81 protein-coding genes and 1 tRNA gene are annotated in these 85,991 nt (G+C 67.0%); 35 read left to right on the top strand and 47 right to left on the bottom strand.

Annotated features, from left to right (window positions below):
- Positions 1–450: 450 nt before the first annotated feature.
- The 14 genes from ACE5C1_RS16180 to ACE5C1_RS16245 form a co-directional block, all read right to left on the bottom strand.
- The gene (locus ACE5C1_RS16180) at positions 451–1,197 is read right to left on the bottom strand and encodes a PP2C family protein-serine/threonine phosphatase (RefSeq protein ID WP_374945105.1); all 747 of its coding nucleotides are present in this window, start codon (positions 1,195–1,197) and stop codon (positions 451–453) included.
- A complete protein-coding gene (gene tagF, locus ACE5C1_RS16185) occupies positions 1,197–1,766 on the bottom strand; it encodes a type VI secretion system-associated protein TagF (protein ID WP_374945106.1) in 570 nt (189 codons plus the stop codon). Before tagF ends, ACE5C1_RS16180 begins: the two co-directional genes overlap by 1 nt.
- Positions 1,766–5,167 carry a type VI secretion system membrane subunit TssM gene (gene tssM, locus ACE5C1_RS16190; protein WP_374945107.1) on the bottom strand — a complete coding sequence of 1,134 codons (3,402 nt, stop codon included), beginning with the start codon at positions 5,165–5,167 and terminating at the stop codon, positions 1,766–1,768. Before tssM ends, tagF begins: the two co-directional genes overlap by 1 nt.
- Complete coding sequence (icmH, locus tag ACE5C1_RS16195; protein WP_374945108.1) at positions 5,167–6,471, bottom strand: type IVB secretion system protein IcmH/DotU; 1,305 nt, start codon at positions 6,469–6,471, stop codon at positions 5,167–5,169. Before icmH ends, tssM begins: the two co-directional genes overlap by 1 nt.
- The gene (gene tssK, locus ACE5C1_RS16200; RefSeq protein WP_374945109.1) at positions 6,468–7,805 is read right to left on the bottom strand and encodes a type VI secretion system baseplate subunit TssK; all 1,338 of its coding nucleotides are present in this window, start codon (positions 7,803–7,805) and stop codon (positions 6,468–6,470) included. The genes icmH and tssK overlap by 4 nt, the downstream gene beginning before the upstream one ends.
- Positions 7,806–7,879: 74 nt before the next feature.
- On the bottom strand, positions 7,880–10,609 hold the full coding sequence (gene tssH / locus ACE5C1_RS16205; protein ID WP_374945110.1) for a type VI secretion system ATPase TssH: 2,730 nt from the start codon (positions 10,607–10,609) through the stop codon (positions 7,880–7,882).
- Entirely contained in the window at positions 10,606–11,679 is a 1,074-nt protein-coding gene (tssG, locus tag ACE5C1_RS16210) for a type VI secretion system baseplate subunit TssG (RefSeq protein ID WP_374945111.1), read from the bottom strand. The genes tssH and tssG overlap by 4 nt, the downstream gene beginning before the upstream one ends.
- On the bottom strand, positions 11,652–13,514 hold the full coding sequence (gene tssF / locus ACE5C1_RS16215; RefSeq protein ID WP_374945112.1) for a type VI secretion system baseplate subunit TssF: 1,863 nt from the start codon (positions 13,512–13,514) through the stop codon (positions 11,652–11,654). Before tssF ends, tssG begins: the two co-directional genes overlap by 28 nt.
- Positions 13,511–14,011: a type VI secretion system baseplate subunit TssE gene (locus ACE5C1_RS16220; RefSeq protein WP_374945113.1), complete on the bottom strand. Its 501-nt coding sequence runs from the start codon at positions 14,009–14,011 to the stop codon at positions 13,511–13,513. The genes tssF and ACE5C1_RS16220 overlap by 4 nt, the downstream gene beginning before the upstream one ends.
- A 21-nt stretch (positions 14,012–14,032) precedes the next feature.
- Positions 14,033–14,812, bottom strand: coding sequence for a type VI secretion system accessory protein TagJ (locus ACE5C1_RS16225; protein WP_374945114.1), 780 nt, complete (start codon positions 14,810–14,812; stop codon positions 14,033–14,035).
- 19 nt (positions 14,813–14,831) lie between these two features.
- Entirely contained in the window at positions 14,832–15,329 is a 498-nt protein-coding gene (locus ACE5C1_RS16230; RefSeq protein ID WP_374945115.1) for an Hcp family type VI secretion system effector, read from the bottom strand.
- A 73-nt stretch (positions 15,330–15,402) separates the two neighbouring features.
- Entirely contained in the window at positions 15,403–16,902 is a 1,500-nt protein-coding gene (gene tssC, locus ACE5C1_RS16235) for a type VI secretion system contractile sheath large subunit (RefSeq protein WP_374945116.1), read from the bottom strand.
- Positions 16,903–16,924: 22 nt separating this feature from the next.
- Positions 16,925–17,434 carry a type VI secretion system contractile sheath small subunit gene (tssB, locus tag ACE5C1_RS16240; protein WP_374945117.1) on the bottom strand — a complete coding sequence of 170 codons (510 nt, stop codon included), beginning with the start codon at positions 17,432–17,434 and terminating at the stop codon, positions 16,925–16,927.
- Positions 17,435–17,516: 82 nt separating this feature from the next.
- Positions 17,517–18,737 carry an ImpA family type VI secretion system protein gene (locus ACE5C1_RS16245; protein ID WP_374945118.1) on the bottom strand — a complete coding sequence of 407 codons (1,221 nt, stop codon included), beginning with the start codon at positions 18,735–18,737 and terminating at the stop codon, positions 17,517–17,519.
- Between the two features lie 473 nt (positions 18,738–19,210).
- On the opposite strand from ACE5C1_RS16245, the gene ACE5C1_RS16250 reads away from it, so the two are divergent.
- Positions 19,211–20,371, top strand: coding sequence for a hypothetical protein (locus ACE5C1_RS16250; RefSeq protein WP_374945119.1), 1,161 nt, complete (start codon positions 19,211–19,213; stop codon positions 20,369–20,371).
- A 52-nt stretch (positions 20,372–20,423) separates the two neighbouring features.
- On the opposite strand, the gene ACE5C1_RS16255 is transcribed toward ACE5C1_RS16250, so the two are convergent.
- The 4 genes from ACE5C1_RS16255 to ACE5C1_RS16270 form a co-directional block, all read right to left on the bottom strand.
- Positions 20,424–23,141, bottom strand: coding sequence for a VCBS domain-containing protein (locus ACE5C1_RS16255; RefSeq protein ID WP_374945120.1), 2,718 nt, complete (start codon positions 23,139–23,141; stop codon positions 20,424–20,426).
- Between the two features lie 360 nt (positions 23,142–23,501).
- Positions 23,502–23,586: transfer RNA gene (locus ACE5C1_RS16260), tRNA-Leu, on the bottom strand.
- A 47-nt stretch (positions 23,587–23,633) separates the two neighbouring features.
- On the bottom strand, positions 23,634–24,167 hold the full coding sequence (locus ACE5C1_RS16265) for a DUF805 domain-containing protein (protein WP_374945121.1): 534 nt from the start codon (positions 24,165–24,167) through the stop codon (positions 23,634–23,636).
- Positions 24,168–24,186: 19 nt separating this feature from the next.
- Positions 24,187–25,695 carry a YifB family Mg chelatase-like AAA ATPase gene (locus ACE5C1_RS16270; RefSeq protein WP_374945122.1) on the bottom strand — a complete coding sequence of 503 codons (1,509 nt, stop codon included), beginning with the start codon at positions 25,693–25,695 and terminating at the stop codon, positions 24,187–24,189.
- 129 nt (positions 25,696–25,824) lie between these two features.
- Between ACE5C1_RS16270 and ACE5C1_RS16275 the strand changes: the two genes are divergently transcribed.
- The 7 genes from ACE5C1_RS16275 to ACE5C1_RS16305 all read left to right on the top strand — a co-directional run bounded on the left by ACE5C1_RS16275 (position 25,825) and on the right by ACE5C1_RS16305 (position 29,964).
- Entirely contained in the window at positions 25,825–26,076 is a 252-nt protein-coding gene (locus ACE5C1_RS16275) for a hypothetical protein (protein ID WP_374945123.1), read from the top strand.
- 98 nt (positions 26,077–26,174) lie between these two features.
- Positions 26,175–26,309: a 50S ribosomal protein L34 gene (gene rpmH / locus ACE5C1_RS16280; RefSeq protein ID WP_374945181.1), complete on the top strand. Its 135-nt coding sequence runs from the start codon at positions 26,175–26,177 to the stop codon at positions 26,307–26,309.
- Positions 26,310–26,314: 5 nt separating this feature from the next.
- A complete protein-coding gene (gene rnpA / locus ACE5C1_RS16285) occupies positions 26,315–26,638 on the top strand; it encodes a ribonuclease P protein component (protein WP_374945182.1) in 324 nt (107 codons plus the stop codon).
- Positions 26,639–26,640: 2 nt separating this feature from the next.
- Positions 26,641–26,874: a membrane protein insertion efficiency factor YidD gene (gene yidD, locus ACE5C1_RS16290; RefSeq protein ID WP_374945183.1), complete on the top strand. Its 234-nt coding sequence runs from the start codon at positions 26,641–26,643 to the stop codon at positions 26,872–26,874.
- Positions 26,871–28,619: a membrane protein insertase YidC gene (gene yidC, locus ACE5C1_RS16295; protein ID WP_374945124.1), complete on the top strand. Its 1,749-nt coding sequence runs from the start codon at positions 26,871–26,873 to the stop codon at positions 28,617–28,619. Before yidD ends, yidC begins: the two co-directional genes overlap by 4 nt.
- Positions 28,616–29,257 carry a ribosome biogenesis GTP-binding protein YihA/YsxC gene (gene yihA / locus ACE5C1_RS16300; RefSeq protein ID WP_374945125.1) on the top strand — a complete coding sequence of 214 codons (642 nt, stop codon included), beginning with the start codon at positions 28,616–28,618 and terminating at the stop codon, positions 29,255–29,257. Before yidC ends, yihA begins: the two co-directional genes overlap by 4 nt.
- 41 nt (positions 29,258–29,298) lie before the next feature.
- Positions 29,299–29,964 (top strand): glutathione S-transferase family protein, encoded by a 666-nt coding sequence (locus ACE5C1_RS16305; protein WP_374945126.1) that lies wholly within the window; start codon positions 29,299–29,301, stop codon positions 29,962–29,964.
- On the opposite strand, the gene ACE5C1_RS16310 is transcribed toward ACE5C1_RS16305, so the two are convergent.
- Positions 29,961–30,422, bottom strand: coding sequence for a cupin domain-containing protein (locus tag ACE5C1_RS16310; protein ID WP_374945127.1), 462 nt, complete (start codon positions 30,420–30,422; stop codon positions 29,961–29,963). The genes ACE5C1_RS16305 and ACE5C1_RS16310 overlap by 4 nt on opposite strands.
- A gap of 11 nt (positions 30,423–30,433) precedes the next feature.
- On the opposite strand from ACE5C1_RS16310, the gene dapE reads away from it, so the two are divergent.
- Positions 30,434–31,561, top strand: a complete 1,128-nt coding sequence (gene dapE, locus ACE5C1_RS16315) for a succinyl-diaminopimelate desuccinylase (protein ID WP_374945128.1) — start codon at positions 30,434–30,436, stop codon at positions 31,559–31,561.
- Here dapE and ACE5C1_RS16320 read toward each other — a convergent pair.
- From ACE5C1_RS16320 to ACE5C1_RS16335, 4 genes are all read right to left on the bottom strand, one after another.
- Complete coding sequence (locus ACE5C1_RS16320; RefSeq protein ID WP_374945129.1) at positions 31,528–33,219, bottom strand: putative bifunctional diguanylate cyclase/phosphodiesterase; 1,692 nt, start codon at positions 33,217–33,219, stop codon at positions 31,528–31,530. The two genes, dapE and ACE5C1_RS16320, sit on opposite strands and share 34 nt — an antisense overlap.
- Positions 33,220–33,414: 195 nt before the next feature.
- Entirely contained in the window at positions 33,415–33,951 is a 537-nt protein-coding gene (locus ACE5C1_RS16325) for a Smr/MutS family protein (RefSeq protein ID WP_374945130.1), read from the bottom strand.
- Entirely contained in the window at positions 33,923–35,101 is a 1,179-nt protein-coding gene (locus tag ACE5C1_RS16330; RefSeq protein WP_374945184.1) for a murein transglycosylase A, read from the bottom strand. The genes ACE5C1_RS16325 and ACE5C1_RS16330 overlap by 29 nt, the downstream gene beginning before the upstream one ends.
- Before the next feature lie 92 nt (positions 35,102–35,193).
- Complete coding sequence (locus ACE5C1_RS16335) at positions 35,194–35,841, bottom strand: Tim44/TimA family putative adaptor protein (protein WP_374945131.1); 648 nt, start codon at positions 35,839–35,841, stop codon at positions 35,194–35,196.
- A gap of 181 nt (positions 35,842–36,022) precedes the next feature.
- Between ACE5C1_RS16335 and secB the strand changes: the two genes are divergently transcribed.
- Genes secB through ACE5C1_RS16355 form a run of 4 tightly spaced genes read left to right on the top strand, consistent with a single transcriptional unit; the run spans position 36,023 to position 39,374 of the window.
- Positions 36,023–36,526, top strand: a complete 504-nt coding sequence (gene secB, locus ACE5C1_RS16340) for a protein-export chaperone SecB (RefSeq protein ID WP_374945132.1) — start codon at positions 36,023–36,025, stop codon at positions 36,524–36,526.
- Entirely contained in the window at positions 36,523–38,088 is a 1,566-nt protein-coding gene (murJ, locus tag ACE5C1_RS16345; protein WP_374945133.1) for a murein biosynthesis integral membrane protein MurJ, read from the top strand. The genes secB and murJ overlap by 4 nt, the downstream gene beginning before the upstream one ends.
- A 10-nt stretch (positions 38,089–38,098) precedes the next feature.
- Positions 38,099–39,118, top strand: a complete 1,020-nt coding sequence (gene trpS, locus ACE5C1_RS16350) for a tryptophan--tRNA ligase (protein ID WP_374945134.1) — start codon at positions 38,099–38,101, stop codon at positions 39,116–39,118.
- A gap of 43 nt (positions 39,119–39,161) precedes the next feature.
- Positions 39,162–39,374 (top strand): hypothetical protein, encoded by a 213-nt coding sequence (locus ACE5C1_RS16355; protein ID WP_374945135.1) that lies wholly within the window; start codon positions 39,162–39,164, stop codon positions 39,372–39,374.
- Positions 39,375–39,380: 6 nt separating this feature from the next.
- Here the strand turns inward: ACE5C1_RS16355 and dnaA are convergent, their stop codons facing one another.
- The 3 genes from dnaA to mutM all read right to left on the bottom strand — a co-directional run bounded on the left by dnaA (position 39,381) and on the right by mutM (position 42,387).
- A complete protein-coding gene (dnaA, locus tag ACE5C1_RS16360) occupies positions 39,381–40,760 on the bottom strand; it encodes a chromosomal replication initiator protein DnaA (RefSeq protein ID WP_374945136.1) in 1,380 nt (459 codons plus the stop codon).
- Positions 40,761–41,216: 456 nt separating this feature from the next.
- Positions 41,217–41,480 (bottom strand): 30S ribosomal protein S20, encoded by a 264-nt coding sequence (rpsT, locus tag ACE5C1_RS16365; protein WP_374945137.1) that lies wholly within the window; start codon positions 41,478–41,480, stop codon positions 41,217–41,219.
- A 91-nt stretch (positions 41,481–41,571) separates the two neighbouring features.
- Positions 41,572–42,387 (bottom strand): bifunctional DNA-formamidopyrimidine glycosylase/DNA-(apurinic or apyrimidinic site) lyase, encoded by an 816-nt coding sequence (gene mutM, locus ACE5C1_RS16370; protein ID WP_374945138.1) that lies wholly within the window; start codon positions 42,385–42,387, stop codon positions 41,572–41,574.
- 156 nt (positions 42,388–42,543) lie between these two features.
- On the opposite strand from mutM, the gene ACE5C1_RS16375 reads away from it, so the two are divergent.
- The 7 genes from ACE5C1_RS16375 (at position 42,544) to ACE5C1_RS16405 (ending at position 48,920) form a co-directional block, all read left to right on the top strand.
- Entirely contained in the window at positions 42,544–43,275 is a 732-nt protein-coding gene (locus ACE5C1_RS16375) for a class I SAM-dependent methyltransferase (RefSeq protein WP_374945139.1), read from the top strand.
- A gap of 148 nt (positions 43,276–43,423) precedes the next feature.
- Positions 43,424–44,959, top strand: coding sequence for a 2-polyprenylphenol 6-hydroxylase (gene ubiB / locus ACE5C1_RS16380; protein WP_374945140.1), 1,536 nt, complete (start codon positions 43,424–43,426; stop codon positions 44,957–44,959).
- Positions 44,960–44,964: 5 nt separating this feature from the next.
- On the top strand, positions 44,965–46,083 hold the full coding sequence (locus ACE5C1_RS16385) for a hypothetical protein (RefSeq protein WP_374945141.1): 1,119 nt from the start codon (positions 44,965–44,967) through the stop codon (positions 46,081–46,083).
- Positions 46,080–47,255 (top strand): bifunctional phosphopantothenoylcysteine decarboxylase/phosphopantothenate--cysteine ligase CoaBC, encoded by a 1,176-nt coding sequence (coaBC, locus tag ACE5C1_RS16390; RefSeq protein ID WP_374945142.1) that lies wholly within the window; start codon positions 46,080–46,082, stop codon positions 47,253–47,255. Before ACE5C1_RS16385 ends, coaBC begins: the two co-directional genes overlap by 4 nt.
- A gap of 50 nt (positions 47,256–47,305) precedes the next feature.
- Positions 47,306–47,743, top strand: coding sequence for a dUTP diphosphatase (gene dut / locus ACE5C1_RS16395; protein WP_374945143.1), 438 nt, complete (start codon positions 47,306–47,308; stop codon positions 47,741–47,743).
- The gene (locus ACE5C1_RS16400) at positions 47,740–48,162 is read left to right on the top strand and encodes a hypothetical protein (RefSeq protein ID WP_374945144.1); all 423 of its coding nucleotides are present in this window, start codon (positions 47,740–47,742) and stop codon (positions 48,160–48,162) included. The genes dut and ACE5C1_RS16400 overlap by 4 nt, the downstream gene beginning before the upstream one ends.
- Positions 48,159–48,920, top strand: a complete 762-nt coding sequence (locus tag ACE5C1_RS16405) for a ThiF family adenylyltransferase (RefSeq protein WP_374945185.1) — start codon at positions 48,159–48,161, stop codon at positions 48,918–48,920. Before ACE5C1_RS16400 ends, ACE5C1_RS16405 begins: the two co-directional genes overlap by 4 nt.
- A gap of 228 nt (positions 48,921–49,148) precedes the next feature.
- On the opposite strand, the gene galU is transcribed toward ACE5C1_RS16405, so the two are convergent.
- On the bottom strand, positions 49,149–50,015 hold the full coding sequence (gene galU, locus ACE5C1_RS16410; protein WP_374945145.1) for a UTP--glucose-1-phosphate uridylyltransferase GalU: 867 nt from the start codon (positions 50,013–50,015) through the stop codon (positions 49,149–49,151).
- A 117-nt stretch (positions 50,016–50,132) separates the two neighbouring features.
- Here galU and wecB (ACE5C1_RS16415) point away from each other — a divergent pair, with 117 nt between their 5' ends.
- From wecB (ACE5C1_RS16415) to ACE5C1_RS16430, 4 genes are all read left to right on the top strand, one after another.
- A complete protein-coding gene (wecB, locus tag ACE5C1_RS16415) occupies positions 50,133–51,275 on the top strand; it encodes a non-hydrolyzing UDP-N-acetylglucosamine 2-epimerase (protein ID WP_374945146.1) in 1,143 nt (380 codons plus the stop codon).
- Positions 51,259–52,554: a UDP-N-acetyl-D-mannosamine dehydrogenase gene (gene wecC, locus ACE5C1_RS16420; protein ID WP_374945147.1), complete on the top strand. Its 1,296-nt coding sequence runs from the start codon at positions 51,259–51,261 to the stop codon at positions 52,552–52,554. The genes wecB (ACE5C1_RS16415) and wecC overlap by 17 nt, the downstream gene beginning before the upstream one ends.
- Before the next feature lie 61 nt (positions 52,555–52,615).
- Positions 52,616–53,377: a metallophosphoesterase family protein gene (locus ACE5C1_RS16425; protein ID WP_374945148.1), complete on the top strand. Its 762-nt coding sequence runs from the start codon at positions 52,616–52,618 to the stop codon at positions 53,375–53,377.
- Positions 53,378–53,589: 212 nt separating this feature from the next.
- Complete coding sequence (locus tag ACE5C1_RS16430; RefSeq protein ID WP_374945149.1) at positions 53,590–53,814, top strand: hypothetical protein; 225 nt, start codon at positions 53,590–53,592, stop codon at positions 53,812–53,814.
- 238 nt (positions 53,815–54,052) lie between these two features.
- Here ACE5C1_RS16430 and ACE5C1_RS16435 read toward each other — a convergent pair whose 3' ends face one another.
- Positions 54,053–56,002 carry a polysaccharide biosynthesis protein gene (locus ACE5C1_RS16435; protein ID WP_374945150.1) on the bottom strand — a complete coding sequence of 650 codons (1,950 nt, stop codon included), beginning with the start codon at positions 56,000–56,002 and terminating at the stop codon, positions 54,053–54,055.
- 256 nt (positions 56,003–56,258) lie between these two features.
- On the opposite strand from ACE5C1_RS16435, the gene ACE5C1_RS16440 reads away from it, so the two are divergent.
- From ACE5C1_RS16440 to ACE5C1_RS16455, 4 genes are read left to right on the top strand one after another with little or no spacing between them, the layout of a single operon-like run.
- Entirely contained in the window at positions 56,259–57,299 is a 1,041-nt protein-coding gene (locus ACE5C1_RS16440; RefSeq protein WP_374945151.1) for a polysaccharide biosynthesis protein, read from the top strand.
- A complete protein-coding gene (locus tag ACE5C1_RS16445; RefSeq protein WP_374945152.1) occupies positions 57,299–58,405 on the top strand; it encodes an NAD-dependent epimerase/dehydratase family protein in 1,107 nt (368 codons plus the stop codon). The genes ACE5C1_RS16440 and ACE5C1_RS16445 overlap by 1 nt, the downstream gene beginning before the upstream one ends.
- Positions 58,406–58,428: 23 nt before the next feature.
- On the top strand, positions 58,429–59,541 hold the full coding sequence (wecB, locus tag ACE5C1_RS16450; RefSeq protein ID WP_374945153.1) for a non-hydrolyzing UDP-N-acetylglucosamine 2-epimerase: 1,113 nt from the start codon (positions 58,429–58,431) through the stop codon (positions 59,539–59,541).
- The gene (locus tag ACE5C1_RS16455) at positions 59,538–60,767 is read left to right on the top strand and encodes a glycosyltransferase family 4 protein (RefSeq protein ID WP_374945154.1); all 1,230 of its coding nucleotides are present in this window, start codon (positions 59,538–59,540) and stop codon (positions 60,765–60,767) included. The genes wecB (ACE5C1_RS16450) and ACE5C1_RS16455 overlap by 4 nt, the downstream gene beginning before the upstream one ends.
- A gap of 41 nt (positions 60,768–60,808) precedes the next feature.
- On the opposite strand, the gene rfbH is transcribed toward ACE5C1_RS16455, so the two are convergent.
- From rfbH to rfbF, 6 genes are all read right to left on the bottom strand, one after another.
- Positions 60,809–62,158, bottom strand: a complete 1,350-nt coding sequence (gene rfbH, locus ACE5C1_RS16460; RefSeq protein ID WP_374945155.1) for a lipopolysaccharide biosynthesis protein RfbH — start codon at positions 62,156–62,158, stop codon at positions 60,809–60,811.
- Positions 62,159–62,272: 114 nt separating this feature from the next.
- Entirely contained in the window at positions 62,273–63,358 is a 1,086-nt protein-coding gene (locus ACE5C1_RS16465) for a glycosyltransferase (RefSeq protein ID WP_374945156.1), read from the bottom strand.
- Between the two features lie 74 nt (positions 63,359–63,432).
- Positions 63,433–64,338 (bottom strand): NAD-dependent epimerase/dehydratase family protein, encoded by a 906-nt coding sequence (locus tag ACE5C1_RS16470; RefSeq protein WP_374945157.1) that lies wholly within the window; start codon positions 64,336–64,338, stop codon positions 63,433–63,435.
- Positions 64,335–64,898, bottom strand: coding sequence for a dTDP-4-dehydrorhamnose 3,5-epimerase (rfbC, locus tag ACE5C1_RS16475; RefSeq protein WP_374945158.1), 564 nt, complete (start codon positions 64,896–64,898; stop codon positions 64,335–64,337). Before rfbC ends, ACE5C1_RS16470 begins: the two co-directional genes overlap by 4 nt.
- Positions 64,895–65,968: a CDP-glucose 4,6-dehydratase gene (rfbG, locus tag ACE5C1_RS16480; protein WP_374945159.1), complete on the bottom strand. Its 1,074-nt coding sequence runs from the start codon at positions 65,966–65,968 to the stop codon at positions 64,895–64,897. Before rfbG ends, rfbC begins: the two co-directional genes overlap by 4 nt.
- Positions 65,968–66,741: a glucose-1-phosphate cytidylyltransferase gene (rfbF, locus tag ACE5C1_RS16485; RefSeq protein WP_374945160.1), complete on the bottom strand. Its 774-nt coding sequence runs from the start codon at positions 66,739–66,741 to the stop codon at positions 65,968–65,970. The genes rfbG and rfbF overlap by 1 nt, the downstream gene beginning before the upstream one ends.
- Before the next feature lie 240 nt (positions 66,742–66,981).
- Here rfbF and ACE5C1_RS16490 point away from each other — a divergent pair, with 240 nt between their 5' ends.
- Positions 66,982–67,845 (top strand): alpha/beta fold hydrolase, encoded by an 864-nt coding sequence (locus ACE5C1_RS16490; protein ID WP_374945161.1) that lies wholly within the window; start codon positions 66,982–66,984, stop codon positions 67,843–67,845.
- Here ACE5C1_RS16490 and ACE5C1_RS16495 read toward each other — a convergent pair.
- From ACE5C1_RS16495 to ACE5C1_RS16525, 7 genes are all read right to left on the bottom strand, one after another.
- Positions 67,827–68,699, bottom strand: a complete 873-nt coding sequence (locus tag ACE5C1_RS16495) for a lipopolysaccharide biosynthesis protein (RefSeq protein WP_374945162.1) — start codon at positions 68,697–68,699, stop codon at positions 67,827–67,829. The two genes, ACE5C1_RS16490 and ACE5C1_RS16495, sit on opposite strands and share 19 nt — an antisense overlap.
- 89 nt (positions 68,700–68,788) lie before the next feature.
- The gene (locus ACE5C1_RS16500) at positions 68,789–69,910 is read right to left on the bottom strand and encodes a glycosyltransferase (protein WP_374945163.1); all 1,122 of its coding nucleotides are present in this window, start codon (positions 69,908–69,910) and stop codon (positions 68,789–68,791) included.
- Complete coding sequence (locus ACE5C1_RS16505) at positions 69,907–71,247, bottom strand: hypothetical protein (RefSeq protein ID WP_374945164.1); 1,341 nt, start codon at positions 71,245–71,247, stop codon at positions 69,907–69,909. The genes ACE5C1_RS16500 and ACE5C1_RS16505 overlap by 4 nt, the downstream gene beginning before the upstream one ends.
- Entirely contained in the window at positions 71,222–72,472 is a 1,251-nt protein-coding gene (locus ACE5C1_RS16510) for a hypothetical protein (RefSeq protein ID WP_374945165.1), read from the bottom strand. The genes ACE5C1_RS16505 and ACE5C1_RS16510 overlap by 26 nt, the downstream gene beginning before the upstream one ends.
- A gap of 128 nt (positions 72,473–72,600) precedes the next feature.
- On the bottom strand, positions 72,601–72,732 hold the full coding sequence (locus tag ACE5C1_RS16515; RefSeq protein ID WP_374945166.1) for a hypothetical protein: 132 nt from the start codon (positions 72,730–72,732) through the stop codon (positions 72,601–72,603).
- Positions 72,732–74,306, bottom strand: a complete 1,575-nt coding sequence (locus ACE5C1_RS16520) for a hypothetical protein (protein WP_374945167.1) — start codon at positions 74,304–74,306, stop codon at positions 72,732–72,734. Before ACE5C1_RS16520 ends, ACE5C1_RS16515 begins: the two co-directional genes overlap by 1 nt.
- A 16-nt stretch (positions 74,307–74,322) precedes the next feature.
- Positions 74,323–75,366: a glycosyltransferase family 2 protein gene (locus ACE5C1_RS16525; RefSeq protein ID WP_374945168.1), complete on the bottom strand. Its 1,044-nt coding sequence runs from the start codon at positions 75,364–75,366 to the stop codon at positions 74,323–74,325.
- Positions 75,367–75,500: 134 nt separating this feature from the next.
- On the opposite strand from ACE5C1_RS16525, the gene ACE5C1_RS16530 reads away from it, so the two are divergent.
- The 6 genes from ACE5C1_RS16530 to ACE5C1_RS16555 are packed head-to-tail and all read left to right on the top strand — an operon-like array spanning position 75,501 to position 80,046.
- Entirely contained in the window at positions 75,501–76,568 is a 1,068-nt protein-coding gene (locus ACE5C1_RS16530) for a 3-oxoacyl-ACP synthase III family protein (protein ID WP_374945169.1), read from the top strand.
- Positions 76,569–76,595: 27 nt separating this feature from the next.
- Positions 76,596–76,823, top strand: a complete 228-nt coding sequence (locus tag ACE5C1_RS16535; protein WP_374945170.1) for an acyl carrier protein — start codon at positions 76,596–76,598, stop codon at positions 76,821–76,823.
- 15 nt (positions 76,824–76,838) lie between these two features.
- Positions 76,839–77,870, top strand: coding sequence for a ketoacyl-ACP synthase III (locus ACE5C1_RS16540; protein WP_374945171.1), 1,032 nt, complete (start codon positions 76,839–76,841; stop codon positions 77,868–77,870).
- On the top strand, positions 77,867–78,628 hold the full coding sequence (locus ACE5C1_RS16545; RefSeq protein ID WP_374945172.1) for an SDR family NAD(P)-dependent oxidoreductase: 762 nt from the start codon (positions 77,867–77,869) through the stop codon (positions 78,626–78,628). Before ACE5C1_RS16540 ends, ACE5C1_RS16545 begins: the two co-directional genes overlap by 4 nt.
- Positions 78,629–78,637: 9 nt before the next feature.
- A complete protein-coding gene (locus ACE5C1_RS16550) occupies positions 78,638–79,402 on the top strand; it encodes an SDR family NAD(P)-dependent oxidoreductase (protein ID WP_374945173.1) in 765 nt (254 codons plus the stop codon).
- On the top strand, positions 79,399–80,046 hold the full coding sequence (locus tag ACE5C1_RS16555) for a NeuD/PglB/VioB family sugar acetyltransferase (RefSeq protein ID WP_374945174.1): 648 nt from the start codon (positions 79,399–79,401) through the stop codon (positions 80,044–80,046). The genes ACE5C1_RS16550 and ACE5C1_RS16555 overlap by 4 nt, the downstream gene beginning before the upstream one ends.
- Here the strand turns inward: ACE5C1_RS16555 and ACE5C1_RS16560 are convergent.
- The 6 genes from ACE5C1_RS16560 to ACE5C1_RS16585 all read right to left on the bottom strand — a co-directional run bounded on the left by ACE5C1_RS16560 (position 80,043) and on the right by ACE5C1_RS16585 (position 85,744).
- The gene (locus ACE5C1_RS16560; RefSeq protein WP_374945175.1) at positions 80,043–81,068 is read right to left on the bottom strand and encodes a glycosyltransferase family 2 protein; all 1,026 of its coding nucleotides are present in this window, start codon (positions 81,066–81,068) and stop codon (positions 80,043–80,045) included. The genes ACE5C1_RS16555 and ACE5C1_RS16560 overlap by 4 nt on opposite strands.
- 85 nt (positions 81,069–81,153) lie before the next feature.
- On the bottom strand, positions 81,154–81,768 hold the full coding sequence (locus ACE5C1_RS16565) for a sugar transferase (RefSeq protein WP_374945176.1): 615 nt from the start codon (positions 81,766–81,768) through the stop codon (positions 81,154–81,156).
- An 8-nt stretch (positions 81,769–81,776) separates the two neighbouring features.
- Positions 81,777–82,553: an aldo/keto reductase gene (locus ACE5C1_RS16570; RefSeq protein ID WP_374945177.1), complete on the bottom strand. Its 777-nt coding sequence runs from the start codon at positions 82,551–82,553 to the stop codon at positions 81,777–81,779.
- On the bottom strand, positions 82,550–83,353 hold the full coding sequence (locus tag ACE5C1_RS16575; protein WP_374945178.1) for a TauD/TfdA family dioxygenase: 804 nt from the start codon (positions 83,351–83,353) through the stop codon (positions 82,550–82,552). Before ACE5C1_RS16575 ends, ACE5C1_RS16570 begins: the two co-directional genes overlap by 4 nt.
- 78 nt (positions 83,354–83,431) lie before the next feature.
- Positions 83,432–84,532, bottom strand: coding sequence for an aromatic ring-hydroxylating dioxygenase subunit alpha (locus ACE5C1_RS16580; RefSeq protein ID WP_374945179.1), 1,101 nt, complete (start codon positions 84,530–84,532; stop codon positions 83,432–83,434).
- 87 nt (positions 84,533–84,619) lie between these two features.
- The gene (locus ACE5C1_RS16585; protein ID WP_374945180.1) at positions 84,620–85,744 is read right to left on the bottom strand and encodes a DegT/DnrJ/EryC1/StrS family aminotransferase; all 1,125 of its coding nucleotides are present in this window, start codon (positions 85,742–85,744) and stop codon (positions 84,620–84,622) included.
- Positions 85,745–85,991: the final 247 nt, after the last annotated feature.

The following is an 85,991-nucleotide window of genomic DNA, read 5'->3' on the forward strand; positions in this document are numbered from 1 at the left end:
GCCCGCGCCCACGCATCGACGGCTCGATCGGCAGCAGGTCCCGCAAAACCTGCCACTCCGCCTCGCTCAGATCACCGCGGCTCAATCACGCCTCCAAAAGGAAGCCTTGAATCAACCGCTCGATCCAGCGTCAACCAATTCGTCCACGCCGCCTAGCGAAGCTGATTGAGGGGGGTTTGCCACAGGCGAGCCGCTCGGAACCGCGTTGTCCGGCCCGGACCCGCTATCTCGCATTGCCAAGAAATAATGCTGTCCTACACGTGCCTGCTGTGCTTCTCGTTCGGGAAGGGCCGCCGCGACCCTCTCCGCTCATTCTCCCCGTCGGAATATCCGCACGCACGCAACGGCAATCGTGCGCGATCGATCCGACACGGCCCGAGCCAATCCCGAACGCACCGCCGCGACGCGCATCGGCCTCACCTTAGCCTCACCTTCCGGCTCCGCACCCCGTCACAACGCCGGGCGCATCCCCAACGCGGTCGCTTCCTCCGCCGACAGCACCACCAGCGTCGTATTGTCCGGCGCGCCGCGCTCCAAAGCCTCGGCGATCAGGCGGTCCGCGGCGGCTTCGATGCTGCCGGCCGACAGAATCGCGGCCATCAATGGGTCGGAAACGACCTTGGTCAGCCCATCGCTGCACAGCAGGTAGCGGTCGCCGGCCTGCGCCTTGTCGACCACGCTATCGTAGCGCAACTCGGGCTCGGTGCCGACCGCGCGGCTGAGCACATGGCTCATCGGATGCGTCTCCGCTTCGTGCGGATCGAGCGCCCCGCGATCGACCAGGTCCTGCACCATCGTGTGGTCGCGGGTCATCTGCGCCAGTTCGGTGCCGCGCAGCCGGTAGATGCGGCTGTCCCCGACCCAGAGCAGCAGCACGTCGTCGCCGTCGCAGTGGACGACGACCGCAGTCGTGCCCATCTGCTTGTTCGCCGCCATCGCCGCATCGTTGATCGCGCGATTGCCGTCCCGGATCGCACCGACGATGGCGGCACCGCGGGCGCTGCGGCTCATCTGCAGGTCCAATTGCGCGAATTGCGCGACCAGAGTCTGCGATGCCCATTGGCCATTGTCGTGCCCGCCCATCCCGTCCGCGACGATCCACAGCAACGCATCGTCGCGCGCCAGCACCGCATCCTCGTTCACCTTGCGCACGAGCCCGACATGGGTGCGCGGCGCCGAGCGGTAGCGTAGCTGCATCAGGATTGTCCTTCGCACAGCAGGCGTTCGAGCAGCGCGGAGTCGATCGCCTCGGTCTCCAGCACCGGCGCGTCCTCTGCGGGCGACCCGAGCCACCAGGCCGAACGGGCGGGTGCGTCGCCGGCGTGATCCACGGGAGCCCGAGTCGCGATCGCGTCGACAAGCCCGTCGGCATCGACCCGCCCCGCAAGCGCATCGTAGATGGCGGTGTCGAGCACCGCGCCGAACCCGGTCGACACCCGCTTCCAGGTGGCGTCCGCATCACCCGCAACCCCCGCGGCGATCGGGAACAATCGCCCCGCACGGTCGATCGACGGCGCCAGGCCGATGTGAAGCGCCAGCGGCCCGAGCATGCCCGGCGGCACATAGCCCAACCATAGCGGCGCGCCGTGCATCCACGCCGCGAAGTCCGTATCGTCGCGAGTCTCGCGCGCCACCGCGATGCCGTCCGTCAGCCAGCGATCTACCGCATCCACGGTCTCGTCGGGCCAGCCGCGACGGACGAAGTCGCCGTGCGCCGGCAGCTTGCCGAACAGCCCAGGAACCGGCCCAGCGACTGGCGCGCCCATTACAATTGCGCCGGGCAGCGCAAGGAAAACGGGCCATCCGCGGCGAACGGATCGGGGCCCCCCGCGACGCCCACGTCGATCGCGGTCGCGGGCGAAAAGGTGAAGCGGTACTGCCCCGGGCCCGTCGCCGCTTTGCCGCCCTTGCCCAGCAGCCGGAACAGCGCCCACGGGCCCTCCTCGCGCAACGGCGGCGTCGCGGCGTCGCCGGTCGCGATCAGCTCGGCGACCTGGCTCCCGCCGGTCGACCAGCTCATCCGCTCGGGGGGCGCGGCCGGGGCCAAGTCCATCGGCACCCCGGCCACGCGCAGCCGGATTGCGGTCTTGTTGGTCGGCGCGGCGGATATCCGCAGCACCAGATTGCCCCCCATCATCGCCTGCACCTCCGACGCGCGCTGGAACGCACGGGCGGAAGCAGGCGCGAACGACGCGACGGTCGGCTCCTTGATCCACGCCCACGCCGCTGCGCTGCGATCGACGTAGGTACCAAGCTGGTCACGCCCGAAGCCGTCGACGATCCCCGCCACGCGTGAAACGTCGGCGGGCTGCAGGTCGGCGCCGGTGCCGAACGGATAGCCCGCGCCCATCACCTGAGTGCACGTCGCCGCGACCGTTTTGGCATAGGCGTCGCGCAGCTCGCTCGTCTTCTGCGTCTCGCTCTGCTTGCTCGATCCGCCCGCGACCTGGCTGACGAAGGTACCGAGTTGCGGCACGGTCGCTCCGGCATTCTGCGCCGCGACACTCAATTCCGCCGCTGCCGCCGCGATCTGGCCCGATGCGCCGCCGCCTGGCGCTCCGGGGGCACCGCCGCCACCGCCGACCGACGCCGCCGCAAGCGCCAGCTGGTACTTGCCGAGCGCTTCGAGCAACTGGTTCATCGGCGCCGTCGGTCCTGCAGCGTAACCCCGCAGCCCCGCGAACGCGCCCTCGATCTCCCCCGCCGCCAGGATCGACGCCGACGCCCCCGAGCGTTCCGCCACCGCGCCGCGGATCGCACCGCCTGCTGCCTTGCCAAGCGCACCGCCCGGCAGCTTCGGACCCTTGGGCGCCTTCAACCCCTTGGGGCTCAGCCCCGCGGTGTTGGCGAGCACCTGGTCGGTGATCTTCTTCAGCGGCGATGCCGAGGTGTTGGCAAGCCGCGCCAGCGCGGTCGGGTTGCGCGCGTAATCGCTCGGCTGCGGCAGCGCGAGCATCGCATTCCACGCCTTGACGTAATCCGCCGCATACAGCCGCCCGAGTTCGGCCATGTCGAGCGGTGCCTGCGCCTCGATCGACCCGCCGAGCATCCAGCGATCCTTGTCGAGCTCGGCCCCGATCGTCGCGACCTGCGGCACGAAGCCCTTCTGGAAGCCCGTCTTGGTGAACAGATACGGCACCTTGGCCGCCGCCACTTCCTGCGGGTTACCGAATGCGTCGGCCTCGCCCGGCAGCAGCGCGCCGCCGACCATCGTCCAGTCCTCGCCCTGCACCTGCTGGCGCATCAGCGCGAGCGCACGCTGCGCCGGGCTCATCGCCGCGACGGTCGCCTGCGCCGACTGGACCAGTGCGCCGTCGAGCACCGGCCCCGTCAGCTGCCGTCCGAACCGCCCGGTGTCGCCAAGCAGCGCCTCGGCATGGCGCAGCACCCGCTTGCGCTGCGCTGCATTCTCCTCGCCGGGCAGGTCGCGCGCCTCGAGTTCGCGCTCCAGCCAGCCGAGAATATAGCGGGGATCGCGCGCCGCGCCCGCGCGGTTACCGAGCATCAGATAGATTTTCAGCGGATCGTACGCTGCGATCGGATCGCTTCCCGCCGCCGCCAGCGCCCGCTCGGTGGTCACGATCACGCGCGGCAGCAGATAGCGCTGCAGCGCGTCGTTATACGCGCGCGCGCTCTCGTCGGCGAGGTTGCCGCGGTACAGCCCGAACCGCTCGCCGAGCGGCGGGCTGGCCGCGTTGGTGACGCCGTACGGCAGCTTGTCGCGCAGCGAATCGAGCAGGTCGAGCACTTCGGCGGTGCCGGCGCTGGTCGACACCCGGTCGCCCGCATCGAGCGCCCGCGTGCTCTCGGCGATCTGCGTCGCGGCGAGCGCGGTCGCGCGCTGTCCCCCCATGTTCGCGAACAGGCTCCAGATCCACGCGCCGAGCAGCAGCACCGCGATCACCCCGATCGCCGCAAAGGCTGCCGTCTGTGCCCGCCTCTCGCGCCCCTGCCGCCCGGCATCGCCGCCTGCCAGCCCGGCTTCCGCGATCATCACGTCCTTGAGCAGCCGATTGACGAAGAACGCGCGCGGGGTCGACGGCTTGGCGCGCACGCTCCGGCCAAGCGTCGCCGCCATGCCGCCGAGCAGCCGGTCGAACGGCGTCCCCTGCTGCACGCCGCTGGTCAGGTAGAAGCCGCGCAGCTTGCCCGGCGCGGTGCCGCCCCCGAAGATGCCGTCGAGCAGCCGTACGGCGCGCGCGCGCAATTCGATGATCCGCGCCGGGAAGTTGAGTGCGGCTCCGCGCCGGACGGTGTCGGTCTCGGTCTGCAAACGCCGCGGCACACGGTCCGCCAAAGCCTGCGCGACCGCATCGAACCCCGCCGTCAGCTCCGCCTCGTCCGCATGCTCGCCGAGCGGCAACGTATGCCCGAGCACCGAACGCCGCCCCTCGACGGTCAGATCGTCGAAGAACTCAACGAAGCCCGCGACCAGATCGGCCTTGGTGAACAGCACGTACACCGGCAGCTCGAGCCCGAGCTGGCGCGAAAGCTCGGACAATCGCGCCCGGATCGCGACAACGTGGCGGTCGAGCGCGTCGGCAGACGCAGTGCCGATCTCGTCGAGCCCGATCGCGACGATCACGCCGTTCAAGGGCTGCAACGGCCGCGCCTTCTTGAGCGTGGCAAGGAAATTCTCCCACCCCTTGGCATCGCGCGCGCCCTGCGAGTCCTGGCTTGTGTAGCGTCCGGCGGTGTCGATCAGCACCGCCTCGTCGGTGAACCACCAATCGCAATTGCGCGTGCCGCCGACCCCGGCCGCCGCCTCGTCGGAGATCAGCCGCAACCCCGATTTCTGGATGATCGTCGTCTTGCCCGCGCCGGGCGGGCCGATGATGACGTACCACGGCAGCGTGTAGAGCGCATCCTTGCCGCTCGCTTTCACCTTGGCGAGCGCGGCCTTCATCTTGTCGCCGACGACCTCGGCCTCGGTGTCCGCGGGCTCCATCGCTTTGGCGATCGCCGCGGAGGCGCGGCGTGCCTTGACGACGTGCCATGCCGCAAGTCCGGCGAAGATCAGCCAGACGACCAGGATCAGCCACCAGCGCAGGAACAGCGCGCTGCCGATCAGCACCCCGCACACCAGAAACACGACAAGCGTCACGAGCAGCGCCGCGCCGACCGCCAGCACCCACCAGTTCGCCAGGACTCGCTTGATCGCCGCCATCATTCGCTCCGGGGGATGATGAGTTCGACGCGCCGGTTGCGCGCCTTCGCCTCCGCCGACGTGCCGCGATCGACCGGTTCGCGGTCGCCGCGTCCCGCCGCGACCAGCCGGTCCGCGCCGGCGACGGACTGGAGCACCGACACCGCATCCTGCGCGCGCGCCGCCGACAGCGCCGCATTGTCGGGGTAGGACGCCGCCAGCGCGCCACGTATTGCGTCGCTGTCGGTATGCGCCGCGACGGTGATCTGGCCGCGTTCGGGCTTCAATGCATTACCCGCCTGGATGATGAGCTCGCGGTACGGATCGGCCAGCGTCGCCGCCCCCGCCTCGAACATGCCCGCAGGCAGGCCCGGACACGCCGACACGATCAGCCGCACCGTGGCGCCATCGTCCTGCGCCTTGATGCACGGGCTGCGCAGACGGCTTCGAATACGCACCAATTGCCCCGATTCAGTCGGCCCCACACCTCCGACACGGTCGATCTGCGCGGGTGCGAGCGGCGGCACGGAGCGCAGCGCGGTCCATGCCGACTCGTCGCGGCTGTCGAGCCACAGCTTCATCCCGAAGAACAGCACCAGCAGCACCGCCGCCACCGCCGCCAGCACCGCGACCAGCCGCGGCGCCCAACCGACCTTGCGCACCGGCGTCGGCACCCCCTGCCACTGCGGCACCAAGTCGTTTTCGGGCCGCGCATGAACATCGCCAAGCGCGGAGAAGATCGCGTTCATCTTTGCGGTCAGCTGCGCCTGCGCATCGGGAAGCACGCGGTAGCGCCCCTGAAATCCGACCGCGAGGCACGCCTGGTAGAGTTCCAGCAGGTGCCGGTACGCCGCCGGTCGTGCCAGCATGGCGTCGAGGATCGTCCAGAACTGGTCGCCGCCGAACGCCTGGCCGAAACTCTGCACGACCAGGCTCTGCCGCGCCCAGTCGGACGTCGATCCGCCGGGCAGGTTCTGGACGATGTCGTCGAGCGTCGCGAGCACCGCATAGCGCGCACGCGCATTGTCCTCGGCGTTCAGCCCGAGCTCGTTGAGCGATTTCTCGAACGCCTTGGCCTCCGCGGTCGCGGTGCGCAGCAGCCCTTGCGGGTCGGCCACCTGCCGCTCGGCCTGCACCGCCGCCGACAGCGTCAGCAACCGCGCGGCGATCGGCATGATCGGATTACGCGCTCGCATCGGCATGCTCAGCGGCGGGACGTCGTCGGTCAGCGCCGAAACCGGCGGTGCGGCGGACGGCGGCGGTGGCGCCGCAGCGGCCGCGGCCAGCGGCGAGGGGCGGAACACGGTCCGGTCGTTATCGCTCATCGCGACTGCTTCCTCACGCACCAGAGTTCGAGATCGAGTTCGGGCCATTCGCCCGCGATATGCAGTCCGAGCGCGGGCGCCGTGGCGAAATCGCGCCAGTCGGGCGAAGACCGGTCGAGTTCGAAATAGACGTAGTTCGGCATGACCCGGATCTGCGACGGCGGCGCCCCGACCGGGGTCAATGGTACGCCGGGCAGCGCCGACTGGACGAGCTGCTGCATCTTGGCGACCGATCCGATCTTCACCACCGATGGCATGGACCGCCGCACGTCGTCCGCCGGCCGCCGGGTCGACACCGCAAGGTAGAAGCGCCCCTGATCGTACAGCGTCCGGTCGGTGATCGTCGAGGCATAGGCACCCGGCTGTAGCTGCTTCAGTTCGAGCTGGATCGCGGATCGGCTGAACTCGGTCGACAGCCCTGCGCGCAACGCCTCGACGACCGGTTTGAAGCACAGTTCCAGTGCCTCGTGATCGTAATCGGGAAACGCGGTCGGTCGCCGGTCGGCGCGAGTAAAGGTCGCGAGCTCGCCCGCGAAACCGACGAAGGCGGTGAAAAGCCGTTCGGGATGCACCCGATCGAGCCGCGACAGGTGACGCAGCTCGGGTTGCCAACGGTTGAGCAATTGCAGCAGCAGATACGCCGCGAACGTCTCGGTGCCTCCTTCGGCGCCCTCGACCGCGCGCAGCGACAATTCGTCCTGGCGGCTATCGAGTCGGCCGATAACATCGGTTAGGAATCCGGCTAGCGCGGGACTCGCGCGAATGTCGAGCACCGGCGGGATGTAGGCGTCATCCCACACCACCCGGCGGCCCTGCAATTCCTTGATCCGCGCCACACCGATCCGCGTCCGCCCGGTGACGTCGGCTTCCTCGATCCCGAACCGCAGATTGGCGCGGCCGACCTCGATCGTGTCGCTGGCGCGCGCCGGATCGGTCGCGTCGATCGAATCGCGCTCGACCACGTGATAGCGCGCGATCCCCGCGTCCGCCGCATCCGCATAGGCGAAGGCGACCGCACCCAACTGGTCCGCCGGAAGCGTGAGGTAGACGATCTCGCCGCGGACCTGCGAATCGACGTCGAAGGGCGCAGGCGGCGGCGCGTCGCCGGGGATGCGGACGATCTCGCCATCTGGCAGCACCGCAACCAGCCGCTCGACGCCGACCTGCCCGCCCTGCGCCAGATCTTCGGAGAGCGCGAGTTCGACGATGCCCCAGGGGTAAGCCTGTGCGCCGTCGAAGCGCGCGTGCAGCGCGGACGCGGCGCCGCGCTCCGCCAGCTGGAAATGCTGGGGACGAAGGAATAGCCCTTCCGACCAGACCGGCCGTTCACTCATGCCCTCGATCGTCCCCCTACCCCGTCCACTACCTTATGCCGCGCTCGTCCGGCACGCAACGTATCCGCCTCGACTCACTCGGCCGCGATTTGGGTTGCCATCAGCTCGGGCTCCGCCTCCTCCAGCCGACGCTCGGTGCTCACCGGCTCGCCGTCCGCCTCGACGAAATCGTAGGCGAGTTCGCCACTCTCGTCGCGGATGTGGATCTGGCTCACCGTCCGCCCTTCCGCCATTCGCCCCAGCAATTCGGTGGACAGCGTCGGCAGCATGGCATTGGTCAGGATGTTGTCGATCATGCGCCCGCCGCTCGCCAGTTCCGTGCAGCGGCTGACCACATGCTCGATCACCGACTGGTCATAGGTCAACGCGATCTTGTGGTTCTCCGCGACGCGCTTGACGATGCGGTTGAGCTGGAGCTTGACGATGCCGCCGAGCATTTCGGGTGACAGCGGGAAGTACGGCAGCACGATCAGGCGGCCGAGGAGTGCCGGCGGAAACACCTTGAGCAGGTCCGGCCGCAGCATTGCTGCCAACCCCTCTGGCTCGGGCGCGGTCTCCGGATCGGCGGCGACTTCGGTGATCAGGTCGGTGCCCGCGTTCGACGTCAGCAGGATCAGCGTGTTCTTGAAGTCGATGTGCCGCCCTTCGCTGTCGTCCATGTAGCCCTTGTCGAACACCTGGAAGAACATTTCGTGGACGTCCGGGTGCGCCTTCTCGACCTCGTCGAGCAGCACGATCGAATAGGGCCTGCGCCGCACCGCCTCGGTCAGCACGCCGCCTTGGCCGTAACCGACATAGCCCGCGGGTGCGCCCTTCAGCGTCGATACGGTGTGCGCCTCCTGAAACTCGCTCATGTTGATGACGATCATCGAATCGTCGCCCGCATACAGCAGCTCGGCGAGCGCATGCGCGGTCTCGGTCTTGCCGACGCCCGACGGACCGCACAGCATGAACACGCCGACGGGCTTGTTGGGATTGTCGAGCTTGGCCCGGCTCGTCTGCATTCGCTTGGCGATCGCCTCCATCGCGTGATCCTGACCGATCACCCGCTTTTTGAGATTGTCCGCGATCTTCAGGACGCCCGCGATCTCGTCCTTGACCATCCGCCCGACGGGCACGCCGGTCCAGTCGCCGACGACGCTGGCGACGGCGTTCGCATCGACCTGCGCGAAAACCATCGGCGAATCGCCCTGCGCTGCGGCAAGATCCGCCATCCCGGCGCACAACGGTGCATCGAAGGCGGCGCGCGCGCCCTCCTCGTCCCCAGCGTCGGCGCGGCTGGTGCGGGTCGCGATAACCGCCTCGACCGCCGCCTTCTCCGCATCCCACTTGGCGGTGACCACCGCGAGCGCGGCATGCGCCTCGACCAGCAGCGCATCGACCTCGGCCACCCGCTTCGGATCGCCCAGCCCCGAATCGGCCTCGCGCACGACGATCTCGCGCTCGACATCGAGCAGTTCGACCCGGCGTGCGCGGTCCTCGACCTCGGCCGGGCGGCCGTGCTGGCTGACCGCGACGCGCGCGCACGCGGTGTCGAGCAGGCTGACCGCCTTGTCGGGCAATTGCCGTGCCGGAATGTAGCGTTGCGACAGCTTCACCGCCGCCTCCAGCGCCTCGTCGAGCACGATCACCTTGTGGTGCTTGACCATCGCGTCCGCGACCGAGCGCAGCATCGCGATCGCCTTGTCGGTCTCGGGCTCGCCGACGTTGACCGTCTGGAAACGACGGGTAAGCGCGGGATCCTTTTCGAAATACTGGCGGTATTCCGCCCAGGTCGTCGCCGCCAGCGTCCTGAGCTTGCCGCGCGCCAGCGCGGGCTTCAGCAGGTTGGCGGCATCACCGGTGCCCGCCGCCCCGCCCGCGCCGATCAGCGTATGCGCCTCGTCGATGAACAGGATGACCGGCTTCGGGCTCGCCTCGACCTCGTCGATCACCTGGCGCAACCGCTTCTCGAACTCGCCCTTGGCGCTTGCCCCCGCCTGCAACAGCCCGATGTCGAGCGAGCGCAGCGTCACGTCCTTCAAGGGCGGCGGCACGTCGCCGTCCGCGATCCGCCGCGCGAAGCCCTCCACCACCGCGGTCTTGCCGACGCCGGCCTCGCCGGTCAGGATCGGGTTGTTCTGGCGGCGGCGCAGGAGAATATCGATCACCTGCCGGATCTCGGCGTCGCGCCCGACGATCTTGTCGATCTCGCCCGAACGCGCCTTGGCGGTGAGGTCGACCGAAAATTTCTGCAGCGCGGTGCCTTCGCCGCCCGCTTCCGGCGCGTCGCCGGGCTCGCCCGCCCCTGCGCCGCCACCCGACGTCGCCAGCGCGCCGCCCTCGTTGGATTCGCTGCTCGCCGCGGTGATCGCCGCAAAGCCCTCGGACAGCGTATCGGCGTCGATCTTGCGGAATTCCTTGGACATGCCGAGCAGCACGTTGCGCAATCCCGGCGTCTTCAGGATCGCATACAGCAGGTGTCCCGATCGCACCTTGCCCGCGCCGAATTGCAGCGAAGCGTACAGCCAGCCCTTCTCCACCGCTTCCTCAACCTGCGCCGAGAAATCCATCGCGCTCGCTCCGCGCGGCAGCCCGTCCAGCGCGGCGACGATGTCGCGCGCCAGCACGCCCTGGTCGATGTCGAACTTGGTCGCGATCGCCGCCAGATCGCCCTTGGCGTCCGCGTTCAGCGTGTGGAACCAGTGCGCCAGCTCGACATACGGATTGCCTCGCATCCGGCAAAAGCCCGTTGCGGTCTCGATCGCCTTCAACGTGCTGGGCCCCAGTCGCCCGAACAACGCCGCTCTGCTGATCTCGGTCATGCCCCTATCCCCTTCGCCTGTCGATCGATCCCCATCCGGCCGCCAAGCCGGACATCGTTGCGCAATCGGCTCCGCCCGCGCGGCGCGATCCACCCGGTCATGCCGAGCCGTGCGCCGGTGGCACCGCGGCCGATCCGGGCCGGCGCGATCGCCGCCTCGTCGATCTCGATCCGCGCGTGCCATTCGATATGCTGCGGCAGCACCGCCGTCGCCGCCTCGACCAGCAGCCGATGCACCTCGCCGCCCGGCAGCAACCGCTCCAGGTCGTCCATAGAGCGCGCACGCACCTTGAACGCGACATCCCATTCGACCGCGAAGAACCGGCCGCCCAGCGTCGCGCCGGTGCCGAGTTGATGGTGCGCCCCGCGCCTGCCGATCCGGGTCCGGGCCTCGCGCGGGATATCGCGCCAGCGCCCGACCGACTCGTCCACCCCGACCGTGCGCTCCAGCGCATGGCCGAGCAGGTCCCCTACGGCCGCTGCGCTGCGCAGGCCCGACAAGTGCCCGCCGTAAGCCAGCCGCCGCCAGTCGCCGAACCCGGGCTCGTCATCGATTTCGCGTTCCGCCCCGCTGACGAAGCGCAGCGTCGTCGCGCCGCTCGCCGCACCCAAAAAGCCCGCGAAATCGTCGTCCGGCGGTCGGTCCGCCTGCGCGCACGGATTGCCGCTGGCCCAGGCGCGGTAATAGCCTTGCAGCATGCGCGTCGACACCATGTCGAGCATGTCGCCGAGCGGGTTGCTTCCCTTCGCCGCGCGCTCGAACATCGCGATCTCGGTCATGTGGAGCGGCATCGGCCCCATCGGCCCGGTCAGCCCCAAATGCAGCGACCGCAGCCGCGGCCGCCGCCGATCGCGGTCGAACCCCGCGACCGTGGTGCGCGGAAAGGTGTTGCTCGGCTCGTGCGCCAGATCGACGGTTTCGTCGGCGGGATCGAGCGCGGTGCCGATCCGCGGCGCGTCCGGCGACACGTGCTCGATCGCGCGAACGAGCGCAAAGAACTCCCACGCGGTCGCATTCGCTTCCGCATCGTCGAGGAGCACGCTCAGATCGTCGGGCGATGTCCGGAGCATGGCTCCCACCCCCATTTCATCCCCGTATCGGTGCGCACTTCGCATTCGGTGAAGCTGTTGATTGTTGCGAACTCCGCCAGGAACTGCGCGATCACGCTGGTGAAGAGATACGCGCTGCCCGCATCGTAGCTGCCCGCCGCCAGCGTCATCACCAGCTTCTGCCCGCGCTGGAACGCCAGCCGCGCCTGCCCACCGGTGCGCCGCGTCACCGTCTCGGCGCGCAACCCGGTGATCCCCTGGATCTCGCGACGCAGCGCCGGCGTCTCGTCGCGCAGGTAAAGCGAGAGATGATCGGCGAGCAGATCGGGCGCGCCGTCCTCGCGAACGAACCCCTGGTGCCCGGGTGCCAGATGGCTGACGATCCGCCAGGCCGCGTCGCTGATCCCCAGCGGCGGCTGTGGCCGGGTCGGCCCGCGCAGGATGCGCACCGCTTCGATCCCCTGTGCCTCGTCGACCATGATCCGCAAGTTCGCCTGCCCCGGCCGCAACCGGGATGCCAGCGCGCGGTTGGTGACCAGCCCGCGGATGCCGAGCTCGGCGACGCCCTGCGCCAGCGCGGGTGTGTCGGGCGACGACAGGCTGATCCACGTCTCGGTGCCGATATAATCGCTTTCGCGCCGCTGCCGCGTCTCCATCTCGCTCAACCGGCGCAACCGCCGTCGCAGCGCATAATAGAGCGGCCGCACCCCGCGCTGCGCCCGCCTGGCATACAGCGGCAGCGCCGGTGACCCGTGCGCCTCGCCCCTCGCATAGCCGGTGACGCTGTCGAGCCGGTACACTTCATAATCGAGCAGCCCGACGCGGTCGGGAATGACCAGATGCTCGTCGCGCCGGCGATCGACCAGCACCCGGTCGAAGCGGCGCTCAAACAGGTTGATCGCTGGCGTCGCGAACAGCTTGATCGTATCGGTAGAGGCGGTGCCGACCAATGCGTCGACCGGGCGGTCGAACAGCAGAACGATGTCGATGTCCCGGTCCGCCCTGGCGAAGCCGGCGGCGAGCCCGGTCAGCCGCGCGAAGCGGAATTTCTCGGGCAGCGCGAAATACTCGCACAACAGGCGGTAACCGCGAAACGAGCGCGCTTCGTTGGGCAGCAACGCCTCGTCCACGGCAAAGCCCATCGGCTCGACCGCCCCGGCCCGCACGCTCCAGGCATCGCGGCGGCCGCGTTCGGGCGCGCAGACCCGCACGCCCACGCAATCCGCCATCATCTGCTGGAACAGCAGGTTGGCCGCATCCTGGCCGCCGTCGACGAACAGCGGCAGCGTGTCGATCGCCAGCGCCGACATCGGCGCAGGGCTGGTCGCCGTCAGCCGGATACGCAGCCCCGCCGCACCCTCGGCCGCGCCGGTCGCACCCGCCACCGCGGCGCGGGTCGGCAGATATTCCACCGCCGCCACCCGTACCGGCCAGAGCGTAACGTCGAACCCGGTGCGGAACTCCACTCGGGCATGCGTGTCGCCGTCGAGCCACGCCTGGATCGCCGACCCGCGGGGATGAACGATGCCCTTGGCCAGCGCTTCGTCGCCGGCAAGCGGCGTGTATTCCATGATCGCCATGGCAGGCGTCGGCGCCAGGTAATGCGGATATAGCGCGTCGAGCAGATATTGCGTAAACGCCGGGAATCGCTCGTCGAGCTTTAACTGGACGCGGGCGTTCAGATACGCGACCCCCTCCAGCAAGCGCTCGACGTGCGGGTCGGGATCGGTCGGCGCGTCGATCCCAAGCCGCCCCGCGACCTGGCGGTGATCCTCCGAGAATTCGACCGCGCGGCGGCGCAGATAGAGCAACTCGTTGTTGTAATGCCGCAGCAGGCGGGGATCGACCGCGGTCACGACGCGATCTCGATCGTGCCGTCATCCAGATCGACCGTCGTCTTGAACTGAACCCAGCTTTCCTCGAGCGCGTTGCGGATTTCGCCGTTGATCGAGAAATGCAGCTTGTTCTCGGCCTGGATCAGGCTGGTGTCGAACACGACCGAGATCGTTTCGGGGCGCAGCCGCTGCTCGAACGCGCGCAGCGCCGCGGTGATCTCCTGGCCACGGCGCGCCATCGCGTCGTTGTCGAGCGAGCGGCCGATCAGTTCGGGCAGCCCCTGGTTCAGCACCGACGTCCGCACTTCGGGATAATCGTCGAGCGGGACCGCGGCTTCGAACTGGACGTCGTTGAGCAGCCAGGCGATGTCCCGCTGGATGCAACCGCGCAGGTCGGCATCGCCATAGCGGTCGAGACGGGGGACGTGAAAATGCTGGTGCGCCCGAGCGCCGGCTTCCAGCGATCCGCCGAGCAACTTGTCGAGGATCGACGGCTTGGGGGGCGTCGCATTGATCATCGGGCGGTCGTCATCGGGCGATCAGCCCAGCCGGATGTCGCGAAGCGCCAATATGCCGTTCTCGGGGCCATCGCTGGTGATGAGACGCTGGCCGAGTCCGACCTCCGCGCCACCCTGCTCGACCCAGTCGGTGCGCCGTGCGAGCATCAGCTCGTTGTCTCCGGTCCGCTCGGTGCCGGGATACAGGACGGGGACGAACGCCATCGACGTCTGTCCCGATTTCGTCTCGATCTCGACCGGCAGCCATACGGTATCGCGCAGGTCGACCGGCTCCGACACCTTCAGCCGCTTGCATGCGGCAAAGGGCACGAACCCGTAATGTTCGCCGATCACCGCCTCCAGCATCGGCCCGAAGCGCAGGTCGGCGTCGGCGATCCACGCAAATGCTTCGCCGTCCATCGTTCCCGCCGTGGCAGGCGCATCGGCCAGCGCGGCCTCGGACAGGTCCGCGGCATCGCCGCCACCCTGCCCGGAGGCCTGGAGCGCATCGAGGAGCGCCTCGACCCACGGCTCGCTGCCGACCAGCGACGTGCCGCGCGTCGTCCCCGCCATCACCGCGGCGCGGGTCTTCATCGCACCTAGCACCTGGTTGTAGACGCCACCCATCATCATCGCCTTGGGCTCGGCGAGTGCGAGCGTGCGCAGCTGCTGCTCGGCCTTGTCCCACTCGCCGGCGACGGCGAGCAACTGCCAGAAAAACTGGCGGAGGTTGACGTCCGCGGGGGAGCGGCGAAGCTCCCCCGCGAGCGCGCTGCGGGCACCGGCGATGTCGCCCGATCGTAGAAGTGATTGGGCATCCATCTGCCGTACTCCGTCGCTGTCAGGCGCCCTTTACGTTCGACGCGATGTCCCAGGAATATTCCTGAGGCGTGCTCTCGGCCGTGCCGTCCGGCTTCTGCCCGGTATATTTGAACGCCACTTCCGCAAAGTTCAGCGTGACGTTCTCGGTCAACCGGTCTTCACCGCCCGAACCGCCTGTGCTGACCGACGTGATGATCAGCTCCTTCATGGTGATGACGATATATTCGATCGGATTCTCGCCGGCCTTGCGGACGGTCAGGACCGCTTCGCCATAATGCTTGCCGCTGGCGCAGGCGAGCTGCAGCTTCGCCGAGGAGGCATCGACGTACTTCGTGAGCGACAGGTCCTGGACGTTGACCTTACCGGCGCCGCCACCGCCGCCCATGTGCGTCGTTCCCGACTGGCTCATGCCCCACGACCACGCGAGGACGTCGATCTCTCCCGCGTGGGTCGTATCGAGCGACTCGCCCTTGACTTCGTCCTTCGCGCCGATGCGAATGAACATGTCGACTGCCATAACCTATCTCCTGCTGTGATTGTTGTTGAATGACGCAAACGAACAATTCAGACGTCGCGGTCGGTCCGCCCGATCAACCCGCCGCCGGACGCAGCGACGACGTCATGCTGAGGCTGATGTCCATGCCTTCCATCTGGAAATGCGGCACGAACTCGAACTTGGCCTGGTAATAGCCGGGGTTTTCCTCGTCTTCCGTCAACGCGATCTGCGCGCCCTTCAGCGGCTTGCGCGCCTTGGTCGCTTCCGACGACATGTCGGGCATGCCGTCGATATACTGCCCGATCCACGTGTTCAGCCGCTGCTCGAGTTGCTTGGCGCTGGGCGTGCCGCCGACCCAGTCGCGCACCATGCACTTCAGGTAATGCGCGAAGCGCGTGCTGGTGAACAGATAGGGGAGGCGCGCAGACAGGCGCGCGTTCGCGGTCGCGCCCTTGTCGACATACTCCTTGGGAATGTGCAATGTCTGGCCGCCGATGAAGGTCGCCTGATCGGTGTTCTTGCGGTGGATCAGGCCGATCAGCCCCGCCGCCGACAATTCGCCTTCGCGCCGATCGCTGATCGCGATCTCGGTCGGGCATTTGACCGCCGTGTCGCCATCGTCGGTCGGGAACATCGCGGTCGGTAACCCCTCGACCGTACCGCCCGACTGAACCCCGCGGATGCGCGTGCACCAGCCGAATTCCTTGTACGCCGCGTTGATCCGCACCGCCATCGCGTGCGCCGCGTTCATCCACGAATATTTGTCGTGGTCACCCGCGGTATCCTCCTCGAACGCGAATTCCTCGACCGGCTCGCACTTGGCGCCGTAGGGCTGCCGCGCCAGCACGCGCGGCATCGTCAGCGCCAGATACCGGGCATCGTCCTTGGCGCGCAGCGAGCGCCACGCCGCATATTCGGGGGTGTCGAAGATCTTGGCGAGATCGCGCGGTTTCGACAGTTCCTGCCAGTCGTCCATCCCGAACAGGACCGGCGACGTCCCCGAGATGAACGGCGCGTGCGCCGCACTGGCGACCTTCGCCATGCCCTCGAGCACCTCGACGTCGCCCGGCTGCTGGCTGAAGTAATAGTCGCCGACGAGGCAGCCGTAGGGCTGGCCGCCGAGCTGGCCGAATTCGGCCTCGTACACCTTCTTGAACAGCGGGCTCTGGTCCCAGGCGGCGCCACGGTAGCTGCTGAACATCTTGCGCAGCTCATCCTTGGTCGTGTTCATGACCTTGATCTTCAGGTCGGTCGACGTCTCGGTGTTCATCACCGTATACTGGAGACCGCGCCACGCGCTTTCGAGCGCCTGGAACTCCTCGTGGTGGATGACCAGGTTCACCTGCTCGGTCAGCTTGCGGTCGAGTTCCGATATCATGCTATCGATCGTGCCGAGCACGTCGCCGGGCATGACGCTCGATCCGGCGAGCGCCTGCTCGGCCAGCGTGCGCACCGCCAGTTCGACGCGGCCCTTGGCCTCGTCGCTGCGCGGCTTGAACTCCTTCTGCAGTAGCGCCGAGAAATCGTCGACGGTAATCTCTTCTGTCGCGACGCCCGTCTGGGTTTCGGTCGCGGTGTTCGGATTGGTTGCCATGATCGCGTCCTGCAAACTGGGGTTAGGCGTCGCTGCCCGCGCGCGCCTTGGATTCGGCGGCGAGCGAGGTCAGCAGGTCGGGGTTCTTGAGGAGCTGATCGATCACCCCCTCCGCCTTGTCCTTGCCGTCCATGTACGCGAGCAGGTCCGTCAGTTGCTGGCGCGCGTCGAGCAGCTTGGCGGTCGCGGGCAATTGCTTGGCGACCCCGCCGGGCGTAAAATCATCCATCTTGTTGAAGGTCAGATCGACCGCCAGCTTGCCTTCGCCGGTCAAGGTGTTGTCGACGTAGAAGGCGGCGCGCGGCGCGATGCTCTTCTGGAAGTCGCCGAAATTGTCCATGTCGACGTTGACGAAGTCGCGCTCCGCCATCGACTTCTTCTCCTTTTCGGACTTGCCCGACAGATCGGCCAGGACGCCCATCACGAAAGGAAGCGAAATCTTCTCGACCGACCCGTAGGTCTGAACCTCGTATTCGATATGAACACGCGGCGAACGGTTGCGCTTGATGAACTTCTGGCCGTCCTGTGCCATCAATATCCCCCTATCGGGTGTGTAATAAAACACCCGGCTGAAACTGGATGAAAAACCCCGACTCTTACCGACCAACTATGCGTCATTCGGTCGGCGTTGCCAATAGCTTTGTCGCTTCGCCAAGCCCTTGTGGTGCGATCTCGTTCAACAACTGTAGAAAATCCATCTCGACCCACTGCCGGACGCGCTGGAACATCAGCGGCACGGGGCTGGTCGGCTCGCGTTCGACGTAGAAGCGCATGATTGCATCCATCGCCGCCAGCACGTCGGCGCGCGACTGTGGCGTTGTCACGACGAAACCCTTGGCGCGCACCGATCTACCGCCCTCGCCGCCCGCCGCGCCTTCGCCGGACTCGTCGTCGCCGTCCGCCGCGTCTTCGTCGGCATCCGCGACCACTTCCTCGATCTTGAACAGCGCCAGGAACCTGGTCGAATCGCCGACGATCGTCTTGATGACGTTCAGCACCGGCCCCAGGCTCGCGCTGTCGCCCGCCCGGCGGTCGTAGATCTCGTTGATCTCGTAGAGGAGATCGGACATCGCCTGGAGCGCGTCGTGCGCCGCTTGAACCTGGTCGCGCAGCCCGAGTGCGAGCGTGTCGAGGGTGGCGGGATCCAATCCGGTGTCGTCGTTGCCGACATTGGCCGCGTCATCGGCGGCGCGCGCCGCGGGCGACAACACGCGCATGATGAGGCGCAGCGTCCGCGCGCCTTCGCGTGTGGGGCGGAACGCGCGTGCCTGCGTCGCGCTCATCTGCCCGGTCTCGACCTGCTTGGCCAGCGCGGTCTCGTCGGCCGAGCTCCATTCTGGGGTCGGCTCGCACGCCTGGGCGATCATCGATGCGGTGAAGCCCTGCAGCGAGGGCGCGGGCATCTGGGCGATCGACAGCCGCTGGAGCGGCAGCGTCATCGCCGCCGGCCGCGCCAGCGCCGACAGTTCGTTGATCCGCGCGATCGCCATCTCTTCGGCGGGGCCGGGGTGGAAATCCTCCCAATACTCCTCGGCATAGCCCTTGATAAGCTGCAATGCCGCGGTCGCCAGCGCAAGATCGCCGATCCGCAACGCCGCCTGCAACGCCACGATCGCGGGCGCCTGATCCTTGGTGCGTTGCAGGAACGCGTCGCAGCGCGCGACGACCTGCGCGAGCTCGGGTGCCTTCTGGTTGGCGAAATCGCCCGGCGCATCCTCGATGTCGCGGAATTCGGGATCGCCGCGCAGGTCCGGCCCGCACGGCTGCGCCTCGTCGAAGGGCTGGATCAGGCTGTCGTAGTCGAGCACCCGTGCGCTACCGTCCGCTCGCGCCATTGCGGCGCCCATCCGCGTCCGCGCGTCCGTCGTTCGGCGTTAAGGTCAGATAATGACTTGACATCGATCCCCGCCCCGGCGTGATCGCCCGGCATCCCCAACGATACCGAGGCCACCGCCGCGCTGCCGACCTGCACACCTTGCGGTGAGTCGCCGACCAGCACAGTAGAGACGCGCCTTGGCGTTTCGTCAAGCAGGAGCCTGCAATGGTGACGTTATCGTCACATCTTCGATAAACTGTTGTTTTGTCCGCAATACTGTTCTGTTCGGCAGTATTGCGACATAAAGACAGAGAGTATAGCATCGCGCCGGCCGATCGAAACGGGGGATCATGCGAGATCGTGGCGTGGCCGGTCCGTCCTGCTTGATACCGCTGGTCCGGTCGCTTCGAATCGGCACGTTGGAGTTTTCGTACCGACCGGCGCTCCGCCAAGCTGCGCGCGCCTCCCATCCGCAATCAGGAGCGCTTTATCATGCCCGGACGTACGTATCTGATGCCCTATCGCAATCGGCGGCTGAGCGAAGTCGTCATCCCGGGTGCACACGATGCCGGAGTGTATACGCAGAACAGCGCCAACGTGCAGACGCAATCGCTCGACATCGGCGAACAGGCGAACGCCGGATGCCGCTTCTTCGACCTGCGGATCGCGGCCTACAAGGCAAATGTGGGCGGCCAGACGGTGTACCAGAACAAGGCCTATCACCTCGACGGCAAGCTGGTGGTCAATCACTCGGTCAAGAATCAGGGCAGCATCAAATCCTATCAGAACGTCGGCCATGCCGGCGGCTGGGGCGGCGGGCTCGACGAGATGCTCGACCAGGCGAAGGCCTTCGTCGAAGCCAACGAAACCGAGTTCCTGATTCTCAAATTCTCCAAATGCAACAATTGGCCAAGTGTCGCCGAGGCCTGCGTCGCGCGGCTGGGCACCGCGCATTACAAGGATGGCGGCAACCTCAACAACAAGCTCGTTCGCCAGCTCGCCGGCAAGGTCATCACCGTGTTCGACGAGGAAGCGCGCAAGGAGCTGACCCCGGTCATCACCGCGCAGCGCGGCAGTCCGCACGGCATCCTGTTCGTCAAGGCATTGTTCGACAAGAAGACCGGCCGGAGCAAGGGCTACGAACCGGGCTATTACGGTCTGCAATATTTCGGCAAGTTCTCCAGCACGGACAAGGTCGACAAGAACACGCGCAAGCAGGCCGAGACTCTCAACGCCGGCGCGGCCACGCACATGGACGTGCTCGGGATGATGTACTGGACGACGACGGGCCTGCTCGGAAATATCCAGGCGCGCAACGCGTCGATGTGGACCGAGACCAACATCGCCTCGCTGCAGAAAACCTGGAAATCCGGGCTGGAGGCGTCGATCACGCACCGTTTCGGCAACGAGATCGACAGCGCCATGCGTCTCGCGCAGACCAGCGGCGGCGCGCTGGGCGGACGGATGAAGGCGTTCATGCCCAACATCGTAATGATGGATTTCGTCGACGACGAGAAGTGCAACGTGATCGAGGCGTTGAACACGGTCGCCGCCACGTCGCTGCTGCAATTGATGGTGCCGGCGCCCAAGGGGCCGCAGCCGACGCCCAATTCCATCCAGTCGCACAACCGGCTGGGGCAGATGGCGCGGTGACGTCGAACGAGGCTCCGCGACCGGGTTGGTCGGGAGCCTCGCTCAGGGCTTGTCAGAGGATGAAGTCGCCCGCGCCGAGGTCGACCCGGCCGTTCAGCGTCAGCACGAATTCGGCGGTGTTCGGGTTGCCGTCGGTGTTGCCGAGCACGACAGTATTGCCGCCCTCGTAATACCAGATCAGGTCGTGGCCGGCGCTGAACCGCGTCGCGTTGACCGGCGCGTCGAAATCGTGCTCGGCCGATCCCACCTTCAGGTGCGACAAATCGATCTTGTCCGCACCGTGGGTGAAGTCGGTGATCGTATCGCCGGTGTCGCGGGCGTCGACGAAGCGGAACGTGTCGGCTCCCGCGCCACCGGTCAGCCGGTCCGCGCCGAAGCCGCCGACCAGCACGTCGTTGCCTGCTTCGCCGTACAGCGTGTCCGCCCCCGAACCGCCGAACAGCGTGTCGTTGTCGGTGCCGCCCCACAAGGTGTCGGTACCCGTTCCGCCGAAGAGCTTGTCGTCGCCCGCGCCGCCGGTCAGGCAGTCGTTCCCTGCCCATCCGTACAGCGTGTCCGCGCCCGCCTTGCCGTCGAACGTGTCGCCGCCGGTGGTGCCGTAAGCCACGTTGGCATTGCTTAGCGCGCCCGACGACAGCGACGCGAAGGTGACCGCGCCGGCCTTGAACCCGTCGTTGTCGTTCACGTCGCCGGTGCCGCCGAAGGCATTGGCCAGGGTCGGACATTCGTTCTGCCCGTTGACGGTCACGCTGATCGCGTGAGTGGTGCCGTCCCCAGCCTTGATCGTGATCGTGTCGAATGCGTGCTGGCCTTCGTTCAGCGTATCGAGCTTGTCGCTGAAATTGTTGAGCAGATACACCCAGCCGCCATCCGACGTGAGCAGCACATAGCCATAGGTGCCCTTGTAGATGCCACTCGCAAAATTGTCGCAGCCGCCGGTGTCGGCATCGCGGATGGTCAGCTTGCCCGCGGCCAGGAAGTCGCAATCCTCGGTCACCGACCCGGTGTCGCAACCGCCGATCACCGCGGCGTCGTTGGTGCCCTTGATCGTCACCGCGATCGACTTGGCCGTACCGTCGGCGCTCTTGATCACCACCGTATCGGTGCGCGTCTCGCCGGTTTTCAGGAACTGCACCGCGGCATTGTCGAGCGTGTATTTCCAGGTGCCATCGGCGGCGATCGCCAGCGCGCCATAGGAGCCCGCAACGGTGCCGCTGCGGAACGAAGCCTCGCCCGCGTCCGCGTCGGCGATCGTCAGCTTGCCGGTCGCGGTCTGCTGCCCGTCCTCGACGACGGCGCCGATGGCGGTGCCGCCGATCGTCGCCAGGTCGTTGGTACCGGTCACCGCCACGCTCACGACCTTGGACGTGCCGTCGGCCGACTTCACCGTGATCGCGTCGTTCACCACCTGTCCGCCGGCAAGCGACTGTGCCGCGGCGTTGTTGAGGGTGTATGTCCACGTGCCGTCGGCTGCGAGCGCCAGCGCGCCGTAGCTGCCCGCGATCGTACCCGCCTGGAACGACGCTTCGCCGACATCGACATCGTCGACCGTCAGCTTGCCGGCCGCGGTCTGTTGCCCATCCTCGACGACCGCGCCCGTGCTGACGCCGCCGATGATCGCGGCATCGTTCGCGCCGACGACGGTGACCGCGACGGTGCCCGTCGCGGTGCGGCCGAAGGGGGTTTCGACCGTATAGGTCAGCACCACGACCGCGCTCTGCCCGGCGGGCAGATAGTCGAAGTCGGTGCCTGGATCGAAGCGGATCAGGCCGCCGTCGACGACCGCGCTGCCCTGCCCTGCGGGGGCCGCAGCCCCGGTCAGCGTCAGGGGCGATGGGCCGGTGTCGTTGGCGAGCACGTCGATCGCGACCTGGCTGTTCTCCCCCGTCGTCGCGCTGTCGGCACCGGCGACGGGCGGCAGGAACGGCTGAATCTGCACCCACGACGATCCCTGCCCGCTGGCGTCGCCGATGTTGATCGACTGGACGTGGCCGTCGGGACGCACGATCGTCAGCACCGCATTGTCGCCCTTCAGCGAATGCGCGACGCTGGCCTCGGGATGCTCTTTCAGGAACGTGCCGATATCGGCATAGCTGCGCAGCGTCAGGTCGCCGCCGTCGGTGCCGTAGCCGTCGAGGCAGATCTCGTCATGCTCGGCGAAGTTCAGGTCGGCGATGAAATCGCTGGCGCTGATCGCGGCGACGTCGCCCACATCGAAGTCGAAACAGTCCGCGCCGCCTTCGCCGAGCAGGTAATCGTCGCCCGCGCCGCCGGCGAGTACGTCGTTGCCGAGTCCGCCGAGCAGGCCGTCGTTGCCGCCGAGGCCGAAGAGCAGATTGTCGCCGGCATTGCCGTGGATGTCGTTGCCCGACGCATTGCCGGTGCCGGTCAGGTTCTGCATACCGGTCAGCGTCAGATTCTCCAGCGTATCGCCCAGTGTGTAGGAGATGCTCGCTTTGACGTGGTCCTCGGTGCCTTCGCCGTCCAGCTCGAACACCTGGTCACGGATCGAATCGACGACATAGGTGTCGTTGCCGGTGCCGCCGTACATGATGTCGTCGTCGGTGCCGCCGTCGAGCTGGTCGTTGCCCGCGCCGCCATACAGCGTATCGAACCCCGCGGTGCCGCGGACGTTATCGGCGCCATCGTAGCCGAAGATGATGTCGTCGCCTGCGCCGCCATAGATATTGTCGGCGCCCGCGGTGCCGAAGATCGTGTCGTTGCCGGCGGTGCCGTTGGTGGTTCCGCTTCCCGTCGCTTGAATCGGCATGTGCTGTTCCCCCGCATGATACGCGCGGCCGGGAGCGGTGCGGCGATCGCCGTTATCGGCGAAGGCGCCGACGAACGATGTGCCGACCGATCCAGGCCCCCCGCGCAATCGGGTAAAGGAACCATTAAACGATTCGCAACGCAGGTGTAGCAGGCACCGTCCAGCTTTGGCACGACGCAAGTTCCAGCAAATATCGGCGACTGCACAGACAACATCGTTAACCCAACAGCAACACGTTGATGTTGCAGAAGTCTTCGGCGCGTCTAACCATCAATCGCCGCGTCGCGGCGGCAGAACCGGAGCTCAACGGTTTACCCCGAAACGTCGGGCAGATGCTGCGAAAGAACTGCCGCAACATGCTGGTGCGGGCGGTCGGGCTCGAACCGACACTCCTTGCGGAACGGGATTTTGAGTCCCGCGCGTCTACCAATTTCACCACGCCCGCACGTGACGGCCCGGCTTATAGCCGGGCGCGCGCGTCACGCAACCGGGTCAGGCGAAGACGTCGCCAAGATCGACGGCGCCCGCCGGATCCTTTGGATCGGCGCCGAAGCGGTTGAACCCAGGGGTGCCGTCCAAGCAGAAGAACACGAACAGCACGACCGCCGCGATCAAACCCGCGAAGCTGAGGACGGCGCCGGCCAGCGTGACCGACGTGCCCGCGCTCGCGACCCCCGCCAGCAGGACCAGCACTCCGGCCAGGTACAACCCCACCGGAAGCAGCAACCACCAACCGCTACGGTCGGTGTCGTGCAAGCGGCGCACCTGGACGGCGAGATTGGGGACGAACATCGCCAGCGCAAACAAGCCGGTCAAGACTCCACCACTGGTGTGGAACCCGGCACCCACCGTGGCGCCGGCGGGGCGGCCGATCACGGTCCTGCCGCCCAGCCCGAGCACCGAATCAAGGAACGACAAGGCCAGCGTCGCAACGATGATGAAAAGCGCCCACATCCAGAACTCCTTGCGGCGCGAGCGCCCCTTGAACTGCGCATATCGCTTCAGCGGCAGGACCATCCAATGCATCGTTCTTCCCTTTCATCATTCAGTTGCGCGGCGGTTGGCGCCGGTAGCTCAGCGCCTCGGCGACATGGATTCGCCCGACGTTCTCGGCCTCCGCGAGATCCGCGATCGTGCGCGCGACGCGCAGGATGCGGGTGTAGCCGCGTGCGGTCAGCCGCATCGCCTCCGCCGCCTGGGCCAGCAGCTTGCGCCCCGGCTCGTCGGGCGTCGCGACCGCATCGAGCAACAGTCCGTCGGCCTCCGCGTTGGTTCGCGCCGGGGTGTCGCGATAGCGCCGGGTCTGGACGCCGCGCGCCGCCGCCACCCGTGCCGCGACGTCGGCGGAACCCTCCACCGGCGGCGGCAGCACCAGATCGGCGGCACTCACCGCCGCCACGTCGACGTGGAGGTCGATGCGGTCGAGCAGCGGTCCCGACACCTTGGCCTGGTAATCCGCCGCACACCTTGGCGCCCGCGCGCACGCCAGCGCTGCATCGCCGAGATGCCCGCACCGGCACGGGTTCATCGCCGCGATCAACTGCACCCGCGCCGGAAAGGTGACATGCGCGTTGGCACGCGCCACGCTGACGGTGCCGGTCTCCAGCGGCTGGCGCAGCGAATCGAGCACCGCGCGGTTGAATTCGGGCAATTCGTCGAGGAACAGCACGCCCAGATGCGCCAGGCTGACCTCGCCCGGTTTCACCTTCAGCCCACCGCCGGTCAACGCCGCCATCGACGCCGAATGGTGCGGGCTGCGGAACGGCCGCCGCCGCGTCAGCCGTCCGCCGGTCAGCGTGCCCGCGACCGACTGGACCATCGACACCTCCAGCGCCTCCGACGCATCGAGCGGCGGCAGGATGCCTGGCAGGCACGACGCCATCAGCGACTTGCCCGCACCCGGCGGCCCGCACATCAGCAAATTGTGCCCGCCCGCCGCCGCGATCTCCAGCGCGCGCTTGGCGGTCTCCTGCCCGCGCACCTGGCGCAGGTCGGGGCCGTGGACCACGTCTTCGGTATCCCCCGGCTCAGGCGCGCGGAGCAGGCCGTGGCCCTTGAAATGGTTGATGAGCGCCAGCAGATCGGGCGCCGCGACGACCTCGATCGACCCCGCCCACGCCGCCTCGGACCCCTGCGCCGCGGGACAGACCAGCCCCTTGCCCTCGGCGCTTGCGTGCAGCGCCGCGAGCAGCACGCCGGGCGAAGGCGCGATCCGCGCATCGAGCCCGAGCTCGCCGACAACGACGTAATCGGCCAGCGTTTCGACATCGACCACCCCCATCGCGCCGAGCAGCGCGAGCGCGATCGGCAGGTCGAAATGCGATCCCTCCTTGGGCAGATCGGCGGGCGACAGGTTCACCGCGATGCGTTTGGGGGGGAGCGCCAGCCCCATCGCCGCGATCGCGCCCCTAACCCGCTCGCGACTTTCCCCCACCGCCTTGTCGCCGAGCCCGACGACGTTGAACGCCGGCAGCCCTGGGATCAGCTGCACCTGCACCTCCACGCCCCGCGCCTCCAGCCCCAGATACGCCACCGTGGACACGATCGCCGCCATGCACTTCCCCCCCGTAACGCCTCGTTCATAGCGGCTTTCGCAACGCTGTGAACCGTGACGCCGCGGCGTCTTGCAATCCTAACACACCGGAGCCACATGCGCGTCATGCCACGATCCCCCGCCGCTCGCATGACCCAGCTCGTCGCGGGCGTGGCGTTGATGGTCGTGGCGCCGATCACCGCGCCGCTGCCCGGCCCGGCCGCGACCTTTCTCTTCGCAGGCGGGCTGGTTCTGGTGCTGCGCAACTCGCATTACGCACGGGTGCGCTTCGCGCGCGCCAAGCGACGCTTCCCGAAGATCGGTGCGCTGCTCGACCGCGTGATGCGCCGCCCGAGCGCACTCCGACGGCGCGAACGCGACGCCGCGCGCGTTGACTTGTGAGCGTCCCTCGCTTAGGCGCTCGTCCAGCAAGGCCGTCCCCGTGGCGGCCGTCTTCTATTTCAGAATACTCTTTCAGTTTAGAATTTGGGGAATGAGTCATGAAGCGGACCTTTCAGCCGAGCAACCTGGTTCGCGCCCGCCGCCACGGCTTCCGCTCGCGAATGGCGACGGTCGGCGGCCGCTCGGTGATCCGGGCGCGCCGGAACCGCGGACGCGCCAAGCTGTCGGCCTGACGACCATCGCGCGTCGCAAGGACTTCCTTGCGGCGAATGCGGGCAAGCGCGCGCCGATGCCGGGGTTCGTCCTGCTGGTGCGTGTGCGCGAAGATGGCGAAGATACGATCCGCGTCGGCTTCACCGTCACCAAGAAGATCGGCAATGCGGTCGTCCGCAACCGGATGAAGCGCCGGCTGCGCGCGTTGGCGCGCGAGGTGTTGCCGAGTGGCGGTATCGCCGGCGCAGACCATGTGCTGATCGGCCGCAATGGCGGCATCGAGCGCGACTTCGCGACGATGCGAAGCGAACTCGCCAAGGCGCTGCGCAAGGTTTCTTCACCGCGGTGACCCTGGCGGCGCGCCTGTTCATTCTCGTCGCGCGCGCGTGGCAAGTGGGCCCGTCGGCGATCCTGCCACCGACCTGCCGCTACTCGCCGTCCTGTTCCGCCTATGCAATCACCGCGCTGCGCCGCTATGGCGCGGCAAAGGGGGGCTGGCTCGCCGTGCGGCGGATCGCGCGGTGCCATCCCTGGGGCGGCCACGGCTACGATCCCGTACCTGACATGCTGGGGCAAGACACTTGACCGAAGACCGTCGCAATTTCGTCCTCTTCGCGGTGATCGCGGCGCTCATCCTGTTCGGGTTCCCGCTCGTCCAGCAGCGCTTCTTTCCGACCGCGAACCCGCCGGTGACCAGGATCGAGGATGGCAAGACCAAGGTCCTGCCCAAGCCCGAGGCCGGTGCGGTCTCGACCACCCCCACCGCGATCCGCGACCGCCAGGTCGTGCTGCGCGAGACCCCGCGCGTCCGCATCGCGACGCCGTCGCTCGCGGGCTCGATCAACCTGAAGGGTGGCCGGATCGACGATCTGGTGCTGACCACCTACAAGGAAACGATCGCAAAGAACTCTCCGCCGATCCGCTTGCTGTCGCCTTCGGGCGCGCCGGACGCGTATTTCGCCGGGTTCGGCTGGTCGGGCGACGCTGTCACGGCGCCGGGCGCCGACACCGTGTTCACCGTCGACGCCCCCGTTCTGACCCCGGCACGCCCGGTCACGCTGTCGTGGACCAGCCCGCAGGGGCTGCGCTTCGCGCTCAGGATCGCGGTCGACGACAAGTTCCTGTTCACGGTGCGGCAGAGCGTCGGCAACGGCGGCGCCGCGCCGGTGACCGTCCGCCCCTACGCCCTGCTCTCGCGCACCGGCGTGTCGAAGGACGCGACCAGCTGGACCAACCACGTCGGCCCGATCGGGGTGTTCGACAACGGCGCCAACTACCACATCGACTATGCCAATCTGGAGGGCAACCAGTCCGGCGTCTTCGCGCGCGTGTTCGGCAACGCGTCCAAGCCGGGCGACAATTACTTCGATGCGCGCGGCGGCTGGCTTGGGTTCGCCGACAAATACTGGCTGGCCGCACTCGCTCCCGACCAGTCGGCGCAGGTCCATTCGGGTTTCCGTGGCGCCAACGGCACCGTTTTCCAGGCCGACGTCGCGCAGCAGCCGCGCACGATCGCTCCGGGCAAGGTGCTCAACACGACCACCCGCGTGTTCGCGGGCGCCAAGGAGGTCAAGACACTCGACCGGTATGAGGCCGCAGGCATCCCGCTGCTCGGCCGCGCGATCGACTGGGGATGGTTCGAGATCGTCGAGAAACCGATCTTCACCTATCTCGACTGGCTGTTCCGGATGGTCGGCAATTTCGGCGTGGCGATCATTCTTCTGACCGTCACCATCCGCGGCCTGATGTTCCCGATCGCGCAGCGCCAGTTCGCGTCGATGGCCAAGATGCGCAGCGTCCAGCCCAAGATGAAGGCGCTGCAGGAGCGCTACAAGGACGACAAGGTCAAGCAGCAGCAGGAGGTGATGGCGCTGTACAAGGCGGAAAAGGTCAACCCGCTCGCGGGCTGCCTGCCCACGCTGCTCCAGATCCCGATCTTCTATGCACTCTACAAGGTGCTGATGCTGACGATCGAGATGCGGCACCAGCCGTTCGTCGGGTGGATCAAGGACCTGTCTGCGCCCGATCCGCTGACCCCGGTCAATCTGTTCGGCCTGCTGGCGTTCACCCCGCCGCACTTCCTGGCGATCGGCGTGGTACCCATCGTGCTGGGCATCTCGATGTACTTCCAGTTCAAGCTCAATCCGCAGGTGATGGACGAGACCCAGCGTCAGGTGTTCGCGATCCTGCCGTGGGTGCTGATGTTCGTCATGGCCCCGTTCGCGGTCGGGTTGCAGGTCTATTGGATCACCTCGAATTGCCTCGCGATCCTCCAGCAGCGACTGCTCTACGCGCGGCATCCAGAACTCGCCGCAGCACCCGCCAAATGACCGACGCATTCGACGCGGACCAGTTGGAGGCAGCACGGAAGACTTTCGCCGGCCCGATCACGTTCCTCAAGTCCGCTCCGGCGCTCGAACATCTGCCCGGCGCAATCGTGCCGGAGGTGGCGTTCGCGGGCCGCTCCAACGTCGGCAAGTCGTCGCTGCTCAACGCGCTCGCCAACCGCAACGCACTGGCGCGAACGTCGAACACGCCGGGGCGCACGCAAGAGCTGAACTTCTTCGATGTCGGCGAGCCGCTCGCATTTCGCCTCGTCGACATGCCCGGCTACGGTTTTGCCAAGGCTCCCAAGGACATGGTCCGCCAGTGGCGCCATCTGGTCAACGATTTCCTGCGCGGCCGCGATGTCCTGAAGCGCGCGCTGGTGCTGATCGATTCGCGCCACGGCATCAAGGATGTCGACCGCGAGATCATGGACATGCTCGACAAGGCTGCGGTCAGCTATCGCCTGGTGCTCACCAAGGCCGACAAGATAAAGGCCACCGATCTCACCGCGGTGACCCAGGCGACCCAGGACGAAGCCCGCAAGCGGGCCGCGGCGCATCCGGACATCATCGCGACGTCGAGCGAGGGTGGCCTCGGCATTCCCGAGTTGCGCGCAGCTGTGGTCGAAGCGATCGGCTGAACCGGTTGCCCCCGGGGCACGCACGCGATACGCCCCCGCGCATGAAGCTCATCATCGGCAACAAGGCCTATTCCTCCTGGTCGCTCCGCGGCTGGCTCGCTTGCAAGCAGTCGGGGCTGCCGTTCGAGGAGGTCGTCGTGCCGCTCTACGACGCCGAATGGGACAAGCGACGCGAAGGCGACGAGTTCGCGCCGTCGTCGGGCAAGGTGCCGATCCTGTGGGACGGCGAAGCGGTGGTGTGGGACAGCCTGGCGATCGTCGACTATCTGGCCGACAAGGTCGGGCGCGATCGCTTCTGGCCCGCCGACGACGCGGCGCGTGCGATGGCGCGGTCGATGGCAGCGGAGATGCATTCGAGCTTCCAAAACCTGCGCCGCAAGCACAGCATGAACGTCCGCCAGATATTCGACCGCGTGCAACCGGACGACGACGTCCTCGCTGAACTCGGGCGCATCATGGAGCTCTGGGCTCAGGCGCGCGCGCGTTGGGGCGGCGAAGGCGATTTTCTTTTCGGGGACTTCGGCGCCGCGGACATCATGTTCGCGCCCGTCTGCACCCGCATCGTCACCTATCAACTGCCGATCGCCCGCTTCGCCGCGCCGTACATCGACGCGGTCCTCCAGCACCGCTGGATGCAGGACTGGATCGCGGGCGCGCATGAGGAAGACTGGGTCATCCAGCAATACGAGCAGCCTGCGGGCGCCTAGACCCGGTGGGCGTCGTAGTCGCTTCCGTCGCTACGCGTGTAGCGCCCATCGGCGGTGAAGGACATGTCGATATCGGAATAGCTGCCGCCCAGCGGCGTGCCCGCGCTCACCACGACGAAAACGCAATCGCTCTCGCTCCGGTTCTGGAGATGGTGGCCATTGCCGTCTGCTTTGGGAAAAGCCGCGCAATCGCCGGGCACGAGGCCATGCTCGCCCGCGTCGTCGACCAGCACCGCCTCGCCCGCCACAACGACCAGAAACTCGTCCTCGCCGTTGTGCCAGTGCCGCTGCGACGACCACGCGCCAGGCTTCAGCGTCACGTGGCTCACCCCGAAGTCGGTGAGACCGCTTGGCGGACCCAGCCTGCGATACCATCGACCCTGCACCGCATCGTCGAACGGCGCGGGATAGCCGGTCCGGTTGGTGAGCGGCAGCGCGTCGAGTTCGAGCTTTGGCAAGGGACCCTCCTGTGACGAACGCGACCATAATCGACCCGCTTGCGCTCGCCCAGACGCTGATTCGCGCCGAAAGCGTCACGCCTGCGCGCGGTGCGGCGTTCGACGTTCTCGAAGCTGCGTTGCTACCCTTAGGCTTTATGATCGAACGCTTTGTCGAAGGCGACGCACCCGAAGGCCCCGTCGAGAATCTGCTGGCAGTGCGCGCCGGCATCGGCCGCCATCTGGCGTTCGCCGGCCACCTCGATGTCGTCCCGCCGGGCGACGGCTGGAGTGGGTCCCCGTGGAGCGGCGCGGTGCACGGCGACCTGCTGTACGGCCGCGGCGCGGTGGACATGAAGGGCGCGATCGCCGCCTTCGCCGCCGCCGCCGGAGCGACGCCCGGCACGCTCAGCCTCATCATCACCGGCGACGAGGAAGGGCCCGCCACCTACGGCACGCCGCGGCTGATCGAGCGCATGGCCGAGCTCGGCGTGAAGCCCGACCTGTGCCTCGTCGGCGAGCCGACCTCGGTCGCGCGGCTGGGCGATACGGTGAAGATCGGCCGTCGCGGATCGGTCAACATCTGGATCGACGTGCCGGGCAAGCAGGGCCACGTCGCCTACCCGCACCTGGCCAATAATCCGATCCCGCGGCTGGTCGCGGCATTGTCAGCGATCCAGGCCATCGTCCTCGATCATGGCAATGCCTGGTTCCAGCCCTCGAACGTCGAGATCACCGACCTCAACGTGGGCAATCCCGCGGCCAACGTCGTCCCGGCGAAGGCGTCGGCGCGGATCAGCATCCGCTTCAACGACGAACAGCGTGGCGATGCGCTGGTCGAGCGGATTGCCGCCGTGGTGCAATCGCACGCACCCGGCGCGAAGGTCACCGCCAAGGTCTCGGGCGAAGCATTCCTGACGCCGCCCGGCGCGCTCTCGCAGCTCGTTGCCGACGCGATCCACGACGTAACCGGGATCGAGCCCGATCTGTCGACCACCGGCGGCACATCCGACGCACGCTTCCTGTCGCGGCTGTGCCCGACGGTCGAGTTCGGGCTGGTCAACGCGACGATGCACCAGTGCGACGAAGCCGTGGCGGTCGACGATCTGCGCGCGCTCGCCGCGATCTATGGGGCCATCATCGCGCGCGCCTGCGGCTGAGCCCTGCGTGCATCGATCCAATCGAGCAGCACGGCGCCGTCCATCGGTTCGGCGATGCCGTGGCCCTGCAGCGTGTCGCAGCCGATGACCCGCAAGACCTCGGCCTGCGCCGGCCGTTCGATCCCCGATGCCACCGCCTCGCAGCCGAGCGCGTGGATCAGCCCGATCGCGGCATGCGCCACCGTCCGTGCCTCGCGCCGCGCCGCGACGTGCTCGACGATGCTGCGGTCGAGCTTGATGCGGTCGATCGGGAGGTCGCGCAGCCGCGCGATGTTCGAATAGCCTGTGCCGAAATCGTCGATGGCCACGCGTGCCCCCTCGGCGCGCAAGGCGGCGATGCTCGCGAGCGCGGAGTCGCTGCAATGCATGGCCAGCGTCTCCCCGATCTCCAATTCCAGGAGTGCCGGCGGCGCACCCGCCTCGCGCATCGCCCCGCGCAGTTCGGCGATGAAGCCGGCGTGGTCGAGCTGGCGCGCACCGACGTTCACCCCCAGCCGGTGAGTCGCGCCCCGCCGCGCCCAAAGCGCGATCGTCCGCGCGATCTCGGCAACCTCCCATTGGCCGATCTCGACGATCAGGCCATTGTCCTCGGCACGCGCGATGAAACTCGCGGCGTGCTTGACGCCCTCCACCGGATGCCGCCAGCGCAGCAACGCCTCCGCGGCGACCACCTGATCGTCGCGAGCCGACACCTGCGGCTGGAACACCAGCGCGAACTCGCGCGCGTCGATCGCGGAACGCAGGTCGGCATCGATCCGGTCGCGAGTCGCGAGTGCCGAGGCGAGCATCGGCGTGAACGCCTCGGCGCGGCCCCTGCCCTGTTCCTTGGCATGGTACATCGCGACATCCGCCGCCTTCATCAGCTCGGTCAGCGTTGTCGTCCCGCTCGCGCGATTGGCGATGCCGATCGACGCACCGACGCACGCCTGCGCGCCGCCGATGTCGAACGGCCTGACCAGCGTCGCCAGCACATCGCGGGCGACCACGCCCGCCGCCGCATCGGGCAGGCCGGGTAAGAAGATCGTGAATTCATCGCCCGCGAGCCTCCCCACCAGCGGCGCGGCGCTCATATAGAGCGCCGCCGCGCTTTCAGCCGCAACCCGCAGCCGCTGCGCGACCTGCGCCAACAGCATATCCCCCGCGGCATGGCCGCGGGTGTCGTTCACCGCTTTGAATCGATCCAGGTCGATGAACAGCAGCGTCCCCGGCATCTCCGGCATCATCGCGGCCAAAGCCTGCTCGCAGGTCCGGCGAAAGAAGGCGCGATTGGGTAAGCCGGTGACGCTGTCGTACATCGCCAGCCGCTCGACATCGGCGAGGTTGACCGACAGCTGATCGAACAGGCTTGCCATTGTAGTGGACAGCAACGGCACCGAGGCGCCGACGTCGGCAGGAATCGGGCTGGCGAGATCGCCGTCGGCTGCGTCGATCAGTCGGGCGATGGCCGAATCGATGGCCGCCGCCGTACCCGCCACGGCGCGCTCGGCCGCAGCCCAGCAGAACAATGCACAGACGATCGCCGGGATCAGCGCAGCCGTTGCGTTTGCGATATCGACGTGCCCGCTCCATGTGGCGAGCACCGCCAGAACAAAGGCAATTGCGCCGGCCGCCAGCGCGAACACCAATCCCCGGCTCCTGAGAGTGGCGCCGTCGATCATCGGATAAACGCCTCTCCCTGGCAGCAAAGCGAGCGTGTCGTCGCTGGCTTGGGAGTAACGGCCATTGGTTAATGTTTGTGAACCACGTCAAAGGTCCGGCAGCGATCGCGATGCATATTCTTACAATTCGTCGATCGCCTTCAAAGTATCGTCGCCGGATCGGATGCAATTACCATGCAACGCGCAAGCAAGTCGTCAGCGGGTCCGGCGCAGGACGATGTAGAGCGCGCCGGTACCACCGTGTCGCGGGTGGGCGCCGCGCACTGCGGCGATCGCCCCGGCATGCCGCGACACGGCCAGCCAGTCCGCGACCGCCGCGCGTATCGCGCCGCGCGCGTGCGGACGCTCACTCTCGGCGCGCGGCGGCTTGCCGGTCACCAGCAGCAACACCCGGTCGCCGCGCGCGATGGCCCGGTCGAGCCCTGCATCCAGCAACGCATGCGCCGATGCCAGGGTGTGGCCGTGAAGGTCGAGCGACGCATCGGGTTGCACCGCGCCGCGCGTGAGTCGCCGGTCCCACCCTCCGTCGAGCGTGACGCCAGGAACGGGTCGTGATGTCGGCAATTGCCTGGAGGGTAAGGATTTAAGCGTGGTCTGCGCAGGCGGCGCCACTGGCGCGGGCGGTGTCGGGGCTGCTCGTTTGGGCACTGCAACGGGGCGGAGCGGCCTCACGCTTGCCATCACCCGAGCCCAGAGCTGCGCCTCATCGGGGTGGAGCGATCGTCCCGCCATCCGCGCTCCCCTGCAATCGTGCGCCAAGACGATCAAGCGTCCCCACGGGCAGCAGCAGAAACGCGGTGCCATGCGCGGACATGCCGCCTGCGGTCGCCGCCGCCGTTTCGCCAGCGCCCCAGAAGGTATCGAAGCGATTGGCGCCTTTGATCGCCCCGCCGGTATCCTGCGTCACCCAGAGTCCGCTCGCATCGGCACGATCGAGCGACAGGAACACCGGCGCGCCGAGCGGAACGAACTTGGCGTCCGCCGCTGCGCTGACTCGCCCGGTCACCGGTTGCCCCAGCGCGCCGATCGGAGCGCCGGCAAGCTCGCGGAAGAACACGAAGCTGCGGTTCTCGCGCATCAGCGCGCGGCCTTCGTCGGGGTGCGCGTGCAGCCACGCGACGATGCCCTGCATCGACGCCTGCCCGGCGGCGAGCAATCCGCGCTGGCGCATCAGGCTGCCGATGCCGGTGTAATCGCGGCCGTTCTGGTTGTCGTAGCCGATCCGCAGGATCGACCCGTCGGGCAGCCGCAACCGCCCCGATCCCTGGATCTGGAGAAAGAAGATCTCGACCGGATCCGCGGCCCAGGCGATCACCCGTGCGCGCCCCTCGATGGCGCCGTCCTCGATCGACGCACGGTCGGGATAGGGCACCAGCGTTCCGCCCTGGACCCGGCCACGCAGCCGCTTGCCCTTCAGATCGCCCGAGAATTGCCCAAGGTCGATGTCGACCAGATCAGACGGGCGGGCATAGATCGGCACGTCGTAGCCCGGTGCGCGCACCCGCGATCCCGCGATCTCGGGCTCGTAATAGCCGGTCGCGAATGCGCGTCCGTCGCCGACCTGCACCGCTTCGAATGCGCGCGCCAGGAATTGGCGTGCTTGCCCCGCCCGAACGCCAAGCGCCGCATCGCACGTCGGTCGCCAATCGGCGTCGATCCCTGAGAGATCGGCGCGTTTCACAAGCGCGGGGCACGTTGCGACAAAGGCGGCCCGCGCAGCCTCTGCCTGCTCCTCGGTAATCGGCAATGACGCGATCGCCGGACCCGCGCTCAGCCCTGCCGCAGCGGCGGTCGCCGAACCGGGTTTGGCGGTCGCCGCAACTGCCCCGATCGGCGTGGACGGCACAATGCGTGCCGGGGGCACGATCCTAGCACGACCCATCTGCGTCGCGCTCGGCCCGCTGGACGGCGGCACGATCCGGCCACCGCACGCCGCGACACCCAGCGCCAGTACAACGACCGCAAATCCGCGGATCACGCCTCGTCGGTGTCCGCAAGCTTCCAGTTCGGATCGCCCGCGCGCAGCGTCCGCGCGAAGGTCCAGACATCGTGGGTCTCGACCGCATCGGTCATCGATCCGGCAATCACGGCGCCTTCGGCATCGCGCGTGATCGCGGCGATGTCGGCATCGAAGCGCACGGTGATCCGCGCATCACGGCCCGATAGATGTGCATCGGCGATCACCGCGCGCTCGATCGTCACCAGCCGGTTGTCCAACGTTTCGCCCGCTGCGTTGCGCGCGGCGACTGCCTCGGCGAAGCTGGCATGGACGTCGTCCTCGACCAGTTCGACCAGCGCGTCCTCGTCGCCTTTCCAGAATGCTTCCAGCGTCATCCGGTACGCCGCCTGCGCGCCCGCCAGGAACTGGCCGACGTCGAACCCCGGCTCGCCCGCGACGATCGAGCGGAGTCCCGCTTCGGCACGAGGTTCGATGTTGCGTTCAGCAACTTCGCGCACATCAGGCGTCGCGTCCATCGTTCGCGGCAAGGTGACCGGCACGGGGCGATCCTCTGCGGCGCGCGGCAGCGGCTGCTGCTCGTGCCCCGTCCGCTTGCCGAGCACGCTGTAAAGCCGCAAGGCAAGGAAGCCAGCGATCATCGCGAGAAGAATGACGTAGAACACCGCGCCTCCGATCCAATTCGGCGATATAGGCCGCTTTGCCCTGCGTTACAAATCCGCAAGGCCGCGCAGGCCGTTGAAAGGTCGCATCGCCGCTGCTAGTCGCATCGCCCATCGGATCAACGCCCGCTTGGCGGCTTTGCTCCCCTATCCTTTTCCATACGCTCGCTAAGGACAAGATTTCATGGACGGTCAGGACAACCAGCCCCCAGCGCAGCCGCTCGCAAATGGGGCCGACACCGCGCCTGCCGCCGGGCTGATCTCGCAATATGTCAAGGACCTGTCGTTCGAGAACCCCAACGCACCCGCGATCTACCAGAACCAGAACGCGCCCGGGATCGACGTCCAGTTCAACATCGGCGCAGGGCAGATCGGCGACGAGGTTCATGAGGTCATCCTCAAGATCGAGGTCCGTGCCGAGATCGAGGGCACCGTCGCCTTCATCGTCGACCTGACCTATGCTGGGCTCTTCGGGCTGCGCAACGTTCCCGACGAGCATGTCCAGCCTTTCCTGCTCGGAGAAGGCCCGCGCCTGCTGTTTCCCTTCGCCCGCCGGGTGCTGGCGGACGCGGTGCGCGATGGCGGTTTCCCGCCGCTGCTCCTCGAGCCGATCGACTTCAGCCAGCTGTACATCCAGCAGCAGGACGCCGCCGGGCAACAGCCGACCGGAGACATCGGGCAGGCATGAACCTTGCCCGCGCGCTCGGCTCGGTCGGGGGGCTGACGCTCGCCAGCCGCGTGCTCGGGCTGGTTCGCGATTCGCTGTTCGCGACCTTTGTCGGCGCGGGCTTCGCGTCCGACGCGTTCCTGATCGCATTCCGCCTGCCCAACATGTTCCGCGCACTGTTCGCGGAAGGCGCCTTCTCGGCCGCCTTCATCCCGATGTTCAACCGCAAGGTCGCCGCCCCTGGCGGCCGCGGGCTGAGCGACGGCATCGCCTTCGCCGAGGACGCGCTGTCGGTGCTTCTCCCTGCACTGATCGTCATGATCGCGGTGATGGAAGTGGCCGCCTGGCCGATCACCTGGGCCTTGTCGGGCGGCTTCCATGCGGCGGATGGTGAGAAGTTTGCCTTCGCGGTCACACTGTCTCGGCTGACGATCCCCTATCTGCTGCTCATCAGTCTCGTCTCGCTGCTCGGCGGCATCCTCAATTCGCTGCACAAATTCTGGGTCAATGCAGCCGCCCCGATCCTCCTCAACGCGACGCTGATCGCGGCATTGCTCCTGTTCCATAATCATGCGCCGATGCTCACCGCACGCAATCAGGCAATCGCGGTGACGGTGTCGGGCGTGCTCCAGCTCGGCTGGCTCGCCCATGCCTGCCGCCGCTCGGGCGTGCGTCTGCGCATAAAGGCTCCCCGGCTCAACGCCGACGTAAAGCGTCTGCTCAAACTCGTCTGGCCTGCCGCCGCCGGCACCGGCGCGGTGCAGATCAACCTTGTCGTCTCGACCGCGCTGGCCGCGACGTTGCTGCCCTCGGGCTCGGTCTCGTACATCTATTTCGCCGACCGGCTGAACCAGCTGCCGCTCGGCTTAATCGGCATCGGTCTCGGCACCGTGCTCCTGCCGACGATCAGCCAGGCGCTCGGCCGCGGTGACGAGAAGGGCGCAATGGAGACGCAGAATCGTGGCCTGGAACTGGCCCTGTTCCTCACGCTCCCAGCCACCGCCGCGCTGATCGTCTGCGGCGTTCCGATCGTCGGCGCGCTGTTCCGCCACGGCCATTTCACCGCCGCCGATGCCGCCGCTACTGCGCAGGCGCTCGCCGCCTTCTCGGTCGGTCTGCCGTCCTATATCCTCGTCAAGGTCCTGACGCCGGGCTATTATGCCCGCTCCGACACGCGAACGCCGGTACGGTATGCGACGATTTCGATGGTCGCGAACCTCTTGCTCAATCTCGTGCTGATCGTGCCGCTCCAGCACATGGGCCCGCCGCTGGCGACCGCGCTGGCGAGCACGCTCAACGTCGCCCTCCTCTACCGCACACTCTCCAAACGCGGACAATTCACCCCGGACGCACGGCTGAAGCGCCGGGTCTGGCGCCTCGCGCTGGCCGCGGTCATCATGGGCGCAGTGATGTGGTGGCTGAACGACTTGTTCCAGCCTTATGTCGCCGGTCCCTCCATCCAGCGCTGGGGTGCGATGGGGACGCTGGTCGCGACCGGCGGGGTCGTCTATGCGGCGGCGACCTTCGCGACCGGAGCCTTTCGCGTCGCCGACATACGGGCGCTGGTGCGCCGCCGATCCTAGGACCCCACGAATGCGCGTCGTCTCCGGCATCCAGCCCACCGGCAATCTGCACCTCGGCAATTACCTCGGCGCGATCCGGCAATGGGTGGCCCTTCAAGACTCCTTCGGGCAGGACCAGATGCAGGCGGACGGCGACTGCCTGTTCTTCCTGGCCGATCTCCACGCGATCACCGTTGCCGTCGATCCCGCGACGCTCGGCGCCAACACGATCGAGATGGCGGCAGCACTGCTCGCATCCGGCATCGATCCGGAACGCTCGACGCTGTTCAACCAGGCGCGCGTTCCCGCGCACGCCGAACTCCAGTGGCTGCTCGCCGGCACCGCGCGCATGGGCTGGCTGAACCGCATGACCCAGTGGAAGGACAAGGCGGGCAAGAACCGCGAAGGCGCCAGCGTCGGGCTGTTCACCTATCCCGTCCTCCAGGCGGCGGACGTGCTCGCCTATGGGGCCACGCACGTGCCCGTCGGCGACGACCAGAAACAGCATCTCGAGCTCGCTCGCGACATTGCCGCCAAATTCAACACCGACTTCGGCGTCGATCTGTTCACCTTGCCTGAACCCTTCATCTCCCCCGCTGCACCGCGGATCATGAGCCTGCGCGACGGCACCGCGAAGATGTCGAAATCCGACCCGTCGGACGCGTCGCGCATCAATCTGATCGACAGCAACGACGCGATCGCACTGAAATTCCGCAAGGCAAAGAGCGATGCGGGGGAATTGCCGGACCGTCTGGAAGGCCTGAACGAACGCCCCGAGGCGCGCAATCTGGTGACGATCTACGCCGCGCTAGCGGGCGAACCCGTCGACGCGGTGCTGGTGCGCTTCGCTGGCCAAGGCTTCGGCGCATTCAAACCTGTCCTCGCCGATCTCGCGATTGCGACGCTCGGTCCTATCCGCGACCGCATGACAAGGCTGCTCGACGATCGCGCGGCGGTGGCGAGGGTGCTGGAGAAGGGCGCCGCGAGGGCGCGCGATGTGGCGGCTCCGACGCTGTTGGCGGCACAGCGTGCGATGGGGTTGCAGGTGTAATCGGACAGGCGGCATAATCGCGTTCCAACGTTGGAGACGCAGCATGGCTCAGAACCCGATCATCGCCATCGCCAGCAAAGGCCTTGCCCAGCACCGTAAGGTCGCCATCCTGGCTTCATGCTTTCCCGAATGGGAACATCTGAAAACAATCGACGAGCCCGAGCCGGGCATCGCGCGGATGACGATCGACGCCGACACGCCGGTCGAATTCTATGCGCCCGTCGGATCGATCAGCGGCGTCAGATTTTCGGACTGAGTGGCTTCAGCCCCCCAGCTCGCTCAACAAAACCCGCACCGCCGCATCCACATCCCGGTCGGTGTCGCGCAGCGCCTCGATCCGCTTCACCGCATGGATCACGGTCGAATGATCGCGGCCGCCGAACTTGCGCCCAATCTCGGGCAGCGAGCGCGTCGTCAGCCGCTTGGCCAGATACATCGCGATCTGCCGCGGCCGGGCCACTGCGCGCGAGCGACGCGCCGATATCATGTCGAGCGGCTTCATCTCGAAATGGTCGGCCACCCGCTTCTGGATATCGTCGATCGTCACCCGCCGCTGTGCGCCCTTGAGCGTGTCGCCCAGCGTGGCCATCGCAAAATCGAGGTCGATCGTCGCGCCGGTCAGTTGCGCATAGGCGACGACCCGATTGAGTGCGCCCTCCAGCTCGCGGATGTTGGCGTGAATACGCGCCGCCAGCAGATCGCGCACGTCCACAGGCACCGCGATGCCGGCCCGTTCGCACTTGCGGTCGAGAATCGCGCGGCGCAGCGGCAGCTCGGGCGGCTTGATGTCCGCGACCAGCCCGCCGCCCAGCCGCGACACGATCCTGGGCTCGACGCCGTCAAGCGCCTGCGGGCAGCGATCCGCAGTGATGACCACGCGCTTGCCCGCGCCCATCACCTCGTTGAGGGTGTGGAAGAACTCCTCCTGGGTCGCATCCTTGCCGGCGATGAATTGCAGGTCGTCGATCAGCAGCAGGTCGCACCCGCGCAGCCGCGCCTTGAACGCAAAGGTATCGCGCGCGCGCATCGCCGAGACGAAATCGTACATGAACCGCTCGGCCGACATGCACAGCACGCGCGAATTCGGATGAGTCGCCAGGAATGCATGGCCGACCGCATGCATCAGGTGGGTCTTGCCCTGCCCCGTCCCCGAATGGAGGAACAGCGGGCTGAACCGCGGCGCGCCCGCCTCCGCCATCGCGCGCGCGGCGTTGAACGCCACCCGGTTCGACGTATCGACCACGAACGCATCGAAGGTGAAGCGCGTGTCGAGCGGCGGCCGCTCGAGGTCAACCGGCGCCTCGTTTCGCAGCGGCGGCAAATGAGACAGTTCGGCGACGATCACCGTCGGCTCGGGGCCGACCACCCGAGTCTCGATCGAAACCGAGCGCACGTGCGGCAGGATTGCACGGAACTCCAGCGCAAGCCGGTCTGCATAATGGTTGCGCACCCAATTGGTCATGAACGCCGACGGCAGCGCGAGCCGCACCGCATCGGCGTCGCCGCTGTCGATCAGCGCCATGGGTTTCAGCCATTGATCGAAGACCCGAGCGCCCGCAGACTCGCGCAAGGAGGCGCGCACGCGGGCCCAGGCCTTCGCGGCCTCGCTCGCTGCACCCGATCCTGCCTGCCAATCCGTCACGCACACCTCTCCGTCTTCCGCCCGCGTGATCGCGCAACGGACCTGTTGATCTCCGATGGTCGAACGCCCCCGATAGGCGGCCATGCCACCTTGCGCAGATACCAATCGCTATGAACGGGTCGATGGTCACCGACCCCGCAAGGAACAGTTAGGAGCGGACCGCCGAGTCGATCAAGGAAACAAAAATGTCATATCCCCATTGACAGCATCGCGACCGCGGAATCCCGTCAAACTATCTCATAAGCTCTTGAAAACTATATAGGGTTTGCGCCTTGGGCGGAGATGCACTACCCGAATCGCGAGGAATCCGTGAGTCCCGAACAGCGGTCCCGATCCGTTCCACCGACACTGCTTGTATGCCGCCCGGATGCTGCAGCGCACACGCGAAAAGGCCCGCCGGGAGTCCTCCCGGCGGGCCTTCTGGAAACGTCCGATGGGCGGCCTACGCCACCCAGCTTATGCCAGTGAGGTCAACCGCTTGGTCAGCCGCGCGAACTTGCGGCTGGCGGTGTTCTTGTGGAGCACGCCCTTGGCGACGCCGCGCATCAGCTCGGGCTGAACCGCCGCAAGCGCGGTGCTGGCCGCTGCCTTGTCGCCCGAAGCCAATGCCGCTTCGACCTTCTTGACGAAGGTACGGATGCGGCCGACCCGGTTGCCGTTCACTTCCGCGCGACGGTCGTTGCGACGGATACGCTTTTTCGCCTGCGGCGTGTTCGCCATGAAGCCCTCTGAATGCAAAAGAATTGGGGGCGTGAGGCAGATGCCTACACCCTCTCGAAGGCGCTGCCCCTAAACGAGTTGCGCAAACCGGTCAACCACGCTGGCACGCCGGGCACCAGAACGTCGATCGGCCCGATTCGACCCGCCGCTTGACCACACCGCCGCAATCGCACGCCTCGCCCTCGCGGCCGTAAGCCAGGAACTGCTTGCTGAAATACCCCAACTCCCCGTCCGGCGCGGCAAAGTCGCGTAAGGTCGAGCCCCCCGCCTCGATCGCTGCCATCAGTACCGCGTGGATCGCTGCGACCAATCGCTCCAGCCTGACCAGCGCGATCCGCCCTGCCGCCCGCGACGGCGCAATCCGCGCCATATGGAGCGCTTCACAGACATAGATATTGCCCAGTCCTGCCACGATCCGCTGGTCGAGCAGCATTGCCTTTATCGGTGCACTCCGCCCTGCCAGCGCGTCCAGCAGGTAGGCACCCGTCAACGCCGGCCCGAGCGGCTCCGGTCCCATTGCCGCGAACGGCGGATAGGTGTGGATGTCGTCGGTGCGACACAGATCGAGAAAGCCGAATCGCCGCGGATCGTTGAGGACGACGCTGCGCCCCACCCCCGTCTCGATCAACAGATGGTCGTGCGCCAACGGCTCGCTCGGATCGACTCGCCAGCGTCCCGACATGCCGAGATGGAAGATCATCGTGTCGCCGCGATCGGTGGCGATCGTTCCGTATTTCGCACGTCGCCCGAGCGCGGTCACCGTCGCACCCGTCATCCGTCGGCGCAGGTCGACCGGAATCGCCTTGCGCAGGTCGGCGCGGCGCGGCTCGACCGTGACGAGCCGCTGCCCGGCCAGCACCGGGGTCAGGCCGCGAACGGTGGTCTCGACTTCGGGGAGTTCGGGCATCCTGATCCTAGCCGCGGTGCCGGCCCGCTCCGCCACCCGGCCACCCACAGAGTATCCTGACTGGGTGGCCGGGTGGGGGAGCGGGCCGGCACCGCCTTCAAGACGCGAACTAGGTTCGGTTTGCCGCAGTCACAAGGGCGGGCTAGAGCCGCGGCCATGAGCGAAACCGTCTCCTTTGGCCACGAAGACGTGGCCCCCGCCGAGAAGACCGCCCGCGTCGGCGGCGTCTTCACCAGCGTCGCCGCCAGCTACGACCTGATGAACGATGCGATGTCGGGGGGCATGCACCGCCTGTGGAAGGACCGCTTCGTCCGCCGGGTAAAGCCGCGCGAGGGGGAACAGATCCTCGACATGGCGGGCGGCACCGGCGACATCGCATTCCGCATGGCCGCGAGCGGAGCCGCGATCACCGTCGCCGACATCAACCCCGCGATGCTGGAGGTCGGCATCGAACGCGCGGCGAAGCGCGGCATCGACGGCCTGGTCTGGACCGAGGCGAACGCGGAGACCCTCGCCTTCCCCGACCGTTTCTTCGACGCCTACACGATCGCCTTCGGCATCCGGAACGTGACCGACATCGCCGCCGCGCTCCGCGAAGCGCACCGGGTGCTCCGCCGCGGCGGCCGCTTCTTCTGCCTCGAATTCTCGACCACCCAGTGGCCCGGCTTCAAGGACGCCTACGCCCTCTACTCGCGCAAGGCAGTCCCCCAGCTCGGCACACTGCTCGCCGGCGACAGCGACAGCTATCGCTACTTGATCGAATCGATCGAGCGCTTCCCCGACATGCCGGCGTTCGAGGGGATGATCCGCGACGCAGGCTTCATCAACACCCGCGTCGAGTCCTTGCTCGGCGGCCTCGTCGCGATCCATTCCGGGTGGAAGATTTGATGGCGACGCATAATTCCTCCCCCGCAGGGGGAGGGGGACCAGCGAAGCCGGTGAGAGGGGATCGCCGTACGCGAATCGCTCGCGGCATTCCCCCTCCACCGCGCTCTGCGGGCGCGGTCCCCCTCCCTCTGCGGGGGAGGATTTCTTTGTGACCGCCCCCGTCGTCCACGTCGCGCGTCTCCTCAAATGGGGCCGCATCCTCGCGCGTCACGGCGCGCTGACCGGGATCGAGCGCGATCCCAGCACGCCCGCCGCGATCCGCCGTCTCGTCCGCTTGGCGCGGGTCGGCGCGCGGGTGCCGAAGGTCCCGCGCTACGCCGATGCATTCCAGGCGATCGGCCCAGCCGCGATCAAGCTGGGCCAGACGCTCGCCACTCGCCCAGACCTGGTCGGCGAAGACGCGGCGCACGATCTCATGCGCCTCCAGGACGACCTGCCGCCGGTTCCGTATGCGACGATCCATGCCGCGTTGCAGGCGAGCTTCGGCCGTGATCCGGCAGCGCTCTTCGCCCGCATCGACGAGACGCCCGTCGGCGCCGCCTCGATCGCGCAGGTTCACCGCGCGGTCACGACCGACGGCCGAGACGTCGCGATCAAGGTGCTTCGCCCGCACGTCGAGGAGGAGTTCGCGCGCGCCATCGACACCTATCAATGGGCCGCCGCGCAACTGGAGGCGCTCAGCCCCGAAGCCCGCCGCCTGCGCCCGCGTCTGACCGTCGAGAACTTCCGGCGCTGGACCTTGCGCGAACTGAACTTCCGCCGCGAGGCGGCCTCCGCCTCCGAACTCGCCGAATCGATGACGGCCGAGCCCGATTTCGTCGTCCCCGCGGTCGACTGGCAGCGCTCGACCGCCAAGGTGCTGACGATCGCGTGGATCGACGGCATAAAGCTGGCGGACCGCCCCGCGCTGGTCGCGGCCGGTTTCGACATGCCCAGATTGGCGCGCACGCTGATCCAGGCGTTCCTGCGCCAGGCGATCGCGGAAGGGTTCTTCCACGCCGATCTGCATCAGGGGAACCTGTTCGCACTCCCCGGCGACAAGATCGCCGCGATCGACTTCGGCATCATGGGGCGGATCGACCGGCGCGCGCGCGTCTGGCTCGCCGAAATCCTCTACGGCCTCATCACCGGCAACTACAAACGCGTCGCCGAAATCCATTTCGAGGCGGGCTACGTCCCCAGCCACCACAATGTCTCCGAATTCGCCACTGCCTTGCGCGCGGTCGGCGAGCCGATGCGCGGGCTTGCGGTCAAGGACATGTCGATCGGCACCATGCTCGACAGCCTGTTCTCGATCACCCGCGATTTCGACATGGTGACCCAGCCGCATCTGCTGCTGCTCCAGAAGACGATGGTCATGGTCGAGGGCGTCGCGACCAGCCTCGATCCCGACATCAACCTGTGGGACGCCGCCGCGCCCTTCGTACGCGAGTGGATCCGTACCGAGCTTGGCCCCGAGGCGGCGCTCGCCGATCGCCTGATCGCCGACGTGAAGACGCTCGCCGGCCTGCCCGAGCTCGTCCGTCGGATCGAGGCCCGCTACCCCGCACCCGGCGGCGAGCCCCCTGCCCCGCCGCTCGCGGACATCGAGATCGTGCGGATCGGTGGCGGCTGGCGCTATGCGGCGGTCGCGGTGCTGACCGCGGCGGCCAGCGTCGTCGCGACCCTGCTGGCGCTGCGCTGACGCGCATGCGGCGCCTGCAAACCCCGCTGTGGCTCGCGCGGCCGACCCGGTTCGCGACGCTGTCCCACACCGGCGCCCGCATCGCGCTGGCATTGATCGCGCTGCTGCTCGCCGCCACATCCCTGGCGTTCGACACGCCCGCGCCACCCGCCGCCAGCGGCGATGCCGCCCAGCGCGCCGACGATCACGCCGACGTCGTCCTCTACGAGGGCATCGTCGAGAGCATGCGTCACGGCGGCGACTATTACACCGTTGCCGCAGCGGCGCTGCGCGGCGGCAATTACCCGTTGAAGCCGTTCGTGACCTTTCGCCTGCCGACGCTCGCCGCCGTGCAGGCGCTGCTGCCTCCCGCCGCGGTGCTGGCGCTGCTCTGGACCTTGTGCATTGCGGTCGCGGTCGCCTGGCACGCGCGGCTGAAGCCCGCGTTCGCGCGCGCGCCGCCGCGGATCGTCGCGATGGTGCTGCTCGCGGGTGGCCTGGTGATGTTCGTCCAGCCGAGCCTGATCGCCTTCCATGAGCTCTGGGCCGGGCTGCTGATCGCGCTGTCGCTTGCGGTGCGCATGCCCGGCCGCTGGATCGAGGCCGCCGCGCTCGGCCTGGCCGCGATGCTGGTCCGCGAGACCGCTGCGCTCTACGTCGCGGCAATGGCCTGCTTGGCCTTTGCCGAGGGGCACCGGCGTGAAAGCGCTGGCTGGGCCGCCACGCTCGGCGTTCTCGCGCTCGCCGTCGCCGCGCACGCGCATGCGGTGGCGCAGGTTGTCGAACCGCTCGATCCTGCCTCCCCCGGATGGGCGGGCATGATGGGCTTCGGCTTCTTCGTGCGCACGATGACGATCACGACCGCGCTGACGCAAGCGCCGTTGTGGCTCGCCGCGCCGCTGGTGGGGCTGGCGCTTGCAGGATGGGCGGCGTGGCGCGAGCCGCTGGCGCTGCGTGCGGTCACCGTCTTCGCCCTTTATGCCGCGCTGCTCGGCGTCGCGGGGCGAGTCGATACCTATTATTGGGGGCTGCTCGTCGCGCCGACCCTGCTGGTCGGGCTCGCCTTTGCCCCCGATGCGCTTCGCGACCTGCTCGCAGCGGCGCTCGACCGACGCCGGATCACGGTAAAGAGGGTCGTGCGATGAAGCGCATCCTGCTGATCGTCGGTGGCGGCATCGCGGCGTACAAGGCCTGCGAGTTGATCCGCCTGCTGAGGAAACGCGGCCACGCGGTCCGCTGCGTCCTGACCGCGGGCGGCACGCATTTCGTCACCCCGATGACACTGGCGGCGCTCAGCGAGGACAAGGTCTACACGACATTGTGGGACCTGAAGGACGAGGCCGAGATGGGCCACATCCAGCTCAGCCGCGAAGCCGATCTGGTCGTTGTCGCGCCCGCCACGGCCGACCTGCTGGCGCGAATGGCGGCAGGCATCGCCGACGACCTCGCCACCACCCTGCTGCTCGCCACCGACAAGCCCGTGCTCGCCGCTCCCGCGATGAACGTCCGCATGTGGAGCCATCCCGCCACCCGCCGCAACGTGGCGCAACTGCGCGCCGATGGCGTGCGCGTGCTCGAACCCGACGAGGGTGCGATGGCGTGCGGCGAGTACGGCGCCGGCCGCCTGCCCGAACCCGAAGCGATTGCGAACGCGATCGACCGCGAGCTCGGTGCCGCGGACAAGCAGCTGGCGGGCCGCCACGCACTCGTTACCGCGGGGCCGACGCACGAGCCGATCGACCCCGTCCGCTACATAGCCAACCGCTCCTCGGGCCGCCAGGGTTTCGCGGTCGCCCGTGCTCTCGCCGAGCTGGGCGCACGCGTGACGCTGGTTGCCGGGCCGGTAACGCTGGACACACCGCCCGGAGTCGACCGGATCGACGTCGAGACCGCGCGCGAAATGGCCGCCGCTGTCGACGCCTCCCTGCCCGCCGACGTCGCGGTCATGGTCGCCGCAGTCGCCGACTGGCGAGTCGACGCCGCCGCGCAGAAGGTCAAAAAGGGTGACGCTCCGCCCGCACTGACCTTCGTCGAGAACCCCGACATTCTGGCAGACCTCGCACGCAGCGACCACCGCCCCCAGCTGCTGGTCGGCTTCGCGGCGGAAACCGAACAGGTCGTCGCGCATGCCACCGCCAAGCGCGCGCGCAAGGGCGTCGACTGGATCGTCGCCAACGACGTATCGGCCGGCGTCTTCGGCAGCGCGGCCAACACCGTTCACCTCGTCACCGCCGACGGCGTCGAGGATTGGCCGCGCGCCTCCAAGGACGCGGTCGCGCAGGCGCTGGCGCGACGGATCGCGGACCGGCTGGGGTGAAACGCTTGCCACCTGTTCCCGTCGCCGTCGTAGCGCGCTAGAACAGCCGCATGATCCGCATCGCCATCAAGCGCCTGGCCCACGGCGAAGGCCTGCCGCGTCCGGCCTACGCGACCGAAGGCGCCGCGGGAATGGACATCGTCGCCGCGGAGGCGCTGGTTCTCCAGCCCGGACAGCGCCACCCGGTCGCTACCGGCTTTGCGATCGCCATCCCCGAAGGTTACGAGGTGCAGGTCCGCCCGCGCTCCGGCCTCGCGCTCAAACATGGCATCACCTGCCTCAACACCCCCGGCACGATCGACAGCGACTATCGCGGCGAGGTCAAGATCATCCTGGCGAATCTGGGCGACGAGGCATTCCAGGTCGTCCGCGGCGAGCGCATTGCCCAACTGGTTCCCGCCCCCGTGCTGCGCGCGGCATTCGATGAGGTCGCGACGCTCGACGACACCGTGCGCGGCGACGGCGGGTTCGGATCGACCGGGCGATGATCGCGGCACTCCTCGTGCTGGCGCAAGTCTTGGGGGCGCCACCCGCCACTCCCTCGGCGGCGACTCCGGTCGCCCCGCGCCCGCCACAGGACTGGTCCAGGCTGGCGCCGCTGCGTTTCGTCGCCCCGCCACGACCCGATCCCGGCGTGTCGGTCTATGTCCGCAGCGAAACCCAGGCGGGCCGCTGCGCCGCGACCACCCGAACCGCCGATGGGTGGGCATTGCGCGTCGACATGGCGGCGCTCGTCGGCGCCGACGGCCGCGCGCGGCAAATCATCCCGCGCGCGATCGACTGTCCTACCGTCGAGCAGTTCGCAGTCGGTTTGATGTCGCGCACGACGCGCGACAACGTCGATGCCGCAGGCATCTTGGCCGATATCTGGCTGAAGACGTCGCTGACCTTCGCATGGACGAACTGACGCTCTCCGACTCCGAACTCGATCGCTACGCCCGCCACATCGTTCTCCGCGAGTTCGGCGGCGCCGGGCAGATGCGATTGAAGGCGGCATCGGTGGCAATCGTGGGGGCGGGCGGCATTGGCTCGCCCGCCATCCAGTATCTCGCAGCCGCAGGCATCGGGCGGATGCTGATCTTCGACGACGACGTGGTCGAACCGTCTAACCTCCAGCGCCAGACAATCTTCGCCAGCGAAGACGCAGGTCAGGGCAAAGCCGAAGCGGCCGCTCGCCGCGCCGCCGCGATCAACCCGCACATCGCCGTAGAATCGCGAACGATGCGCCTCGACGCTGACAACATCGCAGGCGCGCTGGCCGGCATCGACGTGGTCCTCGACGGCTGCGATAATTTTGCGACCCGCTTGACGATCGCCGACGCCGCATATGCCGCGCGCGTGCCGCTCGTCTCGGCGGCGGTCGACCAGTTCGAAGGGCAGCTCGGCGTTTATCGCGGCTGGGAGGCGGCCAAGCCCTGCTACCGCTGCTTCGTCGGCGATTCGCCGATGCGCGAAGGCGTCAGCTGCGCCGAAAGTGGCATCCTGGGCCCGGTCGCGGGTGTACTGGGCAGCCTCGCCGCGCTGGAAGTCCTTCGCGCCATCGCGCCGTTCGGCGACGATCCCGCGGGTAATCTGCTGCTCGTCGACCTCCTCGCGCTACGGTTCAGGACGATCCGCCTGCCCAAGGATCCGGGGTGCCGGTCGTGCGGCAACGCGGGTAACTGAGAAACGCTGTCCTACAACGATCGGCCATGCGAAACCGTCGCGCTGCCAGGCCGCGAACTCTCACGCTCTTTCTCATCAGTGCGGAAACGGAAACGATCGGCGACGATCAACCCACGTGCACGTGTCAACCAGTGTCAACGTCTTGGGGTTGACGCCGCGTCACGCGATGCGGCTGCACGCGTCAACGAGTGTCAACGTCCTCCGCCGAATACGCGTGCAACGGATGGCTTATCCTAGCAACCCTCGCGCGAAATCCCGCACGGCGGGCCCGATGTCGTCCCGCGCCAGCGCCAGCGCCAGGTTCGCTTGTATATACCCCGCCTTGTCGCCGCAATCGTAGCGTTCGCCATCGAAGGTGAAGGCATGGAAGGGCTGCACCCCGATCAGCTGCGCCATCGCATCGGTCAGCTGAATTTCGCCGCCCGCGCCCTTTTCCTGACGCTCCAGGATACGCATCACCTCGGGCTGGAGGATGTACCGCCCGGGAATCATAAGGTTCGACGGCGCGGTGCCGAGCTTGGGCTTCTCGACCAGCGCAGTCACCTCGACCGTGCGATCGTCGAAGCGCCCGCCGGGCGAGATGACACCGTATTTGTCGGTTTCGCTGTCGGGCACTTCCAGCGCGCCGATGACGTTGCCGCCGGTCTTCGCATAGGCCTCGGCCATCTGCTTCATGAAGCCCCCGACCATTAGCTCGTCGGGAAGCAGCACCGCGAACGGCTCGTCCCCGACGATCTCGCGCGCGCACCAGACGGCATGGCCGAGACCCAGCGGCTCCTGCTGACGGACGTACACCGGCGATCCCGGCCTCTGGCGGATCGATTCGATGATCTCGATCGACTTGCCGCGGGCACGCATCGTCGCCTCGAGCTCGTAGGAGATGTCGAAATGGTCCTCGAGAGAAGACTTTCCGCGGCCCGTGACGAAGATGATCTGCTCGATCCCCGCTTCCAGCGCCTCTTCGACCGCATATTGGATCAGCGGCTTGTCGACGACGGTCAGCATCTCCTTGGGCATCGCCTTGGTCGCGGGCAGGAAGCGGGTGCCGAGCCCGGCGACCGGGAAAACAGCCTTGCGCAGGCGCTTGATCGTCATCGTCGAAAATCCCTTTTGGCGTTTGCGCCGTTGCCCGCCGCCTAAAGCCCGACCTTTGCATCGGTTGCAATCGGGACGGTTAGCGCGGCGGTAAGCATCGCCCGCTATCGTGGCGGCATGGCTCACACCGTCCTCGTCGTCTTCGGCACTCGCCCCGAAGCGATCAAGCTCTTTCCGGTCGTCCGCGCGCTGGCTGCGACCGACGGCATCCGGGTGCGCACCTGCGTCACCGCGCAGCACCGCGGCCTGCTCGATCAGGTGCTCGGCATCGCCGGTCTGGTGCCCGACCGCGACCTCGACATCATGGAGCCGGGCCAGTCGCTCGACCGGCTGACCGCGCGCCTGCTCGTCGGCATCGGCGAAGCCATCGGCGCCGAGCGCCCGGACACCGTGCTGGTCCAGGGCGACACCGCCACGGCGATGACCGGCGCGCTGGCCGCCTACTACCGGCGCATCCCCGTCGCCCACGTCGAAGCGGGGCTGCGCTCGGGCGACATCTACCATCCCTGGCCCGAGGAGGTGAACCGCCGCATCGTTGCGCCGATCGCCCGCCACCATTTCGCACCGACGCAGACCGCGGCCGATGCGCTGATCCGCGAGGGCGTCGACCCGGCCAGCGTCCACGTCACCGGCAACACCGTGATCGACGCGCTTCACTGGACCCGCGACCGCATCGCCGGCGAGCCCGCCCTCGCCGTTTCGATCGCGCCGGTTCTGACAAGCATGGCAGGCAAGCGCATCGTCCTGGTCACAACACACCGCCGCGAGAATTTTGGCGGAGGCATGGAGGCCATCGCCCGTGCCATCGGCAGGATCGCCGAGCGCGAGGATGTGGGAATCGTCTTTCCCGTCCACCCGAACCCCAGCGTCGTCACGGTGATGGACGAGCTGCTCGGCGACTGCGCCAACGTCGCCCGGATCGCGCCGCTCGATTACCCCGGCTTCGTCGCCGCGCTCGCCGCCTGCGACATTGTCCTCACCGACTCGGGCGGCGTGCAGGAGGAGGCTCCCGCGCTCGGCAAGCCTGTCCTGGTGATGCGCGAGACTACCGAACGGCCCGAAGGTGTCGCCGCGGGCACCGCGAAGCTGGTCGGCACGGACGAAGATCGTATCGTTTCCGAAGTCTTCACCCTTCTCGATGATAGCGAAGCGCATGCCGTCATGGCCCGCGCCCACAATCCGTTCGGCGACGGCCATGCGTCGGAACGAATAGCCAAGATCGTTAAAGGGGGCGTGATCGCCGATGATTTCCGACGCTGATCTGAACGTCGTCGTCATGGGGCTGGGCTACATCGGCCTGCCCACCGCGGCGATCATCGCGCGCACCGGTGCCCGTGTCCTTGGGGTCGACGTGACCGAATCGGTCGTCGACACCGTCAACTCGGGCCGTGTCCATATCGAGGAGGTCGATCTCGACGGCCTCGTCTCGGGCGTCGTTGCGCGCGGCACGCTGCGCGCCTCGACCCAGGTCGCCCCCGCCGACGTCTTCGTCATCGCGGTGCCGACGCCCTTCGCGGACGATCATCAGCCCAATATCGGCTATGTCCTCCAGGCCGCGACCAGCATCGCGGCGGTGCTGAAGCCGGGCGACACCGTCATCCTCGAATCGACCTCCCCCGTCGGCACGACCGAACAGGTCCGCGACCTGCTCGCGGTGCTCCGCCCCGATCTGCGCGTGCCGGGCAGGACAGGCGATCAAGCCGATATCGCCATCGCCTATTGCCCCGAACGCGTGCTGCCCGGCCGCATTCTGGTCGAGCTCATCGACAACGATCGGGTCATCGGCGGCATCACCCCGCGATGCGCGCGCAAGGCGCTGGCCTTCTATCGTCGCTTCGTCCGCGGCGCCTGCGTCACCACGACCGCAAGGGCAGCGGAGATGACCAAGCTGACCGAGAACGCGTTTCGCGACGTCAACATCGCCTTCGCCAACGAACTGAGCCTCGTGGCGGACACACTCGGCGTCGACGTGTGGGAGGTGATCCGCCTCGCCAACCGCCACCCTCGCGTCAACATCCTTTCCCCCGGTCCCGGCGTCGGCGGCCATTGCATAGCGGTCGACCCGTGGTTCCTGGTCGCCGCCGACCCGAAACACACGCCTCTGATCCGGACCGCTCGGCAGGTGAACGACGGCAAGATCGACCATGTCATCGCGCAAGCCGCCGCGATGATCGAGACCGCGCCCGGCGTCCCCGTCGCCTGCATGGGGCTGGCGTTCAAGGCCAACATCGACGACTTTCGCGAAAGCCCCGCGCTCAAAGTCGCCGCTGCGCTGGCCAGCCGCTTCGGTGCGCGAGTCCGCATCGTCGAACCTTATGCGGCCACCCTGCCCGCCGCATTCGGCGGCACCGACGCGCAGTTGATCGACATCGACACCGCGATCGAGACCTGCGGCATCATGATCGTTCTGGTCGATCACGATCTCTTCCGCTCCATCCCGCTCCAGGAGCGCTTGGGCAAAGCGGTGCTCGACACCCGAGGCATCTGGCCCGACCAGCCCGCCTTCGCACCGGACCCAAGGTTGCGGCTCGCCAGCTAGCCGCCGTTGCGGGTCGGACATGCCGTGCCTATATCGGACCTATTCCGACATCGATGGCGCCATGCTCCGCAAGTTTCTGAGAACCCGTGCCGCTGCCAGTCCACCCGCCCCGGCGATCCCGCCGGGCGAGCGGGTCTATGCGATCGGAGACGTTCACGGCCGGTTGGACCTGTTGGACCAGTTGCTGAGCGCGATCGACGCCGATGATGCTGCGCACGACCCGGCCACCACGACCATCGTTTTTCTAGGCGACCTTGTCGATCGCGGACCCGATTCGGCAGGCGTCGTCGAGCGGGTGCGGCGAATTAGCGCCAGTCGCCCCGACGTCCGCTTGCTGTTGGGCAATCACGAAGAAGTCTTTCTGGCCGCGCTCGACGGTGACCTGAAGGCGGTGCGTTTGTTCTGCCGCATCGGCGGACGCGAAACCGCGCTCAGCTACGGGATAACGGCCGAGGCGTATGAGACGATGGATCACGGTGAATTGGCCGAAGCGCTGAAGCGAGTCGTTCCGGAGGCACACCGCGCATTGCTGGCCGCGGGCAGCGACATGGAAGTCATCGGCGACTACGCCTTCGTCCATGCCGGCGTTCACCCCGATCGCGCGCTCGAGGATCAGCGCGGCGCGGACCTTCGCTGGATTCGCGACCCCTTTCTCGATCATCGCGGGCGACTCGCCAAGACCGTCGTCCACGGCCATACGATCAGCGATGACGCTGAATTTCGCCCGCATCGGATCGGCATCGATACCGGCGCCTATGCTACTGGCCGGCTGACCGCATTGGGGCTCGAAGCCGATCGCAGCTGGCAGCTTCATACCGGCTAATTTCGCCAACTCGCCGCATTGCAGCGATTATAAGACTTTGCGTTCACCACTTTGCTGATATGACAACGCCGACCGGTATGTTGCATCGCCGCAACAGTGATCGATGCAAACAGATCGGTCGGGCGGAACGGTTGCAAGGTCACGTGCATTGTGGCATTGCTCCGATCGACGGACACTGAAGGGAGTTTCATATGCGTCTTGGGAAGTATCTCATGGCCGCCGCGGCCGCCACGATGGCGGTTGCTCCGGCTATGGCCGCTCCGGCGAATCCGGCAACGAGCCTGTCGGTGGCCAAGTCGGCTCGCGCCGGCACGACCACTGCAAAGAAGAACGAGCTCGCCGGTGGCGGCATTATCATCGCCATCATCGCTGCAGCTGCAGTGGTTGCCGGCATCATCATCGTCGCCGACAACAACGACAGCCCCGACAGCCCGTAAGCTGTTGGCATCTGCCATGGGAAAATAGCGGTCCTCGGGCCGCTATTTTTTTGCCTGCGATGTGTGGGGGTTGCGGAGCAGGCGTAGCCGAGTTGGCTGGAACGATTTTTTGAGAAAACCCTGTCCTCACCTAGGCGAGAAGCCCGGGCCCACAGTGCAGCACGTGCGTCGTTCGGAGCTTCAATACATCGCCCGCGGCGCGATAACCCGGCCTTGCTGGCCTAACGGAGTGAACCAGTCAGGTAATAACACGCGCTTGCGCCGCCCCGAACTCCGCAACCTGCGCCTGCCGCTCGCGCTCTTCCAAGACCCAATCGACATTTCGGTCGGCTGTAAAGCCATGAACAAGTGCGATCAGCGACCGGCGAACGCCCTCGACATCGACCTGATCGAACAGCATGCGCAATGCTTCCAGCTTGGGCATCAGCTGCTCGGCGGGCAAGAATTGCTCGCTCGCCGCCATGATCCGCGGATGCGCGGTACCACTGGGATTGTCGCCAATCAGCAGCTCCTCGTACAGCTTTTCGCCCGGGCGAAGGCCCGTGAAGACCAATTCGATATCGCCGTGCGGCCGATACTCGTCGCGCACCGTCAGCCCAGACAGCTCGATCATCCGGGTGGCGAGGTCGACGACCTTCACCGGCTCGCCCATGTCGAGCACGAACACTTCGCCGCCTTCCGCCATCGTGCCGGCTTGCAGGACAAGCTGCGCGGCTTCGGGAATCGTCATGAAATAGCGCACGACCTCCGGATGGGTGATCGTCACCGGGCCGCCGGCGGCAATCTGCTGGCGGAAGAGCGGCACGACCGAGCCGCTCGAGCCTAAGACGTTGCCGAATCGCACCATCGAGAAGCAGGTCGCCGGTCGCTGCGCCGCCAGCGCCTGGAGCACCATCTCGGCCAGCCGCTTGCTGGCGCCCATGACGTTGGTCGGACGCACTGCCTTGTCGGTGCTGACCAGGATGAACTTGGCCACACCGTATTCCTGCGCCAGTGACGCGCACACCCAAGTGCCGAGCACGTTGTTGCGCACCCCCTCGATCACATTGTGCTCGACCAGTGGCACATGCTTGTAGGCGGCGGCATGGAAGACGATGCTCGGCCGCCAGGTATCCAGAATGCTGCGCATCCGGATTGCGTCGACCACCGACGCGAGCAGCGGCACGACCTCGATGCCGTGGTCGCGCTGGCTCAGCTCGCGGTGGATGGCGTAAAGCGCATATTCGCTGGCATCGACCAACAACAGTCGCGACGGCGCCAGCGCCTCGATCTGTCGGCAAAGTTCGCTGCCGATCGAGCCGCCCGCGCCGGTGACGAGGACGGTCGCGTCGCGGATGTTGCGTTCGACGACCTCGATCTCCGGCGGCACCGGATCGCGGCCCAGCAGGTCGTCGATTTCCAGCGGGCGCAGGTCGGTGGTAATCACCCGCCCGTGCGCGATGTCCATCAACCCGGGCAGTGAGCGCACACCGACCTTGGCGGCGCTGATCGTCCGCAAAATTTCCTTGCGCCGTGCGCGGCTGAGCGATGGGATGGCGAGCAGGACCTCGTCGATCTCGTATCGCTCCACCAGGAGCGACAGGCTGGACGAGGGCCACACTCGAGTGCCGCCGATCGCCTGGCCGTGAAGATGCCGATCGTCGTCGACGAAGCCACAGACCCGAAGCGCGGTGCTCTCGCTCAGCGCCGCCGCGAGCTGGCGCCCGGCGGACCCGGCACCGTAGACCAGCACATGGTGCCTCGGCCCGCGCGGCCGGCCCAGCTGCCCACCGAGCAGATACCGGATCGACGCGCGCGTGCCACCGACGAAGATCAGCAGCAGCACCGGCTGGATGATGCCGACGGTGCGCGGTACGCCGGGCACGCCGTAGGCCGTGAAGATCGCGGCGAAGAGGATGCCGTAGATCGCGCTCGCCTGTACGACCGCGATCAACGCCTGCCAGCTGACAAAGCGAAACACCGCGCGGTACAAGCCGAAGGTCGTGAAAATCGGCAGCGCCAGCAGCAGCGATCCCAAGACCGCCGGCCAGGCACCCTCCGACAGGCTGAACCACGCGCCGAGCCGGAGGTAATAAGCGATCCAGACCGTCAGCACGCACAGGCTGGCGTCGAAGGCGACCGCGATCGCCTTCTTGGTCGTCCGCGGCAGCGTAAGCACCGGACGGATGAACCAGGCAGATATTTTCACCGACTTCTCCGTACCTTCTCGCAGGCGTATGCCCCGATCGCGGCGCGCCCATCCTTTGCCCCACACCTTCGCCTTTTGCCACCGACTCACGACGTGGATCCGGCACCGGGGCCGATGTTTGACCGGAACGGAGGAATGACCGCACCTTGATCGGCTCCGGCGGGACCGCTAGAGCCCGGCACCTAGGGTAGGAGACGCATCGTCTCCGCGCGCCATATCCCGCGATATCGCCACCAGCAAAGGCCGGCCGTCACCCATGTTCGAAAACAAGGTTCTGCTCATCACCGGCGGCACGGGGTCGTTCGGCTCGACTGTGCTCCGGCGCCTGATCAAGGAGCCGTTCGGCGAAATCCGCATCTTCAGCCGCGACGAGAAGAAGCAGGAGGACCAGCGCCACAGCTTCGGCGAGAAGCGGCTGCGCTATCATATCGGCGATGTCCGCGACTATCGCGCGATCGCCAACGCTACCCGCGGAGTCGACTACATCTTCCACGCCGCCGCGCTGAAGCAGGTGCCGTCGTGCGAGTTCCACCCGATGGAGGCGGTGAAGACTAACATCGTCGGCACCGACAACGTGCTGGAGGCCGCACTCGCCAACGAGGTGGAGCGCGTCATCTGCCTCTCGACCGACAAGGCGGTGTATCCGATCAACGCGATGGGCATCTCCAAGGCGCTGATGGAAAAGGTGTTCATTGCCAAGTCGCGAATGGCGCTTGGCAGCCGCACGACCATCACCGGCACCCGCTACGGCAATGTGCTCGCCTCTCGCGGGTCGGTCGTGCCGCTGTTCGTCGAGCAGATCCGTGAAAGTCGGCCGATCACCGTCACCGACCCCGACATGACCCGCTTCGTCATGTCGCTGCCCGAGGCGGTGGACCTCGTCATCCACGCCTTCCTCCACGGTGAAAACGGCGACCTCTTCGTCCAGAAGGCGCCCGCCGCCACCGTACAGACGCTCGCGCAAGCGGTGTGCGACGTGATGGGCACGCCCGATCATCCGGTCCGGGTGATCGGCACGCGGCATGGCGAGAAGCTGTACGAAACGCTGCTGAGCCGCGAAGAAATGACCATCGCCGAGGATCAGGGGCTCTATTACCGCGTGCCCCCGGATAACCGCGATCTCAATTACTCGGTCTTCGTCGACAAGGGCGATCGCGAGATCGCCGAACATGAGGATTTCAACTCGCACAACACGCGGCGGCTGGATCGCGCCGAGATGGTCGAGACGCTGAACCGGCTCGATTATATCGCCAAGGTCCGCGCCACCCCGACCGGCGCGCTGCCGGAGGGCGATTGATGACCCGGCGCCTTGTCGTCACCGGTGCCGACGGCTTCGTTGGGCGCAACCTGATGCTGCGGTTGGCGGAGCTCGACCGGTTCTCGGGCGTGCCGCTGGTTCGCGCGTCGGACGCCGGCGAATGGCGTGACGCGGTAGCAAGCGCCGACGCGGTGATCCACCTGGCGGGGGTCAATCGCCCGTCCGACCCCGCTGCGTTCGCTGGCAACGCTGATGCCGCCGCCCTGCTCGCCGATGCCGTCACTGCCGCGGACCGGCCGGTGCCGATCCTCTATGCTTCGTCGGCCAAGGCGATCGACGACACGCCGTATGGCCGCAGCAAGAAATCCGGCGAGGACCGGCTGCTAGCTTTGGCCGAACAAACCGGCGCGCCGGTCGCGATCTATCGCTTGCCCAACGTCTTCGGCAAATGGTGCCGCCCAGATTACAATTCGGCGGTAGCGACCTTCTGCCACAACATAGCGCGCGATCTGCCGATACGGATCGACGATCCGGCGACGCCGCTCACCCTCGTCTATGTCGACGACGTGATCGACGCGTGGATCGCAGCGATCGATGGCGGCTTCGTAACCGGCTTCCACGACATCGCGCCGGTCTACCGGAGTAGCGTCGGCGCCGTGGCCGAGACACTGCGCGGCTTTCGCGACGGGCGCGCCGACAATCTGATCGACGACGTCGGCACGGGCCTCACCCGCGCGCTCTATGCAACCTACGTTTCCTACCTGCCGCCAGCCGACTTCAGCTACCCGATCGTCAGCCACCGCGATCCGCGCGGCGCGTTCTCGGAAATGCTCAAGACCCGCTCGGCCGGGCAATTCTCCTATTTCACCGCGCTTCCCGGCATCACGCGAGGCGGGCATTACCATCACACCAAGACAGAAAAGTTCCTGATCGTCCACGGCCAGGCGCTGTTCCGCTTCCGTCATATGCTGACCGGCGAGACCCACGAAATCCGCACCAGCGGCGATACCCCCGAGATCGTCGAAACGATCCCGGGTTGGGCGCATGACGTCACCAATGTCGGCGATTCGGACATGGTCTCACTGCTCTGGGCCAACGAAGTGTTCGACCGCGCGCGGCCCGACACGGTCGTCGCTCCCCTCTAAAGGCCGACCCCCCCATGAAAGTCATGACCGTCGTCGGAACCCGGCCCGAGATCATCCGGCTGTCGCGGGTGATGGCGAAGCTCGACGCGTACGTCGACCACGTGATCGTCCACACCGGCCAAAATTACGATTACGAGCTGAACCAGGTGTTCTTCGACGACCTCGGCCTGCGCAAGCCCGACCATTTCCTCGAGGTCGCGGGCGGGACTGCCGCAGAGACGATCGGTCGCGTCATCATCGCGGTCGATGCGGTGCTCGAGGTCGAGCGGCCCGATGCGATGCTGATCCTGGGCGACACCAACAGCTGCCTGGCGGTGATCCCCGCCAAGCGCCGTCGCATCCCCGTCTTCCACATGGAGGCGGGCAATCGCTGCTTCGACGACCGGGTGCCCGAGGAGATCAACCGCCGCATCGTCGATCACACCGCCGACATCAACCTGCCCTATTCCACCATAGCGCGCGATTACCTCATCGCCGAGGGGCTGCCGCCCGACCGGATCGTCAAGACCGGCAGTCCGATGTTCGAAATCCTGACGCATTACCGCGCCGCCATCGACGCGTCGCCGATCCATGCGACGCTTGGCGTGACCCCGGGCGAGTATTTCGTGGTCAGCGCACACCGCGAAGAGAACGTCGATTCCGAACGCCAGCTTCGCCGCCTGCACGAGACGCTGAACGCGGTCGCGGCGAAATACCGCCTACCGATCCTGGTCAGCACCCATCCGCGCACCCGCAAGCGGATCGAACAGTTCGGCCTCATCTTCGGGCCCGAGGTGCAACTGCTCAAACCGTTCGGCTTTCTCGATTACAACGCGCTTCAGTTGCAGGCGCGGGCGGTGCTGTCCGACAGCGGCACGATCAGCGAGGAATCCTCGATCCTGAACTTTCCGGCACTCAACATCCGCGAGGGCCACGAGCGTCCCGAGGCGATGGAGGAAGCGTCGGTGATGATGACCGGACTGCGCAAGGACCGCATCCTCGCCGCGCTCGCGGTGCTGGAAACGCAACCGCGGGGCACCGAACGGCTGCTGCGGGTACCCGCCGATTACGCGGTGCCCAACGTTTCGGACAAGGTCGTGCGGCTGATCCTCAGCTACACCGATTACGTGGCACGCACGGTGTGGAAAGACTATTGACCGCCCCGAGCCACCGCCCGCGCATCCTCTATCTGACGCAGTTCTTCGAACCCGAAGGCGTGTTCAAGGGGCTGGAATTTGCCAAAGCGCTGCGCGAACGCGGCTTCGACGTCGAGGTCGCGACGGGTATTCCCAATTATCCGTTCGGCAAGATACTGCCCGGCTACACACTGCGACCGTACCGGCGCGAGACGATGGACGGGATCGTCGTCCACCGCCTGCTGCTCTACCCGAGCCACGATGCATCGACGGTGCGGCGTTCGCTCAATTATCTGTCTTTCTGCGCATCGGCCTTTCTCTTCTGCCTGCTGCGGGGACGACAGTACGATGCGATTTACGTCTACCATCCGCCGATGACCGTGGGCTTCGCCGCCGCGCTCGCGGGCGTCGCCACGCGGACGCCGTTCATTGTCGACACTCAGGATCTCTGGCCTGATTCGGTCACCGCATCGGGCATGTCGCACGGCTGGATCGACCGTGGCCTGTCGGCGATGTGCAACTTCGTCTATCGTCGAGCCGCTCGCGTTGTCGCCCAATGTGCGGGCATGGGCGCCAAACTGGCCGAGCGCGGTGCGGGCACCGCCAAGGTGCGGACGATCTACAATTGGGCAGACGAGCGCGCGATCCTGTCGCAGGGTAAGCTCGATCTCGCGCCGTTCGGGTTCGATGGTCGGTTCACCTTCCTCTACGGCGGAAATTTCGGGCCGCACCAGGCGCTGACGACGGTGGTCGACGCCGCAGTGAAGGCAGCGGCGCAGGAACCGGCAATCCAGGTACTCCTTGTCGGCGGCGGGCTCGACGAACCGCGGATCGCCGCACGCATCGCCGAGCATGCTACGCAGGCGGTACGCATCGTTCCCGGCGTGCCGCAGGTGCAGGTCGCCGACGTGTTCGCGGCCGCCGACGTCCTGCTCGTTCATCTCGCCGACTTGAACTTCTTCGAATTCACCGTGCCCTCGAAAACCCAATTCTATCTGGCGTCGGGCAAGCCGATCCTGGGCGGGCTCGTCGGCGAGGCCGCGGCCTTGATCGAGCGGGCTGGCGCGGGCCGCACGGTGCCGCCCGAGAATCCAGACGCCCTTGCCGCAGCGATGGTGGCGCTCGCCCGCGCCGACCCCGCCGAGCTTCGCGCAATGGGCGAGCGCGGCGCGCGCTTCTACCGCGAAAGGCTGTCGTTCGCGCGCGCGATGGACGATACCGCGGCGGCGATCCGCGAGATCGCCTGAGCCTCGCCCGTCGCTCGCCACGCGAGCGATGGGGTGTGACCTTATTCCGCCGCCATTGTCGGCAACGCCACCGACTCGCCGAGCAACTCCTCGGTCACCGCGAGCAGAGTATCGGCCATATAGTCGAGCCGGGCGGCGTCGAGCCCCGGCCAGACACCGACCCAGAAGCTGTCGTTCATCACCTTGTCGGTGTTGGTCAGCGTGCCGTGAATGCGGTAGTTCACGTCGCGGAACGCAGGCTGCTTGGTCAGATTGCCCGCGAACAGCAGCCGCGTACCGACCTTGCGCTCCTCCAGCGTGCGGCACAGCACGTTGCGGTCGATCCCCGCCCCGTCGCGCACCGTCAGCAGATAGCCGAACCAGCTCGGCTCGGTCCCCGGCGTCGGCACCGGCAGGTGATAGAAACGGTCGAGCCCGCGCGCCTTGAACCGGGCGGTCAGCGCGTCGAAATTCTCGCGTCGTCGCGCGATGAAGCGGTCGATCTTCTTCAGCTGGCTGACGCCGACCGCGGCCTGCATGTCGCTGACCTTCAGATTGTAGCCGACGTGGCTGTAGGTGTATTTGTGATCGTACCCCTTGGGCAGCTCGCCCAGGCGCCAGCCCCAGCGCTTGTTGCACGTGTTGTCCATGCCAGGCTTGCAATAGCAATCCCGGCCCCAGTCACGGAACGACTCGGCGATCTTGGCGAGCAAGGGGCTGTTCATCAGCACCGCCCCGCCCTCACCCATCGTGATGTGGTGCGCAGGATAGAAACTCAGCGTGGCGACGTCCCCGAAGGTGCCGACACCCTGGCCGTTGACCGTTGCGCCGAACGCGTCGCAGCAATCCTCGATCAGGTAGAAACCGCGCGCCTTGCACAGCTTGGCCACGCGCGCGACATCGAACGGATTGCCGAGCGAGTGCGCGATCATCACCGCGCGCGTCTTGTCGGTGATCGCGGCCTCGAGCAGGTCGACATCGACGTTGTGCGTATCGATGTCGACGTCAACGAAGACCGGGATGCACCCGTATTGAACGATCGGCGCGACCGTGGTCGGGAAACCGGCGGCGACGGTGATCACCTCGTCACCGGGCTTCAGCGCCTTGCTGCCGAGCTTCCACGACGTCAGGCAGGCGAAGGCGAGCAAATTCGCGGCCGATCCCGAGACGGTCAGCTTGCAATGCTTGCGCCCGAACTTGACCGCCAGCTCCTCCTCGAACTGGTCGGCGAAGCGCCCCGCGGTCAGCCACATGTCGAGCGATGCGTCGATCAGGCTGGCGCAATCGTCGGCGTCCAACACCTTGCCCGACGGCGGGATATAGGTCTCGCCGGGCACGAACACCGGCTGCGGTCGCGAATCGAAATGCTCGCGCGCGAGCCGGATGATCTCGGAACGCTTTTCGTCTGACATGTACCCGTCCAATGTGATGGAGACCGGCGCCGGCCGGATCAAGGCTGCGCTCATAGATGGCGCGGCGCGCGCCACAAACCTGTTTTTGCTGGAGATCGCGCAAGAGCGTCCGGGCTAATAGCCGCGCAGCGCCATACGGACGACCCAGAGGAGGTAGGGCCGGTGCCGCGGCACATGGATGCCGAGCATCGCCTCCAGCTCCTGCGTCGAAAGGTCGACGCCCCAGAGATCGCGATATTCGCGCTGATAACGCGCGACGACCAGCGGCGCGAACCGCAGCCACCACGCAGGCAGGTCGCGCCCCGCCATGATCCGTTGCAGCTGGTGGATCCAGGTGATGGCCCCGCGGCAGGTGTCCGGTTTGGCGGACTCATTCTCCGCGATGCGATAGACCGCGGCAGGGGCGCGATGCTGGCGCAACCGGTACAGCCGAGCAAACCGAGCGAAGAAGAACAGGTCGGACGCCGGGAACTCCTCGGCGTAGAAGCCGCCGATCTCGAGCGCCGCCTGCTTGCGGAAGATGAATCCGCTCGTGTTGCCGAGTATCGGTCCCCAGAACATCTTGGAGGGTGCGATCCGGCGCGAGGTTCGGCCGAGGAAGCTGTACTCCAGGACCAGGCGCGACACCGCGCGGACGATCACCTCGCGCCGGGCCGCCGAACTCTTGAACACGCGCTGCAAGGCGGAGCGCGTCGTCACCGTTCCCGGTGGCCAGCTGCGGTATGCTACCCCCGGCATGGTCGTCAGCGCGGTCTGTCGCTGGTTCATGAACGCCTTGCGCGACACTACGCCGTCGGTGGCCGGGTGGGCGTCGATCACCGAGAAAATGAGTGTAAGGAAATCGTCCGACAACAGGTCGTCGTCGTGCAGGATGGTCATCCATTCCGCCCGCGCGAGCTCGATGCAACGGTTGAAGTTGCCGAACATGCCCAGATTCTGATCGTTGCGGTAGTATCGGAAATTGCGACCGGACAGCGCTGGATAGGCGGCAAGCACGCGCTCATGCCCGTCGGATTCGGGATCGTTGTCGACGATGACGATCTCGTAAGGTCGATCGAACACCTGCCCGATCGTGCCCGCGATCGCCTCCAGCAGGAAGTCGATCCGCTTGTACGTCATGATGACGATGCTGGCGACCGGCGGCGAATGGTCCGCACCCTCTGCCATCAGCGACGATCCAACGGCAGCCCATTCGTCCATCGCGTTGCGATAGGTGAAGTCCTCCGGGGAGGAAGACGGCCTTGCGCCTTTTCGGGCCTGGTCTGGTGACACGATCAGCCCGGGCTTGCCGGTGCACGCCCGCCGGCAAGTGCGGGCAGCGTCGCGCCAAGCGTTCGCGTCCGAGTCCAGCCCGGCAGGCGCTCTGTGTCGGCGGGAAGGTACGGCATCATCACCTCCCGTGTGCGATACGGCCGGCCGCCGAATTGCGTCACCACGGACCGCCCGAGCACGGTGCCGGCGAGCGCCGCCAACTCGCGCACCGTCATCCGTTCGCCCGAGACGAACGCCGTGTCGCACAACGGCCTCGGCGTCTCCATGAGCCGCTCGGCAGCGACGGCAAAGGCGTCGACCACGTCGTCGACATGCGTCAGGTCGACGGTCTGCTCGCCCGGCGACATCGCCAGCGTCTCGCCAGACACGGCGGCATCGGCCAGCAATTGTACCAGCTTGCGCCGCGTGTCGCCCACGCCGTAGGTATCGAACAGCTTCAGCGTGATCACCGACAGCCCGCGTGCATCCGCATAGAATTGGAGCAGATCGTCCGCCGCCTGCTTGGTCGCCGCATACAGGTTGACCGGGCGATACGGCACGCCGCCGTAATGCTGCCAGGCGGTGCCGGTGTTGACCAGCCGCGGCGAACGCGATCCGGCCACCGCTTCGCCGATCTGCGCCGCCAGCAGGATGTTCGAGGCGACGAGCGGCTCGACCTCGTCCGCCTTGTGATCGGCGAGATAGAGCGATGCCAGATGGAAGACCACGTCGGCATCGGCTGCGGCGACCGCAGCCGCAACGCTGCGCGTGCTGCCGTCGTAGCGGTGAACGACCAGCTCTGGCGCGAGCTTCGCAACCCCGGCCTCGCGGGCGAGCGCATGCACCGTCCAACCGTCGGCACGCAGCCGCTCTGCCAGGCGGCCGCCGATGAAGCCCCCGGCTCCGGTGATCAGCGCGCGGCGGCTCATCGCGCGGGCGCTGCTGGGTCGAAGGTGAAGGGCGTGTCGAAATCAACCATTCGCGGATGGTGGCGATCGCGCTCCGATAAATTGGCGTGTGCGACTCCCCAGTCGAACCCCAGCGAATCCCAGGCGATGCCGCAATCGTTCTCCGGCGAATGCACGCTGGTCACCTTGTAGAGCATCAGGCTGTCGTCGCTCAGCGACACGAAGCCATGCGCGCAGCCCGAGGGCACGTACAGCGCGATGCCATTCGCCTCGCTGAGTTCGATCGCGCTCACCTGCTCGAAGGCCGGCGACCCGCGCCGTAGGTCGACGACGACGTCGAGCACCGCTCCGGCGAGGCACACGACCAGCTTCGCGTGGTCGGCAGGCGGGGTCTGGAAGTGCATGCCGCGCACAACGTCGCGGCGCGAGCGCGAGTGGAACTCCTCGCGCCAATCGATGCGCAGCCCGGCCTGGGCGAACGCATCCGCCTGAAACAGCTTGGCGAACCGGCCGCGATCGTCGGCCATGATCCGCTGGCGCACGATGGTGCAGCCGGGGATCGTGGTCTCCTTGAACGTCATGCCGCGGCTGCCACCGCGTCTGGCGCATAGGCGGCGATGTCGGCGAGGCAATGCGCGCGCATGTCCGCACCCGCGAGCCATTGCTCCTGCCAGCGCACGATGGTCGCCAGCGCGTGCTCCAGCGACCAGCGCGGGCGCCAGCGCAGCTGCTCGGCCGCTTTGGAGATATCGAGCTTCAGATAGCGGGCTTCGTGCGGCTGGAATCCTGCGTCGCGCTCCCAGGCGCGCGCGCCCGGCCAGCTCGCGATCATGTGGTCGACGATCCACTCGACCGGCCGCGCATCCTCGTCGCGCGGACCGAAGTTCCAGCCGCCCGCAAACGCCTGGCCCTGTTCGTATAGCCGCTCGGCCAGCACCAGATAGCCCGACAGCGGCTCGAACACATGCTGCCAGGGCCGGGTCGACAGCGGATTGCGGATGCGTACCGCCTCGTCCGCCGCCAGCGCACGCAGGATGTCCGGCACCAGCCGGTCCTCCGACCAGTCGCCCCCGCCGATGACGTTGCCGGCGCGCGCGGTCGCCAGCGCGGTGTCGCCATCGGCGAAGAACGACCGCCGGTACGCCGCGGAGACCAGCTCGGCGCACCCCTTGCTGCTGCTGTACGGATCGTGGCCACCCATCGCCTCGTCCTCGCGGTAGCCCCACGGCCATTCGCGATTCTCGTAGCATTTGTCGGTGGTGACCGAGACGACCGCACGCACGCCCCTCGTGGCGCGCACCGCCTCCAGCACGTTGACCGTACCCATGACGTTGGTCGCGTAGGTACCCACCGGATCGCGGTACGACAGCCGCACCAGCGGCTGCGCGGCCATGTGGAGGACGATCTCGGGCGCGAAGGCGGTCATCGACGCGGTGACCGCGGGCAGATCGCGGATGTCGCCGATCTCCGATTCCATGCCTTCCGCCACCCGCGCGACGCCGAACAGGTCGGGCGCGGTATCGGGCGCAAGCGCGAAGCCCTTCACCTCGGCACCCATCGCCTGCAGCCAGAGCGACAGCCAGCTGCCCTTGAACCCGGTATGCCCGGTCAGGAACACCCGCTTGCCCCGCCAGAACGTGGCGTCCGGCATCAGCCCCAGACCCGCCACGGCGCATCGCCCGCCGCCCAGAGCGACTCCAGATGCTGCTTGTCGCGCAGCGTGTCCATCGGCTGCCAGAAGCCGCGGTGGCGGTACGCCATCAGCTCGCCATCGGCGGCCAAGCCGCGCAACGGCTCCTGCTCCCAGATCGACGCATCGCCGTCGATCCGGTCGAACACCTTGGGCGACAGCACGAAATAGCCCGCGTTTATCGCCGATCCGTCGCCTTCGGGCTTTTCCATGAAGCTCGCGACGCTGTCACCCTCCATGTCGAGCGCCCCGAAGCGTCCCGGCGGCACCGCCGCGGTCAGTGTCGCCTGCTTGCCGTGCGCCCGGTGAAAGGCGATCAGCGCGCCCACGTCGACATCGGCGACACCGTCGCCATAGGTCATACAGAACGCCTCTTCGTCACGAAGATGCTCGGCGACACGCAGCAACCGGCCGCCGGTCATCGACGCGTCGCCGGTGTCGATCAGCGTGACGTTCCACGGCTCGGCGCGACGCTGATGCACCTCCATCTTGTTCTCGGCCATGCGAAAGGTGACGTCGGACATGTGCAGGAAATAGTTCGCGAAATACTCCTTGATCACATAGCCCTTGTAGCCACAGCAGATGATGAAATCGTGGACGCCGTGCGCCGCGTAGATCTTCATGATGTGCCACAGAATCGGCTTGCCGCCGATCTCGATCATCGGCTTGGGGCGCAGCGAGGTTTCCTCGCTGAAGCGCGTGCCCAGACCACCTGCGAGGATCACTGCCTTCATATCGTGCTGCCGAACCTTCTGCGTGTCGCCGCACTCCGGAATAACGGAACGAGCGAACGCACGCGCATGGACTGCCGCGGCGAAGGTGCGGCGCGCGCTTCATATGCAGGCGCGGGCGTCCTGCCAACCCTCCGCGGCGCGGGCGCGGCGGACGCACAGCGCCATTGTGCAACGACTTAGCGGTTGATTCCCGCAGCTTGGCCATGCAGGCGACGGCTCTTTCCCATCACCACGGCGCTCATGGCTATCACCCAAACCCCCATCCGTGCGCGCGACGGCGCGTGCTCGGCACGATTGCTCGAAGATGACGAGCGCGATACCGACGCGCCGTTGCTGGTGTGCATCCACGGGGGCGGCTGCAACGCGCGCTATTTCGAGATGATGCGTCCCTCTTTGGCCGATGCAGCGCTCGCGCGCGGCTTTGCGGTGCTGCTCGTCGACAGGCCGGGGCACGGCGGCAACCCGGCGCCGGCTTCGGACCAGCCGGTCGCGGACTCGGTCGCGCACATCCGCGATCTTGTCGCCGACGTATTGGCCAAGCACCAGCCCGGCACAAGCAATGCCGCGCTGGTCGGCCATTCGATCGGCGGCGCGGTGGCGCTGATGCTCGCCGCAGACCCGCGCGGGCTGCCGTGGCGCGCGGTCGCGGTGTCGGGGATCGGCGACGAGCCCCCCGCCGCCACCCGCGCCTGGGCCGCCGGTGCGACGACGGGAGCGAATCCGGGCGAGACCGAGCCGGTGGCGGACATGTTCTTCGGCCCCCCTGGCACCTACGACTGGCGCGGCCCCGCGGCGTTGCGCCGGGTCGCCGAGCCGTGGAACCTGGCCGAAGTGCTGGAGATCGTGTCGCGGTGGCCAAAGCGCTGGCCCGACGTCGCAGCCGCGATCCGCCTGCCCGTCCACCTACGCCTCGCCGACCACGACGGTATCTGGCACACCGGATTGCATGTGGTGGAACGGATGGCGGCGCGGCTCACCGCCTCGTCGCTGGTCGACGCCGCGCTGCTGCCCGACGGCGGCCACGTGTACGACATCCATCGCCGCGGCCCCGAGCTGATCGCCGCGCAGATCGACTTCGTGGCGGGTCAGATCGCCGGCGGGTAGTCCATCTCCTGCCGCAGCATCGCGTCGGCGTGCGGCGACACGTCGCCCGATCGCACGACGCGCTGCCCCCGCCGGTGCCGCCAGATGACCGCGATCGCAGCCAGGGTCAGCGCCGCATAGCACAGGCACAGCAGCCGCGCCGATTCGAACGCGGTCGTCGGCGGCGCCCAGACGATGACGGGCAGCCCGACCGCCAACGACACCAGATTGACCCCGAACCAGGTGCCGGTGCCGCGGATCGCCATCACGTAGGAGCCGAGCAGGTTCACCGCGCCGCCGAATGCTGCGGCGACCAGGATGGTGAAGACGAACAGCCGCGGAAAGTCGTACTGCGGCCCGTACACGTGCGTGAGCAACGGTTGACAGATTGCACCGGCCATCGCGCACGCAAGCACGACCGCGAAGGTAAACCCGGCGGGCTTGACGATCGCTCCGAGCCGCAACGCGCCGGTGTGCGCCTGCCGGACGAAACGCGGAAACAGCACTTGCCCGAACGCCAGCGGGATGAACAGCACCAGCGCGAACCACTGCATGCCGAGCCCGAACTGATTGAATTGGTCCGGCGACACCTGATGCTCGACAAGCGCGCGCGCCGCCAGCCAGTTCATTGTCGCGTAGATCGCAGTCACGCCCAGACCGGGCAGCCCGATCGCGAGCACCGCTTTTATCGCTCCCCAGCGCGGGACCCGACGCACCGAAGCCCAGCCGATCACGCCGTTGCGCGACAGATGGCGGACATAGGCGATCGCCGGGATCAGCATCGACGCAATATTCGCGGCGATCAGGAGCGCCAGGCTGTGCACCACCAGGCTGAGCGCCACCGCCGCGACCAACAGCAGGCTACCCGCCAGCACCGGCCGAAACGCCTCGCGAAAGCCGCCATTGGCATAGATGGCGGCTTGCGTCAGCCGCGGGACAATGCGTCCGTCCGCTCCCGGCTGCTTCAGCTGGACCGCGCCAACTCCGCCCCAATAATGTCCAGGTAGCTCTCCGTGCGGTTGCTGGAGTCGAGAACGCGACGGTAAGCCTGCGATACGCCAGCCGCACGGCTCCAGGCGGCAGGTATGCCATCTTCGAAGTCCAAAAGTGAATCAACGATGCTTCCCGGATTGGCGGGATCGAACCATCCCTGCGCTTTAGCCGATGCGCGCACGAAGTCCCGGTCCGATGCTATTAGCGGGACGCCCAACACGTTTGCCTCGAGCGGCGTCGCGGAGCTCGCTTCGAGAAGGGAGGGAAAGAACACCCCGTCGACTGTCGTGTAGATTTGCGCCAGGCCGCCGGGCGTCACTTCGCCGTGGTTGTGCATCGAACGCCGCGACTCAGGCGACAGCGCCTGCCATTCGTCGGCGCGCAAGGTGGTATGGACGACCAACCGCCTCCCGCTACGCGCTGCATAGAGATCGCCGGTTGGACCGATGATATCCAGGTTTTTGTGCGGGTAAGCGCGCGTTGGATAAAGCAGGTGCAGCTCGCCGGGAGCTACCCTCGCTGACCGAGCTGGCACCTTCGCAGCGCGAATCACCGGATGCGGACGGTTCGGCACCACTCTGATCCTCGACGGGGCTATCCCGTAACGCGCGGTCAGCCTCGCAGCGATGGCGTCGGTTTCGATGACATAGATGTCCGAGCGACCGACCAGGCGTCGCTTGATGGCGACACCGATCCGTTCGCGCAGCGGTCGCGCGCGATGCGCCTGCCCATATTCCACCGGATCGTACACCAGCGTCACTTCCGCAAAGCCCGCGATCTCGCGGCGAGCGAGACGGCCGGTGTAAGTCGGTCCGAACAGGGTGAACCGCACGTCGAACGCGTCCCGCGATGGCTTAAGCGGTGCGAGCACGGTCGGTCTGGTTTCGACCACTTCCACAACGCCAGGCAGCGTGGCGGTGTCGATCGACAGATGGCCGCGAACGGCGGGCGATATCCTGATGGCCGTTCGGTCGATCAGCCATGGATAACGTTCGCGCAAAGCCGGTGCAGACAGTTCCTGCAGTGTTGCGGAGGCGACCTGCACGCCACCTCCGACCCGCAGGTTGGAGAAATCGAGTAGAACCCGCTTCATGGAGCGGCAGGCGTGGTCGTCCGCCCCCCCGTCCGTGCGGTGTATACGGCGATCGGTATCGCCAGCGCCAACAGACTACCGTAGGCAATGCCCACCACGAGAACCGCGGCGAGTGCGGTGGCGGGTGGCGCAACGTGCAAGCACGCGATGCAGATCGACAGTGCGATCAGGCTTGCTGCCATCCACGTTCCCGCGCCACGGCTGGCGATCACGAAATGCGAAAGCAGCGTCTGGGCACCGGCGACCGCCGCGGCCAGAATCACGCAGACGACGAACACCGGCGAGAACGGGTATTTGTTGCCGTAGAGCAGGATCAGCAGTGGCGTGAACAGCGCCGCAAAGGGCGCCATGACCAGCAGCATGGCGACGGTAGAGGCCACAGGCTGGATGATCATTCGCGCTGGCGTGGACTGCTGGTGCGCCATGCGGATGTATCGCGGAAAGACCGCCTGCCCCAAAGCCAAGGGGATGAAGAGTACGAGCGCGAACCACTGCATCCCGACGGAGAACATGTTGAACTGCTCAGCAGATGATTGATGCGAAAGCAGACTGCTGGCGATCATCCAGGTCATCGACGTGAAGATCACACCGATACCGATGCCGGGCACCGCGGTCCGCAATACGTCGTGAAACGCCTCAGATGAGGGCAGCCTTAGGCTGGGCCGCGGCACCGTGTCATAGGCGGACAGCGCCCGTGCCGAGCCGATGGCGGCGACCAGCGGCGAGGCGAGCGCGCCGACGATCAGAAAGTGCACGTCCGATCGCGCAATTGCCAGCGCCGCCCCGAGCGCCAGCAGCGCAGAACCCGACAGGATCGGCAGCAGCGCGCGACGGAAGCCCCGCACAGCGTAGAGCGAGGACTGCCCGAGCACCGACCAGGCGCTGAGCGCGCCACCGGCCACCACCCACCACGCGTTGAGCGACACCGCCGACGGCATCAGTACGGGTATGTAAAGCGGTTTGAGAACCACCGCACCGACCGTTGCTGCGGCGGCCAGATAGAGCACCACCGACAATCGCTCGCGATCGCCGTCGGTCGTGTCGCCGCGCGCCAGCAGCTTGGCGGCTGCGAGCGGTAGGCCGAGGCCGAGATAGCTCGCCAATACCGTCGTCGTCAGCAGGAACACGTTATAGGTAGAGAAAGCTTGCACGCTCAGGAACTGCGCCATCAGCATGCTGATCACATGCAGCGCACCCTTCGACCAGAGCTGTGCGGTGATGATGAACGCGGTGTCCTGAACGATTGGCCGGCGGCCGGTTCGCCCGGCAGCCGTCCAGACAGACTTCAGCCGGCTGGTTCGCGCCATGATCTCAGCGTGCGCCAAGAGCCGGACCATGCAACGGTCCGGCGGCGAGGCGTGGCGCCTCGGTCCACTTGCCGACCCGGTTCAGGATCAGAATGTAGACGACCATCGGCGCGACGCTGAACCAGACTCGTGAGCCAAAATCCGCCATGCCGCCCCAGAAGAGTGTAACCAGCCAAGCGTTGAACATGATGCCGGGCGATCCGTACGGCGCGCTCGCCCATTTTACCGCCCGGCTGAGACCGGTAACGACCAGCACGAGCACGAACGCAGATACGAGCCACCATCCTCCTGCCAAAAAGATGTGCTCGCCAAAGAAGCCGATCGCGGTGGAATGCTCTTCGCCCAGACCGGCCCGGCCCATGAACACGTCGACAAAGGTATAATTGATGCCCACCGGCTTGTCGGGCCAGAGGCTCCGCGGGAACCACTGGATGACGAGCAGCGACCATTGATGCCAGATCGGCTCATGATAGTTGACCGTGCCCGCGCCTTGCCAAAGCCCCTGCGTCAGGGTCAGCGGCGACGCGCCCGAGTCGTCCGCCAGCCCCGCTACGCCGTCGCTCCAGCCAAAACGCATCACCCGTCCGATAAACACCAACGCTCCCGCGCCGATCGAAAAGGCGAAGACGTTGAGCTTGAATGTCCGGTAATGGACGCTGACCAGAATCGGCGCCAGTGCGAACGAGGCGAGGATCAACCGGCCGTAGCCGCTCCAGAACAGCAACGAATAGGCCATGATCGCCGCGAGGATGACCGCTAGAGCGATCAGCCGCCGCGGCCTCGATGGGGTGGAGGCGTGCAGCCGCTCGAGGTGGACGACGCTCATCGCGTAGGTGGCATGGAAAATCTGTTCAATGCCGCCGAAGGCTTGCGAAGCGAGGCCGACCGACAGCAACACCACGATCAGCACGAACTCGTAACGCCGCGGCTCCGACGAGGTTGCCAGAAACCTGTCCGCCGGGAGCCACGCGAGCAGAAGCATCGCCAAAAGGATGTACAAGGCAAGCCAGGCGGGACTGACCCCCAGATTCACATACATCAGTGCGTATAAGGGAACGACGAAGAGAGTCACCGCGCTGAACAGCACGATCGCGCCCAGACTCGTAGAGCCGTACGGGTAGAATGCGAAGAGCATGACGCCCGTCAACACCAACAACGTGAAATCGTTGTTCCCGAAATCCAGATAAAGGTTGGCGCAGAAGATCAAGACGCACAAAAGGGGGATCAGGAGATTGCGCACAAACTGTGTTAGCATTTTCAAGGCACTCGTGATGACGGCCCGCTCGCAGGGACACGCCGGATCGTTTCGATTTGCAACCCGGCACCCGCGACCGCCCACCGCTCGGGAACAATCGGCCCGGCCCAAATCGGCAATGCGAACATTCAGCTTCCCATATACGGAAAATAGAAGATCGCCAGTGCGCCATGCGTGCCGTCGTCACCGACCGCGGGCTTGGTGATGCGGACGTAGAGTTCGCCGTCCGCCAGCGTCTGCCAGCGGGTCGCGTCGTGCATCACCACCGGGCACAGCCCGGCCGGTCGCCCGCGATCAGCGCCTGGCCGATGGCGCGGGTGAAGCGGCGGTCGGCGAACCATTCGATCAGCGTATCGGTGCCTGCGCGATTGTGGTCGATGAACACCGCGAGGCCCGTCACCGTCATCTTGCGCGGGAAGCCGCCGATGACGAATTTCCCGCCCTTGCGGCCCCCATGGTCCTCGCCCTCCACCCCGGTGTTGACCAGCGCCTTGCCCACGTGCCGCCACAGGAACACCTTTTGCGCATCGATCGCGCCGGTGAACGCTTCGCCACCGCGATACTGGTCGACCGGCACGTTCTCGTTGGCGCGCCACTCGATCAGGTAATGGCTGCCCTCGCCCAGGAACTGGACGGTCGCAGGATCGGGCGCGCGGACCGCGTCGCGGAACGACCAACGGCGGCTGAGCGGGCCCAGCTGGCTGCTGCCCAGCTTCACCACGCCCTCGATCGTGCCGCCCTCCTGCTTCACCCGGATCGCGTCGCTGCCCGATGTCGCGTCGCCGACCTGAATGATGACGTGGGTGGCCGGGTCGGGCCAGGCCGTGCCCGATGCGATACTCGTCTCGCGGAACACGATGTCGCAATTGGAGCCCCCGGCATCGGTCGCGAGCCTGCTGGCGCGCGCATCGAGCAGCATCCGGTCGCCTTTGCCGTGATATTCCAGCTTGGTGCTCATCACCGTGGTGCGCGCGCCGAAATAGTTGAACTGGCCGGTGCCGGGATTGCCCGATCCCTCGGGCAGCGCGATGAACGACCCGTAGATGTCGCCGACATGATTGACGATCAGCGTCTCGCCCGCGCCGCTCAGCCGGAATGTGGTGTCGGCGCAGCCCGAGGCGGTGTTGAGGAAGGTCCAGCCGATCGCCTGGTTGTTGCGGGTGCGATCGTAGCCGACCGAGGTCAGGAACACGCATTGCTCGATCAGCGCCTTGTCGCCATTGCCCGGCGCGTGGACGCCGTTGACGACATCGCCGTTGTTGCGGATCGCGGTGCCGAAGCCCTCCACGATCAGCCGCTTGAGCGACAGATTGCCACCACCGCCGGTGCCGTCGAGGTCGATGCCGACGCTCGCGCCCGGCGTGGCCGCAACATTGTGCAGCGTCAAATCATGGACATGGACATTGACATAAGTCCTGAGCGACAGCCCCGCCCCCGCCGCGCCGACGTCGAACCGCAGGGTGGAGGCGAACGGCGCGTCGCCGCCGAGGTCCAGCCCGAGCTGGCTCGCGCCGCCGAAGCCGAGCGGGCCGACCGCATACGAACCCTTGGGCACGACGATCCGGCCGACCCCCCACCAGCCGCCGGCCGGGTCGCGGTACGACCGCGTCGCGCTCTGCGCGGCAAAGGCGCTCGCGAAGGCGCGGGTCGCGTCGCCGCCGCCCGAGACCGCGCCGTAGTCGGTAATCGTCCCCCGCCGCGTCTCGACCAGCCGCTCCTCGACCCCGCGCGGCTTCGGCTCCGCGGGCCGCCCCGGCTGGGCAAGCCCGGCGGCCGCGAGCGTAGCGGTGGTCAGCACACCGCGGCGCGAGGGCAGGAACGGATCGTCGGTCATACTGCTTCCCGCTCGCTCAGAAACCGCGCAGCGCGAGGCGCATCAGATACAGCGCCAGCGGCCGGTCTCGCGGCATCGCGACGCCGATCGCCTCTTCCGCTTCCGCCTTGGTGATGCCCGATCGCCAGAACGCGGAGGTCACCGCCACCTGCCGCGCCATCACCAAGGGCGATAGCCGCGCCCAAAAACGCGGCAACACACTGCCCGCATAGGCGCACTGAAGCTCGTAGCCCTGGCGCAGGCAGGCGAGCTGCTGCGCTTTCTGGGTTAACGAATTCACCGCGACCCGGATCGTCGCGAGCACCTGACGGCTCTCCCCCAGCCGCCACCGCTCGGCAAAGCGCGCGTAGAAGAAATAGTCGCAGGAGGGATGCTCCTCGGGGTAGAAGCCGCCGAGCGCACGAATGTCCGCGGTGCGGCAGATGAAGCCCACCGTGTTGCCGACGACGCATCCCCAGAACAGCTGGCGCGCATCGATCCGGCGGCTGCCGCGCCCACCGAACTGATACGCCTCGCGCGCCCGGTAGATCGCTCCCTTGATCCGCCCCCGTGTAAACCGGACCTCGCGCTGGTCCAGCAGCCGCTTGCGCGACACCAGCCCATCGAAACGCGCGTGCGGGCTGGTCAACTCGGCCAACGTGCGCCGCGCGAAATCGGGGTCGATCATGTCGTCGTCGTGCAGGATGCTGATCCACGCGCCCCGCGCCACCTCGACGCAGCGGTTGATGTTGCCGTACATCCCGATGTTCTCGCGATTGCGCAGATAGCGGACGTTGCCCTCGGCAAGGGCCGGGATCGCGGCCAGCAACGCCTCGTGCCCCAGAGATTCGGGATCGTTGTCGACGATCACCACCTCGAAGGGCTGGCCGAGATCCTGCGCCAACGCACTCGCCACCGCCTCCGCCAGCACGTCGCTGCGGCGATAGGTCGGGATGGTAATCGACAGGACCGGCGCGATCCCGGCGTCGCGTCCCGCAAAGACCTCCTCGGACTCGACATGCGCCCAATCCGCGAGCGCATTGCGCAGCGGCAGGAAGTCCGGGGGCGGCTGCTTCGTCATCCGGGACCGATAGGCAAGCCGCATCGCATAGGCAATCGGGTCTGGATCGAGCCGCAACCTTCCGCAGCGACGTTCTTTTTGCATGGACGCTCGGGGGACACACCACTAACTGACTTGGTCCTCCAGCGGTTCGGATGCCTTTGCCCCACCCCCCCTTCGATGCCGCTGCCGCGCCCCGCGCGGGTGCCCGGGCCCGGATCGCGGGCATCGCCACGCACCTGCCCGATGAGGTGCTCGACAATGCGACCCTGGCCGCGCAATTTCCCGGCTGGTCGGAGGACAAGATCTTCGACAAGACGGGTATCCGCCAGCGCCACATCGCCGCCGCAGGCGAAACCGCGCTCGACCTCGGCGAGGCAGCGGCGCGCAAGTTGCTTCAAAGCGGCACTTGCAGTCCCGAGGACATCGACTTCATCGTCTTCTGCTCGCAGGCAAGCGACTACATCCTCCCAACCTCGGCCTGCCTGCTCCAGCACCGGCTCGGGTTCGGCACCGGCATCGGTGCGCTCGACATCAATCTCGGCTGCTCGGGCTTCGTCTATGGCCTGTCGATCGCTGCCGGACTGATCGCCGCGGGCGTGGCGCGCGGGGTGCTGCTGGTCACCGCCGACACCTATTCCAAATACATCCACCCGCGCGACAAGAGCGTCCGCACGCTGTTCGGCGACGGCGCCGCCGCTACCTTCGTGACCGCCGCGGCAGGCGACGATCCGGCCTGGATCGGTCCGTTCGTCTTCGGCACCGACGGCAGCGGCGCGGCGAGCCTGATCGTCGAGGCGGGCGGCTTCCGCCTGCCCGCCAGCGCCGACACCGCGATCGAGGCGGAGGATCGTTCCGGCAACGTGCGCACCCGCGGGCACCTCTATATGGACGGCGCCGCAGTGATGACATTCTCGCTGCGCGAAGTGCCGCGCACCTATCGCGCATTGCTGGAGCGCACCGGCACCACGGCGGCGGACTACGACCATGTCGTGCTCCACCAGGCCAACCGCTTTATGATCGACGCGCTGCAGCGCAAGCTCGGCCTGCCCGACGCGCAGGTGCCGCGGTTCTACGAAACGACGGGCAACACGGTGTCGTCGACCATCCCGTTCGTGCTGGCTAGCTTGTCCGCGGAAGGTCGGCTAACGAGCGGCACGCGCGCGATGCTGATCGGTTTCGGCGTCGGTCTCTCCTGGGCCGGCGCTGCCATCACGTTCTGACGCAACGGAAAATTGATTGGAGCCGAGATGAGCGAATTCTACGAAGGCCTGGCCGAGATCCTTGAGATCGAACCGGATCAGGTAACCCCCGAACTGACCTTGGAAGACGGCAGCTGGGATTCGCTGGCGGTGGTGTCGACGATCGCGCTGATCGACGACGTGTACGACGTCACGGTCCACCCGAACGCATTGGGCGATTGCAAGACCGTTGGCGACATCGAAAAGCTGGTCGCGGCCGAGCGCGGCGAGGGCTGAACCATGCAGATGGGGATGAGGGCGCGCACGGCCGGCGCGCGGATCGCGGGGCTGGCAGCGTGCGTCCCTCCCCGCATCGTCGACAACACCGTCTTCGAGCAGCGGTTCGGCAGCGGTGCCGCCGACGTGACCAAGATGACCGGGGTTCAGCAGCGCCATTATGCCGAAGAGGGCGTGGCGACGTCGGACCTGTGCGAGCGCGCCGCCGAGCATCTGCTCGAAAAACTCGGCTGGGAGCGCGAGAGCATCGACGGGGTGATCTTCGTCTCGCAATCGCCCGATCTGCTGCTCCCCGCAACGGCGTGCATCGTGCAGGGCCGGATGGGGTTGCGCACCGGCATCATCGCCTATGACGTCAGCTTGGGCTGCTCGGGCTATCCCTACGGCCTGTGGCAGGCGATGATGGCGATCCAGAGCGGCGCCATGAAGCGCATGCTGTTGATGGTCGGCGATATCAGCACCCGGTGCATCGACGCCAACGACCGTTCGACCGCGATGCTGTTCGGCGATGCCGGCACCGTCACCGCGATCGAGGCCAGCGACGACCCGAGCGACACCACCTTCTTCGTGCTCGGCAGCGACGGCAAGGGTGCCGAAAATCTGATGATCCCGCGCAGCCGGCAGCGCTCGCCGCTGGCCGAGGGCAAGCTGGAGGGGCGCGATCTCGACGCGCTCTATATGGACGGCGGCGAGATCTTCAATTTCACGCTGAAGTCGGTACCGCCGCTGATCCGCGATACGTTCGACTGGGCGGGCGAGACGGTGGAGTCCTACGACGTGTTCCTGCTCCACCAGGCCAACACCTTCATGATCAATCACATCGCCAAGAAGGCCAAGCTGCCCAAGGACAAGGTTCCGATCAACATGGACCGGTTCGGCAACACCAGCAGCGCGACGATTCCGCTGCTGATGGCCACCGACGTGTCGGACCTGCTCAAGACTGGGCGGCGCAAGATCAGCATGTTCGGCTTTGGCGTCGGCTATTCCTGGGCGGCGGCGTCGATGGAGATCGGGCCGCTCCCGTGCGCGGACCTTGTGATCCTGTGATCTTCGCGTCCGATTGCCTGGCCGGCCGGCGGATCCTCGTCACCGGAGCTTCGTCGGGGATCGGTCGCGAGACCGCCATTCGCCTGGCGCAGCACGGCGCGCAGCTGATCGCGATGGGCCGTGACGAGGGTCGCCTGGCGCAGACCGCGGCGGCGCTCGCCGGCGACGGCCACCTGGTCCGCGCCGCCGACCTGACCGATGCGGACGCCACCGCCGACATCGTCCAGGCGCTGGCCAAGGAAGTCGGGCCACTCCACGGAGTTTTCCATTCGGCGGGCTCGTCGCTGGTGCTCCCGGCCAAGCTGACCAAGAACCGTCACCTCGACGAGGTGTTCGGCGCAGGCTTTCGTGGCGCCTTCGGCATCGCCCGTGCCGCCGCCAAGAAGGGCGTCGTCGCGGATGGCGGCTCCGTCGTGTTCATGTCGTCGGTGTCGTCGCTCCGCGGGCGCCAGGGCATGGTCGCCTATTCCGCGGCGAAGGGCGCAGTCGACGGCATGGTCCGCGCGCTCGCGACCGAACTCGCTACGCGTCGTATCCGCGCCAACAGCATCGTCTCGGGCGCGGTCGAAACCGCGATGCACAACGATTTCGTCAGCTCGGTGGACGAGACGCTGGTGGCCAATTACCGCGATCTCCATCTGCTCGGCTTCGGCCAACCCGGCGACGTCGCCAATGCCGCGATCTTCCTGCTCAGCGACGCGTCCGTCTGGATCACCGGCACCAGCATGGCGGTCGACGGCGGCTACACCGCCAAGTAAGCGACGCGCATGACGATCTTCGCCCCCGACCTTCTCGACGCGCGCCGCGTCCTTGTTACCGGCGCCTCGTCCGGGCTTGGCCGCGCGGCTGCCGTCGCACTCGCGGGCGTCGGTGCCCACGTCATCGTCTGCGGACGCGACGCCGAGCGCCTGGAGGAAACCCGCGCAATGCTACCTGGCGACGGCCACGCAGCGGTCGCGAGTGCGCTCGCCACCGTCGAGGACGGCGCCGAGCTGATGCGCAGCGTCGCCAAGGCGCACGGCGCGCTCGACGGGGTGTTCCATGCCGCCGGGGTAAGCCTGACGCTGCCGGTGCGCCTGACCAAGCAGGCGCATGTCGACGACGTCTTCGGCCCCTCGGTCCACGCCGCCTTCGGTATTGCACGCGGCGCGGGGCAGAAGGGCGTGATGCAGGATCGCAGCGCCCTGGTCTTCATGTCGTCGATCTCCGCCGAGCGGGGACACAACGGCATGATGGTCTATTCGGGCGCCAAGGCCGCGATCCACGGCCTGGTCCGCTCGGCGGCGGTCGAGCTCGCGCCCAAGGGCGTGCGGGTCAACGCGATCATCGCGGGGGCGGTCTATACCGAGATGTACGCGCGCGAGGTCGAGCGGATGGGGCCGGACTGGATCGCCGGCGTCGGCGCCAAGCACCCCTTGGGCTTCGGCGAGACCGACGACATCAGCAACACCGTGCTGTTCCTGCTCAGCGACGCGGGCAAGTGGATCACCGGCACGACGATGACCGTCGACGGCGGATACACCGCGCAGTGACCGTCGACCGGATCGTCATCGTCGGCGGCGGCGGCTTCGGGCGCGAGCTCATCAGCCACGTCACCGATTGCCACCGCGCCGGCATGCTGCCCGCGGTCGGCGGCTATCTCGACGACGCAGGCGACGTGCTGACCCCGTTCGGCCATTACGACCAGCCTTGGCTCGGCGCGCTCGACGACTACCGGCCGCATCCCGGCGACCTGTTCGTCCTCGCGGTCGGCGCACCACGGACCAAGCGCGTGGTCGCCGCCAAGCTGCGCACCCGCGGCGCTCGCTTCGCCACCGTTATACACCCCACCGCCGCCACCTCCCCCACCGCACGGATGGGCGAAGGCGTGATCGTCGGCACCCATGCAGGCCCCGGAGTCGACACCATGATCGGCGATTTCGTCACCATCAACAGCTATTCGGGGGTCGGCCACGATGCGACCATCGGCGATTACACGACGATCAGCGGCCACGTCGACATCACCGGCGGCACCCTGATCGGCAACGACGTGTTCATCGGATCGAACGCCAGCATCCTGCCGCGCGTAAAGATCGGCGATGGCGCGAGCATCGGCGCGGGCTCTATCGTCTACCGCACGATCAAGCCCGGCCAGACCGTCTACGCCCCCCCCGCCAAGCTGCTGAAGCGCGGTTAAAAGCCGCGTAGCAGCCCGCGGATCGTAAACAGCAATAATGGGCGGTCGCGCGGAATGCGGATGCCGAGCATCTCGCCCACCTTCTCGGGCGACAGATCGGACCGCCACACCCGCGAGGTGTTGGCGACCTGGCGCGCCATCAGCAGCGGCGAGAAACGGCGCCAGAAACGCGGCAACACCGTGCCTGCATACGCGCGCTGAAGCTCGTACCCCAGTCGAAGACAGGCAAGCTGTGCCTCGGTCTTCATCAGCGAATTGTCCGCGATCCGGATCGTCGCCAGCGACTGCCCGGTTTCCGCCAGATGAAAGCGGTCGGCGAAGCGCGCATAGAAGAAGTAATCGGATGCGGGATGCTCCTCGGCATGGAAGCCGCCGACCGCTCGCGCCGCGCTCGCCCGACAGATGAAACCGACCGTGTTCCCCGTCGTGCAGCCCCAGAACAGATTGCGTCCCTCGACCCGGCGGGTCGTCCGGACGCCAAAACGGTATAGCTTCAGCAGTCGGCTGGCCCAATGCCGCATCGGCCCGATCCGAATGGGAACGGCTCGATGGTCGACACATCGCTTCTCGCACACGAGTCCATCGATGCGAGGATCGCCGTCCAGCTTGCGCATCATCTCGCGCGCGAAGTTCGGATCGATGAGATCGTCGTCGTGCAGGATCGTGAGCCACTCGCCCCGCGCACTCATGACGCAGCGGTTGATATTGGCGAACATTCCGCCATTTTTCCGGGCTCGCAGGTACAGGAAGTTTGCCGCCGCCAGCCCCGGTATGGCCGCCGCGAGCGCTTCATAGGCCTTAGAAGCAGGATCGTCGTCGACGACGACGACCTCGAACGGTCGATCGAAATCCTGCCCCAGCGCGCACCGGACCGCTTCGATGAGGAACTCTGTACGCTTGAAGGTCGGGATAGTGATCGACAACAGCGGCGTCTGCTCGCGCGCTCCGACGATTATTGCCTCAAGATCGTCCATGTCGCATGCGGCAAGGGCGTTCCGCTCAGGCAGGAAGGTGCGCATCATCCATGTTTCCTCGCGGGCTCCGAACGAGTGTACCCGATGCTACCGCCCCATCAATCATCGCCCGCGGTCGCGACGGCCTTGGTCGTCAGTCCGTTTCCCCCCGGAACGGCAGCATCGTCGTAGCCTCCTCCGAATTGATACCGTGGCGTGCGAACACCTTGGCGACCGTCGCAGCGATGATGCGCAGGTCGAGCGCGAAACTGCGGTGGTCGACATACCAGACGTCGAGTGCGAACTTCTGTGGCCAACCGATCGCATTGCGGCCGTTGATCTGCGCCCAGCCGGTGATCCCTGGGCGCACAAGGAAGCGCCGCGCCTGTTCCGCGCTGTAGAGCGGGTCATAGACGTGGACGAACGGCCGCGGCCCGACGATGCTCATCTCGCCGCGCAGGATATTGAACAGCCCCGGCAGCTCGTCGAGCGAGGTCGATCGCAGGAACCGCCCGAAGCGGGTCAGGCGCACCTCGTCGGGCAGCGCATGGCCCTCGGCATCGACCGCGTCGAGCATGGAGCGGAACTTAACGATGTGGAACGCGCGGCGCCCTCGACCGGTCCGCTGCTGGCGGAACAGCACCGGCCGCCCGAGCGCCAGTGCGATGGCGATGGCCAGCGCCAGCAGCAGCGGCGACAGCACGATCAGCGCGCCGCTCGCCGCCACCACGTCGAAGGCACGCTTGCCGTAGCGGTCGTAGAAGAACATCGCCGAACTCAGGCGGAGAGATACGGGCGCAGCGCATCGACATGCGCGCGGCTCGACGCCGACACAACGACAGTCGCCACCCCTGGCCTGCCGAGCGCATATTGCATGGCTTGATCCGCGGACGTGTCGGTCTCCGCGAACAGCCGCCCCGCCGCGAAGGGGCGAATGGCGATCACGGCCTTGCCCGCCTGCGCACAGGCGGCGACCGCCGCGTCCATCTCGCGTTCCAGCGGATTCACGTAGAGCGCCAGGCCATCGCAATAGCCGGCGTCGATCAGCACCTCGGCAATCGGCAGCGTGTAAGGAAAGCCGACGAACGCGCCGATCTTGCCCTCGCGCTTCAACCCCGCAACCGTGTCGGCGAGCTCGGCCGCGGCATCGTGGAGGATGCGCCGTCGCGCCGCATCCTGCTTGAGGTCGTAGCGCAGCAGCCATTGGACGACCTCGATCCGATCGATCGCGAGCGCGCCGAGGTACGCCTCGACCTTGGCACGCAGTTGCGCGCCCGAGAAGCGATCCTCGCCGTAATGCGGTGCGGCCACCTTGGCGATCACGCCAACGCCTGCGACCGCCAATCGCGACTTACGCCAAGCCGCGCGGAACAGCGGAAAGCTGTCATATTCCGACGAGCAGTGCACCGTAACAATGCCGACCGATGCCGCATGGCGCAGAAGCGCAGTGGCATCGGCCACCTCCCCGACCCCGCCGAGCCGCATCGTGCCCAAGGTTACCGCAGAGACCCGCGTCTCGCGTCCGATCGGGCGGCCCGCGGCTTGCTTCGTCACGCGTCGATCAGCAACGACGTCTTCCAAAGGAACCGCGCCGAGGTCCGCTCCGGATCGAACGAATCGCGGCCGTGAAGCACGTAATCGTCCTTCCAGATCACCGCATCGCCGGGCGACAGTTTCACACGTTGTAAATTCGCCGCGATCCCAGGGCTCCGTTCCAGGAACCGGAAGAACTGCTCGCCCAGGCTCTTCACCTCGTTACCCGCGTCCGCATCGACACAATAGTAGTTCCAATTGACGACCGGCAGGCCGCCCTTCATCTCGATGACCTTGGCCACCTTGCGGTCGCCCGATCGCGCATGCGGGACGTCGGTCGCCTGCAATTGCTCGAGCAGTTCGGGCGCTTCGTCGTGCATCGTATTGTAGACGTCGACCGCATCGATGAACGTGGTTGCCCCGCCGTTCGCGGGCATCGCTACACAGCCAAGGAAGCCGGTACCCACCGCATTGGGGCTCGCCTCCACCTGCACGCTGTCAGGCGAAGTGTACGCACCGTCGGTGTGCAGCGGCTGAGCGTTGGCGGAGTGGCGATAGGCATCGGGCACTGCGGGGTCGTAACGCACCTCGGCCCAATAACTGCCGGTTCGCTGCGAATCGCGATCGCCGATGGTCGCATCCTCCGCCAGTGCCATCGGCACGCCGACATCTTCGAAGAAGCGCCAATAGTAGTCGCGCAGGTCGCCGTCGGGTTTCACCCCGGTGATGTGGATCACCTTGGAGTCGCGCCACACCGCCCGCACCTGATCGGCGATCTGTTCGGGCGCCGCATCGGGCGCGAACTCAAGCGTCGTCAACACGATCTCTCTCCAACCATCACATGGTGCAACGCGGCAAGCCAGTAGAAGATGCAGGCAAGTGCGACAAGCCCGATCCCGTCAAGCTGCCGCGACCGCCTGCAATGCCGGCATCGCCATCGCCCGTGCATAATGCTCCAGGAACGCACGGATACGCACCTCGTCATCGCCGATCATTCCCGGCCGGTCCGACACACGAACGCCGCGCTGGACGTTTTCCAGGATCGCGCGGTCTTCCTCGATCAGCTTCAGCCCGGTCGCGATCGAATCCGCGTTGATGGGATCCTGGCGCGCGCGATGCTTGTCGGACAGCGTAACATTTGGCTCGAAATTGCGCATCCTGAGCATCGTCCGCTCCGCCGACAGCGGCAGAACCTGCCCGACGTAGAACGACAGCCCCTGGCTGGAACTGATGAACAGATTGGGGAAGATGTAGATGTGAAAGAAGCTGTTGTGGGTAAACTTGCGCTCCGCCAGGTGCGACAGATACCGTTGCCGTAGCTCCTCGCGCGGCTGGTCGACCCGAGGGAAATGGGCGCTCGAATGGCCGGCATCGAACACCGCATCGCTGATCGGCAGCTTGCCGACGCCCCACGGCACGAAGGTGTCGCGGTGGACGGTGGCGCAATGATAGCATTCGAGGACGTTCTCGACCAGCAGCTTCCAGTTGGCGGCATGCGGCACCCTGCAAAACTGGACCTCGGCACCCAGATAATCGCTCATCGCCTCCAGCGTCGCGTGGAAATCGCCGAGATGCTCACGCAGCGACGCCGCGCCGCCACCCCGATCGACGAAGACGAACTTGCCGCAGGTCTCCACCGGATAATGCGGCAGGCAAAGATGCGTGTTGTCTTCGCTAAGGAATTGCTCGCGCTTGGGCAGGCCTTTGGGAAATCCGTCCTTGTCGTACGTCCAGCCGTGATAGCCGCACATCAGCAGCCGGTTGCCGCGATCTTCGGTTTGGATGCGGTTGAAGCGGTGCGAGCAGACGTTCTGGAATGCCTTGATCTCGCCACGGAAGTTCTGGACGACGGTCGATGCGCCCTCATGATCGACGCAAACGAAATCGCGGTCGTTCGCGAGCTCGGTCGTCAACGCGACGAACTGCCAGCCGCGTGCGAACAGCAGGCGCATCTCGTCGGCGAAGATCGCGTCCGAATGGTAATTGGCCTTGGGTATCATCGCGCGGGCTCCCTGGCTGCGGCGCCATTGCGTATGGTTCGCATCGACATAGGTGCCGGAGCCAACCGGGCAACCCCCTGGCTGGGTTCAGCGGACCAGCGCGCGCACCCGGGCGGCGACGCGGTCGACGTCGGCATCGGTCATCTGCGATCCCGATGGCAGGCACAGCCCGATCGCGAACGCGCGTTCGGCGATCGCCCCGCCCACGATCCGCGCCGTCTCGAACAGCGGCTGCATGTGCATCGGCTTCCACAGCGGCCGGCTCTCCATGTCCTCCGCCTCCAGCGCCAGCCGCACCGTCTCGCGGTCGAAGCCGGTGCGCTCGGGGTCGATCAGCACCGTCGTCAGCCAGCGATTGGCGGTCATGCCCTCCGGCTCGCCGCTGAAGCGGATGCCGTCGATGTCGCCGAGTGTCATACGGTAGCGCGCGTTGATCCGCCGCCGCGCCGCAACCCGTTCGTCCAGCACCCGCAACTGACCGACGCCGATCGCCGCGCAGACGTTGCTGAGGCGGTAATTGTAACCGAACACGCTGTGCTGGTAATGCGGGGCCGCGTCACGCGCCTGGGTCGACAGGAATCGCGCACGCTCGATCGCCTCGCCATCGTCGCTGGCCAGCGCACCGCCGCCCGAGGTGGTGATGATCTTGTTGCCATTGAACGACAGCACCGCAAAATCGGCGCCCTTGCCCGCATGCACGCCGCTCCGCCGCGCGCCGACCGCTTCGGCCGCGTCGCTGATCCACACGAAGCCGTAACGCTCGCGCAGCGCCGCCATCCGCGCCGCGTCGACGACATGGCCATAGAGGTCGGTGGTAATGACCGCCCGCGGCAGTTTGCCCGCGGCCTGCGCTGCGTCGAGCGCGTGCTCGAACAGGTCGAGGTCGAGCAACAGCGTGTCCTCGTCGATATCGAGAAAGACCGGGGTCGCGCCCATGTAGCAGATCGGCGCCACCCCCCCGATGAAGGTCATCGTCGGGCACCACACTTCGTCGCCGGCGCCGACGCCGGCGAGACGCAGCGCCAGGTGGAGCGCGGCAGTGCCGCTGGCGAGCGCCGCGACATGCGCGATGCCGGTCAGCGCGGCGAGCTGCTCCTCGAACGCGGTCACCATCGGCCCGGTCGGCGCGATCCAGTTGGAAGCGAACACGTCCTGCACCAGCGGCAGCTCGTCGCCGCCCATGTGCGGCGACGAAAGAAACAATCTTGTCATGCGTTTGTGAATCCCGACCCACGGCGCTCGACGCGCGGCGCCTTCCCCAACCACGTCCGACGCCAGTTTTCAAGATGCCCGAACCAACCCTTCGCGCAGGATGGTGCTAGTGGTCTGTGCCTAACGGAAGAGTCCTGAGGGGGTTCCGCTGGTGGGTCGGGCGTGCCAAGCTTTGGCATGCGCACCGGAGTATCGTTCACCGTCTCGGCCACCGATCGCCATCGCCTTGAGGCGGTAATCGCCGACC

It is taken from the genome of Sphingomonas sp. (genome assembly GCF_964263785.1).
In the GTDB taxonomy this organism is placed as follows: Bacteria; Pseudomonadota; Alphaproteobacteria; order Sphingomonadales; family Sphingomonadaceae; genus Sphingomonas.

Coding starts and splice junctions, on each gene's coding strand:
- ACE5C1_RS16180 (WP_374945105.1), bottom strand. CDS start 1,197: ATGCAGCTACGCTACCGCTCGGCGCCGCGCACCCATGTCGGGCTCGTG.
- tagF (WP_374945106.1), bottom strand. CDS start 1,766: ATGGGCGCGCCAGTCGCTGGGCCGGTTCCTGGGCTGTTCGGCAAGCTG.
- tssM (WP_374945107.1), bottom strand. CDS start 5,167: ATGGCGGCGATCAAGCGAGTCCTGGCGAACTGGTGGGTGCTGGCGGTC.
- icmH (WP_374945108.1), bottom strand. CDS start 6,471: ATGAGCGATAACGACCGGACCGTGTTCCGCCCCTCGCCGCTGGCCGCG.
- tssK (WP_374945109.1), bottom strand. CDS start 7,805: ATGAGTGAACGGCCGGTCTGGTCGGAAGGGCTATTCCTTCGTCCCCAG.
- tssH (WP_374945110.1), bottom strand. CDS start 10,609: ATGACCGAGATCAGCAGAGCGGCGTTGTTCGGGCGACTGGGGCCCAGC.
- tssG (WP_374945111.1), bottom strand. CDS start 11,679: ATGCTCCGGACATCGCCCGACGATCTGAGCGTGCTCCTCGACGATGCG.
- ACE5C1_RS16220 (WP_374945113.1), bottom strand. CDS start 14,011: ATGATCAATGCGACGCCCCCCAAGCCGTCGATCCTCGACAAGTTGCTC.
- ACE5C1_RS16225 (WP_374945114.1), bottom strand. CDS start 14,812: ATGGATGCCCAATCACTTCTACGATCGGGCGACATCGCCGGTGCCCGC.
- ACE5C1_RS16230 (WP_374945115.1), bottom strand. CDS start 15,329: ATGGCAGTCGACATGTTCATTCGCATCGGCGCGAAGGACGAAGTCAAG.
- tssC (WP_374945116.1), bottom strand. CDS start 16,902: ATGGCAACCAATCCGAACACCGCGACCGAAACCCAGACGGGCGTCGCG.
- tssB (WP_374945117.1), bottom strand. CDS start 17,434: ATGGCACAGGACGGCCAGAAGTTCATCAAGCGCAACCGTTCGCCGCGT.
- ACE5C1_RS16245 (WP_374945118.1), bottom strand. CDS start 18,737: ATGGCGCGAGCGGACGGTAGCGCACGGGTGCTCGACTACGACAGCCTG.
- ACE5C1_RS16250 (WP_374945119.1), top strand. CDS start 19,211: ATGCCCGGACGTACGTATCTGATGCCCTATCGCAATCGGCGGCTGAGC.
- ACE5C1_RS16255 (WP_374945120.1), bottom strand. CDS start 23,141: ATGCCGATTCAAGCGACGGGAAGCGGAACCACCAACGGCACCGCCGGC.
- ACE5C1_RS16265 (WP_374945121.1), bottom strand. CDS start 24,167: ATGCATTGGATGGTCCTGCCGCTGAAGCGATATGCGCAGTTCAAGGGG.
- ACE5C1_RS16270 (WP_374945122.1), bottom strand. CDS start 25,695: ATGGCGGCGATCGTGTCCACGGTGGCGTATCTGGGGCTGGAGGCGCGG.
- ACE5C1_RS16275 (WP_374945123.1), top strand. CDS start 25,825: ATGACCCAGCTCGTCGCGGGCGTGGCGTTGATGGTCGTGGCGCCGATC.
- rpmH (WP_374945181.1), top strand. CDS start 26,175: ATGAAGCGGACCTTTCAGCCGAGCAACCTGGTTCGCGCCCGCCGCCAC.
- yihA (WP_374945125.1), top strand. CDS start 28,616: ATGACCGACGCATTCGACGCGGACCAGTTGGAGGCAGCACGGAAGACT.
- ACE5C1_RS16305 (WP_374945126.1), top strand. CDS start 29,299: ATGAAGCTCATCATCGGCAACAAGGCCTATTCCTCCTGGTCGCTCCGC.
- ACE5C1_RS16320 (WP_374945129.1), bottom strand. CDS start 33,219: ATGATCGACGGCGCCACTCTCAGGAGCCGGGGATTGGTGTTCGCGCTG.
- ACE5C1_RS16325 (WP_374945130.1), bottom strand. CDS start 33,951: ATGGCGGGACGATCGCTCCACCCCGATGAGGCGCAGCTCTGGGCTCGG.
- ACE5C1_RS16330 (WP_374945184.1), bottom strand. CDS start 35,101: ATGGGTCGTGCTAGGATCGTGCCCCCGGCACGCATTGTGCCGTCCACG.
- secB (WP_374945132.1), top strand. CDS start 36,023: ATGGACGGTCAGGACAACCAGCCCCCAGCGCAGCCGCTCGCAAATGGG.
- murJ (WP_374945133.1), top strand. CDS start 36,523: ATGAACCTTGCCCGCGCGCTCGGCTCGGTCGGGGGGCTGACGCTCGCC.
- trpS (WP_374945134.1), top strand. CDS start 38,099: ATGCGCGTCGTCTCCGGCATCCAGCCCACCGGCAATCTGCACCTCGGC.
- ACE5C1_RS16355 (WP_374945135.1), top strand. CDS start 39,162: ATGGCTCAGAACCCGATCATCGCCATCGCCAGCAAAGGCCTTGCCCAG.
- rpsT (WP_374945137.1), bottom strand. CDS start 41,480: ATGGCGAACACGCCGCAGGCGAAAAAGCGTATCCGTCGCAACGACCGT.
- mutM (WP_374945138.1), bottom strand. CDS start 42,387: ATGCCCGAACTCCCCGAAGTCGAGACCACCGTTCGCGGCCTGACCCCG.
- ACE5C1_RS16375 (WP_374945139.1), top strand. CDS start 42,544: ATGAGCGAAACCGTCTCCTTTGGCCACGAAGACGTGGCCCCCGCCGAG.
- ACE5C1_RS16385 (WP_374945141.1), top strand. CDS start 44,965: ATGCGGCGCCTGCAAACCCCGCTGTGGCTCGCGCGGCCGACCCGGTTC.
- coaBC (WP_374945142.1), top strand. CDS start 46,080: ATGAAGCGCATCCTGCTGATCGTCGGTGGCGGCATCGCGGCGTACAAG.
- dut (WP_374945143.1), top strand. CDS start 47,306: ATGATCCGCATCGCCATCAAGCGCCTGGCCCACGGCGAAGGCCTGCCG.
- ACE5C1_RS16400 (WP_374945144.1), top strand. CDS start 47,740: ATGATCGCGGCACTCCTCGTGCTGGCGCAAGTCTTGGGGGCGCCACCC.
- galU (WP_374945145.1), bottom strand. CDS start 50,015: ATGACGATCAAGCGCCTGCGCAAGGCTGTTTTCCCGGTCGCCGGGCTC.
- wecB (WP_374945146.1), top strand. CDS start 50,133: ATGGCTCACACCGTCCTCGTCGTCTTCGGCACTCGCCCCGAAGCGATC.
- wecC (WP_374945147.1), top strand. CDS start 51,259: ATGATTTCCGACGCTGATCTGAACGTCGTCGTCATGGGGCTGGGCTAC.
- ACE5C1_RS16425 (WP_374945148.1), top strand. CDS start 52,616: ATGCTCCGCAAGTTTCTGAGAACCCGTGCCGCTGCCAGTCCACCCGCC.
- ACE5C1_RS16430 (WP_374945149.1), top strand. CDS start 53,590: ATGGCCGCCGCGGCCGCCACGATGGCGGTTGCTCCGGCTATGGCCGCT.
- ACE5C1_RS16440 (WP_374945151.1), top strand. CDS start 56,259: ATGTTCGAAAACAAGGTTCTGCTCATCACCGGCGGCACGGGGTCGTTC.
- ACE5C1_RS16445 (WP_374945152.1), top strand. CDS start 57,299: ATGACCCGGCGCCTTGTCGTCACCGGTGCCGACGGCTTCGTTGGGCGC.
- wecB (WP_374945153.1), top strand. CDS start 58,429: ATGACCGTCGTCGGAACCCGGCCCGAGATCATCCGGCTGTCGCGGGTG.
- rfbH (WP_374945155.1), bottom strand. CDS start 62,158: ATGTCAGACGAAAAGCGTTCCGAGATCATCCGGCTCGCGCGCGAGCAT.
- ACE5C1_RS16465 (WP_374945156.1), bottom strand. CDS start 63,358: ATGGACGAATGGGCTGCCGTTGGATCGTCGCTGATGGCAGAGGGTGCG.
- ACE5C1_RS16470 (WP_374945157.1), bottom strand. CDS start 64,338: ATGAGCCGCCGCGCGCTGATCACCGGAGCCGGGGGCTTCATCGGCGGC.
- rfbC (WP_374945158.1), bottom strand. CDS start 64,898: ATGACGTTCAAGGAGACCACGATCCCCGGCTGCACCATCGTGCGCCAG.
- rfbG (WP_374945159.1), bottom strand. CDS start 65,968: ATGCCGGACGCCACGTTCTGGCGGGGCAAGCGGGTGTTCCTGACCGGG.
- rfbF (WP_374945160.1), bottom strand. CDS start 66,741: ATGAAGGCAGTGATCCTCGCAGGTGGTCTGGGCACGCGCTTCAGCGAG.
- ACE5C1_RS16490 (WP_374945161.1), top strand. CDS start 66,982: ATGGCTATCACCCAAACCCCCATCCGTGCGCGCGACGGCGCGTGCTCG.
- ACE5C1_RS16500 (WP_374945163.1), bottom strand. CDS start 69,910: ATGAAGCGGGTTCTACTCGATTTCTCCAACCTGCGGGTCGGAGGTGGC.
- ACE5C1_RS16505 (WP_374945164.1), bottom strand. CDS start 71,247: ATGGTCCGGCTCTTGGCGCACGCTGAGATCATGGCGCGAACCAGCCGG.
- ACE5C1_RS16510 (WP_374945165.1), bottom strand. CDS start 72,472: ATGCTAACACAGTTTGTGCGCAATCTCCTGATCCCCCTTTTGTGCGTC.
- ACE5C1_RS16515 (WP_374945166.1), bottom strand. CDS start 72,732: ATGCACGACGCGACCCGCTGGCAGACGCTGGCGGACGGCGAACTCTAC.
- ACE5C1_RS16520 (WP_374945167.1), bottom strand. CDS start 74,306: ATGACCGACGATCCGTTCCTGCCCTCGCGCCGCGGTGTGCTGACCACC.
- ACE5C1_RS16525 (WP_374945168.1), bottom strand. CDS start 75,366: ATGACGAAGCAGCCGCCCCCGGACTTCCTGCCGCTGCGCAATGCGCTC.
- ACE5C1_RS16530 (WP_374945169.1), top strand. CDS start 75,501: ATGCCTTTGCCCCACCCCCCCTTCGATGCCGCTGCCGCGCCCCGCGCG.
- ACE5C1_RS16535 (WP_374945170.1), top strand. CDS start 76,596: ATGAGCGAATTCTACGAAGGCCTGGCCGAGATCCTTGAGATCGAACCG.
- ACE5C1_RS16540 (WP_374945171.1), top strand. CDS start 76,839: ATGAGGGCGCGCACGGCCGGCGCGCGGATCGCGGGGCTGGCAGCGTGC.
- ACE5C1_RS16550 (WP_374945173.1), top strand. CDS start 78,638: ATGACGATCTTCGCCCCCGACCTTCTCGACGCGCGCCGCGTCCTTGTT.
- ACE5C1_RS16560 (WP_374945175.1), bottom strand. CDS start 81,068: ATGATGCGCACCTTCCTGCCTGAGCGGAACGCCCTTGCCGCATGCGAC.
- ACE5C1_RS16565 (WP_374945176.1), bottom strand. CDS start 81,768: ATGTTCTTCTACGACCGCTACGGCAAGCGTGCCTTCGACGTGGTGGCG.
- ACE5C1_RS16580 (WP_374945179.1), bottom strand. CDS start 84,532: ATGATACCCAAGGCCAATTACCATTCGGACGCGATCTTCGCCGACGAG.
- ACE5C1_RS16585 (WP_374945180.1), bottom strand. CDS start 85,744: ATGACAAGATTGTTTCTTTCGTCGCCGCACATGGGCGGCGACGAGCTG.